The sequence below is a fragment of the Desulfobaculum senezii genome (genome assembly GCF_054657395.1).
This window is the reverse complement of sequence record NZ_BAAHYU010000001.1, coordinates 62,672-178,014: the sequence shown is the minus strand read 5'-3', so window position 1 is coordinate 178,014 and position 115,343 is coordinate 62,672. Positions and strand designations below refer to the sequence as shown.

The 115,343-nt window shown below is 64.1% G+C and carries 95 protein-coding genes and 2 tRNA genes (2 of these 97 running past the window's edge); 31 read left to right on the top strand and 66 right to left on the bottom strand.

Going from position 1 to position 115,343, the window contains the following annotated elements; genetic code table 11:
* The 9 genes from ACYQ2T_RS00740 to ACYQ2T_RS00700 all read left to right on the top strand — a co-directional run.
* A protein-coding gene (locus ACYQ2T_RS00740; RefSeq protein WP_459897653.1) for an EAL domain-containing protein crosses the window boundary here: on the top strand, positions 1 to 2,304 show its 3' portion. It extends 1,293 nt beyond the left edge of the window; the window shows 2,304 of its 3,597 coding nt (coding positions 1,294–3,597); its start codon lies off the left edge, out of view; its stop codon occupies positions 2,302 to 2,304.
* 516 nt (positions 2,305 to 2,820) lie between these two features.
* Positions 2,821 to 4,377: an ABC transporter substrate-binding protein gene (locus tag ACYQ2T_RS00735; RefSeq protein WP_459897651.1), complete on the top strand. Its 1,557-nt coding sequence runs from the start codon at positions 2,821 to 2,823 to the stop codon at positions 4,375 to 4,377.
* 198 nt (positions 4,378 to 4,575) lie between these two features.
* Positions 4,576 to 5,553 carry an ABC transporter permease gene (locus ACYQ2T_RS00730; protein WP_404846074.1) on the top strand — a complete coding sequence of 326 codons (978 nt, stop codon included), beginning with the start codon at positions 4,576 to 4,578 and terminating at the stop codon, positions 5,551 to 5,553.
* A gap of 2 nt (positions 5,554 to 5,555) precedes the next feature.
* Positions 5,556 to 6,473, top strand: coding sequence for an ABC transporter permease (locus ACYQ2T_RS00725; RefSeq protein ID WP_459897649.1), 918 nt, complete (start codon positions 5,556 to 5,558; stop codon positions 6,471 to 6,473).
* 81 nt (positions 6,474 to 6,554) lie between these two features.
* Positions 6,555 to 7,472, top strand: a complete 918-nt coding sequence (locus ACYQ2T_RS00720; RefSeq protein WP_404846206.1) for an ABC transporter ATP-binding protein — start codon at positions 6,555 to 6,557, stop codon at positions 7,470 to 7,472.
* Positions 7,473 to 7,569: 97 nt separating this feature from the next.
* Positions 7,570 to 8,520 (top strand): ABC transporter ATP-binding protein, encoded by a 951-nt coding sequence (locus ACYQ2T_RS00715; RefSeq protein ID WP_459897686.1) that lies wholly within the window; start codon positions 7,570 to 7,572, stop codon positions 8,518 to 8,520.
* Between the two features lie 91 nt (positions 8,521 to 8,611).
* Complete coding sequence (locus tag ACYQ2T_RS00710) at positions 8,612 to 8,929, top strand: GIY-YIG nuclease family protein (RefSeq protein ID WP_459897647.1); 318 nt, start codon at positions 8,612 to 8,614, stop codon at positions 8,927 to 8,929.
* A gap of 3 nt (positions 8,930 to 8,932) precedes the next feature.
* Complete coding sequence (locus ACYQ2T_RS00705) at positions 8,933 to 10,534, top strand: peptide chain release factor 3 (protein WP_459897645.1); 1,602 nt, start codon at positions 8,933 to 8,935, stop codon at positions 10,532 to 10,534.
* A gap of 46 nt (positions 10,535 to 10,580) precedes the next feature.
* Positions 10,581 to 11,198 carry a 3'-5' exonuclease gene (locus ACYQ2T_RS00700; RefSeq protein WP_459897643.1) on the top strand — a complete coding sequence of 206 codons (618 nt, stop codon included), beginning with the start codon at positions 10,581 to 10,583 and terminating at the stop codon, positions 11,196 to 11,198.
* 252 nt (positions 11,199 to 11,450) lie between these two features.
* Here the strand turns inward: ACYQ2T_RS00700 and acs are convergent, their stop codons facing one another.
* The 4 genes from acs to ACYQ2T_RS00680 all read right to left on the bottom strand — a co-directional run bounded on the left by acs (position 11,451) and on the right by ACYQ2T_RS00680 (position 16,866).
* Positions 11,451 to 13,394, bottom strand: a complete 1,944-nt coding sequence (gene acs, locus ACYQ2T_RS00695) for an acetate--CoA ligase (RefSeq protein ID WP_459897641.1) — start codon at positions 13,392 to 13,394, stop codon at positions 11,451 to 11,453.
* A gap of 137 nt (positions 13,395 to 13,531) precedes the next feature.
* Complete coding sequence (locus ACYQ2T_RS00690) at positions 13,532 to 14,398, bottom strand: LytR/AlgR family response regulator transcription factor (protein WP_459897639.1); 867 nt, start codon at positions 14,396 to 14,398, stop codon at positions 13,532 to 13,534.
* 157 nt (positions 14,399 to 14,555) lie between these two features.
* Positions 14,556 to 15,143 carry a glycerol-3-phosphate 1-O-acyltransferase PlsY gene (gene plsY / locus ACYQ2T_RS00685; RefSeq protein WP_459897637.1) on the bottom strand — a complete coding sequence of 196 codons (588 nt, stop codon included), beginning with the start codon at positions 15,141 to 15,143 and terminating at the stop codon, positions 14,556 to 14,558.
* A 226-nt stretch (positions 15,144 to 15,369) separates the two neighbouring features.
* Entirely contained in the window at positions 15,370 to 16,866 is a 1,497-nt protein-coding gene (locus tag ACYQ2T_RS00680) for a sodium-dependent transporter (protein ID WP_459897635.1), read from the bottom strand.
* Between the two features lie 472 nt (positions 16,867 to 17,338).
* Between ACYQ2T_RS00680 and lepA the strand changes: the two genes are divergently transcribed.
* The 4 genes from lepA to ACYQ2T_RS00660 all read left to right on the top strand — a co-directional run bounded on the left by lepA (position 17,339) and on the right by ACYQ2T_RS00660 (position 21,727).
* Positions 17,339 to 19,144 carry a translation elongation factor 4 gene (gene lepA, locus ACYQ2T_RS00675; RefSeq protein ID WP_459897633.1) on the top strand — a complete coding sequence of 602 codons (1,806 nt, stop codon included), beginning with the start codon at positions 17,339 to 17,341 and terminating at the stop codon, positions 19,142 to 19,144.
* Between the two features lie 76 nt (positions 19,145 to 19,220).
* Entirely contained in the window at positions 19,221 to 19,820 is a 600-nt protein-coding gene (gene lepB / locus ACYQ2T_RS00670) for a signal peptidase I (RefSeq protein ID WP_459897631.1), read from the top strand.
* 183 nt (positions 19,821 to 20,003) lie between these two features.
* The gene (locus tag ACYQ2T_RS00665; protein WP_459897630.1) at positions 20,004 to 21,533 is read left to right on the top strand and encodes a YifB family Mg chelatase-like AAA ATPase; all 1,530 of its coding nucleotides are present in this window, start codon (positions 20,004 to 20,006) and stop codon (positions 21,531 to 21,533) included.
* Positions 21,534 to 21,553: 20 nt separating this feature from the next.
* On the top strand, positions 21,554 to 21,727 hold the full coding sequence (locus ACYQ2T_RS00660) for a hypothetical protein (RefSeq protein WP_459897628.1): 174 nt from the start codon (positions 21,554 to 21,556) through the stop codon (positions 21,725 to 21,727).
* Positions 21,728 to 21,786: 59 nt separating this feature from the next.
* Here ACYQ2T_RS00660 and ACYQ2T_RS00655 read toward each other — a convergent pair whose 3' ends face one another.
* The 5 genes from ACYQ2T_RS00655 to ACYQ2T_RS00635 form a co-directional block, all read right to left on the bottom strand.
* Complete coding sequence (locus tag ACYQ2T_RS00655; protein WP_459897685.1) at positions 21,787 to 24,861, bottom strand: EAL domain-containing protein; 3,075 nt, start codon at positions 24,859 to 24,861, stop codon at positions 21,787 to 21,789.
* A 190-nt stretch (positions 24,862 to 25,051) separates the two neighbouring features.
* Positions 25,052 to 25,450 (bottom strand): hypothetical protein, encoded by a 399-nt coding sequence (locus ACYQ2T_RS00650; RefSeq protein ID WP_404846087.1) that lies wholly within the window; start codon positions 25,448 to 25,450, stop codon positions 25,052 to 25,054.
* A gap of 302 nt (positions 25,451 to 25,752) precedes the next feature.
* Positions 25,753 to 28,011, bottom strand: a complete 2,259-nt coding sequence (locus ACYQ2T_RS00645; RefSeq protein ID WP_459897626.1) for a carboxypeptidase-like regulatory domain-containing protein — start codon at positions 28,009 to 28,011, stop codon at positions 25,753 to 25,755.
* Between the two features lie 306 nt (positions 28,012 to 28,317).
* Entirely contained in the window at positions 28,318 to 29,427 is a 1,110-nt protein-coding gene (locus tag ACYQ2T_RS00640) for a radical SAM/SPASM domain-containing protein (RefSeq protein ID WP_459897624.1), read from the bottom strand.
* A 9-nt stretch (positions 29,428 to 29,436) separates the two neighbouring features.
* On the bottom strand, positions 29,437 to 31,485 hold the full coding sequence (locus ACYQ2T_RS00635; RefSeq protein ID WP_459897622.1) for a glycosyltransferase: 2,049 nt from the start codon (positions 31,483 to 31,485) through the stop codon (positions 29,437 to 29,439).
* Positions 31,486 to 31,908: 423 nt separating this feature from the next.
* Between ACYQ2T_RS00635 and ACYQ2T_RS00630 the strand changes: the two genes are divergently transcribed.
* The 3 genes from ACYQ2T_RS00630 to ACYQ2T_RS00620 all read left to right on the top strand — a co-directional run bounded on the left by ACYQ2T_RS00630 (position 31,909) and on the right by ACYQ2T_RS00620 (position 34,458).
* Positions 31,909 to 33,411, top strand: a complete 1,503-nt coding sequence (locus ACYQ2T_RS00630; protein ID WP_404846091.1) for a sodium-dependent transporter — start codon at positions 31,909 to 31,911, stop codon at positions 33,409 to 33,411.
* Between the two features lie 6 nt (positions 33,412 to 33,417).
* Positions 33,418 to 33,510 (top strand): MetS family NSS transporter small subunit, encoded by a 93-nt coding sequence (locus ACYQ2T_RS00625; RefSeq protein WP_404846092.1) that lies wholly within the window; start codon positions 33,418 to 33,420, stop codon positions 33,508 to 33,510.
* Positions 33,511 to 34,005: 495 nt separating this feature from the next.
* Complete coding sequence (locus ACYQ2T_RS00620) at positions 34,006 to 34,458, top strand: DUF2721 domain-containing protein (RefSeq protein WP_459897620.1); 453 nt, start codon at positions 34,006 to 34,008, stop codon at positions 34,456 to 34,458.
* Between the two features lie 222 nt (positions 34,459 to 34,680).
* Here ACYQ2T_RS00620 and ACYQ2T_RS00615 read toward each other — a convergent pair whose 3' ends face one another.
* Positions 34,681 to 35,022 carry a NifB/NifX family molybdenum-iron cluster-binding protein gene (locus ACYQ2T_RS00615; protein ID WP_459897618.1) on the bottom strand — a complete coding sequence of 114 codons (342 nt, stop codon included), beginning with the start codon at positions 35,020 to 35,022 and terminating at the stop codon, positions 34,681 to 34,683.
* Positions 35,023 to 35,609: 587 nt separating this feature from the next.
* On the opposite strand from ACYQ2T_RS00615, the gene ACYQ2T_RS00610 reads away from it, so the two are divergent.
* Both ACYQ2T_RS00610 and ACYQ2T_RS00605 read left to right on the top strand, forming a co-directional pair.
* Complete coding sequence (locus ACYQ2T_RS00610) at positions 35,610 to 37,916, top strand: methyl-accepting chemotaxis protein (RefSeq protein WP_459897616.1); 2,307 nt, start codon at positions 35,610 to 35,612, stop codon at positions 37,914 to 37,916.
* A gap of 190 nt (positions 37,917 to 38,106) precedes the next feature.
* On the top strand, positions 38,107 to 38,697 hold the full coding sequence (locus ACYQ2T_RS00605) for a TetR/AcrR family transcriptional regulator (protein ID WP_404846096.1): 591 nt from the start codon (positions 38,107 to 38,109) through the stop codon (positions 38,695 to 38,697).
* Positions 38,698 to 38,803: 106 nt separating this feature from the next.
* On the opposite strand, the gene ACYQ2T_RS00600 is transcribed toward ACYQ2T_RS00605, so the two are convergent.
* Entirely contained in the window at positions 38,804 to 39,082 is a 279-nt protein-coding gene (locus ACYQ2T_RS00600) for a peptidylprolyl isomerase (RefSeq protein WP_404846097.1), read from the bottom strand.
* 176 nt (positions 39,083 to 39,258) lie between these two features.
* Between ACYQ2T_RS00600 and ACYQ2T_RS00595 the strand changes: the two genes are divergently transcribed.
* Both ACYQ2T_RS00595 and ACYQ2T_RS00590 read left to right on the top strand, forming a co-directional pair.
* Positions 39,259 to 40,167 (top strand): Tim44 domain-containing protein, encoded by a 909-nt coding sequence (locus ACYQ2T_RS00595; protein ID WP_459897613.1) that lies wholly within the window; start codon positions 39,259 to 39,261, stop codon positions 40,165 to 40,167.
* A gap of 499 nt (positions 40,168 to 40,666) precedes the next feature.
* Positions 40,667 to 41,902: an ISL3 family transposase gene (locus tag ACYQ2T_RS00590; RefSeq protein WP_459897527.1), complete on the top strand. Its 1,236-nt coding sequence runs from the start codon at positions 40,667 to 40,669 to the stop codon at positions 41,900 to 41,902.
* Between the two features lie 93 nt (positions 41,903 to 41,995).
* On the opposite strand, the gene ACYQ2T_RS00585 is transcribed toward ACYQ2T_RS00590, so the two are convergent.
* From ACYQ2T_RS00585 to flgB, 7 genes are read right to left on the bottom strand one after another with little or no spacing between them, the layout of a single operon-like run.
* Positions 41,996 to 43,306, bottom strand: a complete 1,311-nt coding sequence (locus ACYQ2T_RS00585; protein WP_459897683.1) for a FliI/YscN family ATPase — start codon at positions 43,304 to 43,306, stop codon at positions 41,996 to 41,998.
* A gap of 2 nt (positions 43,307 to 43,308) precedes the next feature.
* Positions 43,309 to 44,067: a FliH/SctL family protein gene (locus ACYQ2T_RS00580; protein ID WP_459897611.1), complete on the bottom strand. Its 759-nt coding sequence runs from the start codon at positions 44,065 to 44,067 to the stop codon at positions 43,309 to 43,311.
* Positions 44,054 to 45,049 carry a flagellar motor switch protein FliG gene (fliG, locus tag ACYQ2T_RS00575; RefSeq protein ID WP_404846100.1) on the bottom strand — a complete coding sequence of 332 codons (996 nt, stop codon included), beginning with the start codon at positions 45,047 to 45,049 and terminating at the stop codon, positions 44,054 to 44,056. Before fliG ends, ACYQ2T_RS00580 begins: the two co-directional genes overlap by 14 nt.
* Complete coding sequence (gene fliF / locus ACYQ2T_RS00570; protein ID WP_459897609.1) at positions 45,049 to 46,659, bottom strand: flagellar basal-body MS-ring/collar protein FliF; 1,611 nt, start codon at positions 46,657 to 46,659, stop codon at positions 45,049 to 45,051. The genes fliG and fliF overlap by 1 nt, the downstream gene beginning before the upstream one ends.
* A gap of 37 nt (positions 46,660 to 46,696) precedes the next feature.
* Positions 46,697 to 47,134 (bottom strand): flagellar hook-basal body complex protein FliE, encoded by a 438-nt coding sequence (fliE, locus tag ACYQ2T_RS00565; RefSeq protein WP_459897607.1) that lies wholly within the window; start codon positions 47,132 to 47,134, stop codon positions 46,697 to 46,699.
* A gap of 18 nt (positions 47,135 to 47,152) precedes the next feature.
* On the bottom strand, positions 47,153 to 47,593 hold the full coding sequence (gene flgC / locus ACYQ2T_RS00560; RefSeq protein WP_459897605.1) for a flagellar basal body rod protein FlgC: 441 nt from the start codon (positions 47,591 to 47,593) through the stop codon (positions 47,153 to 47,155).
* Between the two features lie 3 nt (positions 47,594 to 47,596).
* A complete protein-coding gene (flgB, locus tag ACYQ2T_RS00555; protein WP_459897603.1) occupies positions 47,597 to 48,007 on the bottom strand; it encodes a flagellar basal body rod protein FlgB in 411 nt (136 codons plus the stop codon).
* A 350-nt stretch (positions 48,008 to 48,357) separates the two neighbouring features.
* On the opposite strand from flgB, the gene ACYQ2T_RS00550 reads away from it, so the two are divergent.
* The 3 genes from ACYQ2T_RS00550 to hflX all read left to right on the top strand — a co-directional run bounded on the left by ACYQ2T_RS00550 (position 48,358) and on the right by hflX (position 51,669).
* Positions 48,358 to 48,921 (top strand): tetratricopeptide repeat protein, encoded by a 564-nt coding sequence (locus ACYQ2T_RS00550; RefSeq protein ID WP_404846105.1) that lies wholly within the window; start codon positions 48,358 to 48,360, stop codon positions 48,919 to 48,921.
* Positions 48,922 to 49,156: 235 nt separating this feature from the next.
* Entirely contained in the window at positions 49,157 to 49,756 is a 600-nt protein-coding gene (locus tag ACYQ2T_RS00545; RefSeq protein WP_459897601.1) for an IMP cyclohydrolase, read from the top strand.
* A 266-nt stretch (positions 49,757 to 50,022) separates the two neighbouring features.
* Positions 50,023 to 51,669, top strand: a complete 1,647-nt coding sequence (gene hflX / locus ACYQ2T_RS00540; RefSeq protein ID WP_459897599.1) for a GTPase HflX — start codon at positions 50,023 to 50,025, stop codon at positions 51,667 to 51,669.
* Here the strand turns inward: hflX and ACYQ2T_RS00535 are convergent.
* Together ACYQ2T_RS00535 and ACYQ2T_RS00530 are read right to left on the bottom strand one after the other, a co-directional pair.
* The gene (locus tag ACYQ2T_RS00535) at positions 51,599 to 52,768 is read right to left on the bottom strand and encodes a glycosyltransferase (RefSeq protein WP_459897597.1); all 1,170 of its coding nucleotides are present in this window, start codon (positions 52,766 to 52,768) and stop codon (positions 51,599 to 51,601) included. The two genes, hflX and ACYQ2T_RS00535, sit on opposite strands and share 71 nt — an antisense overlap.
* A gap of 19 nt (positions 52,769 to 52,787) precedes the next feature.
* Positions 52,788 to 54,962, bottom strand: a complete 2,175-nt coding sequence (locus ACYQ2T_RS00530; protein WP_459897595.1) for a tetratricopeptide repeat protein — start codon at positions 54,960 to 54,962, stop codon at positions 52,788 to 52,790.
* A gap of 312 nt (positions 54,963 to 55,274) precedes the next feature.
* Between ACYQ2T_RS00530 and ACYQ2T_RS00525 the strand changes: the two genes are divergently transcribed.
* Genes ACYQ2T_RS00525 through asnB form a run of 4 tightly spaced genes read left to right on the top strand, consistent with a single transcriptional unit; the run spans position 55,275 to position 60,371 of the window.
* Positions 55,275 to 56,459, top strand: a complete 1,185-nt coding sequence (locus ACYQ2T_RS00525; RefSeq protein WP_459897594.1) for a glycosyltransferase — start codon at positions 55,275 to 55,277, stop codon at positions 56,457 to 56,459.
* Complete coding sequence (locus ACYQ2T_RS00520) at positions 56,450 to 57,433, top strand: D-glucuronyl C5-epimerase family protein (RefSeq protein ID WP_459897592.1); 984 nt, start codon at positions 56,450 to 56,452, stop codon at positions 57,431 to 57,433. Before ACYQ2T_RS00525 ends, ACYQ2T_RS00520 begins: the two co-directional genes overlap by 10 nt.
* The gene (locus ACYQ2T_RS00515; RefSeq protein ID WP_459897590.1) at positions 57,430 to 58,578 is read left to right on the top strand and encodes a radical SAM protein; all 1,149 of its coding nucleotides are present in this window, start codon (positions 57,430 to 57,432) and stop codon (positions 58,576 to 58,578) included. Before ACYQ2T_RS00520 ends, ACYQ2T_RS00515 begins: the two co-directional genes overlap by 4 nt.
* Positions 58,579 to 58,580: 2 nt before the next feature.
* Positions 58,581 to 60,371, top strand: a complete 1,791-nt coding sequence (gene asnB / locus ACYQ2T_RS00510) for an asparagine synthase (glutamine-hydrolyzing) (RefSeq protein WP_459897588.1) — start codon at positions 58,581 to 58,583, stop codon at positions 60,369 to 60,371.
* A gap of 1,701 nt (positions 60,372 to 62,072) precedes the next feature.
* On the opposite strand, the gene ACYQ2T_RS00505 is transcribed toward asnB, so the two are convergent.
* The 36 genes from ACYQ2T_RS00505 to ACYQ2T_RS00330 form a co-directional block, all read right to left on the bottom strand.
* Positions 62,073 to 63,833 (bottom strand): hypothetical protein, encoded by a 1,761-nt coding sequence (locus tag ACYQ2T_RS00505; RefSeq protein ID WP_459897586.1) that lies wholly within the window; start codon positions 63,831 to 63,833, stop codon positions 62,073 to 62,075.
* 100 nt (positions 63,834 to 63,933) lie between these two features.
* The gene (locus tag ACYQ2T_RS00500) at positions 63,934 to 64,692 is read right to left on the bottom strand and encodes a class I SAM-dependent methyltransferase (RefSeq protein ID WP_459897585.1); all 759 of its coding nucleotides are present in this window, start codon (positions 64,690 to 64,692) and stop codon (positions 63,934 to 63,936) included.
* On the bottom strand, positions 64,689 to 65,870 hold the full coding sequence (locus tag ACYQ2T_RS00495) for a polysaccharide deacetylase family protein (RefSeq protein WP_459897583.1): 1,182 nt from the start codon (positions 65,868 to 65,870) through the stop codon (positions 64,689 to 64,691). The genes ACYQ2T_RS00500 and ACYQ2T_RS00495 overlap by 4 nt, the downstream gene beginning before the upstream one ends.
* Positions 65,854 to 66,804 carry a glycosyltransferase family 2 protein gene (locus ACYQ2T_RS00490; protein WP_459897581.1) on the bottom strand — a complete coding sequence of 317 codons (951 nt, stop codon included), beginning with the start codon at positions 66,802 to 66,804 and terminating at the stop codon, positions 65,854 to 65,856. Before ACYQ2T_RS00490 ends, ACYQ2T_RS00495 begins: the two co-directional genes overlap by 17 nt.
* The gene (locus tag ACYQ2T_RS00485) at positions 66,801 to 67,445 is read right to left on the bottom strand and encodes a NeuD/PglB/VioB family sugar acetyltransferase (protein WP_459897579.1); all 645 of its coding nucleotides are present in this window, start codon (positions 67,443 to 67,445) and stop codon (positions 66,801 to 66,803) included. The genes ACYQ2T_RS00490 and ACYQ2T_RS00485 overlap by 4 nt, the downstream gene beginning before the upstream one ends.
* Positions 67,435 to 68,673, bottom strand: a complete 1,239-nt coding sequence (locus tag ACYQ2T_RS00480; RefSeq protein ID WP_459897578.1) for a DegT/DnrJ/EryC1/StrS family aminotransferase — start codon at positions 68,671 to 68,673, stop codon at positions 67,435 to 67,437. Before ACYQ2T_RS00480 ends, ACYQ2T_RS00485 begins: the two co-directional genes overlap by 11 nt.
* Positions 68,673 to 69,680, bottom strand: coding sequence for an NAD-dependent epimerase/dehydratase family protein (locus ACYQ2T_RS00475; RefSeq protein WP_459897576.1), 1,008 nt, complete (start codon positions 69,678 to 69,680; stop codon positions 68,673 to 68,675). Before ACYQ2T_RS00475 ends, ACYQ2T_RS00480 begins: the two co-directional genes overlap by 1 nt.
* Positions 69,681 to 69,714: 34 nt before the next feature.
* Positions 69,715 to 70,824, bottom strand: a complete 1,110-nt coding sequence (locus tag ACYQ2T_RS00470) for a DegT/DnrJ/EryC1/StrS family aminotransferase (protein ID WP_459897574.1) — start codon at positions 70,822 to 70,824, stop codon at positions 69,715 to 69,717.
* Positions 70,824 to 71,306, bottom strand: coding sequence for an acyltransferase (locus ACYQ2T_RS00465; RefSeq protein ID WP_459897572.1), 483 nt, complete (start codon positions 71,304 to 71,306; stop codon positions 70,824 to 70,826). The genes ACYQ2T_RS00470 and ACYQ2T_RS00465 overlap by 1 nt, the downstream gene beginning before the upstream one ends.
* Positions 71,303 to 72,337: a Gfo/Idh/MocA family protein gene (locus ACYQ2T_RS00460; RefSeq protein WP_459897571.1), complete on the bottom strand. Its 1,035-nt coding sequence runs from the start codon at positions 72,335 to 72,337 to the stop codon at positions 71,303 to 71,305. The genes ACYQ2T_RS00465 and ACYQ2T_RS00460 overlap by 4 nt, the downstream gene beginning before the upstream one ends.
* Positions 72,334 to 73,293 (bottom strand): glycosyltransferase family 2 protein, encoded by a 960-nt coding sequence (locus ACYQ2T_RS00455; RefSeq protein WP_459897569.1) that lies wholly within the window; start codon positions 73,291 to 73,293, stop codon positions 72,334 to 72,336. The genes ACYQ2T_RS00460 and ACYQ2T_RS00455 overlap by 4 nt, the downstream gene beginning before the upstream one ends.
* Positions 73,290 to 74,318 carry an NAD-dependent epimerase/dehydratase family protein gene (locus tag ACYQ2T_RS00450; RefSeq protein ID WP_459897567.1) on the bottom strand — a complete coding sequence of 343 codons (1,029 nt, stop codon included), beginning with the start codon at positions 74,316 to 74,318 and terminating at the stop codon, positions 73,290 to 73,292. Before ACYQ2T_RS00450 ends, ACYQ2T_RS00455 begins: the two co-directional genes overlap by 4 nt.
* A gap of 44 nt (positions 74,319 to 74,362) precedes the next feature.
* Entirely contained in the window at positions 74,363 to 74,737 is a 375-nt protein-coding gene (locus tag ACYQ2T_RS00445) for an EamA family transporter (RefSeq protein ID WP_404846127.1), read from the bottom strand.
* Positions 74,738 to 74,766: 29 nt separating this feature from the next.
* The gene (locus tag ACYQ2T_RS00440; protein WP_459897565.1) at positions 74,767 to 75,798 is read right to left on the bottom strand and encodes a glycosyltransferase family 2 protein; all 1,032 of its coding nucleotides are present in this window, start codon (positions 75,796 to 75,798) and stop codon (positions 74,767 to 74,769) included.
* Positions 75,795 to 76,670 (bottom strand): sulfotransferase family protein, encoded by an 876-nt coding sequence (locus ACYQ2T_RS00435; protein ID WP_459897563.1) that lies wholly within the window; start codon positions 76,668 to 76,670, stop codon positions 75,795 to 75,797. The genes ACYQ2T_RS00440 and ACYQ2T_RS00435 overlap by 4 nt, the downstream gene beginning before the upstream one ends.
* 53 nt (positions 76,671 to 76,723) lie before the next feature.
* The gene (locus ACYQ2T_RS00430) at positions 76,724 to 78,742 is read right to left on the bottom strand and encodes a glycosyltransferase family 28 protein (RefSeq protein WP_459897561.1); all 2,019 of its coding nucleotides are present in this window, start codon (positions 78,740 to 78,742) and stop codon (positions 76,724 to 76,726) included.
* Positions 78,739 to 79,893, bottom strand: coding sequence for a radical SAM protein (locus ACYQ2T_RS00425; RefSeq protein WP_459897559.1), 1,155 nt, complete (start codon positions 79,891 to 79,893; stop codon positions 78,739 to 78,741). Before ACYQ2T_RS00425 ends, ACYQ2T_RS00430 begins: the two co-directional genes overlap by 4 nt.
* Positions 79,890 to 80,903, bottom strand: a complete 1,014-nt coding sequence (locus ACYQ2T_RS00420) for a class I SAM-dependent methyltransferase (protein ID WP_459897557.1) — start codon at positions 80,901 to 80,903, stop codon at positions 79,890 to 79,892. The genes ACYQ2T_RS00425 and ACYQ2T_RS00420 overlap by 4 nt, the downstream gene beginning before the upstream one ends.
* Positions 80,900 to 81,556: a PIG-L deacetylase family protein gene (locus tag ACYQ2T_RS00415; protein WP_404846133.1), complete on the bottom strand. Its 657-nt coding sequence runs from the start codon at positions 81,554 to 81,556 to the stop codon at positions 80,900 to 80,902. The genes ACYQ2T_RS00420 and ACYQ2T_RS00415 overlap by 4 nt, the downstream gene beginning before the upstream one ends.
* The gene (locus ACYQ2T_RS00410; protein ID WP_459897554.1) at positions 81,549 to 82,508 is read right to left on the bottom strand and encodes a class I SAM-dependent methyltransferase; all 960 of its coding nucleotides are present in this window, start codon (positions 82,506 to 82,508) and stop codon (positions 81,549 to 81,551) included. Before ACYQ2T_RS00410 ends, ACYQ2T_RS00415 begins: the two co-directional genes overlap by 8 nt.
* Positions 82,495 to 83,562 carry a radical SAM/SPASM domain-containing protein gene (locus tag ACYQ2T_RS00405; protein WP_459897553.1) on the bottom strand — a complete coding sequence of 356 codons (1,068 nt, stop codon included), beginning with the start codon at positions 83,560 to 83,562 and terminating at the stop codon, positions 82,495 to 82,497. The genes ACYQ2T_RS00410 and ACYQ2T_RS00405 overlap by 14 nt, the downstream gene beginning before the upstream one ends.
* On the bottom strand, positions 83,538 to 84,287 hold the full coding sequence (locus ACYQ2T_RS00400; RefSeq protein WP_459897551.1) for a WbqC family protein: 750 nt from the start codon (positions 84,285 to 84,287) through the stop codon (positions 83,538 to 83,540). Before ACYQ2T_RS00400 ends, ACYQ2T_RS00405 begins: the two co-directional genes overlap by 25 nt.
* A complete protein-coding gene (locus ACYQ2T_RS00395; protein WP_459897549.1) occupies positions 84,278 to 84,997 on the bottom strand; it encodes a cytidylyltransferase domain-containing protein in 720 nt (239 codons plus the stop codon). The genes ACYQ2T_RS00400 and ACYQ2T_RS00395 overlap by 10 nt, the downstream gene beginning before the upstream one ends.
* A complete protein-coding gene (locus ACYQ2T_RS00390; protein ID WP_459897547.1) occupies positions 84,987 to 86,012 on the bottom strand; it encodes a hypothetical protein in 1,026 nt (341 codons plus the stop codon). The genes ACYQ2T_RS00395 and ACYQ2T_RS00390 overlap by 11 nt, the downstream gene beginning before the upstream one ends.
* Positions 86,009 to 87,079: an N-acetylneuraminate synthase family protein gene (locus ACYQ2T_RS00385; protein ID WP_459897545.1), complete on the bottom strand. Its 1,071-nt coding sequence runs from the start codon at positions 87,077 to 87,079 to the stop codon at positions 86,009 to 86,011. The genes ACYQ2T_RS00390 and ACYQ2T_RS00385 overlap by 4 nt, the downstream gene beginning before the upstream one ends.
* Positions 87,080 to 87,113: 34 nt before the next feature.
* A complete protein-coding gene (locus ACYQ2T_RS00380; RefSeq protein ID WP_459897543.1) occupies positions 87,114 to 87,971 on the bottom strand; it encodes an ABC transporter permease in 858 nt (285 codons plus the stop codon).
* A complete protein-coding gene (locus ACYQ2T_RS00375) occupies positions 87,968 to 89,296 on the bottom strand; it encodes an ABC transporter ATP-binding protein (protein WP_459897541.1) in 1,329 nt (442 codons plus the stop codon). Before ACYQ2T_RS00375 ends, ACYQ2T_RS00380 begins: the two co-directional genes overlap by 4 nt.
* Positions 89,293 to 90,159: a hypothetical protein gene (locus tag ACYQ2T_RS00370; protein ID WP_459897539.1), complete on the bottom strand. Its 867-nt coding sequence runs from the start codon at positions 90,157 to 90,159 to the stop codon at positions 89,293 to 89,295. The genes ACYQ2T_RS00375 and ACYQ2T_RS00370 overlap by 4 nt, the downstream gene beginning before the upstream one ends.
* The gene (locus ACYQ2T_RS00365) at positions 90,156 to 91,859 is read right to left on the bottom strand and encodes a class I SAM-dependent methyltransferase (protein WP_459897537.1); all 1,704 of its coding nucleotides are present in this window, start codon (positions 91,857 to 91,859) and stop codon (positions 90,156 to 90,158) included. The genes ACYQ2T_RS00370 and ACYQ2T_RS00365 overlap by 4 nt, the downstream gene beginning before the upstream one ends.
* Positions 91,852 to 93,135 carry a glycosyltransferase family protein gene (locus ACYQ2T_RS00360; protein ID WP_459897535.1) on the bottom strand — a complete coding sequence of 428 codons (1,284 nt, stop codon included), beginning with the start codon at positions 93,133 to 93,135 and terminating at the stop codon, positions 91,852 to 91,854. Before ACYQ2T_RS00360 ends, ACYQ2T_RS00365 begins: the two co-directional genes overlap by 8 nt.
* The gene (locus ACYQ2T_RS00355; RefSeq protein WP_459897533.1) at positions 93,135 to 94,220 is read right to left on the bottom strand and encodes a mandelate racemase/muconate lactonizing enzyme family protein; all 1,086 of its coding nucleotides are present in this window, start codon (positions 94,218 to 94,220) and stop codon (positions 93,135 to 93,137) included. Before ACYQ2T_RS00355 ends, ACYQ2T_RS00360 begins: the two co-directional genes overlap by 1 nt.
* Positions 94,217 to 95,647 (bottom strand): NAD(P)H-dependent oxidoreductase, encoded by a 1,431-nt coding sequence (locus ACYQ2T_RS00350; RefSeq protein WP_459897532.1) that lies wholly within the window; start codon positions 95,645 to 95,647, stop codon positions 94,217 to 94,219. The genes ACYQ2T_RS00355 and ACYQ2T_RS00350 overlap by 4 nt, the downstream gene beginning before the upstream one ends.
* A 9-nt stretch (positions 95,648 to 95,656) precedes the next feature.
* Positions 95,657 to 96,661: an ATP-grasp domain-containing protein gene (locus ACYQ2T_RS00345; RefSeq protein ID WP_459897531.1), complete on the bottom strand. Its 1,005-nt coding sequence runs from the start codon at positions 96,659 to 96,661 to the stop codon at positions 95,657 to 95,659.
* Between the two features lie 43 nt (positions 96,662 to 96,704).
* The gene (locus ACYQ2T_RS00340; RefSeq protein ID WP_459897530.1) at positions 96,705 to 97,877 is read right to left on the bottom strand and encodes a glycosyltransferase family 4 protein; all 1,173 of its coding nucleotides are present in this window, start codon (positions 97,875 to 97,877) and stop codon (positions 96,705 to 96,707) included.
* Positions 97,874 to 98,983, bottom strand: coding sequence for a hypothetical protein (locus ACYQ2T_RS00335; RefSeq protein ID WP_459897529.1), 1,110 nt, complete (start codon positions 98,981 to 98,983; stop codon positions 97,874 to 97,876). The genes ACYQ2T_RS00340 and ACYQ2T_RS00335 overlap by 4 nt, the downstream gene beginning before the upstream one ends.
* Entirely contained in the window at positions 98,980 to 99,441 is a 462-nt protein-coding gene (locus ACYQ2T_RS00330; RefSeq protein WP_459897528.1) for a hypothetical protein, read from the bottom strand. The genes ACYQ2T_RS00335 and ACYQ2T_RS00330 overlap by 4 nt, the downstream gene beginning before the upstream one ends.
* Before the next feature lie 555 nt (positions 99,442 to 99,996).
* Here ACYQ2T_RS00330 and ACYQ2T_RS00325 point away from each other — a divergent pair.
* Entirely contained in the window at positions 99,997 to 101,232 is a 1,236-nt protein-coding gene (locus ACYQ2T_RS00325; RefSeq protein ID WP_459897527.1) for an ISL3 family transposase, read from the top strand.
* Between the two features lie 497 nt (positions 101,233 to 101,729).
* On the opposite strand, the gene ACYQ2T_RS00320 is transcribed toward ACYQ2T_RS00325, so the two are convergent.
* The 4 genes from ACYQ2T_RS00320 to ACYQ2T_RS00305 form a co-directional block, all read right to left on the bottom strand.
* Positions 101,730 to 101,806, bottom strand: a tRNA-Glu gene (locus ACYQ2T_RS00320).
* Position 101,807: 1 nt separating this feature from the next.
* Positions 101,808 to 101,883, bottom strand: a tRNA-Lys gene (locus ACYQ2T_RS00315).
* A 121-nt stretch (positions 101,884 to 102,004) separates the two neighbouring features.
* Entirely contained in the window at positions 102,005 to 103,285 is a 1,281-nt protein-coding gene (gene serS / locus ACYQ2T_RS00310; protein WP_459897526.1) for a serine--tRNA ligase, read from the bottom strand.
* A gap of 257 nt (positions 103,286 to 103,542) precedes the next feature.
* On the bottom strand, positions 103,543 to 104,823 hold the full coding sequence (locus ACYQ2T_RS00305) for an adenylosuccinate synthase (protein WP_459897525.1): 1,281 nt from the start codon (positions 104,821 to 104,823) through the stop codon (positions 103,543 to 103,545).
* Between the two features lie 162 nt (positions 104,824 to 104,985).
* Here ACYQ2T_RS00305 and ACYQ2T_RS00300 point away from each other — a divergent pair, with 162 nt between their 5' ends.
* Complete coding sequence (locus tag ACYQ2T_RS00300; RefSeq protein ID WP_459897524.1) at positions 104,986 to 106,404, top strand: MltF family protein; 1,419 nt, start codon at positions 104,986 to 104,988, stop codon at positions 106,402 to 106,404.
* On the opposite strand, the gene ACYQ2T_RS00295 is transcribed toward ACYQ2T_RS00300, so the two are convergent.
* The gene (locus tag ACYQ2T_RS00295) at positions 106,327 to 106,659 is read right to left on the bottom strand and encodes a hypothetical protein (protein WP_404846154.1); all 333 of its coding nucleotides are present in this window, start codon (positions 106,657 to 106,659) and stop codon (positions 106,327 to 106,329) included. The genes ACYQ2T_RS00300 and ACYQ2T_RS00295 overlap by 78 nt on opposite strands.
* Positions 106,660 to 106,784: 125 nt before the next feature.
* Here ACYQ2T_RS00295 and ACYQ2T_RS00290 point away from each other — a divergent pair, with 125 nt between their 5' ends.
* Both ACYQ2T_RS00290 and ACYQ2T_RS00285 read left to right on the top strand, forming a co-directional pair.
* On the top strand, positions 106,785 to 108,059 hold the full coding sequence (locus tag ACYQ2T_RS00290; RefSeq protein ID WP_459897523.1) for an IMP cyclohydrolase: 1,275 nt from the start codon (positions 106,785 to 106,787) through the stop codon (positions 108,057 to 108,059).
* A gap of 171 nt (positions 108,060 to 108,230) precedes the next feature.
* The gene (locus ACYQ2T_RS00285; protein ID WP_459897522.1) at positions 108,231 to 110,279 is read left to right on the top strand and encodes a ribonuclease catalytic domain-containing protein; all 2,049 of its coding nucleotides are present in this window, start codon (positions 108,231 to 108,233) and stop codon (positions 110,277 to 110,279) included.
* Between the two features lie 93 nt (positions 110,280 to 110,372).
* Here the strand turns inward: ACYQ2T_RS00285 and ACYQ2T_RS00280 are convergent, their stop codons facing one another.
* The 5 genes in view from ACYQ2T_RS00280 to ACYQ2T_RS00260 are tightly spaced (at most 31 nt apart) and all read right to left on the bottom strand, a layout consistent with a single transcriptional unit that may run on beyond the window.
* The gene (locus ACYQ2T_RS00280; protein ID WP_459897521.1) at positions 110,373 to 111,668 is read right to left on the bottom strand and encodes a hypothetical protein; all 1,296 of its coding nucleotides are present in this window, start codon (positions 111,666 to 111,668) and stop codon (positions 110,373 to 110,375) included.
* 2 nt (positions 111,669 to 111,670) lie between these two features.
* On the bottom strand, positions 111,671 to 112,360 hold the full coding sequence (locus ACYQ2T_RS00275; RefSeq protein ID WP_459897520.1) for an ABC transporter ATP-binding protein: 690 nt from the start codon (positions 112,358 to 112,360) through the stop codon (positions 111,671 to 111,673).
* A 31-nt stretch (positions 112,361 to 112,391) separates the two neighbouring features.
* Positions 112,392 to 113,612 carry an ABC transporter permease gene (locus tag ACYQ2T_RS00270; protein ID WP_459897519.1) on the bottom strand — a complete coding sequence of 407 codons (1,221 nt, stop codon included), beginning with the start codon at positions 113,610 to 113,612 and terminating at the stop codon, positions 112,392 to 112,394.
* A gap of 11 nt (positions 113,613 to 113,623) precedes the next feature.
* A complete protein-coding gene (locus tag ACYQ2T_RS00265) occupies positions 113,624 to 114,853 on the bottom strand; it encodes an ABC transporter permease (RefSeq protein ID WP_459897518.1) in 1,230 nt (409 codons plus the stop codon).
* A gap of 2 nt (positions 114,854 to 114,855) precedes the next feature.
* Positions 114,856 to 115,343: the 3' portion of an outer membrane lipoprotein-sorting protein gene (locus ACYQ2T_RS00260; RefSeq protein WP_459897517.1), read on the bottom strand. The gene runs 373 nt beyond the window's last position; the window shows 488 of its 861 coding nt (coding positions 374–861); its start codon lies beyond the right edge, outside the window; it ends in the stop codon at positions 114,856 to 114,858.

The following is a 115,343-nucleotide window of genomic DNA, read 5'->3' as shown; positions in this document are numbered from 1 at the left end:
ACCGCCGCGCGCCTGCCGGACACCTGCGGCTGCCCGGCCGGAGGCATTGAAACCCTGCGCGATATCACCACCCGCAAACATTACGAAGAGCGCATCAAATCCAGCGAGGAACGCTACGCCCTTGCGGTGGCCGGCGCGAACGACGGCATCTGGGACTGGGACCTGACGACGGACACTGTCTACTTTTCCCCGCGCTGGCTGGAAATCATTGGCCTGAGCCCTGCGGAGGAGCCAAAGGCCGTCACCCTTTGGATGGACCGCATCCACCCCGACGACAAACAACGGGTGCTGGCCTGCAACCATACGGTTATCCACGGCACGCAGGACCACTTTGAGGTGGAATACCGCCTGCGGCATATGGATGGCAGCTACCGCTGGATTCTGGGCCGCGGGGCGGGCCTGCGCGCGGAGGACGGTTCCATCCGGCGCGTGGCGGGGGCGCATACCGACATCACGGAGCGCAAACACACGGAAAACGTCAACGCCGTGCTGTTCCACATTTCCAACGCCATCAGCACCACGCGCGACCTCGACCACCTCTTCTCCTCCATTCATGCGGCGCTGAAGGCGTACATCGACGCGGACAACCTCATCATCGCCCTTGTGGACGAAGACCGAGACCGGCTGGAATTCCGCTACCTGCATGACGAGGTGGAAACACACCTCAGCGCGCTGGAGAATATCACGTCCGCCTCGGTTCGCGGCATGAACATGGAAGTGGTGCGCACAGGACAGCCGCAACTCCTGCACCGCGAACAGCAAATGGCCGTGGAGGTCATTGGCACACCGTCTGAGGTGTGGCTGGGGGTCCCCCTCAAGCTGGACGGCAAGGTCATCGGGGTGATGTCCACACAGGACTATGTGGACCCGCACAAATTCTCGGAGCTGGACGTGGAGCTTATGGTCTCCGTGTCGGAGCAGGTAGCCATGGCCATCCAGCGCAAGCAGAACGAGGAAGAGCTCGCGCGGCTTGCCCTGCACGACCCGCTGACGGGCCTGCCCAACCGCAATCTCTTTTCCGAGCGGCTGGAGCGCGCCCTCCAGCGCACCAAGCGCCACGCGGCCTACCAGTTTGCGGTGCTGCTGTTTGACCTTGATGGCTTTAAGAAGGTCAACGACTCCTTTGGGCACCACGTTGGGGATGAACTGCTCACCCGCGTTGCCACACGCCTGAAGCCCGCCCTGCGCAATACGGACACCATGGCCCGCCTTGGCGGCGACGAATTCGCCATCCTGCTGGAGGACTTCAATTCTACGCGCGAGGTGATTTCCATCGTCAAACGCATTCAGGGCGAGGTGGGGCGCCCCTACGTCACCGCGCAAACCACCATCACCATTTCCGCCAGCATCGGCATTGTCCTGCAGGGCACACAGTATACGGATACCGAAGCCATCCTGCGCGACGCGGACACGGCCATGTATCAGGCCAAAGGCATGGGCAAGGCCACCTTCATGGTCTTCAACAAGGAAATGCACGAACAGACCGTGCAAATGCTGACCATGGAGCGCGACCTGCACAGCGGCGCGGCCAATGACGAATTTGAACTGCAATACCAGCCACTCTTCAACACGACGGACTTTACGGTCTGCGGGGTTGAGGCCTTAGTGCGATGGCGGCATCCGGAGCGGGGCCTCCTCAGCCCGGCGGACTTCCTTGGTGTCGCCGAGGACTGCGGCTTTGTGGCGCAGCTGGATACGATGGTCATCGGCAAGGCGTGCACGGACATGGCGCGCCTTGTTCAGTCGCCCCATATTCCGGGGGACTTCACCATGCATATCAATATATCATCATTGCAGTTGCAGAATTCCGGCATCACCACATCCATCGCCGCCTGCCTGCGGGAGTCCGGATTGGCCCCGGAACGCCTGACGCTGGAATTTTCCGAGCACGCGGCCATGTCCGACCCGCCCGCCGCGCTGGAGACCTTCCGCCGCCTCAAACGCCTTGGGGTGAGCATTGCGCTGGACGACTTCGGGACCGGGCAGTCGTCGCTGTCGTACCTGCAACGCTTTCCCATCGATACCGTCAAGGTGGACAGACGCTTCACCAACACCATCTGCACCAGCACCGAGGACCGCCGCACCGTGCGGTCCATGACGGTGCTGGCCGAAAGTATGGGGCTGGACGTCATCGCCGAAGGCGTGGAGACGCAGCAACAACTGGACCTGCTGCAGGAGTTCAAATGCGACATGGTGCAGGGTTTTCTTTTCGGAAAACCCGTTGCGTACGACAAGGTGAGCAGTATGCTGCAATCCATGGAAAAACTCGCATCCCCCCTTGCACAAACCGGGCACATCGCCTAGTCTATAATTGCGTGGTTCGCCTCTGCCTTTTACGCCGCCCCCTGCCATTGGCGGCGCAGGCAACGGCCCAGCGCCTCCGTCCTCCAAACAGCGTGCTTGGATCCTCCTGACCGGTCCGGAGCGAAGCGGCAAAACCCCCGCAACGCCCGGGCCGCGTCACGTTTTGACAAAAACGCAGAATCCTCCCTCTCCACAGCAGCCAATTTCCACAATAGCTGCGGCCGCAAGTCCCCGTATCCACTTTCATATTGTCAATTTCGTCATGAAAATGTAAGAGTGTCCAACGTCGTCCATCCCCGTGGTTTCGTTTTGGATACCTGCCACAGGACGAAAAGGGGCGTGTGGTGTCTGCGTCTTGCTTTCAACCGCACCTCCAGCAACATTGCTTTCGCGCCGTATCTTCGGTATTGCCGCGAAAAGATACGCATTTCTCATAGATGCGCATCAGGCTGCAGGCGGGGGCTGCCTGTAGCCCATGACAGTATTGTCACCCAACTACCTATTTGGAGGTGCTTGATGAGACGTTTTATCATTGCATGCATCTGCGCCGTTATGGTCATGGGCATGAGCTCCATGGCTTCGGCAAAGACGCTGAAGGTCGCATTTGATGCCGACCCGGTTTCCCTTGACCCGCATGTGCAGCTGTCCGGCGGCATGCTCCAGTACTCCCACCTCGTTTTTGATCCGCTCATCCGCTGGACCAAGGACATGGCCTTCGAGCCGCGCCTTGCCATGAAATGGGAGCGTATCGATCCCCTGACCATGCGCTTTTACCTGCGCAAGGGCGTCAAGTTCCACTCCGGCAACACCTTCACCGCTGCCGACGTCAAGTGGACCCTCGCCCGCCTGAAAAAGAGCCAGGACTACAAGGGGCTGTTCACGCTCTTTGATGAGCCCACCATCATCGATGACTACACCATCGATATCAAGACCACCAAGCCGTACCCCCTGCTGCTCAACATGGCGACCTACATCTTCCCCATGGACAGCAAGTTCTACACCGGCATGGACGAAGAGTCCGGCAAGCCCAAGGACGCCATCGTCAAGATTGGCCCCTCCTTCGCCCTGAACCACGAGTCCGGCACCGGCAAGTTCACCGTGACCCACCGCGAGCACGGCGTGCGCATGGTCTTCAAGGCTTTCCCCGAGTACTGGGACAAGAACTCCGGCAATGTTGACGAGCTCGTCCTCACGCCCATCAAGCAGGCCGCAACCCGCGTGGCTGCCCTCCTGTCCGGCGACGTTGACTTCATCATGCCCGTGCCGCCCCAGGACTACGACCGCATCGACGGCGACCCCCGCGTGAACCTGATCACCATGCCCGGCTCCCGTCTCATCACCCTGCAGCTCAACCAGAAGCGCCGCCCCGAATTCGCTGACCAGCGTGTGCGTCAGGCCATTGTCTACGCCACCAACAACGCGGGCATCGCCAAAAAGATCATGAAGGGCCGCGCCACTGCTGCCGGTCAGCAGGCCCCCGAGGGCTACGTGAGCTTCCAGGAAGACCTGAAGCCCCGCTTCGACCTGAACAAGGCCAAGCAGCTCATGAAGGAAGCAGGCTACGCCGACGGCTTCACCTGCTCCATGATCGCCCCCAACAACCGCTACGTGAACGACGCCAAGATCGCGCAGGCCTTTGTTGCCATGCTCGCCAAGATCAACATCCGTGTTGACCTGAAGACCATGCCCAAGGCCCAGTACTGGGATCAGTTCGACGCTCAGGTTGCCGACATCCAGATGGTTGGCTGGCACCCCGACACCGAGGACTCCAGCAACTACACCGAGTACCTGCTGATGTGCCGCGACCTCGAAGCTGGCATCGGCCAGTACAACAGCGGCAACTACTGCAATGAGGAAGTGGACAGCCTCATCAACGCTGCCATGACCGAGACCAACCCGGCCAAGCGTAGCGCCATCCTCAAGAAGGCCGAACGCATCATCTATGATGACGCCGCCTTCGTGCCCCTGCACTGGCAGCACCTCTCCTGGGCCGCCGCCCCCAAGTGCAAGAACGTGGACGACATCGTCAACGTGATGAACTTCCCCTACTTTGGCGACCTGATCGTCGAGTAGCCAGCTTGGTCGGAGTCGTTGAGGACTTGCATAATTGACCACAAAAGTGTAAATCCCACCCGCTCCGGTGAAAGCTTTTGCAGGCCCGGTCGCCCTTTGGCGGCCGGGCCGAACAAAGGCTTTCGCCTTCCCATTCAGGGTGTTGCGCTCTTCTCGGGCGCGACCGCAGAATCCGCAAACTCACAACAAGCATAGGCCATGTTCGCATTCACAGTTCGCCGCATTGCGCAGGCACTCATCGTGATGCTGGTTATCAGCGTCATCGGTTTTGGCATCAAGCAGGCCGTCGGCGACCCGATCCGGGATATCGTGGGCATATCCGTGTCCGCCGCCGAAAGGGCGCGCCTTGCCGAGGAGCTGGGGCTTAACGACCCGCTCCCCGTCCAATGGGTTCGCTTCGTCAAGGACGCCGCTCACGGCGACCTTGGCCAGTCCTTCTTCTTTAAGCAGCCCGCTCTGGAAGTCATCATGCAAAAGGCCCCGGCTACGCTGGAGCTGGTCATCGTCGCTTCCATCATCATCTTGGTTCTTTCCATTCCGATAGGTATCTACTCGGCATGTAAACCGAATGCATTCCTCTCACGATTCTTCATGGGAGGGTCAATCATAGGCGTCTCGATCCCCGTCTTCTTGACGGCTATCCTGCTCATCTATTTCTTCTCGGTGAAGCTCCACTGGCTTCCATCATATGGACGCGGCGAAACCGTTATGCTGTGGGGATTCTGGAGCACCGGCTTCCTGACGGCGGATGGTCTGAAGCACCTCATTCTGCCGGGCATCTCGCTGTCCTCGGTTATGCTGCCGCTGTTCATCCGCCTTATCCGTGCGGAAATGAAGGAAGTGCTGGAGGCCGAATACATGAAGTTTGCCCGCGCCAAGGGCCTGAGGCCGTGGCGCATCCTCATCGTGCACGGCTTTAAGAACACCTTGCTCCCGGTCATCACCGTGGGCGGCGTGCAGCTGGGCACCATGATTGCCTTTACCGTTTTGACCGAAACGGTCTTCCAGTGGCAGGGCATGGGCTTCATCTTCCTGGAAGCTGTGGAGCGCGCAGACTCCTCGCTTCTGGTGGCCTATCTTGTGTTCGTCGGCGCCATCTTCGTGTGCGTGAACACCGTTGTGGACATCATCTATGGCCTGGTGAACCCCATGGTCAGGGTTGCAGGTAGGAAATAATAATGAGCATCTGGAAACGCTTCAAAAAGTCGTACTTCCTCTATAGCTTCCTGCGCGATCCGCTGGCTATGGGGAGCTTCATCCTGTTGGTCTTTTTCGTGGTGGCCGGTTTTTCCGCGCCCATCACCGCACCGACCAACCCCTACGACACATCGCAAATCAGCATCATGGATTCCGAGCTGCCGCCCATCTGGATGGACGGCGCGGACCCGAGCTTCATCCTCGGCTCCGACGCACAGGGGCGCGACCTCCTGTCCACCATCCTCTACGGCACCCGCGTGTCTGTGGTTATCGGCCTTGGCGCCGTGAGCCTGCAGGCCATGCTCGGCATTCTTATCGGCCTTGTGGCCGGCTACCGCGGCGGCAAGCTGGACTCCATCCTCATGCGTGTGGCTGACGTCCAGTTGTCGTTTTCCACCTATATGGTGGCCATCTTCCTCGGCGCCATCTGTCAGGCCGCCTTTGGCGTAGCCAAATACGAGCAGATTGCCGTGCCGTTCCTTATTTTCGTCATCGGCTTTGCCGAGTGGCCGCAGTATGCGCGTACCGTTCGCGCCTCCGTGCTGGCCGAGAAGAGCAAGGAATATGTGGAAGCGGCCCGCGTCATCGGTCTGCCGTCCCGCCGCATCATGTGGCGCCACATCCTGCCCAACACGCTCACCCCGGTGCTCGTTATCTCCACGGTGCAGGTTGCCAACGCCATCATGAGTGAGGCCGCCCTGTCCTTTATCGGTCTGGGCATGCCCGTGACCAAGCCGTCCCTCGGTTCGCTCATCAAGTCCGGCTTCGAGTACTTCTTTAGCGGCTCCTGGTGGATTACCATCTTCCCGGGCATTGTGCTGGTTGGCCTCATCCTGTCCATCAACCTGCTTGGTGACTGGATGCGCGACTTCCTCAACCCCAAACTGTACAAGAAGTAAGCCGTGAAGATTCAACCGCAAGACACAACCAACGAGACCGGCAAGCTGCTGGAAGTTCATGACCTGACGGTCAAGTTCGCCATGCGCAAGGGCACCCTGCCCGCGGTGAACAACGTGAGCTTCTCCCTGAATCCGGGCGAACGTATGGGTCTGGTCGGCGAATCCGGCGCTGGCAAGTCCGTGACCGGCTTTGCCATCCTGAACCTGATCAGCAAGCCCGGCTACATTGAGTCCGGCAGCGTCCGCCTTGAGGGCGAAAATATATCGGCCCTGTCCTACGACGAGATGCGCCACATCCGCGGCAACCGCATCAGCATGATTTTTCAGGATCCCATGATGACCCTGAACCCCGTGCTGACCATCGGTACCCAGATGGTGGAAACCCTGCAGGCGCACCAGAATATCTCCCGCAAGGACGCCGAGGCCATCGCCATTGAAAAGCTGCGCAAGGTGTACATTCCCTCGCCGGAAAAGCGCCTGGAGCAGTACCCGCATGAGTTCTCCGGCGGCATGCGCCAGCGCATTGTCATTGCCATCGCCCTGCTCACCTCGCCGAGCCTTATCATCGCCGACGAGCCGACCACCGCGCTGGACGTGACCATTCAGGCCGAAATCATGGCCCTGCTGGAAGAGCTGTGCGAGACCGAAAACATGGGTCTCATCCTCATCACGCATGACCTCGCCGTCGTGTCGCAGGTGACCCAGAAGATCGCCGTCATGTACGCAGGCCGAGTCATCGAGATGGGCCTGACTGACGAAATCATCAAGAATCCCCTGCATCCCTACACCCGTGGCCTCATCAGCGCCCTGCCTCAGGCTGGCGGCGCCAAGGGCGCGCGGCTGGCACAGATTCCCGGTGTGATGCCCAGCCTCCTGAGCATCCCCAAGGGCTGCGCCTTCCATCCGCGCTGCAACATGTGCTCCTCGCAGTGTACGACGGAGCTGCCGCTCCTCACCTCGCGCGAATCCGGAAACCTTGTTGCCTGCCACTGTGTATAGGGAAGGACGGTAACTCTCTGTGAAGACTTCTGTCGATACGACCAATCCGCTGCTCGGCGTTAAAAACGTCGTTAAGCATTTTGATATCTCCGGCGGCATGCTGGACCAGATTAAGTTCAGCGGCGGCAAGATTCGCCGCGAGCAGACCCTCGTCAAGGCCGTCAACGACGTCACCTTTGACATCTTCCCCGGCGAGACGCTCTCCGTGGTCGGCGAGTCCGGCTGCGGCAAGTCCACCCTCGCCCGGACGGTGATGGGCCTGTATGCGCCCACCAGCGGCGAACTGCGCTACCGCGGCGAGCGGTACGACAGCCTCACCGCCCGCCAGATGATGCCCTACCGCGCCAAGATGCAGATGGTGTTTCAGGACCCCTACGCGTCCCTGAACCCGCGCATGACGGTCAAGCAGATTCTGGAGGAGCCGCTGCGCTTCCACTTCCCCACCCTCAGCGACGCCGAAGTGCGCGACAAGCTGGAGGAAGTGATGGGTCTGGTTGGCGTGCGCCCCGGCTGGGCCGGCAACTACCCCCACGAATTCTCCGGCGGCCAGCGCCAGCGCATCTCCATTGCCCGCGCGCTGATGGTGGACCCGGAATTCATCGTGGCGGACGAGCCCATCTCCGCGCTGGACGTGTCCATTCAGGCGCAGATTCTGAACCTGCTTATGGACGCGCAGGACAAGCGCGGCCTGACCTACATGTTCATCAGTCACGACCTGTCGGTTGTGGAGCACATCTCCACCCGCGTGGCCGTGATGTACCTTGGTACGCTGTGTGAACTCACAGAAGCCGACAAGCTCTTCAACGATCCCCTGCACCCGTATACGCAGGCGCTGTTGTCGGCCATCCCCAAGCTGGGGCAGAAGGGATCGGATCACGTCAAGCTTTCCAGCGACGTGCCGACGCCCATCAACCTCCCCACGGGCTGCGTGTTCCACGGCCGCTGCCTCCACGCCAACGAGCGATGCAGCAGGGAAATCCCGAAGCGCATTGAGCCGTCGGCAGGCCACTTTGTTGCCTGCCACGCCGTGGAGGAAGGCCGCATCTAAGGTGCTGCACTTTCTGACCTTTTGGTAGTCATTCCCCGCCCGGGTCCGCCCGGGCGGGGATTCTGTTTCTCACACCTTCATTTGGGCAAGCATGGACAACGCGCCTCATACTCCTTGGTACGTCTACCTTTTGCGCTGCGCGGACAACTCGTTGTACTGTGGCGTCACCACGGATATCCATCGCCGCCTGAACGAACATAATTCCGGGAAGGGTGCCCGCTATACCCGCGGACGCGGACCAGTCCGGCTGGAGGCGTATGCCACCTTTGCCGACAGGGTCACCGCCTGCCGCGTGGAATACGCCGTCAAACAGCGGCCCGCCGCTGAGAAACCCGCCTTTCTACAACACATGCAGGACGTCCACGCCGCCGGGCAAGCCTCTGGCGACACCGCGTCCTCCTTGGAGTGATTTGTGTCCAATACCGCTCTTGCAAATGAAATCCGCCGCGAGGTGGCCAAGCGCCGCACCTTCGGCATCATCAGCCACCCGGACGCCGGTAAAACCACGCTGACTGAAAAGCTGCTGCTCTTTGGCGGCGCCATTCAGATGGCCGGCACCGTCAAGTCGCGCAAGGCCTCGCGCCACGCCGTGTCCGACTGGATGAAAATGGAACAGGAACGCGGCATCTCCGTGACCTCCTCGGTCATGAAGTTCGAGCACAAGGGCTACGAGATTAACCTCCTCGACACCCCCGGCCACGCCGACTTTTCCGAAGATACCTACCGCGTGCTCACCGCTGTGGACTCCGCCCTTATGGTCATTGACTCGGTCAAGGGCGTTGAGACGCAGACCGCCAAGCTCATGGACGTCTGCCGCCTGCGCGACACGCCCATCATCAGCTTTATCAACAAGCTCGACCGCGACGGTCAGGACCCCCTCGACCTGCTGGCGGACATTGAAGAAAACCTCAAGATCGAATGCGCGCCCATGACGTGGCCCATCGGCATGGGGCTGGACTTCAAGGGCACCTACAACCTTGTGGACAACACCCTGCACCTGTTCAGCCCGGACAAAGGCGCAGAAGTGCAGGAAGGCGTCATCATCAACGGCCTTGACGACCCGCTGCTGGACGAATACCTCGGCGAGCAAGCCGGGCAGCTGCGCGACGAAGTGGAACTCCTGCAGGGCGCGGCCAACCCCTTTGACAAGGAGCGCTACCTGAAGGGCGAGCAGACGCCCGTCTTCTTCGGCAGCGCCATCAACAACTTTGGCGTGCGCGAGCTGCTGGACCACTTTGTGGAGCTGGCCCCCGCGCCCGGTCCGCGCCCCACCACCACCCGCGAAGTGGACCCCACGGAAACGGGCTTCTCCGGCGTGGTGTTTAAGATTCAGGCCAACATGGACCCCCGCCACCGCGACCGCATCGCCTTTATGCGCATCAACTCCGGCAAGTTCACCCGGGGCATGAAGGTCAAGCACCACCGCATCGGCAAGGACATCCAAATCAAGGACGCCACCATCTTCATGGCGCAGGACCGCGCCAACGTCGATGAAGCCTACCCCGGCGACATCATCGGTGTGCACAACCACGGCACCATCAAGATCGGCGACACCTTCACGGACAAGGAAGCCCTCAAGTTCACGGGCATCCCCAACTTTGCGCCGGAGCACTTCCGCCGCGTGCGCCTGCGCGACCCGCTGAAGACCAAGCAGCTCCACAAAGGCCTCATGCAGCTGGCCGAGGAAGGCGCGGTGCAGCTTTTCCGCCCGCTGACCAACTCGGACTACATCATGGGCGCTGTCGGCGTTCTGCAGTTTGAAGTCATTGTCGCCCGGCTTAAGAACGAGTACAGCGTGGATGCGGCCTACGAGCCGGTGAACCTGCACACCGCCCGCTGGGTCAGCGCCGAGAACCAGCGCGACCTCGACGCCTTCCGCAAAAACTACATGGGCGACCTTGCCGTGGATGCGCAGGACGATCTGGTCTTTTTGCCCAACAGCATGTGGCGTCTGGAGTCCACCGTGGAGCGGTGCCCGGACATCACCTTTACAAAGACCCGCGAGCACAACTAGGCTAAAGCAAACACGCCGCCGCGAAAGCGGCGGCTGGATACAACCAATGCTTATGACGGATATATCGAAATATCAGGGTAAAATCGCAAAAGACGAAATCATGGCCCTCCCCCTGCGGGCCTGGGAAGGCGAGACGGAACTCGTGAATACGCCAGAAGCCGTGCCGGGTGCGCTGAATGCACTCAGCGCCGCACGGGTCCTTGGCTTTGACACGGAATCCCGCCCCGCCTTTCGCAAAGGCAAGTACTATCCACCGTCCCTCATCCAGTTGGCGACGGCGGACAAAGTGTTCATCTTCCAACTCTCCAAGCTGGAGTTCCCGGACGGGCTGTGCGACGTGCTGTCCAACCCCGCCATCGTCAAGACCGGCGTAGCCGTGCGCGACGACATCAAGGACCTGCAAAACATCAAGTCCTTTCCCGAGGGCGGCTTTGTGGACCTTGGCGTGGTTGCGCAAGCGCTCAAGCTGGAAACCCACGGCCTGCGCAACCTCGCGGCCAAGTTTCTGGGCTTTCGCATTTCCAAGAGTGCGCGTTGTACCAACTGGGCCAACCCGCGCCTGACCAAACAGCAGATTGCCTACGCCGCCACCGATGCTTGGGTGTCGCGTGAAATCTACATGGCCATGGACGACTGCGGCCTGTTTGACATCCAGCCCAACTAAAACGCGGCCCTCCGGCCCAAAAAGCGAGCCCCCCGCATCACGTGATGCGGGGGGCTCGCTTTTTGATTCGGGGGTGGGAGAACCTCCGGGGCAATGCGCCTCGCTGGTGGCGCCGCCCTCCAGCGCAAGACCATGCGGGCGCCAGCGCGACGCCCAAACGTCTCCACCGGGCACGGCCACTGACTGCACACGGCTCCTGCGCCCCTCGGCAACATGGCGCAGGCCATGCACCCAAGCGCCACAGCGCGCCGACTAGGCGTCCTCGTCCTGCACGAGGGAGAGCATATCTCCGGGGTCCTCGCCAAGTTCCTCGGCGCGCAGAAGCCGCCGCAAAATTTTCCCGCTGGGCGTCCGGGGCAGGCTGGCGCGCGGTTCTATGGCCTTCATCTCCGCAACGGAGCCAAGCTCGGCGCGCACGTGGGCGCGCAGGGCGCGGACAAGGTCGTCCACCGACGCACCGTCAGCGTCCCACTCCTCGGCCAGCACCACAAAGGCCTTGGCCACTTCGCCCTTGATGGAATCCGGCACGCCGATAACCGCCGCCTCAGTGACGGCCTTGTGGGACACCAGCGCGCTCTCCACCTCGGCGGTGCCAATGCGGTGCCCGGCAATATTCATCACTTCATCCGCGCGGCCCTGAATCCAAAAATAGCCGTCCGCGTCCTTTCGCGCCACGTCTCCGGCGCAATACACGCCGCCGGGAATACGCTCCCAGTAGTCCTCGCGCAGGGCGTCCGGCGCGCCGTGGATGCCGCGCATCATGCCCGGCCACGGCTGGCGCAGCACCAAAAAGCCGCCCTTGCCCGCAGGCACGGGGTGCCCCTGCGCGTCCACCACATCGGCGTCAATGCCCGGTATGGGACGGTTGACGGAGCCGGGCTTCAGGAGCGACAGCGGCAAGGGCGAGATGAGAATCATGCCGCTCTCGGTCTGCCACCACGTGTCCATGATGGGGCACTCGGAGTGGCCGATATTCTTGTACAGCCACACCCACGCCTCGGGGTTGCACGGCTCGCCCACCGTGCCCAACAGGCGCAGGGTGGAAAGGTCCTTTTGCCGGGGATACTGCGTGCCGTAGCGCATGAGCATACGGATAAGGGTTGGCGCGGTGTAGAGGATGGTCACGCCATAGCGGTCCACCACATCCCACAGGCGGTCCGCCTGCGGATACAGGGCCGAGCCTTCATACATGACAGTGGTGGTCCCGGCGATGAGCGGGCCGTAGACCACATAGCTGTGCCCGGTAATCCACCCAGCGTCCGCCGTGCACCAAAAAATATCCGTGGGCTTGATGTCGAAGACCCAGTTCAGGGTGCGGTTGACGCCCACCATGTAGCCGCCATGGGAGTGCACAATGCCCTTGGGCGTACCCGTTGTGCCGGAGCTGTACAGGATAAACAGCGGGTCATCGGTGTTGAGCACTTCCGTCGGAGACTCCGGGCTCTCGCGGCGCACAAGGTCGGCGTACCAGATGTCGCGTGGCTCGTGCATTTCGGCCTCAACATTGGCCCGGTGCACCACCACGCAGCTTTCCACGCCCCCCGCGTCCGCGCCGGACAGGGCTTCGTCCACAATATGCTTGAGGTTGATGACCTTGCCGTTGCGGTAGAAGCCATCGGCGGTGACAAGGAGCTTGGCCCCCACATCGCGCAGGCGGTCGCGCAGGACCTTGGCAGAATAGCCGCCGTAGACCAAGGTATGCACCGCGCCAATCTTGGCCACGGCCAGCATGGCGATGGTGACCTCGGGCAGCAGCGGCATATACAGCACCACGTGGTCCCCGCGGCCAATACCCAGCGAGCGCAGGGCGTTGGCGAAGCGGTTCACCTCGCGGTAGAGCTCATAGTAGGTATATTTGCGCTGGTCGCCGGGTTCCCCTTCCCAGATGAGGGCGAGCTTATTTTTGTTGGGGGAGTCGATGTGCCGGTCCAGCGCGTTGTACACGATGTTGCACTTGGCCCCGGGAAACCACGTGTATTGCGGGGCCTTCGAATCATCGAGCACGGCGTCCCACTTCTTGAACCAGTCCAGCTCGTGCGCGGCGTCCTCCCAATAGGACAGGACGTCCTGCTCGGCCTTTTCAAGGGCCATGCGGTATTCCTGCGGGTTGACGTTCGCCTCGATGACGATTTGCGGAAGAGGACGGAAGACCCGCTCCTCCTGCAACAAGGCGTCAACAGCTCCTGTATGGTCCATCTCGAACTCCATGGTTACGCAGTTTCCACCACCGCTTCTTTGTCATAGCGCAGGTGGAGCCGCCAAGCGGCGAGTATTCGGCCAAAGGGCCGTGCGGCGCGGTAAACGGTCGCCGCGGGAAAGCATATTCGGTTGGGCTACAGCCCCAAAATTTTTTTCAGCTCGGCAATGCGCCTGCGGCTGATGGGCAGCTCAATGCGCGTTTTGCCCGCCGTTCGCAGCATAAAGTTGCTGCCCGGAAGCGAGGCGATTTCCGTCACCATGTCCAGATTCACCAAATATTTGCGGTGCACGCGGAAGAATCTGTGCATGCGCAGCCTGTCCTCCAGATTCTTCAACCTGTAGGACGTTAAAAACTTCTGCTTGGCCGTGTGCACGTAGGAATAGTCCTCGTAGGCCTCAACAAAGATAATCTGGGTGTAGGGGATAAGCAGGGTGCGCCCGTCCATGGTGACGGCCAGCTTTTCGATGTCCACCTGCCGCGCCTGACTGGTGTAGTCCCACGCCTGCGAAAGTGCCTTGAGGAAGCGGTCCTCATCCTCGTCGCCAAGGTGCACCTGCACCGTGGCTTCCTCGCTCACCTCGGCGGCGGGTTCCTTCCAGTGCGCGGGCTCGGGTATTTCCTTATAATGGGCGCGGAATTGCTTCAGGCGCTGGATGGTCTTGCCAAAGCGCTCACCCTTCACCGGCCACAGGAGATAGTCCGTGGCGCCCATCTCAAAGGCGGTAAAGGCGAGGGTTTCATCCTCGGCAATAAAGACCATGGCGGGCTTGTGCTTTTTGCCCGATAACGCCTGCGACAGCTCAAAGCCGGACACTTCGCCGGGCAGGTCCACGGCGGTGAAAATGACGCCATAGGGGATGTGCTCCAGCATGGCGAGGGCTTCCTCGCCGGTGACGGCCTCGCCCAGCACGCGGCAAAAATCCGCTTCGCCAAGGAGTTCCCGAAGGGACTGCCTCACGAGCGGGTCGCGGTGCACAAGCAGGACGTTCAGCTGGGACATGCGCCATCCATTGGGTTGAGTCGCGGCGGCCAAAGCACTTCTAATCCCTAGAGATAGCGTGAAAAAGCCCAGCAGGCAAGAACGCGCACAGCCCCGCGCAAAACAAAGGCCCCGGCAATGCCGGGGCCTGTTGTATACAAAAGCGGGCGCGGAGGGGCTAGTGCGCCTTTCTCCACGGCTTTTCCTCGCCTACGGCAAGGCGGGCGATGTTGTCGCGGTGCCGCCAATAGACCAGCACACCGATAAGGGCCGCAAAGATGGCGAGGGTGAATTCACCCGTCACCACCAGCAAAATGGGCAGAACGGTGACAAGGGTCAGGGAGCCGAGGGACACGTAGCCCGAGGCCAACACCACAACCACAAGCAGCAGCGCGGAAATGACCGTGGACCACGGCGCAAGGGCGAGAAACACGCCAACCGTGGTGGCAACGGCCTTGCCGCCCTTGCCATTCAGGAACACGGAATACACGTGTCCCAGCACGGCGGCGAGGGCCACACAGCCCAAAAACACCTTGGACTGACTAAACATGCCCGCAACCAGCACAGGCACAAAGCCCTTGCCAAGGTCGCCAATCAGCGCCAACACGCCATATTTGAAGCCACACAGGCGCGCCACATTGGTGGCCCCGGTGTTGCGGCTGCCTTCAAGCCGAGGGTCGATGCCGCAGCAGACCTTGGCGACCAACAGTCCGAAGGGCACGGCGCCCAGAAGATAGGTAATAGCGATCCAACCGAGTGACAGCATGGTTTTCTCCTTGATAAATGAACCTCCCCCACCTACCAGCACTTGCGCCGATGAGCAAGCCCGCAGGCCCCAGCCCGCGTGAACGCGGCAGAATCCTGTCGTTTTCGGCCCAATTCACGCCCATGGGTGCGCACACCATCCCTCTGCGCCCAAAAGCACGAAAAAACGGGCACAGCCAAGCGGCTGCGCCCGTTCAATAGCGTCAATTGTCTGCGTCGCGGGGTGGCTAGCACTCGCGCTGGGCCGAGGCCAGCGCGTCGGAGTTCTTGGTCACCTGAATGAGCCAGCCCAGCAGCAGGATGCCCACGGCAATGCTCCAGCCAAACATGGTCAGGGCATGCTGGGGGTAGCCGCCGTACGGGGTCGTCACGTCGCCGATGAAGTTCTTAATGGCCATGTAGCCAAGCAGCAAGGGCGTCACGAACTTGAGGCTAAAGTTCCACCAGCGGCCAAGGGCAAAGTCGGACACGGCGTTGATGTGCCTTCGCAGGCCTTCGAGGTTAAAGAACCACGACATGGCCACAATCTCCACAAGGCCGGTCATCAGCACGCCAAAGTTCATGACAAAGTGGTCCACGATGTCCAGAACAAGCAGGCCGGCGTTGCTGGCAAACACGGCTCCGGCAAGGATGCCCGTGATGCAGTAGGCGGAAACAGCCTTGCGGCGCGAGATCTGGAACTTGTCGCGGATGGCGGCCACACAGGCCTCACAGATGGAAATCTGGGAAGACAGGCCCGCCACCACAATGGCGCAGAAGAACAGGGTGCCGAGCACCTTGGGCATGGGCATAAAGTTGATGGCCTGCGGGATGGTCACAAAGCACAAACCAACGCCGGAGCTGACCACTTCGCTGATGCCAACGCCCTTGGCGGCGGCCATGTAGCCCAACACGCCAAAGATCATGATGCCCGCCAGCATGGAGAAGCCGCAGTTGATGAACACGGTCAAAAACGCGTTGTTGGTCACGTCGGACTTCTTGGGCAGGTATCCGGCGTAGGTGATCATGATGGAGAAGCCAGCGCCAAGGGTGTAGAAAATCTGGCCGTAGGCGGCAATCCACACGCTGCCTTTGCCAAGGGCGCTAAAGTCGGGCTTAAAGAGCCAGTCCACGCCCTGCACAGCGCCGGGCAAAAAGAGCACGCGGCCCACAATGGCAAGAACCAGCAAAAAGAGAACGGGCATAAAGAACTTGCTGGCGCGCTCGATGCCAGCCTTCACGCCGCTAAACAGCACAACCCAGCACACGCCCCACGCCAGCAAAATGGCGCCAAAGACCGGCCAGTTCATGCCGCCGAAATTGGTAGGAGAATCAGAAATATTCAGGAACGTGTTCATGAAGAACTCGCCCGTATTGGTGCCCCACGCCTGTGTGACGGCAAAGCCCACATACGAAATGGCCCAGCCGACAACGGCGACGTAGTACAGGGAGATAACAAAGGCCACCAGCACCTGCCACCAGCCAATCCACTCCCACTTGCGGGAGATGGAGGTAAAAATGCGGGGAGCGGAGCCACGGAACTTGTGCCCCATGCCGTATTCAAGAATAAGCAGGGGAATGCCAGCCGTGAGCAGGGCGACCATGTAAGGAATAAGGAAAGCGCCGCCACCGTTTTCATAAACCATGTACGGAAAGCGCCAGATGTTGCCGAGACCGATGGCCGAGCCAACGGCGGCCATGATGAAGCCAACGCGGGAACCCCACGTCTCCTGTGTGTTGCTCATTTTGGATATCCCTTCCTTCGTCAAGCAAACAAATAATGAAACAAGTCGTGTCAGGACGTGTCCGTCTGCGGCGGACAATGCCTTAAAAGGCAAATTTCAGTGCAGAAAACTTCCTTTTTGGAAACTTTAACCCCTTGCAAGTTCTTGCTTCGCAAAAAACCTGCACTAAAAAGTTCCCATACGGAAATAGCCTTATCGTCTACCCCTCCTGAACTGAACAATCAACCATTTTTCGAAATTTCCCGGTCGTGAATTCTTCCACATACCCGTGGCAGGCCGCTATCCGGGCCGCGCCATGGGCGGGCCCAGCGCGCAAAACGGCTGGCCCGGGACAGTCGCGCCGCATTGCGCCCAGCCCGGCAGTTTACTGCGCCAGCAACTGACATTAGACTTGTGCGGACAAATGCCGTACAGAAGACATCACACCCGTCCGGGTGCAAACCATGACTATCCAAGCAATCGTCGACGACATATGAAGAGCATAAAGAACACACGAAATTTCAGCATCATTGCGCACATCGACCACGGCAAGTCCACCCTTGCCGACCGTATCCTTGAGATTACGGGCCTCGTCAGTGCGCGGGAAAAGCGCGACCAGTATCTGGACAGGATGGAGCTTGAACGCGAACGCGGCATCACCATCAAGTCCCAGACCGTGCGCATCCCCTATACGGCCAAGGACGGCACCGAGTATGTGCTGAACCTCATCGACACGCCGGGCCACGTGGACTTCTCGTACGAAGTTTCACGGTCGCTCGCCGCGTGCGAAGGCGCTTTGCTGGTGGTTGACGCCACCCAGGGCGTACAGGCACAGACCCTTGCCAACGTCTACCTCGCGCTGGACAACGACCTTGAGATCATCCCCGTTCTCAATAAAATCGACCTGCCAAGCGCCGACGTAGACACCGTGAAGCAGGAGATCGAGGAAATGATCGGTCTTGACTGCTCCGACGCCATCGAAGTCAGCGCCAAGACGGGCATGAACGTGGACCAGGTGCTGGAGGCCATCGTCGCCAAGCTGCCGCCGCCGGTGGGCGACTCGGAAGAGCGCCTGCGGGCCGTCATCTTCGACTCGTGGTACGACACGTACCGCGGCGTGGTTGTGCTGTTCCGCATGCTGGACGGCACCCTGAAGGTGGGCGACCGCATCCGCATCAACTCCACCAAGCGCGCCTTCGACGTCACCAACCTTGGCGTCTTCTCCCCCAACCCCAAGGAAGTCAAAGCACTCTACCCCGGCGACGTGGGCTTTTTGTGCGCCAACATGAAAGACATCACCGATGCCCCGGTTGGCGACACCGTCACGCTGGAGAAGAACCCCACCGAGCTACCCTGCCCCGGCTTTAAGGAAATCAAGCCCATGGTCTTCTGCGGCCTGTACCCGGTGGAACCCGCCGAGTACGAACCGCTCAAGGCCGCGCTGGAAAAGCTGCGCCTCAACGACGCGGCGTTCCATTTTGAGCCGGAAACATCACAGGCCCTCGGCTTTGGCTTCCGCGCCGGATTCCTCGGCCTCCTGCATATGGAAATCATTCAGGAGCGCCTTGAACGCGAATTCGACGCCAAGCTCATCACCACCGCACCGTCCGTGGCGTATAAAATCATCACCACAGACGGCGTGGAAACCATTATCGACAACCCGAGCAATCTGCCCGACCCGCAGGCCATTTCGTCCTTTGCGGAACCGTATGTGCGCATGGAAATCCACGTGCCCAACGAATTCGTCGGCCCAACGCTCAAACTGTGCGAGGAAAAGCGCGGCATCCAGAAGGATATGCGCTACATGACCTCCACCCGCGTCATCATTACCTACGAGCTGCCCTTTGCCGAAATCGTCTACGACTTCTTCGACAAGCTGAAATCCGTGACCCGGGGCTACGCCTCCATGGACTACGAGTTCATCGACTTCCGCGAAGCCGACCTCGTCAAGCTGGACATGCTCATCAATGGCGACGTGGTGGACGCCCTTGCCATCATCGTGCACCGCGAACGTGCGGCGCGCTACGGCCGCGCCGTGGCCCTGAAGCTGAAGAAGTCCATCCCGCGCCAGCTGTACGAGGTTATCGTGCAGGCCGCCATCGGCACGCGCATCATCGCGCGCGAGCGCAACGCGCCCATGCGCAAAAACGTTACCGCCAAGTGCTACGGCGGCGACATCACGCGTAAGCGCAAGCTTCTTGAAAAGCAGAAGGCCGGCAAAAAGCGCATGAAGAAGATGGGCAGTGTGGAAATCCCGCAGGAAGCCTTCCTCGCCGCGCTCAAGGCCGAAACGGACTAAACCGCGCCAGCAACTCAGACGAACTGCGGAAGGGGCCGCCATGCCCCTTCCTCACATACCCAGAGGTTACGAACCCATGAATCCCAGATGGCACAAGGTCCTGCGTGATTATGCCGAAGCGCTCATCATCGCGCTTGTTCTTGCCTTTTTCATCCGCTCCTTTGTGGTACAGGCCTTTAAGATTCCTTCCGGCTCCATGCTGGAGACCCTCCAGATTGGTGACCAACTTCTCGTCAATAAATTCATCTACGGGGTGAAGCTGCCCTTCACGGACGTGACGCTGCTGCCCATTTCCGACCCCGAGCACGGCGACATCATCGTCTTCCGCTACCCGCGCGACGAGTCCAAGGACTACATCAAGCGCGTCATCGGCACCCCCGGCGACACCCTTGAAATGCGCGACAACGTGGTCTACCGCAACGGCGAGCGCCTCGACGAGCCCTACCTCGCCGGACTGCCGCCCAAAAACTTCCCGCCCACGCACAACTTCGGCCCCATATCCCTGCCCGAAGGCAAATACTTCTGCATGGGCGACAACCGCGAAAACTCCTCGGACTCCCGCTACTGGGGCTTCGTGGACCGCTCGCAAATCATCGGCAAGGCATGGCGCATCTACTGGTCATGGGAGGCCCCCCTCAACATCCGTTGGGGCCGCCTCGGCCAACTGGTCGAATAGCCCGCCCCGCCGCATCCACAGCACGCACAACACGGCCCGGTCCATTTTGGACCGGGCCGTGTTTCGTTTTGGCGCCTCTTGCCGCCCCGCCTCCCCTTCTGCAAATGCCGTTTGCATTCCTATATTCATCAATATATATACAGCACTGCCTGTTCGAAAAACCTTTTCCCCGACTGAAGCCACATGATTTCCACCGTCTCCTGCGCCGCCCTCATGGGCATTGATGCCTTCCGGGTGCAACTCGAAGTTGATTTGTCACGTTCCGGCATGCCTGCCTTTACCATGGTGGGCCTTGTGGAGGGGGCTGTGCGCGAAAGCAAGGAGCGCGTCCTCTCCGCCCTGCGCAACTCGGGCTTCAAGCTGCCGCCCTCGCGCATCACCGTCAATCTGGCCCCGGCAACGGTCCGCAAGGAAGGCAGCGCCTATGACCTGCCCCTCGCCCTTGGCCTGCTGGCCGGTGCAGGCACCATTGACGCCGGCGCCCTTGGTGGATTGTACTTTGCCGGGGAACTTTCCCTCAGTGGCGAGGTCCGCCCGGTGTCCGGCATTTTACCCATGGCTGTGCGCGCGCGGGACGAAGGGGCCAAGGGCCTTGTGGTGCCGACAGCCAATGTGGCCGAGGCCTCGGTGGTGGACGGCGTCAGCGTCTACCCCGCCGCAACCCTTGCGGACGTGGTGCGCCACGTTACTGGGGAAGCACCCATCGAGCCTGCGCCCAGCACCTTGCAGGACCTCTGGGCCATGCGCGAAGCCTTTCCCGTGGACTTCAGCGAGGTAAAGGGGCAGGAACACGCCAAGCGCGCCATTGAAATCGCCTCGGCTGGCGGGCATAATTTACTGTTCATCGGCCCGCCCGGCAGCGGCAAGACCATGCTGGCCAGCCGCATTCCCACGGTGCTGCCGCCCCTCACCTTTGACGAAGCCCTTGAGGTCACCAAAATCTACTCCGTGGCGGGACTCCTCGACGGTGAACCCCTGTGCGTAGCGCGTCCCTTCCGCCGCCCGCACCACACCATTTCCGACGCGGGCCTTATCGGCGGCGGCGCGTATCCGCGGCCCGGGGAAGTGTCGCTGGCCCACCGGGGCGTCCTCTTCCTTGACGAACTCCCCGAGTTCAAAAAAAATGTGCTTGAAGTGCTGCGTCAGCCGCTGGAGGACGGACGGGTCACCCTGTCCCGCGCGGCCATCTCCCTCACCTATCCGGCGGACCTGATGCTGGTGGCGGCCATGAATCCGTGCCCCTGCGGCTATTACGGCGACGCCAAACACGCCTGCACCTGCACGCCGCACCAGATTGGGGCCTACCGCTCGCGCCTGTCCGGCCCCCTGCTCGACCGCATTGACCTGCATGTGGAGGTCCCCGCCGTCAATTACGACGACCTGCGGGCCGACGGCCACGGCGCGGATTCCGCCACCATGCGCAGGCGCATCCTTGCCGCGCGCGGCGTGCAGGCCACGCGGTACGAGGGCCAAACCATTTTGACCAACTCCGAGCTGAGCGGCCGCCTGCTAGAACGCTACTGCGCCCTCACCAGCGCAGAGCACGCATTTTTGGAAAAGGCCGTCCATAGCCTTGGCCTCTCGGCACGGGCCTATACGCGGGTGCTGCGCATTGCCCGCACCATTGCCGACCTTGACGGCGCAGACGCCATCGCCGCGCCGCATCTGGCGGAGGCTATCAACTACCGAAGCCTCGACCGGCCAGGAATATAACCCCGCCACGGGAGGAAGCCATGTCCATTCTCAAGCCCATGTGCGACATCTGCCCCATGCGCCGCCGCGCCGAGCGCCGCCCGGATTCACTGCTGGCCCGGCTGTGGCGCTGGCACACCTCATGGTGCCCCGGCTACCGCCTGTACCAGCGGCAAATGCGCGCCGACGCCACTCGCCGCGTGCGCGAGCCGTAGCCCCGCGCAGTTTTCCACAACGCGCAGACTTTTCCACATCCGCCCGGCGCAGCGTCGCGCTAGTCGGAGAAAATGCTCTTGAGCGTGAAGAATCGACGGAATTCGGTATGCGGCACAGGGCGCGAGAACAAAAAGCCCTGCGCGTGGGTGCATCCGTGCCGGCGCAAAAACTCCACCTGTTCGGGAGTCTCTACCCCTTCGGCCACCACGTTCAGGCCAAGGCTCTCGGCCAGTTGCAGGATGGTGCGGGGCACCACTTCGCTTTCGGGATTCTCTCCGGTGATTTCCTGCACAAAGGAGCGGTCAATCTTCAGGGTATCAATGGGCAGGCGGCGCAGGTAGGACAGGGACGAATAACCGGTGCCAAAGTCGTCCAGCAGCACGCGCACCCCCATCCGCGACAACCGCCCCAAAATCTCCGAGGCCTGCTGCATATTTTGCATCAGCAGTGTTTCGGTGATTTCCACGCCCAACTGCCCCGGCGCAAGGCCCGTGCGGGAGAGTATGGTCCGCACTTCATCAGGCAGGTTGGTCCCGACAAAGTGCCGCGCGGACAGATTAATGGAAATCTTGAAATCCTTGGCCCCTTCCTTTTGCCACAGGGCCACGCGCTCCGCCGCATCCTCCATGACCTGCAAGTCAATGGGCACAATAAGCCCTGTTTCCTCGGCAAGGGGGATAAAGTCGTTTGGCGGGACAATGGTTCCATCGGGCTGCACCCAGCGCACCAAGGCCTCCGCGCCAATGACCTCACCCGTAAACAGGTCCACCTGCGGCTGATAATAGCTGACGAAATTTCTGTTCTTCACTGCGGTGCGAAGCTCACCCTCAATGGTCAGACGGCGCATGGCCTTCTGGTTCATCTCCGCCGTAAACATGCTAAAGGAATTCTGCTCCGTGCGCTTGGCCTGATACATGGCCATATCGGCATTTTGGACCAACTCCTCCGGACTGGAGACGCCGTCGTCCGGGTACACGCTGACGCCAATGCTAAAGCCCAAATAGAAATCCTGATTCCGGTAGTGGAAGGGCCGCGCAAAGCGGTCATTGATGGATGTGGCAAGGCGCGCCAGTGTGCTGCCGTCCTTGGCATCATCCACCACCACGAGGAATTCGTCGCCGCCCAGACGGGCCACGGTGTCCTTGCTGCGCACCACTTCACAGAGGCGCTCCGCCACCATGCGCAGCACTTCGTCGCCGCTTTGGTGGCCCAGCAGGTCGTTGACCAGCTTAAAATTATCAAGATCCAGCAGAAAGACGCCCACGGAGCACTTGCGCCGCTGGGCCACCTCTATGGCGCGCTCCAAACGCTCCATAAGCAGGCGGCGGTTGGGCAAGCCTGTCAATTCGTCATAAAACGCCTGCTGAACAAGCTGCTCCTCGGCCTTTTTGCGCTCCGTAATATCCACAAGGGACGCGACGCTGATGCGCTCGCCCGGGACCATGGCCACAGTGAGGGTCACGTGATGGGCCTTGCCCTCGGTATCAATAACACGCGCCTCGTACATGCGCGGCGCGTCCATGGGGTCCTGCCGCCGCGAGCGGTGATATTCCAGCATGCGGGGCACATCTTCGGGATGGAACAGGTCCACCCACGAGACCTTGCCCTCTAGCTCCTGCGCGGAGCGGCCAACCAGCGTCTCAAACTCCGGATTCGCCAGCAGAATGGTGGTATCTTCCTCAATGAGCATGGTGGCCGCGCCGGTGTTCATGAACACCGTCCTGTACAGCTTTTCCGTCTCCTGCAGGGCCAGCTGGGTTTCCTCCAGCGCCGTGATGTCCACCATGGTTTCAAGAATGCACGCGCGGCCCTGCCACGTCACACGCGCGGCGGTGCTGACAATGCTCACCACGGCCCCATCCCCCCGCCGCAGTTGGCGGACCTTGGTCCGGCCCACATCCTCGGTATGCACCAGCGGGCACCCCGATGTATCCTCGGCCTTGCACAGCCTGTCCACACAGCGCGTGCCCAGCACCTCCGAGGCCTCCAGCCCAAACAGCTCCAGAACAAAAGGATTGACCTCCAGCACCTCCAACGACGATTCATCCACAATCATCACCCCAGCATGCAGATGGCTGAGTATCTGACTGAAAAAGTGCTCATTCTCGCGAAGCTGCTCCAGCATGCCGTTGATGTCGTGCGCGAGCACGGCCACTTCGTCAGTGCCGCTTAGCTCCACAGCCCCGGAGTACCCCGGCCCCTTGGTAATGCGTGAGACCTGCCGCCCAAGGCGCGACAGGCGCGAGACCACCAACGAATCCATCAGCGCGATAACCACGGCCACCAACACCATCGCCGGAGCAATCACCCCTGCAATATGATACCGCACTACCCGCCCGGCAAGGGCGTGCAGCGGGCGGGGCATCTTGGCGGCCACCAACAACGAAGGACTGCCAAACACATCGGCAATAGGCGCCACAGCCATCAAGCGTGCCGGGGACAGCGCCCGGACGGTTCCAGGCGCATCGGCCAAATCGCGCACGAGGTCCGGCACATTGGGCGCGCCCGCCACATACAGGGACAAATCCAGCCCCGCCTCGGCCTCGGCGCGCTGTACAAAGGCCTCATCCATCACCCGCCCCATCACGCACGCCCCGCGCGGCGGACCGGACGGCATGCTCGTCAGCACAGGCATGGCCGAAACAATGTGCGGCACCCCGTCAAAGAGCAGCACGCCAGACAGGCCCTCCGTGCCGTAGTCCTGCCCACGTAGCCACAATTCGCGCAGGGCCTGCTGCAACTGGCCGGGCAGGGGCAAAAAGACCCCCCGGTCAAGGTCTGCCAGCCGCCCGGTGACAACGGAGCCATCGTTATGCAGGTAGACGACAAACCGCAGACGCTGTTCCTCAAAGGTAGAAAAAGTCAGGTTGGATTCGATATACGCGGCGTTGCGGTTGTCCATGAAGGCGTAGGTGTCGTCCCACCATGCCCAGTCCCGCGTCAGGGACGCCAGCGAGTGGACCTCGCCGTCCAGAATATTGCGCACCCGCGTCAAATCGCGAAGCGCATTCTCGCGCTCAACGGCGCTGAACCCGTCCGTATAGACCATGGATATAACCAAGACGGACAGAACCAGCATCGTTGCGCTGGCCAGGAGCACAACCGTGGTCATTGTGCTGCGCAGGGTCTTCATCACAATGTGGGCACCTCGCCGCAATTCGCACAGGGTTGGAGGGAGTTTTCACTCTACCACGCCTGCAGTGACGAAACAATCTGCGGCGCAAGCCCAATACCCAGCGGACACTCCTTTTCGCCGCAAAAGCAAAAAAAAAGCGCCCGGGCATAAGCCCGGGCGCCAGAAAGGCACAAAAGAGGTGGCCGCGTTAGGCGACCTGGCGAAGCGCACAGCGCAGGAGCTTTTCCCCACACTGGAAGAGAATCTTCACCTTGTCGGTGTCCACAAGCTCGCACACGTAGCCGGTGCCGAACTTGGGGTGCTCGATAACGTCGTCCAGCTCGTACTCGCCCTGCATGCTGTAGGGCTTGGGAGCGTTTTCACTGCGGGCCTGCAGGGCCTTTTCCCACAGTTTGCGGACGGCTTCGGAATTGACGGCTGCGGCTGCGGCCTTCTTTTTGGACGCGGCGGTGCGGCGCGGGGTGCTGGCGGTGCTACCGCCTGTGGCGCCAGCCTTGCGTACGGGGCTGACCTTGCCGCCGGAACGCTTGACCACGGTCGCGGAGGTTTCGGCCTTCTGCACGCGGGGCGGGCGATGCTTATGCATGCTTCCACACGCGCAGCACTGGACCTTGATCACTTCGCCATCAACCATGGCGGCAATGATATGATTCGTTACGTCCTTACACCGAGAGCAACGGGACTCGGTGTATCCACCTACAGAAAGCTTTTTTGTGGCCATACGTCTGTTAATCCTTGTCTCGAAAATCTGGGGGGCAAACAAAAAACCACAAGGTTCAACCTTGTGGTCGCTGTGTTCCGGATGCGGACCTTTGCCTAGTCTTTTCTCAGACGCTTTGCAACCCCAAGATGAGGCGTACCCCGCGCCTTTTCTGCCTTTGCCAAGCATCACGTGGTGTTGGGCGAGGCCCCCATTTCACCTTTTTTCGCGCCGGCGCGCCAGCCCTGCTGGCGGCCGGCTTTTCTGTGGCGGCACAGTCCGCCAGAGGCCCCTTCGCCCATGCTCTCCGGGCAGGACAGAAACACCACGCAGGAATTCGCCGCCTTGATGGCGTTATAAATCCGAAGAAAAGGCACAGGGATGACCAGCTCCCATACCGGGTCCGGCTCACCGGGGTAGGGCGCCCATTTGAGGGTCTCGGTCAGTTCCGGTGAATTCGCCGGCAGGTAGAGAAGCCCTGTATACTCCATCACCAGTTCAGGCACAGGCCCCTGCGCCCCCTCGGCCACCGCCGGACGCACGGCGGCAGACGTCACATACGAACCAAGTTCGTCCTCAAGCGAGGCGGCAAACTCACCGCCCAGCAAAAAGGAGCCATCGAGCAGCTGCGACCGCGCGTCTTCCCCATTTGCGCACCGCCCCTGCAAGGGGACGCGGATCGTCACGAGGGAGCCGTTATGGCACGTCACCTCAAGCCCTGACATATCCGGCCACACCTGCGCCAGCGCCCTGCCGTCGCGCCACAGGGTAAAGCGGCGCTCCGCGGTCACAGACGGCGCTGTCACACTCTGGGCGCGCAGGGTGACCTGCACGCCGTCCCATGGCGGCGGAGGCGTGCGGTAGGTGCACAGCGTCCAAATGGCCTCATCGCCGCCCTCGCACACGATGCGCCGCTCAGTTTCCCACGTTTCGGTCTGCGGGTTGTACAGGCGGCCCCGGTCCACGGACAGCACAACCTCCTCGCGCCCGGCGCGAACGTCCCCGGCAAAAAGGCAGTCCACCCGCACAGGCAAGGGCTGACTGCTGTACAAATCATGTCCGAACGCGTCCGTAGAATCATACCCCAGCTGCCCAGCGGCAAGGTCCAGCCCACCGGCAAAACGCTCGGCATCATCCCACACAAACCCGCCAAGGCGCAGTTCGCTCAAGGTTGCGCCGCGGCGCAGGTTCACCGCCAACTGGCAGCGCAGCTGGCGCCCATCCTCAAGACGCACGGTTATTGTCACGTCGTTGCGCCCGGGGACACAGTCCATCCCGCTCCAATCGCAGACCACGGCGCACGCTCCGCCCTGGACCTGCTCCACGCGCAGGGCGTCGGCCATGGGGCCCTCCACCTCAGCCGTGATGCGCGCCCCGCCGCCAATCGCCTCGGTGGATTCATCCGCGCGCTGCAGCAGACAGGTCATGGCGCGGCGGGCGTAGGGGCCGTCCTCAGGCGCAAGATTCCATTGCGTCACGCCGCCAGCAAAGGCCGCGCGGACCGCCACCACGGGGTTCAGGTCCACATCACTGCCCCCATCCGCCAACAGCCGCTCCCGCAGGGCCGCCTTGCGCTCAAGGGACAGAAGTCCCGGATTCTCCGCGTCAATGTCATCCAGCACCACGGAAGCCACCTCGGCGTATCCTTCCCCGCCAAGGTCGGCCATACGCGCGCGAAAGGACTGCGCCATGGCCGCGGCTAACGGCGCAAGCTCGGCCTCGTACCACTGGGCGTCCTCGGGCGTCATGCGCAGGTCATGTGCCACGGCGTCCCACACCAACGGGTCCACGTGCCCGTCGGCCACGCCGTCGGCCATATCCTGCCCCAGCATTGCCACCATGCAGGTAAAGCGCATATGCGCCGGCGCGGCGGCTTCGCCCGCCACATCGCGCACGGCGCGCTCCAATTGGCGGATGCCCGCCTTGGTCAGCGCCACGGCGATGATGGCGTCGTCGTCCATCTCCGCCTCGCCCACGGGGTGGTCCACCAAAACATCCACGCCTGTGGTGCCCGCAACAAGGGCCACGGCATAGTCCATGGCCTGCCGCGTCAGTTGCCCATCAGGGCACCGGCCACGCGCAATCCAATACGCTAACTGGGAGAGGGGGGAGATTTGGCACAGGGTCTTGCCCTCTGCATGGGGGACGATGCCAAAGACTGATGTTTTCATGGCGAGGCGTGTTTCCCCGCCACCAAGGGCCGCGCGCTTTTCCACGCCGCCGCTGAGTTCCACCCTGTAGGGGCCGCCATGGGGGATGTGGGCAATCTCATAATGCCCGGCCTCGGTTGTCGTGCCGGTGCCCACTTCCTCGCCGGTGGCATAGTCGCGCACCACAACATCCGCCCCGGCAAACACCGAACCGCCCGCGCCACCATGAATGGTCGCAGGCTCGTCCATGCCGCGCCCGTCCGGGCCACACGCCGCCACAATGACAGCGAGCGCCACCAGACACAGTCGCAGTCCGTATGTCCGGCGTATGCCTCTTGGGTTCACGACGGTATCAGTCCTCCACATCGTTTCGGACCGACTATATATAGTACCCTTTTCGTGTCAACGCCTTTTCCATATGCACCGGACGTCTTTCGCAACAGGAAGACACCGTACCACGCATGCGGTTTTGACGCCCTTTGCACATCACTCGCATCGTGCCGCGGCGCTACTGCATCATTCTGCGTCTATATAGGCTTATCTATAGACTATGCTCACCCTTCGTGCAGGCTTTGCAATGGCGGGTGACGGAGAGGGTGGCGGTTAGACGCCACAAAGGTGCGGGCACCCCCGGCATGGGGGCGGGGGCTGATGGGTGGTGGCAAAGGCCGTGCGCAAGGCGTGAGCAACCTCCGCAAGGCGGGCGGCACTGTCAAAGTCTGTGCCGATGTGGGCGGTCAAGGCGTCGTACAGGGCCGTGCGCCGCGAAAAGGCCTCGCGAAAGGCCACATAGTCCGGCGCATCCCATATCTCGGGAAAGGACGACGTCGCAAGGGAGCCAAAGCCCACCCGCGCGGCCTCGCCCCAGCCCGCTGGCGTCAGGCGCGGATACTCGCCGCGCATGGGCGGGCACAGATACACGCAGGGCGACACCGTCCCGTCTGCGGCAAGGTAGGCGTTTTCCAACGGATTCTTGGGACAGACGGGCAGTTCCTCAGTCCGCAGGTGCGGCGCGGCAAGCTCCACGTGGGACACTATGGCTGCCCAGCGCGCCAGCACCACCGGCCACCACTGCCGCCCCCGGTCATAGGCCACAAGGCGCTGCTGGGCGGAGCAGCACACATGGACCATATTCGTGCACACCACACGGTCCGCGCCAAGCTCCGCGCACAGCCGCACTGCGCGCGGCAAATCGGCAAGGGTGCGCGGCGTGATGAGCAGGTTGACCAGCAGCGGCGGGAAAGTCCCCCGGCCCCGCGCGGCTGCGATATCCCTGATGGCCTGAGTCGCCGCGGCAAAGGTTCCCTCGCCGCGCAAGGGGTCCTGCGTTGCGGCGTCGGCCCCGGCAAGGCTGACGGCCATGGAATCCACCCCGGCCGCCACAAGCTCCCGCGCGCCATCACGGGACAGGAGAACGCCATTGGTGGACAGGCTCACAAGGACGCCCCGCGCCTTCAGCTGGGCGACGCGGTCTGAAACATCTCCGCGCATAAGGGACTCGCCCCAGCCCTGCACATGCACGGCGGAAAAGTGCTCCGCCGCATCCAGCATGGCCCCGCAGATTTCCGGTGGCATGTCCGCATCAATCCACTGCTCCGGAAAGTTGCCGCGCAGGCACGTGACGCAGCGCAGGGTGCACCGGCTGGAAAGCTCTGCCTGCAACACTCCGCCCGGCTTGCGCTGGCCCGCACTGGGCGCCTCTGCCGCGTTCATCGCGTCCTCCTAGAGCACCGTCCGGAAGCTTCGCACCAAGTCGCGCACCATGCTCTGGTCCGCCAACCGTCCGCCGTCAGCAGTCAGCCGCTGGAGCGCACCGCGCACGTCGCGCTGGGCGAGGTCCGCCACCTCCTGCATGAAGGCCGTGAAGACCTGCATCTCCAACACGTCGCGCACATGGATGGCGCGGTGGCGGTGGCGTATCTGCAGCAGTTCGCTCTGGGTTTTGCTCGCATCGGACAGCGCGTCCTGACTCAGCCATGCCAATCCGGTATACTCCGGCACGTGCACATGGGCGGACACCCGCCCCACACGCAAAAAGAAATCCTGATCCCCAAGGGCCGTATAGCGTGTGTCAAAATACCCAAACACCTCATGCGCCGCGCGCCGCCACACCGGATGCGGCCCCACGGTGCATGACACTAAATTGTGCTCAAACACATACTCCGGCCACACCCACGCCCCGCCATCGCGCAGGGTGGGCGTGTGGCTGGCAAAGGTGCCGTGCGGCTCCTCGGTAAGCCGCGTATCGCCAAAGGCCAGCTGCGCGGTGGGCGCGGCCTCAAGTGCGGCGCACAGCACCTCGCACGCTGTGGGGGCCAGCCTGTCATTGGTACTCATGGGCATAATGTACTGCCCCGCCGCAAGGTGCACCCCAAGGTTCCACGCCGCGTAAATGCTGATGCGCTCCGGCGTGCGGATATACCTGATATTGCCATAGCGCTTCTGAAAATCCGCCACCACTGCGGCCTCCCCCTCGGGCGAGGCCGCGTCGATGACGATGATTTCCATATCCTGCGCCATACTCTGCGCCTCAAGGTCCGCTAAGCTCTCGGCAATAAACGCCGCAGAGGCGTAGGTGGAAACGATGGCCGTCAGCGCGTACCCGCGTGCGCGGTACCCCGCATCCGACACCGTGCAGGACGCACACTGGGCATCAAACTGCCGCCGCAGGGCGTCGTTGCTCATGCTCCGGGCTTCCTCATCGTCCGGCATTTCATCAAGATGAAAGGCCAACACCTGCAACAGGTCCGCGTCGCTTCCAAGCCCCCGCAAAAGCCCCGCCAAGGTCAGCACGGCAGCGCGGTCGTGACGGTTGGCCGCAAGGGCGGCGTCCAGCAGGCGGATGGCGCGAGCCGCCTCCCCCCCGTCGGCAAGGGCGCGGGCCTCCTGCGCCACCGGCGGCCCTGGCTGGGCATTCAGCGCATACGGCGGCGCGCCCGTTTGCGCAGGGTGCACCACAGACGGCGGACAGTGGACCTTGGGGACATAGGCCACCCATGTGCCGTCAAGGCGTACGGGCAGTTGGGGAACGCGCAACAGGGGCATGGGGTGCCTGTCGTCGGCAAGAAGGACATGCTCGTGGGTCAGCCACTCGGGCGGAACGCCAACCCCCAAAAAGTCCGGGGCCTTGCGGTGGATGGCGAGGAGCGCGCGGCGGACAAGGTCCGCCCAGTCCCGATGCGCGCCGCGCAGGGCCTCTATGGGAATGGGCGCGCCAAGGGTGCGGCGCGGCGCGACCATGGCGTTCATGACCACGGCGGCGTCGCGGTGGTCCACAAAACAGGCGTCGTCGGAAACGGCCTCGGGCTGGCAGAGCGCCCCGCGCGGCGCGCGTTCCCACGCGTCGCCGCCGCCACGGCACAGCCACGCCGCAGGGCCGCCCCCGTCAGCGGAAAGTTCCATGCCGCCAGTGCCCGGCGCTGTTGGCGGCGCACCGCACGCGCGCAGTCCTGGCGTCAGCACCAGCCGCACAGCTCCGCGCGGGGCGTCTGCGGCCATCTCCCGCGGGGGCGGAAGGGGCGACGTCACATGCCGTACGCCGCCCGGAAAAATCCGCGCCAGCACATCCGCCGCCGCGCCGTCATCCACCCAAAACGTCGGGCACACGCCCCACGCATCATAGAGGGACAACGCCGTGGCAACAGCGGGCACCACATCGCGCCCAGCAACCGGCAACAGGTACTGGGAACAGCCATTTTTCCCTTTCGAAAGCACATTCGCGCAGGACGTGACCACAAGCCCTCCCGTGCAGAGAGTACAGAGTCTGGGCATACATTCCTGCTGCTTTTCTACTATAAAAAAAGCACTTTGAACACGCCGGTTCACACACTGCCAGCGCCATCCCCGATCACCGGAGCAAAACGACGCATTTTGCGCCAGAACCAGACCAAAACGGGCGCAAAAGTCGCCTGTTATGGGCGTTTTCTGGCAAAAGTGACCCTGTAATGTGAATTTGTCTCTAGACTTTGTGCATCAACAGGGGTATTCAGCAATGCTTATCCACAATCGGGGTTTCAGGACTGTGGTTTCGTTGTGAAAAGTTCCACTTGGGAGGGAGCTTTCTCAACAAAACCGGCACCGTGCCCCGACGGTGCATAACGAACCGAGACGAACCCAAAAGGGGTTGCACACCTCAGGGGTATGCAATGGGCTCTCCCGGTTCAGCAGAACCTAATCGCATAGGGAAGGTGAATAATGACTGAAAGAGAACAGTGGGGTTCGAGGATCGGTTTCATCCTCGCGGCCGTCGGCTCCGCCATCGGCCTCGGCAACATCTGGCGTTTTCCGTACATGGCGTATGAAAACGGCGGTGGCGCATTTCTGATTCCGTACATCTTTGCCATGCTGACTGCTGGCATCCCCTTCATGATCCTTGAATTCGGCCTTGGCCACAAATTCCGCGGCAGCGCTCCCAAAACTTTTGCCGCCATCAATCCCAAGTGGGAGTGGCTGGGGTGGATGCAGGTGCTGGTTGCCGCTGTTATCGCCGTGTACTACGTGGCGATCATTGGCTGGTCCATCGCCTACACCGGCTTTGCCGTCACGCAGGCATGGGGAACCGCGCCCAAGGATTTCTTCTTTGGCGAATTCCTCGCGCTGACGGGCTCGCCCTTTGAACTGGGCAGCCTGCGGCCGATCATCCTCGTTGCCACCATTGTCGCATGGGGCGTAACGTGGGCGGCCTGCATCTCCGGCGTGAAGGCTGGCATTGAGCGCGCCGTCAAGGTGCTGATGCCCACGCTGTTCATCCTGCTGATGGTCATGATTTTCCGGGTGGTGACCCTGCCCGGCGCCAATGAAGGCCTCAACTGGCTCTTCAAGCCCGACTTCAGCGCACTGAGCAACTATAAGGTCTGGGTGGCCGCCTACGGACAGATTTTCTTCACCCTGTCCATCGGCTTTGCCATCATGATCGCCTACTCCAGCTACCTGCCCAAGAAGTCCGACATCAACAATAACGCCTGCATGACGGTGTTCATCAACTGTGGCTTCTCCATGGCCGCCGGCGTGATGATCTTTGCCGTCCTCGGCTACATGGCCGCCAAGCAGGGCGTTGGTGTCAACGAAGTGGTGTCCGGCGGCGTGGGACTGGCCTTTATCACCATCCCAACCGCCATCAACCTGATGCCCATGCCCGCCGTGTTTGGCACGCTGTTCTTCCTGGCGCTGACCATGGCCGGCATCAGCTCGCACATCTCCATTGTTGAGGCCTGCATCTCGGCCTTCATGGACAAAATGGAATGGACCCGCCGCAAGACCGTCAACATCATCTGCGGCACGGGCTTTGTGGTCTCGCTGGTGTTCTGCTCCGGCGCGGGCCTGCTCATCCTCGACATTGTCGACCACTTCATCAACAACTTCGGCATCATGGGCGGCGCAGTTGTGGAGATCTTCCTCATCACGTGGCTGTGCAACCTTGATGTGGTTCGCGACCACGTGAACCGCAACTCCGAATTCTATGTTGGTACGGTCTGGAGCGTGTGCTTGCGCTTCGTCACCGTGCCCATGCTGGGCTTCCTCTTCGTCACCAACCTCGTTGGCGACCTGAAGGCCCTGTACGGCGGCTACTCGCTCATCAGCATCGTGTCCTTCGGCTGGCTCGTCTTTGCGGCCACCGTGGTCATCGGCATCGCCATGCAGGCCAAGACCAGCCCCGCAGGCTACATTGGCTACACCGACAACTCCCTCAAGAGGTAAAAAGATATGACGACCGGAGCAATCATCATGATGGTCATCGGCCTTGGCATCACGTGGGGCGGCGCCGCCCTTTGCCTGAAAAAGGCCATGAAGAAATAGCGACCCTTTCGCTACTGCAATGGATGGGAGAGTGCCTGAGGGCGCTCTCCCTTTTTTTATGCGCGAAGCGCGGCAAGGGCGCACCGCGCGCCGTTTTTCATGCCCCCTTGGAGCGGGGCGCCTGCTGAAACAGACCCCAAGGCGCTCCGTACAGGCCGCCCACTCATCCCAAACGGCAATGCGCCGGCACGACAATACAGTCGCACAGACGACACACAACACCACACGCCGCCCAATTTCGCGCCACTTGCAAAGGCGAGCGTATGGGTTTTATACGTTTTTGCATGGCGTTTTCGCCTCTGCGGCAGAAAAAGCGCATACGCATGCGATACACTCAGATTGTTGTGCGTCTGGCTGGCGCTGGCAGTGGCAGGTTGCGCGCTTTTGCGCGTAGCCGCCCAAAGCCGTCGTTGACCCCCTAGCGGCGGAGGCGTAAGCCGCCAAGCTGCGCTCATGCGAGGTCGAGCGCTCTACTACCACCCTAAGGAGATACACATGACCATCGAGGCACTGACACGTGTCCTCCAAGCCTGCATCAGCCCTTGCGTGCTGATATCGGGCGTAGGACTGATTGTCCTTTCCATGACCAACCGGATAGGCCGACCCATCGACCGCATCCACGTCCTGCAGGACAGGCTGAAGACAGCATCCGAGTCCGAAGCCGTTTTGCTCCACAAGCAGATTGACCTGCTGTTCAAGCGCTGCCGCGTGTTGCAGACCGCCATCAGCCTTGCGCTGTCCAGCGTGTTCTTTGTCAGCGTCATCATCTTGTGCCTGTTTGCCACGTTTGTGGTGGAGCTTCAGTTGCAGAACATCATTGAAGCCATGTTCTTTGCCGCCATTATCTGCTTGGTCTTTTCCATGGTCTTCTTCCTGTGCGACATCCGCATGACGCTCAACTCCCTGCAGGTTGAGCTGCACCCGCACGCCGCGTCTTCCGACACGTAGCGCCCAAGACTTTGTCTGACGCAAAGGGGCGCGCCATGCGCCCCTTGCGACGGCATAGCCGCCCCACGCGCCCGCGCCTCTTCTGTCCATATCTGCCCAGCTGACGCGGCGCTTGCCCCGCGCGTTCACCGCGCGCCACGCACAAAACGCGCGCAGCGGCGCAATATGGCCGCGCACGCGCTCCGCGTTGCAACTGTTTTCCACTCCGCCGCCAGCTTTAGGCTACACGCCCTCGCGCATCAGGGCCGTAAAGGCGGCAATGGCGTCATCCACCGTCCCCGTAAAGGGGTAGGAGACCTTCACGCCCGCCTCGCGCAGGGCGCGCGCCGCCTTGGCGCCGCAATTGCCCGCCAAGACCGCCTCCACGCCCTGCTCCGCCAGCGTCCGCGCCACATTGACGCCGCAGCCCTCCTGCTCGTCCCTATGGGGATTGGGCACGGCGGTTTCCTCGCCAGTGGCGGTGTCGTAAATATAAAAGTAGTCGGCGCGCCCAACCACCGGCTCCACACGCGCTGTGCGCGTGGTCCCCGCACTGCAAATGGCAAATCGTGTGTATGTTTTCATGCCCGGAACATAGCAAAGCCAGTGCCACAGGCTCAAACATCCTGTTTTCTCGCCATTTTCTCATTCAAGCCCGCCGCATGGCCCCGCAAACAGGGCGCAAAATGCGCCGCCTGTCTTTTTCCGCGCCCCACGGGGATATTCAGCGGTGTGCCACATTCCGTTTCGTACGCAACAATATGGGGCAATCCCAATCTAGCACCGGAGCCAGCGCGTTTTGGAGCAAAGCACTATTGACGCATCCGCACCGGGCGTTTATCCAAAACCACAAAGTAAACGCTCTCCTAACAAAAAACGCGTAACCTGCCGATATCCCCTGCACAAGGAACATCGTTTTACGCAAACGGATGAGGAGACGGGCGATGCGATTTTCATCCGCAGCATGCTGGTGACGGCGCCACCGCACCAACGACGCACTGGGCACATGTTCTGGAGGACTGCACAACACATAACCCGCTTGCCATACGAGACGAGCGCAACCCGTCAAACATCCGGGCCACACATCGCGCCACGCCGTGGGGGGCACGGCGCACCCGGTTTTGATGGTTGCCGCGCAGAGAAGCCGCGCGGCAGAGCAACGGAGCAGAGTCGTGAAGATAAAGAGCATAGCAACGGAATTTATTCTGGCAGTCGTCGTGGTGGTGGGGCTGTCCGTCGCGGCCATTGTCCTGTACGCGAACCACGCCATCTATCAGCTGGAGCTGGCGAACAACACCGCGTTTATGAACAAGCTGGCCGACTCCCTCGTGCAGGAGATTGACGACTTTTCAGGGGAAGGCGTGTCCATCGCCAGCAGCCTTGCCGGACAGCGCGGCATGATGAACGCCGCCGTGCGCGACACCGCCTATATCGTCAACAGCCAGTTGCGCGACATCGTCAAATCCAACGACAGGCTGGACACCGTTTTGCTCTTCAACCGCAACGGCAAGGTCGTCTCCGGCTTTGATGCCAACGGCCAAAAGCTCCGCGGCAAAATTGTGAAGGACGAGCCCTATTTCAGCGGCATCGCCAATGGCGACGAAGCCTTTGTGGACAAGAACCTTACGCCCTCGCCCTTTACCGGCGCCACGGTGATGAACATTGCCGCGCCCGTCACGCGCGGCGGCGAGTTGGTGGGCGGCATTCTCGTCTGCGCCAACTGGGACAGGTTTGCCGCCAACGACATTCTGTCCCTGACCATCGGCACCAATGGCTACCCCATCGTCTTTGACCAAAACATGCGCACCATCGCCCACCCCGACCCGGCCCTCATGTTCAACGCCCCGCGCGGCAGCGCCTTGGAACAGCAGATTCAAAACGTAGGCAACGGCACCACGGAATACACCTTCGCCGGCGTCACCAAGCTCGGCGTCTTCCGCCGCGCAGAAGGCATGGGATGGAGCGTTTTGCTCAACGCCCCCAAGGCCGAACTGCTTGTGAAGGTTACTGCCATTCGTAACGTTCTGCTGTGTATCGGCGCGGCGGCCATCCTCTTCGTCATCATCGTCATGGGCGTGTTGTTCCGCCGCCTTGTGGTCCGCCCACTTGCCGCCATCAACACCTTTTCCGAACGCGTTGCCGCCGGCGACCTCAGCGCCACGCTCACCGGGTCCTTCACCCACGAAACGGCGCGCCTCGCCAGCCACATCACCGCCATGACCGAGGAACTGAAAAGCAAACTCTCCTACGCACAGGGCATTCTCGGCGGCATTGCCATGCCCTGCGCCGTGGCCGACACCGCCGAGCGCATCACCTTCCTGAATGCCGCCATGGTGGACGCCGTAGGCCGCACAGGCGCGCCCGAGGACTTCCACGGCATGACCACCGGCGAGTTCGCCTTTGGCGACGCCTCGCGCCCCACCGTCCTCGGCAAGGCCCTGAAGGAAAATACGCAGATTGCGAACGAAATGGACTTCGTCACGCAGCAGGGCGACAAGCGCGTCTACTCCGTGGTGTCCACCCCCATTCACGACATGAACGGCGCCAGCACCGGCGCCATGACCATGTGGTTCGACCTCACAGAAGTTCGCCAGCAGCAGCACGCCATTGAGGAGCAAAGCGCCGTCATCGCGGATGTGGCCTCCCGCGCCTCGTCCGTGTCCACTCAGGTGGCCTCTGCCTCCGAAGAGCTCTCCGCGCAGGTGGAGCAGTCCTCCCGCGGGGCGCAGGAGCAGCGGCACATGGCCAGTGAGGCCGCAGCCGCCATTGAGCAGATGAACGCCTCCGTGCTGGAAGTGGCGCGCAACGCCACCAGCGCCGCCGAAGTGGCCGAACGCACCCGCACCACCGCCGGGGAAGGCACCGAGGTCATCACCGCCGTTATCGAAGGGTTCGAGGAAGTCACCTCGGACTTTGCGTCCCTCGACACCTCCATGCAGGCCCTCAGCGAGCAGGCCGCGGGCATCTCCACCATCGTGCAGGTGATTGAGGACATTGCAGACCAGACCAACCTCCTCGCCCTCAACGCCGCCATTGAGGCCGCCCGCGCCGGTGAAGCCGGGCGCGGCTTCGCCGTGGTGGCGGACGAGGTCCGCAAGCTGGCGGAAAAGACCATGTCCGCCACCAAGGAAGTCGGCCACGCCGTCAAGTCCATTCAAAACAGCACCGCCACCACTGTGGACGGCATGCACCGCTCCCAGCAAGTGATGGAAGGCATCTCCGCCCACACCGCCAACGCCGTGGCCGCCCTTGAATCCATCCGCGGCATGGTGGAAGAAACCACCGCGCAGGTGCAGTCCATCGCCAGCGCGGCCGAGGAACAGTCCGCCGCCAGCGAAGAAATCAGCCACTCCGCCGGCGACATCAACCGTATTGCCGGAGAAACCGCAGAGGCCATGGGGCACTCCTCCACATCCGTCACGCAACTGGCGCAACTGGCCAGCGACCTGCAAGAAATGATTGCTTCCGTGAAGCAGTAGTGCGCATCTCCCCTCTTCACCACAAGGGCCGAGTGGACACTCGGCCCTTTTTTAGCATAGACAACGTGCCGATCATGCACACTTTTCCACCGACAAAGCGCCCCAAGCGCTTTCCCCCGGTTGACGCAGTTCCCCTCAGAGGCTAGGACCTGTGTGAGCACCCAATCCGCATAAGGAAGGACCGAACCGAGTGAGCGAAACAACACGACATAAAATACTCGACGCCGCGGCGCGCCTGTTTTCCGAACGCGGCTTCAACAATACCCCCACCAGTCTGCTGGCCCGCGAAGCCGGAATATCCGAAGGCAGCATCTACCGCCATTTCACCTGCAAGGACGAAATCTTCCTCAGCCTCATCACAGGCGTACGCGAGGAATTGGAGCTGGCGCTCAAAGACGCCATGACCCAAAGCCACTGTCAAAGCGGCCTCGCCCGCATCAGCTGTGTGGTGGAGGTCTACTCCAACTACGTCCGTGAAAACCGCCGCAACTTTGCCCTCATCTTCCGCGACGCGCCAACCCGCGCCGGGGACAATGGCTCTAAAGTACAAGACGAACTGCGCGCCATTCACGACTTCATCCTCGGCAGCATCCGCCGCGCCCTTAAGCAAGGCATCGCCGAAGGCTCCATCCGCGCCGATATCGACGTCGTCACCACCAGCGCCATGCTGTGTTCCCTCGTCCTCGGCCTGACCCGCATGCGCTTTTTCGACTTTTTGCCCGACGACTACGTTGGCCCCGATGCCGTGCGCGAAACGCTGGAGCGCCTGCTCTCCGTTTAGCGCCCACACATCCCACGCCACAAAAAATAATGAGCCGGGGCGGCAATGCCGCCCCGGCTCATCTGTACTCATCACATGCCGCTGCCCAGCAGCGGCGCACAGCGCGTTAGCCGCGCTCGCGGATGTGGATGAGGTGGTAGCCAAACTGGGTCTGGATAGGACCATGGACGGAGCCCACTTCCTCGTTAAAGCAGACGGTGTCAAACTCCGGCACCATCATGCCGGGAGGGAAGGAACCCAGGTCGCCGCCGCGCTGGCCGGAAGGGCACTTGGAGTGCTTGCTGGCGAGCTCTGCGAAATCAGCGCCGTCCTGAATCTGCTGCAGCAGATCTTCACAGGCTTCCTTGGTCTCAACGAGAATGTGGCTTGCGGTACACGTTGCCATAGCGTGTCGCTCCTTGTTCAAATGGTGAAATGGGAAATAACGCGGCATCGTTGCCGCAGGAAGGGCGAACACTGCCACGCACTGCGCCGGGATGCAAGTCTGTCCGGTATGCCTTGACACCCCCGCAATGCGCCATATATCCGAAGAGATGTGCAATTCTAAAAACGGATGACTTTATGAACAACGTGCTGAAATTCCTTCTTGTTCCCCTCGTCGTCGTCGCTATAGTCGCCATTAGTGCAGACTTTTCCGACGCACGACGCTTCGGCGGGGGACGATCCTTCGGCGGGAGCAAAAGCTTTAACAAAGGCTACTCCAAGCCCATCTCACCCACACAGCGTTCCTCCCGCTCCGGCGCGGCAGTGAACAACAGCCGCTCCCGCTTCGGCGGCATGGGCGGCATGCTCGGTGGACTGCTGGCTGGCTCCCTGCTCGGCTCCCTCTTCTTCGGCCATCCCTTCGCCGGCGGCGGGTTCATGGACCTGCTCCTGCTCGGTGGCCTCGCCTTCCTCCTCCTCAAGCTCTTCCGCAGCAGGCGCCGCGCCGCCACGCAATACGCAGGACAAGGAGCAGGTCTGTCAAACGGTGGAGCCGGCCCCGATTTTTCCGCACGTGGTGACTACGCACAATCCGACGCCGCACGCCGCGCTCAGGCCGGCTGGGGCGCCCTTGGCGCTCAGGCGCAGCCGCAAGAGGAATCCGTCTCCGTCCCCGACGGCTTCAATACCGATGAATTCCTCGAAGGCGCCAAAGTCGCCTTCAACCGCCTGCAGCAGTCCTGGGATGCCCGCGACCTGAACGATATCGCCCAGTTCGCCACCCCCGCCGTCATGGACGAAATCCGCCAGCAGGCCGAGCAGGATCCCAATCCGTCCAAAACGGAAATCCTCATGCTCAACGCCCGACTGCTCGAAGTAAAGCCCATGGACGGCAAAATCGTCGCCACCGTGTTCTTCGACGCCTTCATGCGTGAAGACGCCGCCTCCGGCTCCGAACAGGTCCGAGAAGTCTGGCACTTCGCTAGAAATGAACACAACGAAAGCGACATGTGGCGACTCGACGGTATCCAACAGCTCGATACCTAAAACGCACCACACCACAACATTGCACGACAAAAGAGCACAGCACACGCTGTGCTCTTTTTTTGGCGATCCTTTCAGGAGGAAGCAAGAAGGGAGAAAAGAGGGCCTCCGGCGGGTTAAGGAAATAATTTCCTTAACAATCCTTAGGATTTTTTGGACGGAAGCCGTCCAAAAAATCAGGGTGGGCGGGTTCTTCTGTCTTTTCTTCATGGACACGCCGGACAGGGATTCTCACCGGTCTTCACTCGGCGCCAACGCCCCCCCCCAAAAAAACTCTCCCCCTCCACCCGAACGAGAGCCGTCAGGGGTGACGACAGCCCCTTACAAAGCCGCCCGGTCTGTGCGCAAATGGGATATCTAAGGGCCCGCGGCCCTTAGACCGCCGGAGGCAAAAAAAGGTTCATCTCCCAATTCCGGGGGAAACATAAAAAATTGAGGACAACGGAAACCCTCAGTAATCTCGACAGTTGCACAACAGACGAGAGCTACAAGGAGGGCACCGTTGTCCAAGGGCAAGATTACCCGGTTGTTGGGAGACTGGAAAGGGTATCGTGTTGGAACTGTTCAGCGCCTTGAAGCCAGCGAAGCTCGGAAGCACCCCGAAGTCTGGATCGAGTTGATTCCAATCAGGCGAAGGCGAATGAGATGCAGCGGGTGCGGCAGGCTTGTCTGCGCAGTTCACGACTATGTCGAACGCTGGGTTCGTGACTTGCCTGTATTCGACGCGGCAACGCATTTGCTCGTTATCCGGCGTCGGGTCCATTGTCCCGTCTGTGGACCAAAGCTGGAGCAGCTTCCTTGGCTCGACAGGTATTCGCGTGTCACAAGGCGGCTGGCCGAGTCCGTTGTTCGGCTCTGCCGCATACTTCCCATTAAGCACATCGCGGAATGCTACGGCCTGAACTGGAAGACCGTGAAGACAATCGACAAGCGGTACCTAGCGGAAAAACTCAATCCCATTGACTTGAAAGGCGTCAAGGTTGTCGCAATGGATGAGTTTGCCATCCGCAAAGGACATCGCTACGCCACGATCATCGTCGAGCCTTACACCAAGCGGGTTCTGTGGGTAGGAAGAGGCAACAGCCGGGAGAGCATCCGACCATTCTTTGAACTGCTTGGCCGTGATGGTTGTGCCCGAATTGAGGCCGTTGCAATGGACATGAACGGTGCGTATGCCGCCGAGGTGAAGGCGCAATGCCCGAAAGCCGAGATCGTCTACGATCTATTTCATGTCGTTGCCAAGTATGGCCGAGAAGTAATCGACCGCGTCCGAAACGATGAGGCCAATCGCCTCAATCATGACAAAGACGCCCGTAAGGTTGTCAAAGGCTCACGATGGCTGCTCCTGCGCAACAGGCGGAATCTCATGCGACAGGAAGATCGAATCCGGCTCTATGACCTGCTTCGAGCCAACAAAAATTTGATGAAGGTTTATATCCTCAAGGAGGATTTGAAGCGACTCTGGGACTACCGATACTCCAAAGCTGCCAAGCGATTTTGGAAAGGTTGGTACCGCCGCGCCATGCAAAGCCGAGTCGAGCCGCTCATTAAATTCGCTAAGCGCCTCAAACCCTACATCTCGGGCATTATCTCACACTGCCGATATCCGCTACACACCAGCCTACTCGAAGGGATCAACAACAAGATCAAGGTGATCAAACGGATGGCCTACGGCTTTCTCGACGACGAGTACTTCTTTCTCAAAATCAGAGCAGCCTTCCCCGGAATTGGGAGATGAACCCAAAAAAAGCCCCGCCCCCCCCAAAAAAGCCCCGCGGTGAAACCACCACGGGGCGCATTCTGCACTCCATTTGTCACCACAGCGGCGCCCTTACGTCCCGACGAGGGACGTCAGGGCGCTGAAGCTGTCGTCAAGGGTCGCACCTGCGCCGACCTGCTGCTGCAGATATTCCCGCTGTGGGCCGATGAGGTCGAGGGCGGCGTCGATTTCGGGGTTGGAGCCTTTGGCGTAGGCGCCGATGTTCACCATATCTTCAACGCGGTTGTAGGTGGCGAGATGGCGCACGAATTCCTGCCCGGCCTGCTGCACGGCGTCTGGCGTGACGTCACTGCGCAGTCGGGAGATGCTCTTGAGCACGTCGATGGCCGGATAGTGGCCTTGGTCGGCGAGGTCGCGGGTGAGCACAATGTGGCCGTCGAGGATGGAACGCACACCGTCGGCCACGGGTTCGTTGAAGTCGTCGCCGTCGACGAGAACGGTGTAGATGCCGGTGATGGTGCCCTTGGACGAACGCCCGGCGCGTTCCAGAAGCCGCGGCAGCTGGGCGAAAACGGAGGGCGTGTAGCCGCGCGTGGTGGGCGGCTCTCCGGCGGCGAGGCCGACTTCGCGGGCGGCCATGGCGAAGCGGGTGACGGAGTCCATCATAAGGAGGACGTCCTTGCCGTCGTCACGGAAATACTCGGCGATGGTGGACGCCGCGTAGGCGGCGCGCATGCGCACAAGGGGACTGTTGTCGGACGTGGCGACCACGAGCACGGAGCGCGCCATGCCTTCGGGGCCAAGATCCTTTTCGATAAATTCAAGCACCTCGCGGCCACGTTCGCCAACGAGGGCGATAACGTTGACATCGGCCTTGGTGTAGCGGGCCATCATGCCCATGAGGGTGGACTTGCCCACGCCGGACCCGGCCATGATGCCGACACGCTGGCCCTTGCCGAGGGTGAGCAGGCCGTTGATGGCGCGCACGCCAACGTCCAGCGGCTCGCAAATGCGCGGCCTGTCGAGGGGGTTCAGCGGCTCGGCGTACAGGGGATAGTAGCCGGAGGCGGCAATGGGCGCGCCGTTGTCGAGGGGCGTACCAAAGGCGTCGATGGCGCGGCCAAGGAAATTCTTGCCGACGGGAAACAGCGGCGGCGTTGAGGTGTTCTTGATGAGGGAGCCGGGGCGGATGCCCCGCATTTCGCCGTAGGGCATGAACAAACACGCGCCATCGCGAAAGCCCACCACCTCGGCGTAGATGGCCTTGTCGGAGCGGCCCTCGGGGAGCAGCTCGCACACGGCCCCGAGGGGCGCTTTGATGCCGCGCCCTTCGGCGATGAGGCCGACGACCTTGCTGACCTTGCCAAACACCTGACAGGGGTTGGTATCCCTGAGCAGGCTGATGCAGCCTTGCGGATTCAAACTCACTCGGATTCCCCGTTGTCGATGCCAAGCTGGGCAAAAATGGGTTCTACGGAGGCCCAGCGGCTGCCGATGGAGTTGTCCACCATGCCTTCCTCGCTTTCGAGGACCATGCCGCCGGGTTCAAGGGACTCGTCGAGCTTGATGCCCCACCGTTCCAGCGTGGGATGCGCGGAGCGCGCTTGGTCCAGCAGCGCCTGCAGAATTTCCTCATCCTCGGGGCGGATGCGGAAGACGAGGCCGTCGTGGGTATCGATGGCGTCGAGGGCTTGATCAAGCAGCGAGGCCATGACCTCTTCGCGGCGCTGGTCGAGTTCCACGGCCAGCAGACGCTCCACGGCAATGCGCACGAGGGAGACAATGTCCTCACGGTGATTCTGCCAAATCTTGCGGCTGTCGCGGTCGACGGTTTCAAGGGCGCGGGCGAGGGTCTCGGATGTCTGCTGCACGGCGGCATCAAGCTGGGCCTGACAATTCGCGGCGGCTTCCTCCATGGCTTCCTGCGCGGCCTTTTCGCGAATCTCCTGCGCCTCGCGCATGGCCTGAGCGAGAATGTCCTGCGCCTTGGCCGTGGCTTTTTCCTGCACGCGGCGCATGTATTCCTCTTCGGTCGTCAGGGACCAGCCCTGCGACTGCTCACTGCCGCGCAGTTTATTGAGCTCCTCCTCGGAGAAGCCCTTCCCGCCCACGCCAACGATGACGCGGCCGCCGGAGCGGCCTGCGTCCTTATTTTCGTTGTCGTTGTGCTTAGACAAAGACATCTCCGCCTCCGCGGCCGATCATGATGCGTCCTTCGGTTTCGAGGCGCCGCACAATCTTGACGATATTCTGCTGGGCCCCCTCCACCTCGGAGAGGCGGACTGGTCCCATAATTTCGAGGTCTTCGCGGATCATTGTTGCCGCACGTTCGGAGAGGTTGCCGAAGAACTTTTCCTGCAGTTCCTCGGTGGCACCCTTGAGGGCCTTGGTCAGGTCCTCGTTGGCGACCTCCTTGAGCAGTTCGCGGATGGAGCGGTCGTCCAGCCCCTTGATGTCCTCGAACACGAACATGAGGTTTCTGATGTCCTCGGCCATCTGGGAGGATTCCTCTTCGATTTCGGAGAGAACCTCTTCCTCGGTGGCGCGGTCCACGGCGTTGAGGATTTCGGCAACGGCCTGAACGCCGCCAACCTTTTTGCCTTCCTTGCCGCCCATGGCGATGAGCTGGCTTTGCAGCACCTTGTCCACTTCCATAAGCATCTCCTCGGCCACGGCTTCCAGCCGTGCCAGACGCATGAGGATTTCCGGACGCACACCGGCGGGCAGAGCCTGCAACAGGTCTGCGGCCTGATCGGGATGCAGGTGGCCGAGTATGAGCGCCAGCGTCTGCGGGTGCTCGTTGCGCAGAATCTGCGACAGAATACGCGGGCTGACGTTCTCCAGTTCGCGGAAGGGCGCGGGGCCAGAGTCCAGATCCAGTGCGTCGAGAATGTACTTGGCCGTCTCGGAATCGAGGTTGCGGGTCAAGAGCTTCTTGACGGTATCTGCGCCGCCCATGAGCATCTCGGCATTGAGAATGAGCTGATGATGATATTCACGCAGGACTTCTTCCACCTGCTCCTTGGGGATGGTTTCCATCTCCACCATTGCTTTGGATATCTGGGCGATGTCTGCGCGTTCGAGGCGCTTGAACACCTCGGCGGTAAACTTCTCACCCATGGCAAGCATAAGGATGGCGGTTTTCTGCGCTCCTGTGAGACTCATTATGCGGTGGCCTCCTCTTTGAGCCATGTCTTAATGATGGCCATTGCGCCATCCATGTTCTGTTCAGACAGCTGTAAGGCATGCGCTCTGATGTCGTCCAGCTTCCGCACGGCTTCGAGGTCGCTCTCTTCGTCGTCGCCTTCCACGAGGGCGATGCGGCCCTCGCCTTCGGGCAGGCCGGCAATGCCTTCCACGCCTTCCACCTCGGTCTTGGGCCGGATAAGGGCCATGACCACGGGACGAACCACAAGGATAAGGAAGAGGAAGATCAGCAGACCGTTGAGGAACGGCTTGCCCAGACGCTGCACGTATTCCAGAACCAGCTGGGCGAGGTCGGGACGGATTTCCTGCTCGGGGCCGCCAAAGGAGATGCTGGAGACCTCGATGGTGTCGCCGCGGATGGTGTCCAGACCAACGGCGTTGGAGACAAGCTGCTGGATGCGGTCCAGTTCTTCCTGCGTTCTGGGCACGAAGTTGAACTCGCCCGTGGGCTCGCCGTCGGCGTTCATGACATCCTGATACACACCGTCCACGATAACCGCCACACTCAGACGGTCAAGCTCGCCGATGGGGGAAACGATTTCCTGCTCGACCTTGTTGATCTCGTAGTTGGTGGTTCTGGTCTCGCGGGTGGCCTCCTGATTGGAGATGGCGTCGCCCGGACCTTCGCCGCGGAAGTTCGGCTCATCGGCACCGGCGTTGAGGTTGGCTGCGCCCTGCTGCGTTTCTTCGCTGCGTTGCTCGCTTCGCACCACGGCGCTGTCGGGGTCGTACTCTTCCTTGCGGGTGGTGGTCCGGCTGAAGTCGAGGTCCGCGTTGACCTTGGCGATAACGCGGCCGGGACCGTACAGCGGAGACAGCATCTGCTCAATGCGCAGTTCAAGGGCGCGCTCCACGCTCATTTTCTGTTCCAGCTGCGTGGTGGACAGCGCCTCGGATTCCTTGGGGGAGTAGATGATTTCGCCCTTGGTGTCCGCCACGGTAATGCGGTCCGTGGACAGGCCCTCAACGGCCATGGACACAAGGTTGACGATGCCCGTGACTTCCTCGGGCTTCATCTTCTCGCCCTGCTTCAGCTTCAGGACAACGGACGCCGACGGATCGCTCTGCTCCTCAATGAAGAGGGTCTTGTGCGGCAGCACAAGGTGAACGCGGGCGCGCTCCACCTGCGGGAACTCGGTGATGGTTCGCGCCAGTTCGCCCTGCAGGGCGCGCTGATAGTTGATGCGCTGGACAAAGTCGGTCTGGCCGACCTTGACCTCGTCGAAAATTTCGAAGCCGATGCCCTGCCCGTGCACCTTGCCCTCGCCAGCCACCTTGAGGCGCAGGTCATAGACCTGGTCTGCGGGCACCATGATGGTGGTGCCATCGTCGGTCAGCTTGTACTCAACGTTCTGCTTTTGCAGCATCTGGACGATATTGGATGCGTCCTCGGCGTAGAGCTTGGAGTAGAGCACCCGGTAGTCCGGCTGGTTCAGCCAAACAATGAGCAGAAAGAAGGTGATGATCACCATCCCGGCCAAACCGGCGACCAGCACGCGCTGTGAGAGGGTCGTCTTTCCCCAGAAAGACTTGGCTCGTTCAAGTGTGTCATTGGCGAAGGAGGGCATGAAACGGCTCCGTAGTATTACGTGTGGCTAACAGACGCTAGAAGTGCATCTGCGACAGTTGCTTATAGGCCTCCATGACCTTGTTGCGCACGGCGGAGGTCATCCGCATGGCGACACCGGCCTTCTGGAGGGAGATCATCAGTTCGTGCACATTCTGGGTGCGGCCGGAGGCAAAATCCTCAATCATGGCCTTTTTGTCGGCCTGCAGTTCGTTCACCTTGGTCAGGGATTCCGTCACCGTTTCAGAAAACGGCTTTTCCACTTCCATGAACTGCTTGGCCAGCTCCTGTGCACGGGCGGCGGTGATGGGCTCGTCCAGCCGCTGCTTGCGTACGGCGGTATCCACGGCCGTGGCAAAGCTGGAGGAACTCTTTTCCGTCTTGGCCACGTTCGGGGTGGCATTCAGGCCGTTAATGCTGCCTGTCTGCATGGCACTGCGGTAGGCGCTCAGGCCAACGCTGCGAATATCAACCATTGTTCTGCTCCCTTAGCGCTAGCGGCCGATTTCAAGGGCCTTGTTAAACATGCCCTTCACCGACTGGATGGAGGTGACGCCAGCCTCGTAGGCTCTGGTGGCGGTGAGCATGTGGGTCATTTCCTCAACGACGTTGATGTCCGGGTAGGACACGTAGCCCTGCTCGTCGGCATCGGGATGACCGGGTTCAAAGACGCGCTTGAGGGGCCGGGAGTCTTCGGCAATGCCGAGGACACGGCTGCCCTGCAGTTCGCGCGTCATGGTGTCCTGCATGACCTTGGAAAACGGCGAGTCCACATCGGTGGACGCGCGAACCACGCTGCGCCTGCGGTAGGGGCCGCCCTCGGGCGTGCGCGTGGTTTTGACGTTGGCCAGGTTCATGGAGATGACGTTCATGCTGGTGCGTTCCGTGGACAGGCCGGATGCGGCGATGTCCAGTGCTGTCATGAAATCCGCCATGACTTATCGCCCTCCTCCAGAGATGACTTTGTTGAGGCCCTCGAAGTTCTTCTTCATCACGGTGGTCAGGGCGTTGTACATCAGGGTGTTTTTGGCCATGACCGCCATTTCCTTGTCGAGGTCCACATTGTCCTCGCCATGGATGACGCGATGCTTCAGATTCTTCACCAAATCGGGGCCAAAGGAATTGGCATCAAAAACGTGCGGGATATGGTCCTTTTTCGTCTTGGTCACTTTGCCCTTGGCGTCGAGGTCGAGAGCAGCCTGCAAGTCCTCTTCGAATTCAAGGCGGCGGGCCTTGTAGTTCGGAGTGGTCAGGTTCGCCAGATTGCTCATGACGACATTTTGACGCATAAGCCGCATGTCCAGGACTTTTCCGGTCAGGTTCAGATGCGATCCGAAAAGGCTTTTCATTGCATGTTCCTCCTACATTTTCGCCGCATACAGCATGCGGCACCCCGGCGCAGGGCTCCCCCCGCACACCTTGAGGCACTGTGACCAAAGCAACGGATGTGCCAATACGATTAACACACTGATATGATTGGAAAAGTGCAAAGATTCGCCACTCCACCGCCCAGTGCCGCATCAAAAAAGCGTCAAAGAATCATGGCTGATAGCGCAGCTTTTTGGCATGTGCGTTGCACACAAAAAAGCACCGGGCACGAAGTTCCGGACCGTAAGACAGGCAACCTGGCCCGAAATCTGCATATGGTTTAGTGCCGGAAAATTTTGACCCTACAGAGTCCCACGTGGAGGGGAAAACAATGAGTAACCATCTGGATTACGAGATCAACAAGGAACTTGGAGAGTGCTATCTCTTCATGGGCGACCTCGAAAAGGCGCGCGAGTATTACGACAAAGCCGTCTCCTGCAACGGCGTGCACCCCGACCCCTATCTGGGTCTGGCCACCATCGCCGTGCAGCAGGGCGAGCTTGAAAAGGCGCTGACCCTCTACCGCAAGGCCGCCGATGTGGCTGCGGACGACAAGTCCCTCGCCGGCATGGGTCTTGTGGAAATGGAGCTCGGACGCAATGACGAAGCCTTCGGCCACTTTGTCGAAGCCCTCGAAAAGAACCCCGAGAACCTCATCGCCATCTTCATGCTGGTGCAGCTGGGCCATGCGCTGGAGCGCATTGAAGAAACCCTGCCCCACATGGAGAACTACCTTGCCATTGATGCCGACAAGCACGATGTGCGCTACTCCATGGCGGGTTGCCTGTCGTGCCTTGGCCGCAATGACGAGGCCAAGACGCACCTTGAGAAGATTCTGGAAGGCGACCCCACGCACGAGGCCGCACGCGAACTTCTCGACCAGCTTGGGTCATAACGGAAAAGCCGCCGCGCGTGACGTTCTGGTTCCCTCCCGAACTCCCGCCTTCCGGCATTTTCCGATGACACTATAATCTCCCCTCCCCGCTTGGTTCCCCAGCCCCGACCAGAGCTGCTGGGGCTGGGGTGCCAGGCACCCCAGCCAGCGGGAGGCGGAGCCGTCTTGCCTTGCCTCGCGCCACAATTTCTGGCACAGCCTCCCCAACAGATAACCCTTTCAGCGAGGATTCGACATGGAGCTTGTGCCAATCCGTCGCGCCATTTTGAGCGTGACCGACAAGACGGGACTGGTTGAATTTGCACGTTTTCTTGCCGACAACGGCGTCGAACTTTTCTCCACGGGCGGGACGCGCCGGATGCTTCTGGACGCAGGACTCACCGTCCACTCCGTCAGCGACGTGACCGGCTTTCCGGAAATCATGAACGGCCGCGTCAAGACCCTGCACCCCCACATCCATGCCGGCATCCTCGCCGACAAGGACAACCCCGACCACATGAAGACCCTTGGCGAGCTCGACCTCGCCCCCTTCGACCTCATCTGCGTCAATCTCTACAACTTTGCCGAAGCCGCCAAACAGGGCCTGGACCTCAAGGCCGCCATTGAGCAGATTGACATCGGAGGGCCGTGCATGCTGCGCGCCAGCGCCAAAAACTTCCACTCCGTGCTTGTGGCCCCCGGCCCCCAGCACTACGAGCGCATCACCGCCGCCCTGTCGGAAAACGGCATGCAGGCCCCCCTTGCCCTGCGCAAGGATATGGCCGCCGCCACCTTCCGCCAGACCAACCGCTACGACGGTATGATTGCGGACTACCTTGAAGGCCGCGACGCCTAGCGGGCCGCCATAATGACGACGCCACAACGCCCCGGCGCAAGCATATGCTTGCGCCGGGGCGTTTTATTGGCGCGGCCCTGCGGCGCGCCTTGCCTGCCGCGCCGCGCCAACGTATACAGAAGGGGAAACCACGCGCGGCCCTATGGCCGCGAAAGGGAGACAAGACCATAGCCGCAAAAGTTCAGGGCAACACCCAAGGCCTCAAGCCCAGTCAAATCAAGGCCATCAGCCGACTCTATACCCGCCGCTACCCCAATGACGGGGGCATGACCCCAGATCAGGCGCGGGAACTCGCCATCCTCTCACGCGGCATCAGCCGCCAGATCGCCCTGCTCATCGACAGGCAAGGCAAGCCGTTTATGGTGCTGGTGGGCGACCCCGGCGGCATCTATATCCCCGACATTTCCGGGGCACGCCGCGGCGCGGGGCGCCTGCGCGGCCTGCGCCTTGTGCACACCCACCTTGCGGGCGAAGGCCTCACCGAGGAAGACCTCATGGACATGGTCTTTCTGCGCCTTGATGCCATCACCGCCCTGACCGTGGACGACATGGGCGGGCCCGTGGATGTGTACGACGCCACCCTTATGCCCCCCAATGACGAGGGCAAAAGCTACCGCCGCATGGGGCCTGTGCCCTACCACCGAAACCACATCGACTATCTGGCGCAGGTGGAAGCCCTTGAGGACGAGTTGGCGCGCTCCGGCGCGGTGCTGACCACCGGCGGCGACGCCTCGGGCAAGCGCGACAGGGCCATCCTTGTCAGCGTGTCCACAGCCCCGCGTCCGGCGCAGGAAATCTCCCTCACGGAGCTGGCCGACCTTGCGGACACCGCCGGGCTGGACGTTGGCGGCACCATGATTCAGCGCGTGCGCGCCCTGAACCCCAAAACCATCCTCGGCAAGGGCAAGCTGGCGGAGCTGGAGGTCACCGCGCTGCAGGAAAACGCGGGCGTCATCCTCTTTGACCAAGTGCTAACCCCGGCGCAGATGCGCAACCTTGCCGACGTGACGGAACGCAAGATTCTGGACCGCACCCAGCTTATTCTGGATATTTTTGCCCAGCACGCCACCACCCGCTCCGGCAAGTTGCAGGTGGAGCTGGCCCAGCTGCAGTACACCCTGCCCCGGCTTGTGGGCAAAAACGGCGCGCTGGACCGCTTGATGGGCGGCATTGGCGGACGCGGCCCCGGTGAAACCAAGCTGGAACTGGACCGCCGCCGCGTGCGCGAACGCATAACCCGCATCAAGAAGGAGCTCACCGGCCTGCGCAAACGCCGCAAGGCCACGCGCATGCGCCGCGCCAAGGCCGGGCTGCCGGTCATCGCCCTCGTGGGCTACACTAACGCGGGCAAGTCCACCCTGCTCAACACCCTCACCCGCAGTGAGGTGCTGGCCGAGGACAAGCTCTTTGCCACCTTGGACCCCACCACGCGCCGGCTGCGCTTCCCCGAGGAGCGGGAAATCATCCTCACGGACACCGTGGGATTCATCCGCGAACTGCCCGACGAACTCAAGGAAGCCTTCCGCGCCACCCTTGAGGAACTGGACGCCGCAGACGTGCTGCTGCACGTGGCCGACGCAGGCCATCCCGAGCTGGAAACCCACATCGGCGCTGTGGAAGACATCCTGCGCGACATGGACCTTGCGGACATTCCGCGCATTCTGGTGCTGAACAAGTGGGACAGTCTGGACGACGAACAGCGCATGCTCACCCACAATATGTACCCGGACGCCATCCCGGCCTGCGCGCAGGACCGGCCCTCCCTGCGCCCCCTTGTCAGCGCGGTGCTTGCCAAAGCCTTCCCCGGCTGGCGCGAGGCCACCACGCAGGACTGGGACCCCATCACTCCTGAGGACGATGCGCCTTCGAGCGATGCAGAAGCGGATGAAGCGTTTCCAGAAACCGGCGCATAACCGGCACATAATCAATATGCTCCCGCGCCGAGGCTGACACCTCGGCGCGGGGGACATCCCGCGAAAGCCTCGCGAACTCCAGCACATCATCCCACTGCCAGTCCGCCCCAAGGCGGTGGTACCACGGATAGTCCTCCGGCAGGGCCGGGTCCGCACAGCCCGCAGCCACAGGAATGCCGCGCGCCAAGGCGTCGCGTACCTTGATGGACGAGCCTTGGGTCAGCCCCACCCGGTGCATGGCCATACTGCCAAGGCAAATGTCCGCCGTGGACAGCAGGCGGTCCACCTCGTTGCGCCCCAGCACGCCGTGCCACGCAATGCGCGACAGTCCGAACACCCGCTCCCGCAGGCGCTTGTCCATCTGTCCGGCGATGTGCAGTTCAAAGGCCGGTGCGGCAGGCGCCTTGGCCATGCGCTCCAAAATCACATCCAGCCCGTGCCACGGCTGAAACTCCCCGGCCACCATCACAAGGCGAAGCGGCCCGCCGCGCTCCACATAGCCGCCGCCGCTTGGGGCAAAGCGGTCAACCTCTATGGCATTGGGATGCACCAGCCAGTGGACGTTGCCCGCCCGCCGCGCCTCGGCCTGCGCGATTTCCGGCGTCACTCCCGCTATGGCCAGTGCTCCGGCCTGACGGCGCGGTCCGGTGACGCGCTCCACGCACGCGGGCAATCGCCCGCGCAGTCCCATTTCATTCACGGCCAGCGTGTGGTGCAAAAAAATGACGTTCTCGCGGTGACGCAGGGGCGTGCTGACAATCTCGCCGGGATAATACCGCGCCACAACCACGTCATACTCCGGAGCAAGGCGCTCTACCGCCCTGTTGAACGCCCCCCGCGCCGGACCAAGATTGAGGGTGAGCGCCCGTCCGGACAACGAAATGCGCCCCCCGCGCCCGGGAAAGGTCCCAAGGAGCGCGCGCGGCACATCGGGCATGATGATGTTCACCCCGTCCCGGCCATACTCCCAGTGCTGGGACACGACGTACACGTCCCATTCGTCACCGCTCAGCGCCCGCGCCGCGCGGGCCTCGTCCATGCGTTGCCGGGCAATGCCGGGATAGTATTCCAAACTCAGCGATATATGGGCCAGTCGCACACTGCCTCCCGTTGTCCACCTATGCCGGATTTTCGGCAGTCTCCGCGGCAAGACCAAGAGCCGCCAGGCTCTGCCGCGCCCCGTCGTGCTCCGGCGCGCAGGCCAGCGCCATGTCCAGCAGTCCCCGCGCCTCATCCACGGCGCGCTCCATGGAAAAGGCCACCGCCATATCCACCAGCGCATCCGCGCTAAAAGGATTCACCGCCAGCGCGCGGCGGAAAGACGTCATGGCCGCGCCGCGCTCGCCCATGGCAAAGGCGGCCTCGCCCCGCAGGATAAGCGCGCCCACGTCCTCGCCGCAGTGCATTAAAGCCTCGTCCAGCAGCTTTGCCGCCGTCCGGGCGTCGCCGCGCTCCATAGCTTCTTCGGCCCGCAGTACCCCAAGCGCCGCCGCTTCGCCCGCATCCTGCGCCGATGCGGCCCGCTCTTCGCGCCACTGGTGGCGCTGCGCGCGGGGCATGTCCAGCATCTCACGACGCAGGGCGGCCTCGGCGCAGTCCGGGTCCATGGCCAGCACGCGGTCAAACCGCTCCCGCGCCAGCGCCATATCCTTGGCGGCCACCGCACGGCGCCCCTCCTCAAGGAGCAGCATCCGCCGCTGCCGCACGTCCAAACGGTACAGCGCAAACTCATGCGCAGGCGCGCCCGGTTCCGACGCCGCCACCTGAAACAGCCGCTCCGGCAGGTACGTCGCGCAGGCCCGGCGGCTCACAGCCTGCACATCCCATTCATCCTGCACCTTGCGGTTAAAGAATAATAACAGTTCCGGCGGGTCATCGCGCAGCAGGCCAAACAACCACTGCTCATAGCGCAGGCGTCCGCCGTGCCCGTACAGGAAAAAGAGCGGGCGACCAAAGTAATACCGCCGCGCATACAAATACATGGCCGGATGGTCGCCCCAGACAAGCAGGCGCTCGCCGGGCCGGGCGACGTCGCCAATCTGGGTGCCAATATCCTCGGCCAATCCATAAAACCCCCACAGCGACAGGGAGCCGTCAGGATTCAGACCCAGCGTGTCCCGGCTGGCAAAGGGACGCATGCGGATGCCCAGCCATACGGCCTGCGCCACCAGCACCGCCACCACACCTGCGGCCCACACGCCGCCCATGGCAAGCCCCGCCGCGCCAGCCGCCCCGGCCCACATGGCCACGGGCAGCCACAAGGGATTCAGGTGCGGCGTAAAATAATTCTGCTGGATGAGAAACGTCAGAAGCAGCGCGCCAAAAAGATACACCGTCAGCGCCGTGCCCCAATCAAGGCGCAGGGGCCACGTTGCCAGCCACAGCACGGCCAAGAGCACTATCCCCGCGCAATCGCGCAGGCTCCAGCGCACGTTGGTCCAAAGGAGCGGCAGCCGCCTGCCGCGCGACTGGTCCGCGGCCATGCCGATATAGCTGTCTCCTTCCTCGGCAACCTCGTATTCCCACGAGCCAATGGCCTGATTCCACAGCCGCCGTGCGCCGGGCAGATGCAGGCGCTCCAACAGGTACAGCGCATATTCCACAAGGGGGAGGGTCAGATTCAGCACATACTGCCGGGGCGAGGTGCGGTGCACCAGCGGGATGATGGCGACGGGCGCGGCCATGACCAGCCCCGCGCCAAGGACGTACCACCCAAAGCCCGCCGGGCCGCTTGGAGCAAACAGCAGCGGCAAAGGAAGCAGCGCGGCGCAAACAAGACCCGTTATCTTGATGTGCACCATCCACGCCCCCATACCACCGGCCACGGCGCACAGGAGCGGACTCCCCGTCTGAAATCCGGCCACCCCGCACCCAAGGCCTATGGCAAGGGGCAACAGCGACACGTGCTCGCCATAGGTCAGGGCAAACAGCGTTGCAGGCATAGCCACCACAATCAGCAGCGCCGCCCCGGCCAGCGCCCCGGCGCCCGCCCCAAAAATCAGGCCCCCCGCCCACAGCAGGGCAAGGCAGGTAGCAATCATCCACACGGCTTTTGCGGCGTAGAAAAAGGCAGGGTCACGGCGCGGGAAGGCCCGTGTGGCAAGGGCGGATAACCATTCAATGCCAAAGTAGCCCACCGTATGGAAGCCGCGCTCCCACAGCCGCGCGCCCTGCTCCTGAAACATGGCAAGGAAGAACCAATTCCCGTCATCCTCGGAAAAGGGGCGCAAGCGCCAATCACGCAGCACCAGCCACCCGGCGGCGCCAAGCACCGCACCAATCAGCCACATCACGCCGCACCTCCCGCGTCAAAGCCCAGCCATGCACGCCGTCATCCGCCTTTTGCCGCCTCATGGCCCGCAGGTGCGCCGCGCACAGCAAGCCTCCCGAAATTTTTCAAGATTCTCAAAAGTAGCTGCGCACACGCATCAGGTCAAGGCGCTCCAGCAAAACACACGCATTCCATGCGCCATGGCGCTGCCACAGCATGCGTGCGGCACGCCCATGCCCACAACGCCATGCCACACAGCGCACAATACAGCATCTTTTGCGTCAAAATCCCGCCCCGCTTGTCTCTTTTCCGCGTGGCATGCTAACATATGAGAATGCTCAAGAATCCCCCTTCACCCCGGGATGCGTCCCGCCCTATCGTCAGCATCACGCCCCTGTCGCTGGACCGCGACAGCAGGACGCTGAAACAGGCGCGCGCCGCCGCGCATTTCGGGTGCCCCAGTGTGGTGACGCAGGCCTGCCCAGCCCAGCGAGACGTAGACGGCCTGACGCTGCGCGCCGCCGCGCCCTGCCACGAGGGCGGGGGACTCATGGGCATTCTGCGCCGCTACCTGTGGCAACTGGGCATCGCCACCTACCGCGCCACGCCGGCAGGTGCGCGCCTTTACCACCTGCACGCCCCGTATCAGTTCCCGGCGGTGTACCTGCGCGCGCGCAAAGCCCGCGCCCCCCTCGTCTACGACGTGCACGACGACTACACCCGCATGGAGTCCCACAGCGGCGGCGTCCTCCACTCCCGGCTCCTCGGCCCCGCCCTTGCGCGGCTGGAGCAGCTGTGCATCCGCAAGGCCGCCGCCGTGGTCACGGTGTGCGAAACCATCGCCGCCTCCTATGCCCGCCGCTTCGGGGCGGATGTCCTTGTGGTGCGCAACAGCCACGACAGCCGCACCGACGTTGCCCCTTCGCAGACCCTGCGGGAGGTCTGCGGCATTACAGACGCGGACACCCTCGCCGTGGTCATTGGGCAAGCCAAGGCAGGCCGCGCCACAGGCGCCCTGCTTCGCGCCTTCGCCACGCTGCCACACAACGCGCACCTCGCCTTTGTGGGTCGGGGGTATGAGGATTTGCGCGGCGCCATTGCCGCCCATGGCCTCACCGGGCGCGTGCACCTTGTCCCCCCGGTTGCACCGTGGGAGGTGGTCCCCTTCATCACCGGGGCCGATGTTTCGCTCATCCTCTACACCCCCATAAACGACAACTACCGCGCATCCTTGCCCAACTCGCTGTTCCAAAGCTTTGCGGCGGGGCTGCCGCTCCTGTACCCGGACCTGCCTGAAATCCGCCGCCTTGCCGAACACTACGACGCGGGCCTGTGCATTGACCCGCACGACGAGGCCGCCCTTGCCACCGCACTCCAGACGGTCTTCACCGACACAGAGCGCGCCCAGCGCTTTGCCCACGGCGCGGCGCGCGCCCATGAGGACATAGGCTGGCACAAGGAAGAGCGCCTGCTTTTGGACCTTTACTCACGCCTTTTGGCGGAGGACGCATGCTCTTAGGATTCAACGCCGCGTTCCGCCTTGAATACGACATCACCCCCCGCCCCATGAGCGAGGGGTATCCCCTCACGGCTTCGGCCCTGTGGGGCATCACTCCAGAGGGAGACGGTCCATGCTGCCGCGTGGAGGATGGCGTGCTTCAGCGCTTCTACCCCGGCCTTGGCTGGCAGGTGAACCCGGCCTATGTGGCCTGGTGGGGCCTGTGCAACCTTGACGGTGCGCCCGAGGACCCGGCAAAGCGCGCCCGCGTCTGCGCCGCGGCGGACTGGCTGTGGCACAACGCCCACGACCATGGCGCCTTTTCCGCATGGCACTACACGTTTCCGTGGACCCACGGCGGACACCAGCTGAGCGCGCCATGGGCCAGCGCCCTCGCGCAGGGCCTTGGCGCCAGCCTGCTTCTGCGGGCCGGACGCCTTGAGGAGCGCGAAGAATGGCGCGGCCTCGCCTTCCGTGTGCTGGAGGCCTTCCGCCACGACATCGGTTCCGGCGGGCTACGCGCATGGCTGGGGGGTGGGCCGTTTTATGAGGAGTATCCCACCTCGCCCCCGACGTATGTTCTGGATGGATTTTTGTTTGCGGCCATAGCCTGCGCGGACCTGAAGGCCGAAACGGGCGACGGCTCGCTGCTCTCCGGCGCTGTGGATACGCTGGAAAGCGCCCTCATCGTCTGGGACTGGAACGGCTGCTGGAGCCGCTACGGCGCGCACGGCCCGCTGTGCTCGCTGGAATACCACCACCTGAACATTGCCCTGCTCACGGCCCTTGCCGATGTGCGCCCAAGCCCGGTGCTGCGGCAAACCGTAACCCGGTGGACGCGCTTTCGCGCGTCCTGCCCCCTGCGGATGCGCATCCTTGCCGCGTACTATGCGTCCAATGTCCGCTACACCCTTGGGCCGGGCGGCGGGCTAACGGCCTTTGCCGCGCGCAAAGCCCGCGAATGCACGGCCAAACCCCACGGAGACAGCGCATGAACACCCAGCAGATGCTGCGCCTTGCCCGCACGGCATGGAATGATCCGCCGCTGGCCTCGCGCGCGCTCAAAAGCCGCACCGCCAGCATGCGCTACCACGTGCCCGGCCTGCTCACCGCGCCGCCGCCTGCGGTGGTGTACGTGGCGGTCAACTCCCGGTGCAATCTGCGCTGCCGCATGTGCGACGTGGGCCTTGGCGACGCCGCCACCCCCTTTCATGACAAGCTGGCCGGTCCCGGACGGGATATGACCGTTGATGAATTCCGCGCCCTTGTGGACTCCACGGTGGACTTTGCCCCGCTCATTTCCATCACCTCCACGGAGCCGCTGCTGTGGCCGGGGCTGTGGGACGCTCTGGAGCACACCGCCCGGCGCGACATGCACGTCGCCCTTACCACCAACGGCGCGCTATTGCCCCGCATGGGCCGCGACCTTGTCCGCGCGGGCCTGCGCAGCCTCAGCGTCTCTCTTGACGGCCCGCCCCGCATCCACAACGCCATGCGCGGGGTGCCCAATTCCTTCCAAAACGCAGTAGAAGGCCTTGCCGCCGTGCAGGAAGAAAAGGCCCGCCTTGGACGCGCCATGCCCACCATCACCGTCAACTGCACCATCACTCCGGAGAATTCCGCCTCCATCTCGCAGCTTATGCCTCTGCTGGCGGACATCGCCCCGGACCTTGTCATCTACTCGCACATGAATTTTGTCACCGAGGCGCTGTCCGCGGCGCACAACACGCTGTTTTCCCACATTGGGCCCAGCCGCCCCATGTGCGTTGCGGGCATGGACCCTGCGGCGGTGGACCCGGCCGTCCTTGCGGAGCAATTCCAGCGCATTCTTGCCGCGCCCATGGGTACGCCGTTTCTCATTACGCCGCATGTGGTGACGCAGGAGGACATCGCCGCCTATTACGGCGAGCCGTTCACCCCCTTTGGGCACCGCACCTGCTATGTGCCGTGGAAATACGCGCAGGTGCTGGCCGACGGACGGCTGACCGTGCTCACCCGCTGCTTTGACGTCAGCTTTGGCAATGTGTTTGAAACGCCGCTGCCCCGGCTGTGGAATGGAGACGCCATGCGCGCCTTCCGCGCCGCCCTCAAGGAGCACGGGCACTTTCCGGCATGCATGCGCTGCTGTGGGATGTTTTAACCATGTGCGGCATTGCAGGACATCTGGGAACGCACCGCCCAACCGAAGCCACCCTGCGCGAGGCCCTCGCGTCCATCGCCCACCGCGGGCCAGACGCCGAGGGCACATGGTTTGGCGACACCATTGCCCTAGGGCACCGCCGCCTTGCCGTCCTTGACCTGACGGACGCCGGACGTCAGCCCATGCGCCGGGCCAATCTGACGCTCACCTTCAACGGCGAAATCTACAACTATATTGAACTGCGCGACGAACTGCGCGACCTTGGCTACCGCTTCCACTCCCGCACGGATACGGAGGTCCTGCTCACGGCCTACGCCCACTGGGGGGAGGCCTGCCTCACGCGCCTGAACGGCATGTTCGCCTTTGCCATCTGGGATGAGGAGCGCCGCACCCTATTTTGCGCGCGCGACAGGCTGGGCATAAAGCCCTTCCTCTACGCGGCCACGGACACGGACTTCATCTTCGCCAGCGAGGCCAAAACCGTGCTGCGGCTGCTGGGCGCGCCTGTGCCGCCGGATACGGCAGAAATTGCGGCGTGGCTGACCAACGGCTATTCCCGCTCGGACCGCACGTGGTTTCAGGGCATTCTCAAGCTGCCGCCCGCCCACTGCCTGACGGTACGCCTGACTGGCGGCCGCGTGCGCCAGCACCTTGCCCGCTGGTGGTCCCTGCCCGAAGCCGCAGAATCCCGCGTGGACCCGGCGGAAGTCCGCCGCCTGCTGGATGCCTCGGTCCGCCTGCGCCTGCGCAGTGACGTGCCTGTAGGCTTCCACCTCTCCGGCGGCATCGACTCCAGCTCCATCGTGGCCCTTGCCGCTCATGCGGGGCACTCGCCCGTGACCTTTTCCGGCTATTTTGAAAACGCGCCGCGCTATGACGAGCGCCCCCACATCACCGAAATGCAGCGCGCCTTCGGCCTGCGCCACCATCAAACCGCCATCACGCCCGAGGGCTTCAAGCACGGCATCACCGAGATGCTGCGCCTTATGGACTACCCGGAGGCCGGACCCGGCGCGTACAACCAATTCGTCCTCAACCGCCTAATGCGCGAAAAGGGCATTGTCGTTTCCATTGGTGGTCAGGGCGGGGATGAACTCTTTGGCGGCTACTGGCACCACGTCACCGCGCACCTGCGCCATCTGCTGCGCGTGCGCAGCCTTGGCCCCCTCGCGCGCGACCTTGCCCTGCTGCTGGCCAGCCCGGTCTTTTTGGGCGAGGCCCTGCGCGCCCTACGCCGCCGCACTCTGCCCGGCGCGCCCAGCCTGCTGGCGGAGGACCTACGCATCCCCCGGCCCGACGCGCCCCCGCGCCGCGCCACCATCGGCGAGCGCCTGCGCGACGACGTGCAGCACTACCTGCCCGCGCTCCTGCATGTGGAGGACCGCACCAGCATGGCGTGGTCCATTGAATCGCGGGTGCCGTTTCTGGACCATACGTTGGTGGAGTATGTGTTTTCCTGCGCGGCCACCAGCCACATCCACGGCGCGCGGCTCAAGGCCAGCCTGCGCCGGGCCATGAAGGCTCTCGTCCCGCTGGCCATTTTGCACCGCAAGGACAAACGGGGTTTTAATGCCCCACTTGGGGAATGGTTTGCCGGGCCGCTGAAGGGATGGACCAGTCAGACGCTGCTCGGGGAGGGAGCCCTTGCCCCGCAGACAATCCTGTCCCGGTCTGCTCTGGAGGAAATGCTGCGCCACCATGCCCTGCCGGATCGGGACCTGTCCGACGCGCTGTGGAAGGCCCTCGCCATTGAGACGTGGCTGAATATCTACCGTCCACGCCTGCTGCTGTAGCTGTGGCAGGGCACTGCGGCGTGGCGGTTTCGCCCGAAATCTCTCCGCCCCGATCATCCTTCTCTGCATCACCCCCTTTTGGGGGAGCCTCTTGCGGATGTGCCGCTTCGGGGAGGTCGTCCTCTGCGCCGTCCTCTTCCCGCACCTCAAAGACGCCCGCCCAAATATTCGGCGCGGCCTTGTACTTGGTCAGCCGGTAGCCCTTGCGCTGCAGCAGTTCCACATACGCGCCATAGGTCGTGCCCACCGCCCCGCGCGAGGGAACCAGCAGCACCACCTGCTCCGGGTCTGTGGCGATATAGGCCGTCACCTCCGGGTCCGGCTCGTCCTCGCCATAGCGCGCGCCCCAGCCAAGGGGCAGGCCCGTGCGCACAAGCTCCGGCGCGCGCTGCAGAAGCACCGGCTTTTGGAACGCCGCGTACAGCACCGGACGAAAGCCCGACTTCTGCACCACCCGCACCACAGAGCGGTTCGCCTCCCGCGCGCGGGTCAGGCTCTCGTAATTCTGCTTGATGAGGTACAGCCCGGCCACGGCCACCAGCACGCACAGCGCCCCGGCCATATGGCGCGACATATCCGGCTGCATGCGCTGCACCGGGGAAAACGTTGTCGCGAGGGCCAAAAACATAGGCAGCAGCATGGCGTCGGCGTAGCGCAGGTTGCCATAGGGGAATTCCCCCACCAGCCCGCCACAGGCGATGGCCACGCCATACACCACAAGGTACAGCCACACGAACCCGGCCCGGGGCGTCAGCCGCCCGCGCCGCCAGCGCGACAGCGCCACGGCAAAGGCCGCGCCCATGCACGTGCCCGCCAATATCTTAAGCACAAACAGGCCGCCGCGCATGGTCATCACGCCGTCCACACTCTGGCGGAAGGCTTGGAGCACCATAATCAGCCCGCCATGCACCACAAAGCGCGCCGCCCCAACCGCGCCGCCGTCCCCAAAGCCTGAGGAGGCAAAAAAATACGCGCGCATATCCGGGCGGCTCTCATACCCAAGGTTGGTAAAGGGAAAGGCCAGTTGCACCGCGCCCACCGCCGCAGGCAAAACCAACACAGGCCACATCCCGCCCACAAGGGCAAGGACGCCGCGGACGCTGCGGGTTCTGGCGTCGCGCCACAGGCGCATCAGCCCCGCGCAGGTCATGCCCACCGCAACGGGAACAACAATGGTCAGATTGCAAAACACGCCAAGCAGCAAAAACGCTGCGCCATGCCCCACCCGTTCCGCGCGGGTGAGGCCGCGCTCCGACAGGCGCAGAAAGATGAAGAACAGCCAGCACCCCACCCCAAAGCTGACGCCGTAAGTGATGACGGGAAACCGCGCCACATGCAGGGCGTGAGTAGCAAAGGCCATAATACCAAGAACCACGGCGTGCAGTTCAAAGCGCCCCGGCCACGCTCTGGCAAGGCCCAAACGCACGCCAAGCAGCGTCACCACAGCCACCACCGTGGCCGGAAGCACGTAGCACCACAGCTCCCCGCCGATAAGGCGGTGCACCACCCAGTAGTACAGGCGGGCGGACAGAATATACGCCCCGCCGCTGGCGTACTCCGCAAAGGGGCCGTCCACGCCGCGCATAAGGGCGTAGGCGTCGTAGCTGAACATATCCGCATGCAGCTGCACCAGCCGCGCCCCGACTCCAACGCCAAGGATGGCCGCCACTGCCCACGGCCACAGGCCGCCCGGCGCGCGCACTACGGCCCCCCATGCCCGCGCGGCGACACCCGCACGGCAAAGACATGCAGCGGCGTGCTGGGCGCATGGCTGTAGCTGTAGCGCACCCCGCGAAGCTCCGGCTCTATGGCCGCCGTGGTAAACACCAGCCGCGCGTCCACACGCGCGCGCTCGCCAAGGCGCACCACACGCCCACGCTCCACACCGTCAAGGAGCGCCCGCTCCAATCCGGGCAGGCCCACCGGTTCCAGCCACGATGTGCTCCCGGCTTCGCTGACCACCACATGCCGCACCCCGTACCGAAACCGGAACACGCCAAGCACATCCTCCTCATGCTCTGGGGGCACGGCGTCCCACAAATACATCATCCGCCGCCCGTCGCCGTCGAACAGCGCCAGCATGGGGTCAAACACCAGCACGTTGCCGATGTTCTCACGGCTCAGCATCCCCTCAAGGGACTCCAGATGCTGGCGGCGCACCGCGTTCTGGCGGATGTTCTCCGCGTCCCACGGGGCGGGGGTATTCATACCGCGGAAGCCATCCCGCAGCGCATAGGTCCCCAGATACTGCCCACGGTAGCCAATGTCGCTGGCGGAATGCACCACGCTGAGCATGGCAAGGGCCGCGCAGGCCAGCGCAAAGCGCACAAGCCCCGGCGCGCCGCTGCGCGAAAGCGCCATAAACAGCGGGGGTACAACGGCGGTCAGGAGCATGGTCTCGTAGGTGAAGCGCGGATGCGGCAGGGCGTGGGCCGCAGCGGCCACGGCAAGGGGCCACAGCAGACACAGGAGGACGGTTTCCGCGCGCCAGACGGTGGACACCTTGGCATCACGCGGGGTGATGCGCAGGCCAAGGAGCATGATGGCGCAGACCACACTGGTGGCCATCATATCCGCGGCCTTGCCCTGCCAGCTACTGCGCAGGTAGGCAAACGGCCCCTTGGTGACCATATCCTGCAGCCGCTCCCACAGGTCCCCCACCAGCGCGCCAACACTCAGGCGTCCCGCGCCCTGTGTGGCGTCGATATGCATCAGGCCCCTTGCCACCGCCCAAAAGATAACGGCGCACACTCCCGCCGCGGCCGCGCAGGCAAACAGCAGCTGCCACCACTGGCGCACGTTGTGCCGCGCCAGCCACAACAGCAGCAGGCACCCAAAGCCCGCCATGCCAAAAAGGAAAGGAATCTGGTTCACATACAGCCCGGATAAGGCCACGCCGCCCGCCACAGCCACCCGCACCGCGCTGCCCCCAGCCACACTCAGCCCGGCGCAAAAAATAAACAGGCTCATCCAAAACAGCCCCGCCGCGTCGTAGCGCGCCGCCGACCCCACATAACAAAATGAGCGCAGCATCACGAACATATACAGGCACGTCAGCGCCCCCACGACGAGGACGCCCCAGTCCATGGGCCGCACCCGGCGCGGCATAGCCACCACCAAGGCGCACAGGCACAGGGCAAGGGACGCCGCGTTCAGGCCACGGGACATGATGCGGGCGCGGGGGATGCGCTCAAGCGGCTGGGTATGCTGCATGACCAGCCCATACATATACTGCGTTATGGGCATCAGCACCGCTACGGGCAACAGGCGCGGCTCGCCGTCGGCGCGGTAGCCGTAGCTGGGGTGCCCACGCTCGTAGCCCATGCGGGCCATGGTCATGGACATGGTCTCGTCGCCGGTATTGGGGGTATCCACGGTGGGGACGTAGGCATACAGGAGCGTCACCGCCACGGCCACGGCGCAAAGCGCCGCGCAGAGCGCCCGCTGTGCCCCGCGAGTCATGACCGCCTCCCACGCCCAAAAGCGCCACGCAACACGCGGGCGCACAAAAGCCGGGAACCCGCGCCACACATAGCCGCATAACCAATTCCTGCGCGCCGCATCATAGCCGCTTCTCCCCATGGCAGCACAGGGTCAGGCCAACGGGCACCCGCCAGCCGCGCCGCACCACCTGCCGCTCCGCCGCCATAGCGGCGGAGAAGACCCACTCCACAATGCGCGGCGGATGCGCAATTTCCGCCGTGGTTGCGGCCGCGCCGCCACCGCCGCGCAGGCGCTCCCACGCGGCAAGGACGAGCGCCGGGGGCAGGCCAAGGGCGTTGAAACACGTCCCCTCCACACCAACAAACCCCGCGTGGCGCATCATGGTCTCCACCCCGCCGGGGGAGAACCGCCGCGCGCCAAGCCCTGCCGCATCATGCCCGCGCATCAGCCACGAGTATGCCGGTTCCGTGAGCAGCAGCAGGCCGCCGGGCCGCAGCACCTGGTGCACCTGCTCCAGCACATCCTGCGGCGAGGGCACCCACTGGTGGTAGAGCACGTTAAACAGCGTCACCACGTCAAAGCTCTCGGCCCGAAAGAGCCGGGCCAGATGCAAGGCGTCCCCGCAGACCAACGCGGCGCGTGGGTGCTTGGCGCGGGCGTGGGTCAGGGCGTAGCGGGACCGGTCCAGCCCCACCACGGTGTCGCAAAAATCCGCCAACAGGGAGAGATGGCCGCCAGTGCCGCAGCCAATATCCAGTGCCAGCGTGCCGCCTGCCCTACAGCGGCGCAACACGTCGCTCACCAGAGCGCGGCGGGCCGTGAACCACCAATGCGTGTCCTCCACTTCCGCAAGCTGATCGTAAAGCTGCGTCTTCATGCATCCTGCTCCCGGGAAAAAAGCTCACCGGGCAGGCGCGCGCTCCAGCCCGCGGAGGACAGCCGGGAGAGCAACTCCGCATAGGCCGCGCGCACCTCTGGCCGCCCGCTGTAGTGCGGGTCCGGGTGCGTGTTCACCACCACATGCCCGCCAAGGCGCCCAAGGGCCTCCACCTTGGGCCACCACCACGCGGCAAGGGCGCCGGGGCGCACACCACCGTGCACAAGGGGCGCCTCAAAGGGCACCGTGCACGGCAGTTCCATCAGCCCGCCGCGCAGGGCATAGGGACGCACCTCGCCCACGCCGCCGCTCCCGCCGGGGCAGATAAAGTCGTTGTCCAGACAGGTCATGTCGTAGTCGAAAAATTCCCCCAACACGTCAAACATGGCGCGCGTGCGGTACCAGCCCGGACCACGGTAGCCGCGCACCCCGTGGCGCTGGCGAAAAGCCTTGTGCTCCAGAAGGGCATCGCGCAAGGCTTCGCGCGGCAGGAAGGCTTCGCCCATGCTGTGGGTCAGGCCGTGTTGCCCAATCTCGTGCCCGGCGGCGCGCAGGCGCTCCAGCATGATGTGGTCCACATCATACTCGCCGGGGACCACGTTCCATATAGAGTGCCACCCGTGCTCCTCCTCCACGGCGGCCAGCTCCGGCGCGGCGGCAACGCCCTGCGCCGTGTCGCAGTCGTGCGTCAGCACCACCACGGACGGCGCGTCCGGCGCGCCGCGAACCACGCGCAAAAGCAGGGCGCAGCCGGGATTGAAGGGCGTTACCGGATGCGCACTGCCCGCAGCCCTGCCGCGCACAGACAGTATCACCCCGGCAAGGGCGCTGCGCAGCGGCCCCGGCACCAGGTGGTAGTGGAACGGCAGCCGTGCGGCCAACGGACATGTATGCTCCGGGCGGTAGCGCTCCTCGCGTATGACGCGCTCCCACCGCTCAAACTTGAACCCGCAGACCACCTCCCCGTCCTGCATCCACACCAGCGGCGCGTCCCCATGGGGAAAACGCCCCCACACCAGAACGTCCCGCTCCCCATCCGGGTGCAGGCCCGTCCGCATAAGGGACGCGGTAAAGGGCACCGTGGCGCGCAGCCCCTGCGGCCACAGGCGCTGGACGTCCTCGGCCTTGCCGGGCCGCAGTTCCATTGCCGTAAAGATGTCTCTAGGTGCCGCCGCCATGCTCCACCTTCCCCCGGCTGTCGCGCTCGATGAACCAATTGGGCCGCGCGCGGGCTTCGTCGAGGTTGCGCCACAAATATTCCCCAAACACCCCCAGCATAAACAGCTGCGCCCCGCCAAGCACCAGCACCGCCACCATCAGCGAGGCCCAGCCCTCCACATGCACATCATGCCCCAAAACCAGCCACACAATCCACAGCGCATACGCCAGCCCCGCAAAAGATGACGCCAGCCCCAGCCACGTCGCCACCTTGAGGGGCACGCCGGAAAAGGCGATGAACCAGTCCTTGGCGAGTTGCCAGCGCGCCCGCACGCTCCACTTGGAATGCCCGCGCGTGCGCGGGCGGCGCGTATACTCCACGGCGCTTTGGCGAAAGCCCATCCACGCGAGCAGGCCAAACAGCGACGTATTGCGCTCATGGCACGTACGCACCGCGTCCACCACCGCGCGGTCCAACAGGTAAAAATCTGCCCGCGACAGGTCGATGCCGTCCCGCCGCCCGGTCGCAAGGCGAAGGAGCAGATAAAACAGCCGCGCGCTCAGGCCGTGCAGGACGCCGTCGTCCCTGCGCTGACGCAGGCCCCAAATCACCTGCGCGCCGCCGCGCCACTGCTGCGCCATGGCCGCAAGGGCCTCGGGGTCGTCCTGTCCATCTGCGGCCATGCACACCACGGCGTCGCCCCGGGCATGCCACAGTCCGGCGCGCAGGGCCGTGTGGCTCCCGGACCGCCGCGACAGCCGAATGCTCCGCACCCGCGCGTCCCCAAGGGCCATTACGGCCTCAAAGGTGCCGTCGGACGAATGGTCATCCACCACCAGCACCTCCACCTCGCCGCCGCCAGCCGCGCGGGTCAGGCAGTCCAGCACCGCCGGGATGGTGGCGGGAATATTCTGCGCCTCGTTGTAGGCGGGGATAACGGCGGACAGCATCATAACGCGCCCCCATGCACCGGCCGCGCGGGCACGCCCGCCCACACCTCGCCGGGCGGCACGGCATCAAGGACCACCGCGCCCATGCCCACAAGGGCGCCCGCACCAACACGCGCGCCCTCGCGCAGGCGCGCCCCGGCGCCGACATAGGCCCCGCGCTCCACCACCGCGCCCCCGGCCACCATGGCCCCGGCGGCAATGATGGCGTAGTCCGCTACCGCGGCGTCATGCGACACCACAGCCCCGGCCATAATGAGCACATGGGAACCAACACGCGCCCCCGCGCCCACAAACGCGCCGGGCATAATGAGCACATTCACCCCAAGTCCCACGTCCCCGGCCACGCTGGCGTGGCTGTGCACCACTGTGGCATAGCGCGCGGGCGGCAGGGCCAGCCCTTCCAGCACCGTCTGCCTGCGCGCGTAGGTTGCCGGGGAACCGGGCACAGCCAAAACCTGCGCCGAGGGCATCCGCCCCAGCCACTCCCGCCCGCCAAGGACAGGGACGCCGCAGCATGTGGCCCCGTGGGTGCCGGGGTCGTCATCCACAAAGCCCACAGGACGAAGTGCCCCGCCGCGGGGCAGACAGCACAGCGCCTCGCGCGCGTTGCCGCCAAAGGGGAAAAGCAGCAGGTCAGCGCCCACGGCGCACCTCGCGCACCACGGCGTCCACCTGCTCATCGGTCATGGTGTTAAAGATGGGCAGCAGCACCACATGGGCGCGTGCGGCCTCGGACTGCGGCAACGTGAGCGCCGTACGGTACGGGGCTTCGGTATGGGCATTCATGACGCCCGGACGCGTGGCAATACCCGCATCAAGCAGGCGCTGCATCAGGTCGTGCTGGCCTTCCGGCGCATCCGGCGCCAACCGCACGGGGTAGCTCATGGCGTTCCAGCGCCCCCATGGCGGGTCCTGCGGCAGGGTGAGCCACGGCAGGCCGGAAAGCCCGTCGCCATAGCGGGCCATAATGCGCCGCCGCTCGGCCACCATGGCCTTCAGCTTGCCCAACTGCACAATGCCCATGGCCGCCTGCACGTCAGTCATACGGTAGTTGTAGCCCGTGAGGACGTATTCCTCGATGGTCACCGTGCGCGCGCTGTGCCGCACCGCATCGGACACACTCATGCCGTGCTGGCGGTACAGGCGGTAGGCGCTGTCGCTGCCCGCATTGGCGGTGGTAATCATGCCGCCGTCGCCAGTGGTGAGAATCTTGCGCGGATGAAAGGAAAAACACGCCGCCGCGCCATGGGGGCGGCCCACCGGGGCAAAGGTTGCGCCGCCATCGCAGGACAGCTCACTGCCAGCCGCGCAGGCGGCATCCTCCACCACAGGCAGGCCGTGGCGCGCGGCAATGTCTAGAATGCGCGCCATATCGCAGGGCATGCCCAGCTGGTGCACGGGCATAATGGCCGCCACCCGCCCGGTCTGCTCCGGCGGTAGCAGGGCAAGTGGGCTTTCGGCAGGCAGGCCGCCGCGCTCGAAAAACGCGTGGTACACCGCGCCGCCATAGTGCGCGCAGTCCTCGTCCAAAAAGCGCTCCAGCGCGTCCGGGTCCATGTTGAAGGTGACGGGATCAACATCCACAAAGGCCGGCTCCGCCCCGCAATGGCGCACGGCGTTGGCCGTGGCGATAAAGCTGTGGCTCACCGTGACCACCACATCGCCATGGGCCACGCCCACGGCCTTGAGGGCCATATGCAGGCCCGTGGTGCAACTGGACACCGCGCAGGCATGGCGCGCCCCGCACCACGCGGCAAACGCGCTCTCAAACTCCGCCACACGCGGGCCTTGCGTCACCCATCCGGACAGGATGGCCTCGCGCGCGGCGGCGGCTTCCTCTTCACCCAGCCATGGCTTTGCTACGGGTATCATCACCACTGCTCCCAGTTCTGTTCCGGTGCCTCGCAGGCCAGTTGGTCCGCGCCTTCGGGCCGTCCACGAAACCACTCCACCGTGCGCAGAAGCCCCTCACCAAGGCCAACCTCCGGCGTCCAGCCCGTCAGGTCCGTAAAGCGCGACGGGTCCGCCAGCAGGCGGAGCACATCGCCGGGCCGGGCCTGCGTGTGGATAGGTCTGGCGGCTTCGCCCCCTACCGTCTCCACCACACGGCGGCACAGGTCCGCGATGGAAATCTCGCGCCCACTGCCCACGTTAAAGGTACCGCCGATGCAGTCCTCGCAGGCGGCGGCCATCTCCAGAGCGCGGGCGGTATCCGTCACAAAGGTAAAATCACGCGTCTGCGCGCCATCGCCGTGGATGGTCACGTCCAGCCCGGCCAAGGCGCGCACGATGGACTTGGGGATAACCTCCCCGGCGTCGCCCCCATGGTGCGAGCGCGGGCCGTAGGTATTAAAGGGCCGCACAATGACCACGGGCATGCCGTAGGCGCGGTGGTAGGCGCGGGCGTAGGCCTCCCCGGCCAGCTTGGACGCGCCGTACACCGTGTGCGGACGCGGGGGGTGCTCCTCGTCCATGGGCGCGGTGCGCGCCGAGCCATACACCTCGGACGAGGAGCAGTAGAGAAACCGCCCACAGCCCTCACGCCGCGCCGCCTCAAGCAGCAGCAGCGAGCCTTCGGCGTTGACGCGGTGGTTGCGGTGCGGATGCGCCAGCGAATGCCGCACGCCAAGGCAGGCAAGGTGAAAGACCACGTCCGCGCCGTCCACGGCGCGGCGCACATCAAAGGGGTCGGCCACACTGCCGTGGAGCACCTCCAGCCCGCCCCGCGGCGTGGGCAGGGCAAGGTTCTCCCAGAGTCCATTGGAAAAATCATCCAGCACGCGGACCTTGGCCCCGCACTCCAGCAGGCGGTCCACAAGGTGGGATCCTATAAACCCCGCCCCGCCCGTGACCAGACAGGTCTTACCGTCACATTCCATTGCTCCGCTCCCGGGATGAGCGCGCTATCCGGCGTCATCCCTTGGTCATCACACGGCGAAGGACCGTGGCCACATGGCGCACGCGCTCCTCGCCGATTTCTGGATACAGCGGCAAAGACAGGGCGTGGTCCGCCACATGCTCCGCCACGGGAAAATCACCACGCATATGATCCAAAAACGCATACGGCGCCATAAGATGCAGGGGCACCGGATAGTGCACGGCGGTGCCAATGCCCTCGCGCCGCAGGGCCTCGGCCACGGCGCCGCGCTGCTCCACGAGCACGCAGTACAGGTGCCACGCGCTCTCGCGGTCTGGCAGCACCTCGGGCACCTGAAGCCCGGGCACTCCCGCCAGCAGTGCACTGTACAGCGCGGCATACTCCGCCCGGCGCGCGTTGGCCCCGGCAAGGCCCGGCAGCTTCACCCGCAGGGCCGCGGCCTGCATGGCGTCGCACCGGCCATTGTAGCCCTCCACCACGTGCAGGTGCTTTTTCATCTGCCCATGGTCGCGCAGGGCGCGCACGGTTGCGGCCAGCTCCCTGTCGTCTGTCACCACGGCCCCGGCCTCGCCGCAGGCGCCAAGGTTCTTGCCGGGGTAGAAGGAAAAGGCTCCGGCGTGGCCGATGGTCCCGGCCATACGCCCTTCAAATCGCGCCAAATGCGCCTGCGCGGCGTCCTCCACCACGGGGATGCCCCGGCGCTCCGCCACATCCAGTATGCCGCGCATATCCGCAGGCTGGCCGTACAGGTGCACAGGCAGGATGCAGCGCGTGCGCGGGGTGATGGCCGCCTCCAGATGCTCGGGATTCATGGTGCGGGTGACGGGGTGCACGTCCACAAACACAGGGCGCGCCCCGGCCTGCGTAATGGCCTCCGCCGTGGCAATAAACGTCATGGGGGTTGTGACCACATCATCGCCGGGCATGATGCCCATACCCAGCAGGATAAAGCGCAGGGCGTCCGTCCCGCTGCCCACGGCCACACAGTGCCGCGCGCCGCACTCCGCGGCGAATTCTCGCTCAAAGGCGTCTACCTCCTCGCCGCCCACAAAGCGCCCCGCATCCACAAGGCGCGCCCACGCGGCAAGAATGTCGTTGCGTACGCCCTTGTGCGCGGCGGCAAGGTCCACAAACGGCACCTGCATCAGCCCTCCTCCACATCCTTTAAATACCGGGCGGGATTGCCCGCCCACACCTCGCGGGCGGGGACGTCGCGCGTGACCACGGCCCCAGCGCCTACAACGGCCCCGCGCCCGATGCGCACCCCGCACAGGATGACGGCCCCGGAGCCAATGGCGGCGCGGTCCTCCACCGTGGTGGGCACCACGGTCCAGTCCGCGTCCTCAAGGAGCGCGCCGTCCGGCCCCACGGCGCGGGGGTAGCGGTCGTTCACAAAGCTGACGTTATGCCCCACAAACACCCCGCTGCCGATGCTGACCCCCTCGCAGATAAAGGTATGGCTGGAAATTTTACACCGCGCGCCCACCTCGGCCCCGCGCTGAATCTCCACAAAGGTGCCGATGCGCGTGCCGTCGCCAATGCGGCAGCCGTACAGGTTCACAAAATCGCGCACCACAACGTCCCGCCCAAGGGTGACGTCCGGCGCTATGCGGCGGTACTGACTCATGCGCCCTCCCCGGCCACGGGCACCCGCGCCCCGCCACGCGCCACGGACTGCTGTGCGGCCTCCAGAATGCGCAGCATGCGCGCGCCGCTTGCGCCGTCGGTGAGGGGGGCGCGCTTCTCGGCCACGGCGGCGGCAAACTCGGCCACCACTCCGGCAAGGGCCTCTCCATGGGGCACATGGGGCGAGGTCACGCCGCCCGTACGGTAGGACACAAGGGCCGTATCGCGCGCGGCGCGGTCCGGGCGGGGCTGAATGGTGACGCCCTTGTCGTAGACCTTCAGGCGCTCTGCGGGGTCGAGGTCGTTCCATACCAGCATGCGTTCACTGCCGCCGATGATGGTCTTGCGGATTTTTACGGGGGACAACCAGTTGAGATGCAGGTGGGCCAGAAAGCCGTTGTCGAAATCAAGGGCCACGTAGGCCATGTTTTCCTGCTCCCACCCGGCATGGCGCGCGGCCTGCACGCTGACGGCCACGGGCTGGCGACCGGTAAGGTATTCAAGGATGGACAGGTCGTGCGGGGCAAGGTCCCAGATGACGTTCACGTCGCGCTGGAAGAGGCCAAGGTTGATGCGCACGGAATCGAAATACAGCACGTCGCCAAGGCTGCCCGCGTCGATGATGTCCTTCATTACGCGGACCACCGGGGCGTAGCAGAACACATGGTCGCACATCAGGCGCAGGGAGCGCTCGCGGGCGAGGGCGACAAGGTCCTCGGCCTGCGCCGCTGTGGCGGCTATGGGCTTTTCCACCAGCACATGCCGCCCGGCCAGCAGGCATTCACGGGCAAGGGCGTGGTGCGTGGCAACGGGCGTGGCAATGGCGACGGCCGTGACCTGCTCATCCGCCAACACCTCGGCAAGGTCCGTACATGCCTGCACGCCGGGGTACGGAGCCAGCACCTCGCCGAGGCGCGCGGCGTCCACATCGCAGGCCCGCACAAGGCGCGTGTGCGGACAGGCCACAATATTGCGCACAAGGTTCGGCCCCCAGTAGCCGCACCCCACAACCGCAACGCCAAGGGCGCTCATACGCCGCCCTCCCCGGCCTCAAGGCCGATGGTCTCGCCCACCACGTACAGCGGGCGGCGCTTCACCTCGTCAAAGGTCTTGCCGAGGTACAGGCCCAGAAGGCCCATGTTGATAAAAAGCAACCCCCCAATGAAGTAGAGGGACACCATAACGCTGGTCCACCCCGGCACCGGGTAGGCCCACAGGTATTTGCGCGCCATAAGAAACGCCCCGTAGGCAAAGGCGAACAGTGCCAGCACAATGCCAAGGCCAAAGGATACCGTCGCCAGCCTGCCGGACTGGGAGACGATAATATCCACCGCCAGCGAAAACATACGCGCAAAGCCGTAGGCCGAGCGCCCGGCAAAGCGCTGCTCATGCTCCACATCCACAGCCGAGGACGCAAAGCCAAGGGTGCGCACCAGCACATGAAACGCCCGGCTGCGCTCGCGAAGCCCCCGAAACGCCTCCACCACCTGCCTGTGGAATATCCCAAAGTTGGCGGTGCTGGGGTCGATTTCCACGCCGGACAGCACCCGCAGCGCCGCATAGAAGAGGCGCGAGCCAGCGCGCTTGAGGGCTGAATCGCGCCGCGCCCTGCGCCGGGCAAACACGGCCTGATACCCCTCCTGCGCCCGCTCCAGCAGTGCAGGGATGGCCTCGGGCCGGTCCTGCAGGTCGCAGTCCATGACCACCACCCACTCCCCACACGCGCGGTCCAGCCCGGCGGTAATGGCGTAGTGCTGGCCGAAATTGCGCGACAAGCGCACCCCGCGCACCCGCGAATCGCGCGCGTGCAGGGCGGATATCGCCTCCCACGAGCCATCCACACTGCCGTCGTCCACCATGATGCACTCAAAGTCCGCATCAAGGGGCGTCACCGTGGCGGCAATGCGCCGGTGCAGCTCCTCCAGACACCCCCGGGAATTGTACACCGGGGTGACGATGCTGATGGTGGGCGCGCGGCGCGGCGTCATGCCAGAAGCCTCCCGTCAAGGACCACACTGTTCAGCACGCGCTGCGCCTCCAGCAGGTAGGCGTACCATTTGACGGTGATGGTGCGCAGGCCAGTATCCACGCGCCCCAGCTTGATGGCCTCGTAGATTTCGCGCACGGCCTCCGACGGGGTGTGCTGCGCGGTAAAGCCCAATTCATCACGGATGCGGGCAAAGGAAACGTTGTAGTCCCGGCGGTCCGGGTCCGAGGGAGTGAGCTCGATGGTGATGGGGAAGGGCATGTTCTCGCGCACCATGTAGGCCACGGTGCGGATGCGGTAGTTCTGCTCGTCGCTGCCCACGTTAAAGATGCGCCCGGACACGGCGCTCTGCTCCGCAAAGGCCGCCAGCATAAAGGCGTCCACGGCGTCGCGCACGTGCACGAGGGGCCGCCACTGCACGCCGCCGCCAAGGATATTGATCACCCCGCGCTCCACGGCGTGCAGGGTCATAATGTTGATGACAAGGTCAAAGCGCATGCGCTTGGACAGGCCATAGACCGTGGCCTGCCGCAGCACCGTCACCGCAAAGCCGGGGGAGTTCAGTTCCAGCGCGGCGCGCTCCGCCGCAAGGTTGGCACGGGCATACTCGGACACCGGGCGCGTTGGCGAGTCCTCGGTCAGCACGCCCTCGCCCGTGCCGTACACACTGCACGAGCTGGCCAAAATATAGCGCGCCACTCCGGCGCGGCGGGCCATCTCCGCCACGTGCGCGCGTCCGCGGTGGTTGATGTCCTGCGTGAGCATGGGGTCAAGGTCGCCCGCCGGGTCGTTGGACAGGGCGGCAAGGTCGCACACCACGTCCACGCCGTGAAACTGCTCCTCGCGGCAGCTGCGCACATCGCCCCGCACAAGGGAGAAACGCGGATGCGCCATTGTCTCGCCCAGAAGCTCCGTCCCAAAGAAATACCGGTCCATGCCAATGACGCTGTGCCCCTCGTCCAGCAAACGGTCCACAAGGAGCGTACCGATATAGCCTCCGGAACCCGTGACCAGAACAGTCGCCATGCCTTCTCCCGCTGGCCGGGCCGCAGCCCGGATTATCTCGCCCCTCAGCCAGAACCCAGCCCACGGCTGGACACCACGATGCCAAGAACGATGAGCGCCACCCCCACCACCTTGTACACATTGACGGACTCGCCTAGCACCACGCCCGACAATGCCAACACAAAGACGAAGGAGAGACTCATAAACGGATACGCAAAGCTCAGATCAAAGCGCGTCAGCGCCGCCAGCCAAAACAGCGCGCCCACAAAGGCCGCAAACAGCCCGGAAAAGACCCATGGGTCCAGCACAAGGCGCAGCAGAAAGAGCGCGTTGTCCACGCCCCCGCCGGGCAAGCCCCCCGTGCGCGAGACGCCCCACTTGATGGCCAGCTGGCCGTAGACCGTGGTCACCACGGTGCCAAGGATGAACAAGTATCCCATGGATTCCTCGCGTATGCGTTTGGCGCGGATTACGTGCCGCCTTCGTCGCAGGCCTCACCATTTGCGCCGGGCGAAGCGCACTCCCACCAATTGGTGCGCATAACCAGCTCGCGCAGGGGGGTTGCCCACGCAAGGCGCAGGGTGGCCCAAAACACAGCCTGCGTACGCGCCGCGTGAAGCCGCAGGTGCAGGGACGCCGGGTCCATACCGCGCCGGACCAACGCCGCCGCCCAGCGGCGCGCATTGCGCGCGGCAACGCCCAGCGCATGCCGGACCAGCCGCCACCGCCGGGGCACGCGCCCCCGGTACCGGGCATACACCTCCATCGCGCCCTCATTGGCCATGCGCTGACGCAGAAAGGCCACGGTCATCCGCTCCCTAGGCACGTGATGCAGCACCACGGCGTCCGGCACATAGCCTACGGCCTGCCCGGTCCGCCACAGGGTGCGCATAAGGCCTGTTTCCCCGTCGCCCAGCCACACCGCGCCAAAGGCGTCCGGATTAAAGCCGCCGCAGCGGACAAGCGCCTCGCGCCGCAGGGCCATGTTCACGCCGTAGAAGACTTCCTGCCCCTTGTTGAAGCTCCGCCCCCGGTCCAGCAAGCTGAGTTCGGCAAAGGTGCCAAAGTCCCCGGCGTACTCCGCCAGCCACGTGGGGGGCGGCACGTCCCACACCGGACGCACCGGCCCGCCAGCGGCGGCCATGTCCGGGTTGGCGTCAAAGGCTCTGATATGCGCGTCCACCCAGCCGGCATCAAAGGTGGCGTCATCATCGGTGTACAGCAGCAAATCCGACGCGGCGGCGCGCGCGCCTGTGTGCCGGGCGTGATGCAGGCCAAGGTGGCACTCCGGCACATACCGCAGGGGCACAGGATAGCTCCCCGCCCGCCCGGTCACCATGCGGCGCACCGCATCATCCACGGCGTTGTCCACCACGATGACCTCAAAATCCGTGCGCGATTGCAGGCCAAGGCTTTCAATGCACCGCGCAAGGTCGCGTTCGCGCCGATAGGTCGGCACGATGACCGTTGCGCGGCGCGCTCTCCCCCCCGAAGCGCTCACCACAGCCCCCCTTTTGCGTACCCGGCGCGCTCCATGGCCCGCCGCGCCTCGCGCCACACATGGTAGCGCTCCACCGGGCCAAGCCGGCGCGGGGCATAGCCCACAAAGCCCTCCGGCTCCGGCACCACGTCCTGCTCAAGGCGCGCCGCCCACTCCCCGCGCAGGGGAAGCGGCACCCCGGAGACGGCCTTGCCATTGAGGCCCCGGCGGATGCTGTTGCGCGCCACGGCCTTGGCAACGCCTTCGTCGTCCCACGCCACGCCCAAAAAATCGCGGCACACCCGCGCCAGCACGGAGTGAGTGTCCTCAATAAGGTCCTCATACCGCACGGTACAAAAGCGCTTGGGGCCCATCTCGCGCCCGCCGGCAAGGGCCGCATTCACGTGGCGCGACCACATCCGCGCCGCCTGCCGTGCGTCTGCCGGAGCCCAGTCCGCCCCCCATGAGCGCGCCGCCGTCAGTATGGAGCGCACAACGTCGCGCACATCGCGCACCACGTGGATGACCCGCGCCTGCGGCAGCAGCTGTGAAATTTCCGGCAGGAACAGGGCGTGTGAGGGCGTCTTCTCCACAAACAGGCCGCCCTCCGGCGTCGCCGCGCGCATGGGCTGCATCAACGCCTGCATGTACTCCCGCAGGGCTACAAGAAATTCCTCCTCGCGCAGGTGACAGCCAAGCCCAACCATCCGGCCCGAGTTCTGCGCCACATCGCGCTGCCACGCGCGAAGCTGTGGCCCGATATAGCTCTCGAACAGGCTGCTCTCCTGCCCGGTCGCCACCAGCGGATGGCACGCCAAAAGACGCTGCATCCACGTAGTGCCACTGCGTGGGCTGCCCACAATGAAGACCATATCCGCGCCAAACTCTCGCACTGCCGACTCCAAGGCTGAAGGAGAAAACTCCACTGTGCCGTTATATCAGGATTTCAGCTCCACTCCAAACCCTTCTGCCACGTCAGGGAGGAAAACCGGCCCGAGGCCTTTTGCCGCCCCAACCACTCCGAGGCATCGCCCCCGGATATGCCCCGGGCGCGGCTCATGAGGAAATCCGCTACCCGCCGCGCCGCGCCGCCGTCCGCCCCGCACAGCACCTCATCCAGCCACGGCTGCGCCGCCCGGCGCACCGCCTGCCGGGACTGGCGGACGTCAAGCACCCCGCGCACAAGGGGAAGGAGGTCCTCAAGGGCCGCGGCCTCGCGGATGACCGGGCACCCGCTGGCCGACGGTTCATGCCGTGACAGCGCGTGCAGGTACACCACCGGCACCCCGCACAGCAGCGCCTCCGCCACGGCGGACCCCATGTGCGACACCACCACGTCCGCCTGCGCCATAAGGTCCGGCAGCGGCAGGTCCGCCGCGCGCTGGCACAGCACCGCAGGCGCCCCGCGTGATGTGAAATACGAATCGTAGTCCATTTCGTATGACCCCGGATGGGTGCGGTACACCACCTGCATCTTCGGCATCTCCCGCGCAAGGGCCGCCACGGCGTCGAGGGTGGCCCACTGGGTGTGCCGCCGCTCGCGCGTTTGCGTCCAGCCGCCGCTGTCGCACACCACGCACACCGGGCGGCGCAGGCCCACCCCAGCACGCAGGCAGCGTAGCCGGGCCGCAAGGGAGGCCTCCGGCGTCAGCCCATCAAGATACGCATCCCCAAGGGGCGGCACCCGCCCCGGCGCCGAGCCCTGACTGGCCACCAGCGCCGCGCTGTGCACGCGCCCGCACGCGGCAAACTCCCGCGCCGCAAACACGTCACGCTCAGCATCCGTGGCGCAGTGCAGGCCATGGCCCATGGTCACTGTGGGAATCCCCCGCGCCCGCGCCGCCAGCGTCTGCGCCGCCCCGCGCGGGTCCGTGGAAAACAGGTGCAGCACCACATCAGGCGCGGCCACATCGCACAGCGCGCCAAAGCGCGCCGCACCGTGCAGGCACTGCGGCAAAGCCCCGGCCACTTCCGCGGCAATTTGCGCCACCAGCATTCCGGCAAGGGGAGGGCCGACCTCGCCGTACAAAAACGTCATCAGCCCTTCGTCACGAAGCAGGGCGCGCTCCAAGTCGTCATCAGTCCATGCCCCGCGCCGGGGCGGCGCATCCGCCACGTCCACGTCCTCAAGGCGCAGCACCACCGCCCGCCGCTTGACAGCCCGCCGCCACGCCCGCAGCCCCAGCCGCCCCGCGGCCACAACCAGCGCCACCTTCACCCCGCGGGCAAGGAGCTCATCATACAGCGGCTCAAGGCGCGTCATTCCGGCCCCGCCCCACGTGGCAAGGAGCGCCCGCGCTCCGGTGCCAAGGGCTGAGGGGAGCGTCTCCAGCGTGTGCGGTGCGGGCCGCAGCACACGCCGAAGTCCAGCGCGGGGCGCGCGCCATAAGCGCTGTAGCACGCCCACGCGCGCCGGGGCCGCGGCAGGCCCTTCTGCACCGCGCCCATCCGGCGCCTGCGAAATTTCCTCACAGGTGATGCCGCGCTCGCGGCACAGGGCCACGAGGGCCTCGCGCTCCAGCCCGGCAGGCGAAGTCAGCAGGCCATACAGCCCCACCTCCGCGCCCTGCACCTGCCCAAGAAGCACATGCGCGGGCCGCTCGGCGTCCAGCACCATGCTCATGGTGGCATGGGCCTGAATGGCCTCAAAAAACCGCAGCGTCAGGGAGTGGAACAAGAGGGCCAACGGCGGCGCGCCAGCGATGTCCGGCGCGCTGGGCACCAGCATGCGCGACAGCTCCGGGGCGAGGTGCTCATGCCAGCGGCTGGCAAGGGAGCGGGCAAGGTCGCACTGCGGCTCCTTGAGCATGGCGGAAGCCTTGTCCCCGTAGGGCGCATAACCAATTCCCGCCATGCCGAGAGCGTGGCGCGCACTGGCCGACAGCGCCACCACACACCCTTCCGCCGCGTGCGTGCGCGCCCACAACGCATCACGCGCATCCGCCACAAAGAGCATGGTCTTCATGCGCCGCCCTCCCGCAGCGCGCACCTGTCCCACGCATCAAAACGCGCATCCACCTGCGGATGCTCCGCAAAGAAGGCAAGGGCCATACGCATGCGCTCGTCCTGCTCCTCCGCCGTCAGGTGCGCAATCTCCATACGCACCACCCGCGTCCGCGGGTGCAGGTCAAAGCGGTGCACCGCCACGCGGTGGAAATGTTCAGCGACAAACTCCAGCGTCTCTGCCAATTCATCCGCCGTTTCCGTGGGGAGGCTAACGATGATGTCCGTGCGCAGGCGTAGAGCAGGATTGCCGCCACGCATGCGCGACAGGAAGGGCGACAGCCCGCGCACAAAAGGATCGCGCCGCATAAGGCGCAACAGGCGCTCGCTGGTGGTCTGGATAGGTACCTTTACATTGGTGATGCGCGGGTGGGTCAGGGCGTCTGCAAGCACTTGCCCGTACACACGAAACCACTTGGGCGCGATGTTCCCAAACTGCAACTGCGCCTGCGGCGCGGCGGCCAGCAGCGCGTGCACAAGCTCTGGGAAGGCCCGTGCAGGGGCCATATCCACACCCCATGACCCGCTGTCGTTGCCGTCGATGTAAAAACTCCGCGCCCCGGCTGCGGCGTCTCGCTCCACAAGGGCGACAATGTCCTCAAGGGGGCGGCTCGTGGCCGAACCGATGCCGATTTTGTGCGGGCAATAGGCGCAGTGCTCGGTGCATCCCTCCTGCACCACCACATAGCGGCGCGTGGGGTCCGGGTCGGCCGTGTCCTCGGGGCGGAAGGCGCTTTCGTCAGGCAGGTCCGCAAAGGGCACCGTCACCTCATCCACCAGCCCTTCCGCGCGCTCGGGATGCCGGGACGGTATGGTGATGACGTCCGGCGGCGCCTCTGCGGCGTAGAAGGCCGGGTCCACCTTGGGCAGGCACCCGTAGACCACCACCTGCCGCCCTCCCGCACGCAGCGGTCCCATACGCTCGCGGAACATGTCGAATGACGCCAAAAACCCCGCGCACGCACCGATAAGCACCACGTCCGCCGCGTCCATGTCCGGCACCTCGCGCCAGCCATTGAGGCTCAAAAAGCGCGCAATCTTTCGCAGATGCAGCAGATAGGACGGACACATGGTGCTCTGCCACACGGCAAAAGTCGTCTCGCACCCGGTCATAGCGCCTCCACAGGCCGCCGCGCCACCACCCACATGTGCGAGGACAGCCCGTTTTCCGCCAAAAAATGCTGAAACGACCCGCCAAGGGCGTCCCATTCGTCAAGGAGCACACGCCGCAGGAAGGGCTGGCCGGACAGGTCCACCTCCCCGGCACGGGCCGCCTTGCGCACCAGTTCGGCGTCCAGTTCGCCGGGGGTGGCGACCTCCTCCACCGTCAACCCGCACGCCGTGACCAGCGCGGGCAGGGACGTGGTGGTAAACAGATTCAGGTGCTGATGGTTTACGGTGTTCGACGCTTCGCCAAGGTGGACAAGGTCAAAGCCCTCGGCATTGGGACAGGTGAGGACGAGCAGCCCGCCCGGACGCAGCACCCGCGCGCAGGCCCGCACAAAGCCCTCCACACTAAACAGATGCTCCACACACTCAAAGCTGACCACAACGTCCGCCGCATCCGCGCCAAGGTCCACCTGCTCCACTGACGCCTCGCACACAGTGAACCCACGCTCCCGGCAGGTTTCGGCTAGCCACGGCGTCGCTTCCACGGCGGACACCGCGGCAAAGCGCGGCATACTGCGCGCCTCCTCCAAAAAGAGCCCAAACCCCGGCCCCACCTCCACAAGGCGAAGCCCCTCCCCAAGGCCAAAGCGCATGCACAGCGCGTCCAGCCGCCGGGCGCGCGGAGCAAACAGCCGCTCGCGCCGCGCCTTTTCTGAGGCGGGAAACAGTCTGTCGTTCTGAAAGCGGTACGAGGCGGAGCGCGCATAAAAGGCGGACAGCACCTCCGGCGTGGGCCGCGGGGACACGTACACCGTGCCGCAGTTGGCGCACCGCCCCCAGCGCATCCCCTGCTTGGCGTACAGGGGCCGGGCGTCATCCGCCGCGCAGGCCGGACAGGGCACCTCCACAAAGGACGCCGAGCGCGCGGACAGCCACGCCACATCCTCGGCCACGCTGGCGTGGAAGTCCTCCATCAGGGCGTCTGGACGGATGTCGTTTTCCTTCAGCGTCATACGCCGTCCCCTCCGCCGTTATCGATCCAAATGGCCTTCACCATGGCAAACCCCTCGGCGTAGGCAACGCCGCTGCGCGCCCCGGTGCGGGCGTTTTCGCCCTTGAAAAAGGCTATCCACTCCTCGCCGCGCTTGGCGACCTCCGAGGCATGGGCGCGGATGGCCTCCACCTTGCGGTCCATAAAGTTCGAGATGTCCACGCAGTAGTTTTCTGTGAAAACGTCGGGGCTTTGGTACCAATTGCTGCGGTACATGAAGAGGTTGTGCACCTTGCGCCCGGCGGTGATGGACGCCGCACCGGCGGCGGCGTGGTCCTGATGCACATCGCGGTTCCAATGGGTGTAGATGGTGTCCACCCCGCGCTCATCGATAATGGCGTCAATGTGCTGGATGAGTTCATCGCAGTAGTGCAGGCGCTTGTTTTCATAGGGCAGGGCCACAAGCTCGGCCCCGATGATGGCCGCGCCGCGCTCGCCCTCCTGCCGGGCAAGCTCCGCTGGGCGTTCCCAGTGGTCCTTCTCCACCGTGTAGGCGGAATGGGTCAGCACCAGCATGGTCACCCGGTGCCCGGCCTGCACATGCCGAAGCAGTGTTCCGGCGCACCCCAGCTCAATATCGTCAAAGTGCGCGCCAATGGCGAGGATGCTACGCACGCCCGTCCCCCTCTGTTTCCCGGACCCGCCCCCGCCAGCGAAACCCCACAGCGGGCAGGGTGCCGGATTCCACAAGAAACCTGTCCACAAGCCGAATATGCCGGGCAAGGCGGACCTCGTCCTCCGGGGCGGCGCAGCGCAGGCCGCCTATGATGCCCGCGTAGAACGCGCCCTCCCACTCATGGTCCACGGTGTCGAAGGTCTGTTCCATGGCGGCAAGCATGCCCTCATGCGTGGCGGCAAGGTCATTGGGGGACTGCACGGGATTCCCCGCCTCGTCCTCGTAGCGCCCACGCCGCAGGCACACGTCCAGCCGCTCCTGCAATTCCCGCTCGCTGGCCAAGAGGGGCGCGGCCTCGTAATACAGCCCGCCAGCAGAAAGCAGCGTCTCCACCAGCAGCCACACAGCGGCGGACGGGGCCGTCATGCGCTCGCGGCATGGCTCCATCACCACCACCTGCCCGCGCTCGCCAAGGAGCGCCTGCGCGCGGCGTGCGGCCTGCTGCTGCGCCGAAAAATGATGCAGGGCGTTGTTAAAGACCACCACGTCAAAGCCGTCTCCCGCGTCCAGCGTCAGGTAGTCCCCGGCCACGTAGACCACGCGCCCCTCCTGTGGCGGATTCTCCGCCGCGGTACGCCGCGCGACGTCAAGGCACTCCTGCGAGATATCAAGGCCCACCACGTCGTGCCCCGCACGCGCCAGCTCAAGGCTCAAATAGCCCGGACCGCACCCCACCTCCAAAATCCGCAAGCCCGGCGCAAGGCGCGCGGCCAACCACCGAAAGCGCTCGCCGTAGACGAGGTCGATAAAGCCCCGGTCCCGCCACGGGTTGTTGCGGAACCACTCGCACCGCCCGCAGTGGCGCAGGTCCGGAACATGCCCCGCATCCACGCGCTGGCGGATTTGGCTGTCAAAGGCCGCGGCTTCGGCGTCCATGTCATGCCGTGTCATGGGCATCCTCCATGGCGTCGTCTTCGGACTCAACAGGCATCATGGGGGTGGAACAGCGCGAGCACAGGTCAATTTCGCGGATGCGTCCGGCCTTTTGCAGGTCGCGGTAGCGCTGCATCACCGGGCCTGTCCATGCCTCCTCCAGCGTCATGTCGCCAAGGGTCCCCAGCACCACCTCGTCGGCGTCGTCGAGGTGGCAAAACTTGATGCCGCCCTCATGGGTCACCGCAAGGCGTTGCCACGGCTTCTCGCACACAAAGTCCGCCTTGTAGGCCACCTTGTGGCGGTAACGGTCCTTCTCATCCCACTGAAAGTAATTGATATATTCAAGGAACCCCATGCCATCCACCACGTCCTGCCACATGCGCACCATGGCCTCACGTTCGCCAGCGTTTTCCTTCATGAGCACCATGTTGATGCGGATGAACGGAGTCAGACTGCCGCGCCGGGCCTTCAGCTCCGCCATGCCGCGGATATTCGCCGTCACCCGGTCATAGCTGGAGCCGACGCGCAGGGCCTCGTAGTGCGCCTTGTCCGGCGAATCAAAGGAGATGATGAGCTTGGTCAGCCCCGCATCCAGCAGGCGCTCCGCCATGGCGGCGTCAAGGTGCAGGGCCGAGGTATGCAGCATCACGTCAAGGATGCCGCGCTCGCGGGCATAGGCCACCATGCGCGGCAAATCGCGGTGCAGAAGCGGTTCGCCGCTGGCGTTGAGGTTGACGGCGTACAGGCCCTTGGCCGCGCCCTCATCAATGGCGCGGGCGTAGACGTCAAAGGGCATGAAGAAGGTGGGCGGCAGCATGCCGCGCCGGGCCATCTGCGTGCGCGGGCAAAAGGTGCACGACAGGGTGCACAGGTTGGTGAGGTCAAAGTCGAGGTGCATGGGAAAGGGCCGCAGCTCCCGCCCCGCGGAGTAGCGCAGCCAGTCGCGGCGGTAGGCCATGAATTCCGGCCCCATATCCCGCTCCCACGTGGTGTTGAAATCGAGGAACTGGCAGCAGACGTTGCAGTCGCGCTCGGTCTTGTGCGTTAGTCCCGCATCCTGTTTGGGCATGGTGTCTCCTCCTGCGTCGCCCCCGGGTGCGCGGCGTTGCCGCGCAGGATGGCAAGGGCGTGCGGACCATGGTTGAACAGCGCATCAAGTACGGACATTCCCGGCTCAAACCCGGCAAAGGCCTGCGTGTAAGGCCGGCACTGGTAACGCACGGTCTGGACGCCAATGCCGCTGGCGGCAAACTGGTCCATATCCATGTAGTCCGGCCCGGAAATGCCGCAGACGTACGTGCTGGCATGCATATGACGGCAGATGTCGTGGAGGAGTTCTGTGGAGGAGGTCGAGAACGGCGGCAGCGTCGAGGCGCGCACAGTGCGCCCCGCAAGGCCAAGGTACTGCCGGACAAACTCGATGAGGTCGATATTCAGGTCGCACAAGAGGGTCCGCCGTGATTGGACGATATCACGCACCGCACAAAAAATCTCATGGAAAAACGGGGTGGCGGCATAGTTGTGCCGCAGCGCGCCAAGGTATTTGCGCCGCCACGGCGCGTCGTCGCACAGGGCAACGTCCGCAATGCGCTGGGTGAAGCGTCCGCGCGTGAGGACGGGCACCGTCACCCACTGCCAGCCCGTGGCCGTACGGATGCGGTTGCGGTTCTCAAAGTAGCGCTTCTTGAACTGCACCGTGTCGAAGTAGACCGTGACATCGCACAGGTCCATCTTATGGAAGAACCCAAGCCACGGCGCATGCTCCGGCTGCTGGATGGACAGGGTCAGGCCCATGCCGCCCCCTCCCGCACTGCGGCCACCACATCGGCAAGGGTGTAAGGCTCGGGCCGCCCCATGGCTGCCAAGCGCTCGTGCAGGGCGCGGATGCGCGCCAAGTCGCGGGCGGTGTCCACGGTCAGGCGCAGGTCCGGCATGCGGCACTGCTCTGGCGCAGGCAAAATGCGCGTTCGAAAGTCCTGCGGGTGGCGGAACACGTATTCGTTCACATGCTCGCGGTCGAGGGCGCGGGTGGCGCGCCGCCGCAGGGTCAGCAGCGCGCTCATGGCGTACACTTCCACCCCGGCCCCGTCCGGTATGCCGCTGCCGGACTCGTTGCGGTTGGAGGTATAGTCCAGCCCCTCGGCGCAGTGCGCCGCCAGCACCTGCGTGGCAAGTTCCGGGCAGACCAGCGGATTATCGCAGGTGACGCGCATCAACGTCGTCAGACCGTATTCCTCACCCGCGCGGGCAAGGCGCTCCAGCACGTCATCCTCCGGCCCGCGCGCCACATCCACACCAAGAGCGCGCGCCGCCTCGGCCAGCCTGTCGTCACGCGGCCCATGGGGCACGGCCACCACCAGCGCCTGCGCCCCGCGCACATGACGCAGGCGCAGGACCACCCGCTCAAGGAGCGTTCTACCGCAGATGTCCATCAACACCTTTCCCGGCAGGCGGCTGGAGCCCATGCGGGCCTGCACCACTATTCCGGCGCGGCTACGAGGCATGGGCGTCCACCAACTGCGTCAGGGCTTCCAGCACACGCACCGCGCCGCGCCCGTCCACGGCCAGCCGCCCCTGCTCCGAGGCAAGGCGCAGCCACGCGGTGTCCGCAAGACACTGGCCAATAAGCTCCGCCGCCACCTCGGGCGGGGTGTCCGCCCCGCGGCCGTGCAGGCGCGCAAAGCCTGCGGCCTCGGCGGCCTCGCCGCGTTCATACTCGTGCGGGTCCTCCCAAAAGACAAGGGACGGGGTGCCGCAGCACGCGGCCTCAAACATCGTGTTGCCGCCAGCGGAAATGAGCACGTCCGCACGCAGCAGGTGCTCCCACATGTCCGGCACATCCACCAGCACCTCGTGGCTGTAGCCTGCGTCCTCCAGCAGGCGTTCAAGGGACGCGGCGTAGGTAAAGGCAGGCCCGCACACAAAGTGCACACTGCCGATGCGCTGTGGATGCTCCCGCGCCAGCAGCCCAAGGGCGCGGGCAATGACCAGCGTCGCGCCGGAGCGGTCCACCCCGCCCATGCTGACCACGATGCGCCGCGCCGTGATAAGCTCGCCGCGCTCACGGTCATGCATCTCCTCAAACTCCGGCCCCATGATGAGGTACTGCGTCCCGGCCAGCACGGCGCGGTAGCCGTCCGGCAAGCGGTGCCAGCGGCGCACCGGGGTGGGATTCACCACCACCTCCGCCCCGGGACGGCCCTCGCCAAATTCCTCCACAGCGCAGGTCACAAATCCCGCCGCTGACAGCGGCGTAAAGTCAAAGGCCTCGGGCGTTCGCACATCCACGATGGCGATGTCCGGCCCGTTGCCGCCAAGGGCGCGCAGGGCGCGGACGTCCGGGGTATACTCCGCCGCGCTGATGCCGCGCCGCCGCAGGGTGCTGGCGGCAAGGTCGCCAATGCCCAGCATCTGCGTGGGCAGGCCCATCCTGCGCCCGGCCTCGGCAACGGCCAGCATGGTGAACACATGTCCAAGCCCTATCCGGCGATGTCCTTCCGCAACGAGTACGAGCGTCATGGGACCTCCCGCTGTGGTTCATTGGGCACGATGCCCACGTGGTCTGCCTCAAGGGGCGTTTCGGCCGGAATATCGCAGGTGGCGCGCATGCCCACCACCCGCGGCAGGTACTTGGGCGGCAGGCCGTAGCCGGGGCGGCGCACGTCCACATCGGCCTCGCCAAGGGTCTCCCCGGCCTTCACATCGCGCATGACCACCACGCTGACCTTGTTGGTGCGCATGTTGCGCTCCTCCGCCGGGGTGGGGCGCTTTATCCCGTCCCCCAGCGCGGGGAGCACGTGGCGGGAATAGCTCACCAGCCGCCGGAACTCCGCTTCGTCGGATGACAGCGCGCGGTCCGAGCCTTCGGTGTTGCCTTCGCACCAGTAGTGGCGCTCAATCATATCCGCGCCAAGGGCCACCGCCGCGCGCGAGCACCCAATGCCCACGGTATGGTCCGAGAACCCCGTCGGCAGGCCAAAGGCGGCCTTCATGGCGACCATGGCGCGCAGGTTCTGTTCCTCGGGCCGGGCGGGATAGTTGGACACGCAGTGAAAGAGGAGCAGCTTGTCGTTGCCGCGCGCCAATATGGCCTCCACGGACTCGCGCACCTCCTGCAGGGTGCACATGCCGGTGGAGAGGAAGATGGGTTTGCCCGTGTCCGCCACTATTTCCAGCAGCGGAATGTGCGTGGCAAGGTCGGAGCCGATTTTGTAGGCGGGCATGTCCAGCTTTTCCATGAGTTCCAAGTCGCGGATATGGCTGGGCGCGGAGAACACCGTCACCCCCCGCTTGCGGCAATGCTCCACAAGGTGGCGCTGCACGGACGGGGGCGTGCAGTTTTCGGCAAACACCTCATACTGCGAGCGCTGGCCCACGGTGCTCATGTTGAAGAGATTGTCACGCGTGGTGATGGTCTCCGGGTCAAGGGTCTGGAACTTCACGGCGTTTGCTCCGGCGCGCACGGCGGAATCCACAATGCGCTCGGCCTCGGCCTCGCCTGCAAAGTTTCCGGCCACCTCGGCCATGAAATAGACCTCCCTGCCGGTTCCGATGGTGAATCCGTCGAGTTCAACTGTCCGAGACATGGCAACACTCCTGAAGGTTCGCCGGTAGCCGGGGCTACACGGTATCCATAAAGGTCTTTTCCACCCGGGAGAACAGGGCCAGCCCGCAAACCAGCACCAGCGCCGACGCTCCGGCCGAATAGGCCAGCCGCGCCCACGTAAACGCCCCCTGCCCCAAGAAGACATAGCGGAAGGCCTCCACCACCTCGGTCATAGGATTGGCGAGCACCAGCAGGCGGTAGTCCTCCGGCACGGAGGACAGCGGATAGATAATCGGCGTTAGATACATGAGCAGCTGCACCCCAAAGCCGATGAGAAAGCGTAAATCGCGGTAGCGCGTGGTCAGGGACGATACAAGGATGCCCCCGCCAAGGCCCAGCGCGGCCATAATCGCCACCAAAAGGGGCACCACGGCCACGGCGGCGCCCGGACGGGCACTGACCTCACCGGACGCATAAAACGCGTACAGGACCAAAAAGAAGGCGAATTGCAGGGCAAAGGTGAACAGGTTCGACAGCACCACGGACACAGGCACGGCAAGACGCGGAAAGTACACCTTGCCAAAGATGGCGGCGTTGGCCACGAAGGTGTCCGAGGTTTTGGTCAGGCACGCGGCAAAGTAGCGCCAGCACACCACCCCGGCAAAGTAGAACAGCGGCCCGGGCACGCCATCCGTGGACAGCCCGGCCATCCGCCCGAAGACCACGGTGAAGACAACGGTCATCAGCAGCGGCTGGAGTACGAACCACACCGGCCCAAGAAGGGTCTGCTTGTAGCGCGAGACGAAATCCCGCCGCACCAGCAGCAGCACAAGGTCGCGGTACTCCCACAGGGCGGCAAGGCCGATGTCCAGCCAGCCGCGCCGGGGGGTGATGATGGTGGTCCACGGCATATCGTCCTCGCGGCGGGTCATGCGCCCTCCTCCACAGCCGCACAGCGGCGGCGCGTCCACGCCACACGCGGGCGGATGTAGCCCTTGCGCGACGCGCTGGAGACGTTGCGCGGGTTGAACCCGGCAAACACCACGTCAAAGCGCAGCGCGCGCTGCAGCGCCACATGGTGCCGCCCCGGAGCCTGCACGGTCACGTTCACCCAAAACCGCTGCGCCCCAAAAAGCTCCGCCGGAAAGCGCGCCACGGACTCCCACCGCCCCGGCGCAAGGGAAAAGTCCTCCTCCGGGGCAAGGCCGTCGGCGCTGTCCGCCGTGACGATGGGGTCGCCTTCGTCGTTGGTCAGCATCACTACAATGCGGAACTCCGCCGCCGGCGACAGCACGTCGTAGGCCACGCGCAGGCAGACTTCCTCGTCGGAGTGAAAGCGCGTACGCGGCGCGCCGCCTGCGTCCTCAAGGCGCAGCTGCACAGGGCGCACAACCTCCTCGCCGTCCGGGGCGTAGGGCACGGCGCGCTGGGCGAGTTCCTGCATTCCCAGCTCGGCCCTTACGTCGCCGCGCACGCCAAGGTAGTGGTCCACGGCGCTGGCGGTGTCGCCATCAAAGGCCACGCGCCCATCCTCCAGAACGATGGTGCGCGAGCACAGGCTCCGTACGGCTGCCATATTGTGGCTCACAAAGAGCACGGTGCGCCCCTGCCCCGCCACGTCGCCCATCTTGCCAAGGCAGCGCTTTTGAAAGGCCGCGTCGCCCACGGCCAGCACCTCGTCCACCAGCATGATGTCCGACTCCAAATGCGCGGCCACGGCAAAGGCAAGGCGCACATACATGCCGGACGAATACCGCTTCACCGGCGTATCCACAAAGCGCCCCACGCCGGAAAAGTCCACAATCTCCGAAAACTTGGCCGCAATCTCCGCGCGGCGCATCCCAAGGATAGCCCCGTTGAGGAAAATATTCTCGCGCCCCGTCAGCTCAGGATGAAAGCCCGTGCCGACCTCCAGCATGCTGGCCACGCGGCCGCGCAACTTCACGTGCCCCTGCGTTGGCAGGGTCACGCGGGTAAGAATTTTCAGCAGGGTGGACTTGCCCGCGCCGTTGCGCCCCACAATGCCCAGCACCTCGCCCTTCCCCACATCGAGGTCCACGCCGCGCAGGGCCCAGATGTGCCCGCTTCGCGGCGCGGCGCGCTCCAGCCCGCTTTCGTGCACCACAGCGGCGGGGTCATCACGTCCGGTGCGGCGCGCCCACCACGACTGAATATCCCGGAACAGCCAGCCCGTATTCACCACCCCAAGGCGGTAGCGCTTGGCAAGGCCCTCTACGCGCACGGCAACATGGCTCATGACGCGCCCCCAACAGCGGGGCCAAGGCCAATGACCGCACAATCCGCATCCGGGAAATACGCGCCAAGGCGCGCCAGCCGCCGCTCCTGCGCCGGGGTCAGCGCCCCGCGCCCGCGCCCGGCGCGGCCTACGTTGAAGTTGCGCGGCGATGCGGCGGCCTGCACAGCACGGCGGACGTCGCTGGCGTCAAACTCAAGGGCCAGCGCCTCGCCAAGGCGCGTCAGCGCCGCTGCCGGGTCCGCCGTCACCTCCGGGTAGCCGCACCACGCGGCGTCCAGCCCGCCCGCGCAGGCCCGCTGCCACGTGGCGTAAAAGCGCACCAGCCACGGCGCGGCATAGTCCACAAGCAGGTCCATCTGCCGCTCCTCGTTCCACGCGGCAAACTCCGGCCCGCATGGCGCGATAAACAGCGCCGATGTGCGGTGGCGCCACGCGGTCTCGTCCAGCTCATGGATGCGTTTAACGAGAACCTCACGCAGGCTGACCAGCACGTCGCGGACATCGCGGTAGAGAATGACGGGCCGCAGCCCGCACTGGCGCACAAGGCGCAGGTTCCCTGCCGTTGGCAAAAAATGATGCTGGGCCACAAAGCCCTGCGGCCATGCGTCAAGGATGGGCGCAAGGGACAGATTCTGCTCCGTGTCCGCATAGTCCGCCACCAGTGGCCGCTGGGGACAGCGCAGGGCGTGGGCAAAAAGCGTGGTCACAAACGACGAGGCACTGCGCGGCATGGCGCACACCACCACACGGGGGGCGCCGCCAAACAGCCTGCCCATGACGCGCCGTCCCAGCGCAAGGGCCGGTGTCGCCCGCGCGCCGGCCACCCGCGCCGCGCCGCGCCTCAGCCGCTGCCGGATGCTCACGCGTCCTCCACGGGTTTTTGCGCCACAAAGGCGTAGTTGGTGGGCCAGCCCAGATGCTCATCCGGGTTCTGGCGGATGCCCTGAAAATAGCGCACGTCTACAAGGCGCAGGCCGCAGTCCGCCAGCATGACGCGCATCTCGTCGGCGCGCACGGCGCGGGCAAAGCGCGTGTCGCGCCCAAACCACCAGCGGGCAAGGGTGCCTACGATGCCCTGCAGGCCGTAGCGCATCTTCTGCACACTGCGGTGACGCAGGCCGTCAAGACAGTACATGACGAACCACCCAAGGCCGTTCACCGTCACGCACACCAGCCCGCCGGGCCGCAGCACCCGCGCCATCTCGGCTAGGGCCTTGTCCTGCCGCGTAAACATCAGCACCCCGGCGCACAGCACGCGGTCAAAGCTGGCATCGGCAAAGGCGAGGCGTTCGGCCACGCCGTCCTGCACCGTGATGCGCTGGGCGCGGTCTGGGTGCTGGGCAATGGTCTGCACGCTGGTCTCACGAAAAATCCGGTTTGGCTCAATGCCCACCACCTCGGCGGCGTCCTGCGCAAAGGCAAGGAGCCACTGCCCGTCGCCGGAGCCGACCTCCAGCACCCGCGCGCCCGGGCTGGTCAGGCCAAGGCGCTCCAGCCGCGCACGCCAGTAGCCAAGGCCCTTGGCAAAAATCGTCTCGCGCCCTGCGGCCCATGAGGTGTCGCGCTCGGCCCGCTCGCCGCGCGGCCACACAAGGCCCACGCCCTTGGCCAACGTCCACGCCGCCACCTCAATGCCCGCCACAGCCAGCATGTACGGCGCCCCGCGCCCGCGCAGCAGGCCATGCCGCACCCGCGCCCGAAGCCCCCGCGCCATGCGTCCAAGGTATCCGGGCCGCCGTGGGGGAACCTCGCCGTAGCGCCCGTCCCAGCCCCGCCACCACTGGTAGGCATTGAGCGGATGCACCACCATGTGCACCACCTCGCCGCGCCGCGCGCGCCGGAGCCGCCGCAGCGGCAGCCCCGGCCACACGGTCCAGCCGCCGCCACCGGGACCAAGGTAGTCGATGAGCCACACATCACAGGGCGGCACCGGGCCGTCCATGGTTTCGCGCACGTAGCCGCCACAGCCACCGTCGTGGTAGTCCACGCCAAGGTCCTGCGGGGGCACGGCGTCGTACAGATCGCGGCTGGCACGGCCCATGGCGTCAATGCCCGGATGCCCATGCCCCACCACGCCGCGCACGCGCTGCCCCGCAATGCGGCCCATGCCTTGAATGTCCTCCCGCAGCCGGGCAAGGCCGTCGCCGCCCCCTTGCACCTGCGTGTACAGGTGGTCGGAGTGCACGCCCACCTCCATGCCCGCCCCGGCCACAGCCGCGGGCACGCCGCTGTCCCACACGTCATAGTGCCGTGCCGTCTCCGTCAAAAAATACAAGCTCGCGTCAAGCTCCAGCCCGCGCAGATGCCGGGCAAGAGGCGCGGCAAACTGGAGGCCGCCGGGGTCCACGTCCACCCGAAGGACAACGTTCACCACATCCGGGTCCGCACGCCCGCCGCCGTCCACCACAAAGTCCGCCACCGCATGCACGCGGTAGCGCGGCAATGCCAACTCGGCAAAAACACGCTCGTACGCCGGAGCAAGCGGCGCAGGGGCCTGCGTCGCCGGGGCGTCCAGCGCGCCGGGAGCGGTTCGGGGCGTGGCATGTGGCGCGGCGTCAGGCATGGTCATCCTCCGAAAGGGTTTGCAGCAGGCGGCCCAGCACCGGGCCACGCACGCACAGGGCCGAAAGCCCCCCAGCGTCCACCACGGCGCGGATGCGCTGACGCACAGCGCGGCGCGGCAAGCCAATGCCCGCCACGGGCGCGGCCTGCGGCGCGCAATACCACTGCGGCGGCAGATCACCGCGCGCCACACGCAGCAGACGCTCCGCCACCACCTGCGGGCGGCGGTGCCGGTCCACAAACTCCCGCGCCGCATGGGCCGTGCGGCGGCGCTCCTCCGCGTCCGTCAGCAAAATGCGCAGGCGCTCCTTTACGGCGCGGGGCGGGACGACATTGTCCAGCGCAAACGCGGCGTGCGCGGTCCAGCGGGGCGCCCACTCGGCCACACTGCCGCCCACCACGCAAGGCACGCCATAGCGCGCGGCTTCCGTGGCAAACCCCGGCATGGGCGTATCCGACCACAGTTGGTCCACGGCCACATCCGCCCCGGCAAGGGCGGCAAGGACCTCGGCGTGGGGGACGCCGGAAAGCTCGCGGTAGTCCACGCTCACGCCCTCGGCCGCAAGCTCTTTCACCATACGCGCAATCTCCGCCGAGCCTTTTACTGCCGAGGCAGACGGACAATGCACCAGCACCGGCACGCGCCCAGCATCAGCGGGCTGCGGCGCGGCGGTCTGCGCCGGGGCAGGAATGCCCACGCGGAACACATTCACCACAGGGCGGGAAAAGAAGAGCGCAAAGGCCGGATTGCAGATGACGGCGTCCGCGCCGCGCTCCATGGCGCGGCAGGCGCGGGCCATGCGCCGCGTGTGGCAAATGAGTTTCTGCGGCGGCGCCCCGCCGCGTGTGGCATCCAGATACGGCGGACGCACATCGCCGCCGTGGCACATGCACACCACCCGGCGGCCAAGCAGGCGCAATACCCGCCAGTCCGCAAAGCTCCGCACCACGCAAAACGAGGACCGGAAGGAAAAGATAAAGACATCATGCGTGGTCGCCGCCCAGACAAAACAAACAACACCCAGCGTGCGCACCAGCGCCTCCACCAGCCACCGCCACACCGCGGGAGAGCGTTTCCCCTTCAGCCGCGCCAGCGCGCCAAAGCACCGCGTAAAGATATGCCGCTCGCCGGGGTAGCCGTAGCGCTCCGGATACATCTCCACCACCGTGGCGCGGACGCCGCAGGCGGCCATGCCCCCGGCAACGCCCGAGGCAAACCCTGCAATATTGGCCAGCCCAAGAAAAACCCGTGGCCGCTGACGCCCCGCACCGGCCATTACCAGCACCGCTCCGATGCGCTGCGAAGGGCTACGCAGGTTGCCGCATCCACCGTTGGCGCGCCGTCCACGACCAGCGCGCCGTTCTCGCGCCGTACCGCACCGCCCAAAAGCGGCGCGCTCACGCGGGAAAAGCCACTGCACTCCAGCGCGCCCGTAAAGGCCTGTGGCGCCGCGGTGCACACCAAGGCCTCGCCAAGGTTGCTGATGTCCGTGCCCACGCCGTTGCCAAGGGTCACGGCGAGCCCCAGCGCGCGGGCATGCCGCGCCAAATCCGCGCACGCGGACAGCCCCGGATGTTTGCACAGCTTCAGCTTGACCCCGCACGCGCCAGCGCGCGCCGCCCGGTCCACATGCTCCGCGCGGTATATCGGCTCATCCAACAACAGCGGAAGGCGGGTGGACGCGCACAGCGCGGCCATGCCGTCCCAATCGTCGCGGTGCAGGGGCTGCTCCACCCAGCGCAGTTCCTCCCCAACGCCAGCAGACTCCAACGCGTGGCAAAACTCCCGCGCCGCGTCCGGCGAGTAGCCCTGATTGGCGTCAAAGCGTACCCGCGTCCCGCAGTCCCGCGCGCGCTCCAAAGCCAGCAGGGCCGCAACGATGTCGCTCTCCACATCGCGCCCTATCTTCATCTTCAATTCCGTGGTCCCGGCGGCGCACGCGTCCTCCATCACGCACAGCATGCCCTCTTGGCTGTCCGCATCCACAGGGTGCACCAGCGAAACGCCAAGGCCGCCCTGCGCGTGCTCCAGCCACTTCGGCAGTTCCAGCGCCGCGCCCATGGCCGAAGCGGCAAAGGGATTCTCCCGCGCGGCCATAGTGGCCCGGGCAAGGGCTCTGTCGGGGGAGAGGCCGACCACAGCGCGGCACAGGGCCTGCGCGCCCGCCGCCACCTCGTCCACGCCATGCGCGCTGTAGCCCGGCAGGGGAACAGCCTCGCCAACGCCGCAGGAGCCGTCCGCCATCTGCACAAACACCCACACCACAGCAAATTCCTCAAGAGTGGCAAAGGACAACTGATACGGGGCCACAAGGGGTCGGCGCACCACGCCGCCGCAGGCAAAGTCCACAACAGCCGTCATAACGGGTACCCCCCGGCCAGACGCCTGCGCGCCAGACTCCGCAGGCGGACGCGGCGGCTGTCCATGGCCTCGCGCCGGGCAGCCATAACGCGCGCCTCGTGCTCCGGGGCGTCGCGAAGGACGTAGCCGACAGGGTTGTAGCTCACCACGCCGTCCAGATACCGCGCCGCCGCCAGCCGGGCCGCGGCCACAAGCCGCCCCTGATGCACCAAGTGCCCAAAGGCCACGCCAAGGCGCTGCATATCGCCAACGCGTCCGTCCACAAGCTCCGCCCGCAAGGGCCGCGACACCACGGTGTGCTGGCGGATAAGCGAGGTAATCACCCGTGCGTGCAGGTTCTCGTCCCCGCCCGCCTCCACAAGGGTCAGCGGGGCAAACAGCGTGTCCGACAGGGCATAGTCCCCGCGCCGCAGGTACCGCATGCGCTCCATGAACACCTGATACGCCGAGCGCACCAGCCCATAGTCCCCGACGGACACCGTCACCGGAACAATGATGTCCTGATCCAACAAACGCGGATGCAGTTCGGTAAAGTCGTCTTGCCCGCGGAGCAGGCAGCGGTAGTCCTCATCCGTGCCAACGCTGGCGGGGCACATGTCGCAGGCGCGGCAACGCTGGATATCCATGCGGGTGATGTCCATCACCTCGGCGTCCACCTCATCCGCAAACATCTCTGCCAACTCCGAGGCCGCGGCCACGCCCTCGCGCCGGGCATCCTGCAGCACCACAAAGGCCACGCGGACTTTGTCGTCCAGCCGCCCGCCAACCTCGTGCCCAAGGAGCAACCGCGCCAGCCTACGCCCCGTGCCCAAAGCCGTCGCGAGGCCCTGCTCGTCCTGCGGTGCGGTGCCAAAGGTTCCGGCGTGTACGGTGCCGCCGTACTGCGAGGTGGTTTCGGAGTCGTTGCCAACGGCCAGCATGCCAAGGCTGACCATGTCCAGCACCTGATAGATAAGCGCCGTCTCCTGTCCGCCATTGCGCTTTGCCCCCACGGCAACGCCGCCGTACAGGGTGTTGGTCATGGCCTCGCGCAGATAGCTGTCCGCCCGCAGCATGCCCACAAGCTCCTGCACAAGGCTGGAGCGGTCGCCAAAGTACACCGGGCCGGACAGCAGCACCGCATCGGCGGAGAGCAAATCCGCGCGCAGGTCCTCGGCATCGGCAACGGTGCGGTCCGGTAAAAAGTGCCACGACAGCGAGCGCCACCCAACGTCCGCGCCAAGGTCCTGCGCCGCCCACAGGGCCGCGGCAAGGGCCGCATCGGAGTTGCTGAGCCCGCGCGAGCCGTCGCCGCGCCGCGCCGCGTCCGTCAGCCACGCGGCAAGGGCGTCCCGGCTTGGCACGTCCTCCAACCGGGCCAGAAGCGCGCTGGCATCCTCCGGACGTACTGCAGACCGTAAACTGCCCGCCAGACCAAGTACTTTCATGGCAACTCCTCAGGCAAAGGGGTCTACGAGGGCTTCATCACTCACCACCCGCGGCGCGTAGGCGCAGGTCACCGTCAGCATGGCGTACCCGTTCATGCGCGGCGGCACGTCCCCGCCCGCCAGCACGTCGAACAGATGCCGGAAAAAATTTTCTCCCGCAGGAATGCCCACAAGGGCCGAAGAATTGGAAAACCGGGGATTGATTTCCGTGACGGCATAGCCGCCCCGGTCGTCGGTCCACACCTGAAAGTTGCCGGGACCGTCGTAGGTCAGGGCCGCCACAATGCGCTGCGTCATGGACGCCACTTCCGGCGGACAGGGGACCGTTGTCCCCCGCGTAATACCGCCGCCCGCGCCCCAGCCGTGGCGGTGCAGCACCACCACCCGCCGCACACTGCCGCGGATGGCAAAAAAGTCTACATTCAGCTCGCGACGCCCCTCCAAGTGCTCCTGCACCAGATACCGCCCGGCGCGGTCACCAAGGCGCTCCTGCCACGTGGCAAGCTCCTGCGGGGTCTCGAGGCGCTGGAAGAAATAGTCCGGCGAGTTCTTCATGCCCGCGTGCCCGGGCTTCAGGCACACGGGAAAGGGCACGCGCGCCGGGTCCGCCGCCGCATCCGGCAGGGGCGCGGTCCACGGCAGGGGGATGTCCAGCTCCCGCAAAAACGTATACGTACGCCACTTGTCCATGCACAGGTTCACCGTGTCCTGCGGCGCGCTCACGACGCTGGCGCCAAGCGCCCCGAACCGCTCATGCTGGGCGGCAAAGCGCTCCAAATCAAGGTCCGCCAGCGGCAGGATATGCGTGATTCCCTCCCTGCGGCAGATGGATTCCACAGCGTCCAGATAGGTGGGCGCGCCAGAGGGCGGCACCCGGTAGCACACGTCCGCCGCAATGACGCCCGGTGCGGTATAGTCGATTTCCGTCGTCACCAGCCGCGTCACCTGCGGGCATTGCCGGATGGCATCCAGCAGAATATTGCGGCGTCCAGCCGTTGGGACAAGCACTCGCATTCAGGTCCTCCGTCCGCGCGTGTCCGGCGCGGTGGCAAATTGGTTATCCGGCCTTGTATGACGCGGGTTCCAGCATGGCGTCCCGGCACAGGACGGCGTACTGCTCCGCGTTCGTTGTCCATGAAAAATCCTGCTCCACACGCCTCCGCCCCGCTACGCCATAGCGCCGCCGCAAAGCCGCATCGTCCAAGAGCCGCCTGAGGCCCCCGCGCAGGGCGTCCACGTCGCCCAGCGGGTACAGGATGCCCGTCTCCCCATGGGTGACCAGTTCATCCGTGCCACACACCTGCGTGGCCACCACGGGCAGGCCGCTGGCCATGGCCTCCAGCACAGTATTGGGCAGCCCCTCCCCCTGCGAAGGAAAGGCAAACACATCCGCCGCCGCGTAGACCTGCGGCAGGCGCGCCCGGTCCACCCAGCCCAAAAACGTCACCCGGTCCGCGCAGCCGCACGCCGCCACCTGCGCCTCAAGCTCCGCCCGGCGCGGGCCATCTCCGGCAAGGGTCAGGGTCCACGGCCCCTCCAGCCCCGCCACGGCCGCCACAAGGTCCTTCACCTGCTTCTTGTCGCTCAGGCGGCCAGAAAACAGAATGCGCCGCCCCTCACGCCCCTCGCCCGCGTCCTCACCGTCGCGCCCCGCCTCCGGCGGCGCAAAGGCCGCGCAGTCCACGCCGTTGGGGATGACATGAACGGCAAGCTCCGGCGCGGAGCGCCGCGCCATGTCCGCCAGCCCACGGCTTGGGGCCGTGACGGCGTATGCGCCGCGCCACAGGCGCACCAAAAACGGACGCAAGACTCTGTGCGGGCGCTCCAGCCGCCTAGGCGGGTGCCCCGGCACGTCGCCGCCGCGAAGGGAGATGATATAGGGGACGCCGCCAATACGCCGCAGGGTTGCCGCCACAGGACCGGACGGAAAGCCAAAGAACGCGATGACCACATCCGGGCGCGCCCGCCGGGTCAGCATGCGCAGGCTGGCGCTGAAGGCAAAGGTCGCCATTTCAAAGGGGGTGGAGCGGTCCTTGCGGCGGCGCAGGCAGGCCACGCGCACCACGTCGTACCCGTCGCGGCGCTCCCGGCGCGGCAAGCCGCCGTAGGCCGCCGTCAGCACCGTGATGCTGTGCCCCATACGCGCCATCTCCCGCGCAAGGTGCGCTGTTGCATTGCCTGCGCCAGCGCCAAGGGGCGGCAGTTCATAATTCACCAGCCACAGCTTCACGAAGCGCTCTCCTGCGCCGCGCCGGGCTGGAGCGCCTGAAGCCGCGCCGCGGAGTATGCATCCTGCGGGTCAAGGTGCAGGGCGATGCGGTACAGGCTGACGCTGCGGCCAATGTCGCCGCGCTCCAGCACCACCGTGGCCAGCGCCGCCGCCACCGCGCCCTCATCCGGCATGGATTGCCGCAGTCCGGCCAGCAGGTGCTCCGCCTCACGCGCGCGCCCGCCCTCCAGCATCCGCTCCACACGGCACAGGCACGAACACAGCGCATGCCATGAGGCTAAAGGCATATCCTCCCGCAGCGCCGGGCGCGGCAAGGCGCCCGCAGGCTGCGTCATGTGCTCCCAGTCCGTCCCGGACAGCACCTCGCGCACCTCGTCAAAATTACTGATCATCTCGCCAAGGCCCCTGCCGGAGCTTCGCAGTGTGGTGCGCAGGTCCGTCTGCGGCGCTACACCCAAAAATTCCTCCAGCCCCCACAGCACCTGCGCGTTGCACCCACCGGGGTCCTGTCGGTCCTCGGTGCACGCCTCAAGGTGCACCTCGTGCGAGGCAAACCGCGAGCGCAGGGCCTTGCGGTTCTGCTCAATCTCCGCCACGCGCCGCGCAATGCCCGCAGCCAGCCGGTCCGCCTCAATATGCACTTGCGGCGGGTCCATCGGTCCCGTCCCATGCGCGCGCCCACCGCCGGACACCCGCAGATGATTACGTACCGACGAAACAATGCTCTCCAGCACATTCAGGCGAATCAGGTGCACCATGCGCACGCCGCGCTCCTGCAGAATTTCCAGCAGCCCCGGCACAAGCGGGATTTGGTCGTATTTCAGGGCAAAGCCCTTGGCGCGCTCGTCCTCTGCCGAGGCAAACAGCCCATCCAGATACGTCCGCACCACGGTCATGCACTGCGGCGGAGCAAGGTGTTTCGGGTCGCTCTGCACCCAGCCCGCCCAGTACGCATAAAAATTCTCCGGCGTCCGCATCCCCTGCCCCAAGAACACCTCCGGCGCCACCGTCACATCCGGATGCGCCGACAACACGGAACCAAGGTACGCGCTCCCCGAGCGCTGGGTGGACACAATGGCAAACGGACACTCAACACAAGCTGTCATCGCGCGGCTCCCTCTTTGGCTTCCCGCCGCACACGGCGGCTCACATATTCCCACATCACCCACACAACGCCATACTGCGCCGCCAAGGACGCCACACGCGGCGCCGGGTGCTGTATCCCCTGATGCACCCGCTCAAACGCCTCCAGCCACCACCAGCCCACACCCGTCATCCACACAAAGTGGAGCAGGTCCGGAACAATCCCAAACACCGCGCCCGTCAGCACCAGCAGCCGCATCCGCCCCGCACACTCCTGACACACGCCCCACACCAATGTGCACATCAGCATGCCGTCCGCCAAAACCAACGCGCCCTGCTCCGGATTCAAAAACCACGGCTCCCAACTCGGCGCGATGTCCACCACCAAATGCGCCGCAACCGCCAACACAGCCCCAAGCGCAAAACGCCGCGTCCCCACCGCCAGTGCAACACCAATCAGCGCATGGGGCGTCGCCATCATGACAGCGCCCCGCCATCACACGTGCAAAACACCCGCAAAATCATCACCTTCATACCAGCCCCCAAGGCAAAAAGCCCCGCCACCCAGCGTCAATGCATTGACCTCGCCCCTCAGCACGCCGCACAGCGCCCATGGTAGAGACTCACTATAACTGTACACAAAAACACATGTTTTCCACAACGCCCATTTTCACTTTCGCCCTCAAACAGCCACAGAGGTCACCATTGCATACCACTGCGTGCGCAAGGTTGCACGGGGTGTGCCGTGCAGGGAAAAGGAAAAAGAAAGGGGGGAAGGAGAAGAAGAGGGCCTCCGGCGGCTTTAGCTCTTAGGTCGTTCGGCCTGAAGGGACGAAAGGCCTTAGAGATAAAGAGAGCCTCCGGCGGCTCAAGGGTATGATACCCTTGAGAATCCCCAGGATTTTTCGGGCGGAAGCCGCCCGAAAAATAAGGTTCATCTCCCAATTCCGGGGGAAACATAAAAAATTGAGGACAACGGAAACCCTCAGTAATCTCGACAGTTGCACAACAGACGAGAGCTACAAGGAGGGCACCGTTGTCCAAGGGCAAGATTACCCGGTTGTTGGGAGACTGGAAAGGGTATCGTGTTGGAACTGTTCAGCGCCTTGAAGCCAGCGAAGCTCGGAAGCACCCCGAAGTCTGGATCGAGTTGATTCCAATCAGGCGAAGGCGAATGAGATGCAGCGGGTGCGGCAGGCTTGTCTGCGCAGTTCACGACTATGTCGAACGCTGGGTTCGTGACTTGCCTGTATTCGACGCGGCAACGCATTTGCTCGTTATCCGGCGTCGGGTCCATTGTCCCGTCTGTGGACCAAAGCTGGAGCAGCTTCCTTGGCTCGACAGGTATTCGCGTGTCACAAGGCGGCTGGCCGAGTCCGTTGTTCGGCTCTGCCGCATACTTCCCATTAAGCACATCGCGGAATGCTACGGCCTGAACTGGAAGACCGTGAAGACAATCGACAAGCGGTACCTAGCGGAAAAACTCAATCCCATTGACTTGAAAGGCGTCAAGGTTGTCGCAATGGATGAGTTTGCCATCCGCAAAGGACATCGCTACGCCACGATCATCGTCGAGCCTTACACCAAGCGGGTTCTGTGGGTAGGAAGAGGCAACAGCCGGGAGAGCATCCGACCATTCTTTGAACTGCTTGGCCGTGATGGTTGTGCCCGAATTGAGGCCGTTGCAATGGACATGAACGGTGCGTATGCCGCCGAGGTGAAGGCGCAATGCCCGAAAGCCGAGATCGTCTACGATCTATTTCATGTCGTTGCCAAGTATGGCCGAGAAGTAATCGACCGCGTCCGAAACGATGAGGCCAATCGCCTCAATCATGACAAAGACGCCCGTAAGGTTGTCAAAGGCTCACGATGGCTGCTCCTGCGCAACAGGCGGAATCTCATGCGACAGGAAGATCGAATCCGGCTCTATGACCTGCTTCGAGCCAACAAAAATTTGATGAAGGTTTATATCCTCAAGGAGGATTTGAAGCGACTCTGGGACTACCGATACTCCAAAGCTGCCAAGCGATTTTGGAAAGGTTGGTACCGCCGCGCCATGCAAAGCCGAGTCGAGCCGCTCATTAAATTCGCTAAGCGCCTCAAACCCTACATCTCGGGCATTATCTCACACTGCCGATATCCGCTACACACCAGCCTACTCGAAGGGATCAACAACAAGATCAAGGTGATCAAACGGATGGCCTACGGCTTTCTCGACGACGAGTACTTCTTTCTCAAAATCAGAGCAGCCTTCCCCGGAATTGGGAGATGAACCAAAAATAAGGGTGGGCGGGTTCTTCTGTCTTCTTTCCATGGGAACGGCCGAACAGGGATTCTCACCGCCCTTCGCTCAGCGCCAACGCCCCCCAAAAAATTCTCCCATCCACACGGACGAGAGCCGTCAGGGGTGACGACTGTCCCGTACATAGGCAACCGGTCTGTGCGCACTCGGGATTTTTAAGGGCCGGTGGCCCTTAAACCGCCGGAGGCAATTCTTCCTCACCGCGCCTCCCCCTCTCCCCCGCCACAGCGCGTCGCTTCCCCACGGTCACCGTCGCCCCCCCGCCACAGCCCCCGCCCTGCCACACGCACAAAAAAACGCGCAGAGGGGTTTCCTCTGCGCGTTAGGTCTTGCGATAGCCCTGCCGCAACGGCGGCGACAGGCAGACGGGCAGACAGCGCCTCGCCCTCGTTGCTGGCTGCGGGCGGCTGGCTGGGCGATGGACGCAAAAAAGGCTTACGTGAAACACGTAAGCCTTATTTTGTCCTTGGCGTCCCCAAGGGGATTTGAACCCCTGTTATCGGCGTGAGAGGCCGACGTCCTAGGCCAGCTAGACGATGGGGACGTGGTGGGCCGTACTGGGCTCGAACCAGTGACTCTCTGCTTAAAAGGCAGATACTCTACCGACTGAGTTAACGGCCCGCTGAGGGAGCAGTTTGTATGCCCTCTGCCCTTCCCTGTCAAGCACATTTTCCGCACTTTTTTATTTTGGCCGAAACCAGCATGGCGTGCGCAAAAAGGGCTGGGCGGGAAGAAATGTATTTTACGCTTTCGGCCGGATGACTTCAAGTCCGCCCATGTAGGGGCGCAGGGCTTCGGGGATGACCACGGAGCCGTCGGCCTGCTGGTAGTTCTCCAGCACGGCGACGAGGGTGCGGCCTACGGCGAGTCCGGAGCCGTTGAGGGTGTGCACGTACTCGCTCTTCTTCTCGCCTTTGCGGCGGAAGCGCATGTTCATGCGGCGCGCCTGAAAGTCCTCGCAGTTGGAGCAGGAGGAAATTTCGCGGTACTTATCCTGCCCGGGCAGCCACACTTCCAGATCGTAGGTCTTGGTGGCGGAGAAGCCGATATCGCCGGTGCACAGGGCCACAACGCGGTAGTGCAGGTTGAGCTTGCGCAGGATGGTCTCGGCGTGCATGCGCATTTCCTCAAGGGCGTCGTAGGAATCCTCGGGCTTTTCGATGCGCACCATTTCGACCTTGTGGAACTGGTGCTGACGGATGAGGCCCTTGGTGTCCTTGCCGTAGGACCCGGCTTCGCTGCGGAAGCAGGGGGTGAAGGCGGTGAAGCGCTGGGGCACCTCGTCTTCGGTGAGGAGTTCACCGGCGTAGAGGTTGGTCAGCGGCACTTCGGCGGTGGGAATCATGAAGTAGTCCCAGCCTTCGAGCTTGAAGAGGTCCTCTTCGAACTTGGGCAGCTGGCCGGTACCGGTCATGGTTTCGCGGTTGACCATGTAGGGGGTGATGCATTCCTCGTAGCCGTGCTCGTCGGTCTGCACGTCCAGCATAAACTGGGCGATGGCGCGCTCAAGACGAGCGGCCCAGCCGCGGTAGACGGCAAAGCGGCTGCCGGTGAGGCGTGCGGCACGATCGAAATCAAGGCCGCCAAGCTCCACGCCGAGCTCCCAGTGCTCTTTGGGGGCGAAGTCCAGCTGGGGTTTCTCGCCCCAGATGGCAACCTGCGGGTTGTCGTCTTCGCCTGCGCCTTCGGGGGTGGACTCGTGGGGGATGTTGGGCACGGCCATGAGCCATGCGTTCACGTCGTCGTCCACGCCCTTGAGTTCGCCGTCCAGTTCCTTGATGCGGTCGTTGACCTCGCCCATACGGGCGACCAAGTCGTCGGCGTCTTCGCCCTTTCGCTTGCGCTGGCCGACTTCCTTGGAGGTGGCGTTGCGCTCGGCCTTGAGGCGTTCCACCTCGGCCAGCAGTTCACGGCGGCGTTCGTCAAGGGCGAGGAATGCGTCCACGTCCACCTTGGCCCTGCGCTTGTCGAGGGCGTCCTTCACCACATCCAGATTCTTTCGGATGAACTTGATATCGAGCATATGTGCCTCCGGCACCGGGGAAAGGGGAGCCTCCGTCGTGCGGACTGGGGCTTTCCTTTCCCCGGAACCCTTCCGTTTCGCGGTAGAAAATTCGTGTGTCATTGTGGACGCGTCCACTGCGCCCGGTCAAGCCGCAACATATACCGATTCCGCGCGCGTCCTGCAAGCCACGCGGCGCGCGGGGGATGTGCAGACAAAAAAGGGGCGCTCCGCTTGTCGTGCGGAGCGCCCCAAACCTCTCTACGATAGATCCGGTTCTAGCGGCAGATGGTCTGCTCGCGGCCGGGGCCTACAGAAATGATGGACACGGGGGTGCCAAGCACTTCCTCAACGCGGCGAACGTAGTTCTGCGCGTTTTCAGGCAGGTCGTCCCACGTGCGGGCGGAGCTGATGTCCTCGGTCCAGCCGGGGAGCTCTTCGTACACGGGCGTGACGTCGGCGAGGCCGTTCTCTTCCTGCGGGGGGTAGAGAATCTGCTCGCCCTTGTAGGTGTAAGCGGTGCAGAGCTTGATGGTCTGCAGGCCGCCCAGCACGTCCAGCTTGGTCATGGCGATACCGGTGGGGCCATTGAGGCGCACGGACTCGCGCAGGACCACAAGGTCCAGCCAGCCACAGCGGCGGGTACGGCCGGTGGTGGCACCAAACTCAGCGCCGGTCTGCTGCAGATGCGTGCCGTCAGCGTCGTCCAGCTCGGTGGGGAAGGGTCCTGCACCAACGCGGGTGGTGTAGGCCTTGACCACGGCCTGGATGCGGTCCAGACGGTTCGGTGCACAACCGCTGCCTGCGGCGGCGTTGCCGGAAACGGTGTTGGACGAGGTGACGAAGGGATAGGTCCCGTGGTCGATGTCCAGATGCGTTCCCTGCGCGCCTTCAAACAGCACGCCCTTTCCGGCGTCCATGGCATCGCCAATACGGCCGGCCACGTCGCCAACGTAGGCCTGCATGCGCTCGGCCACGGGCTTCATCTCATTGAACACGTCCTCGACCTTGAGCGGCTCCATGCCGTACAGGGCCGTGAACAGGGCGTTCTTCTCCACAAGGGCGCGCTCGATCTTGGCCTTAAAGAGCTCCATGTCGGCAAAGTCGCTGGCGCGAATGCCGATGCGGGCCATCTTGTCCTCGTAGCAAGGACCGATGCCACGACCGGTGGTGCCGATCTTGTGCTCGTCGCTCTTTTGCGTTTCACGCGCTCCGTCGAGGAGTTTATGATAAGGCATGATGACCTGGGTCTTTTTGCTCACCAGCAAACGACCCGGGGCAACGTTGATGCCCTTGGCTGCGAGTTTGTCGACTTCCTCAAGGAACACAACGGGGTCGAGGACCACGCCGTTACCAATGAGACAAGCCTTTTCCTGATGGAGGATGCCGGAGGGGATGAGATGGAGGATGTGCTGCTCTCCATCAACCACAAGGGTGTGTCCGGCGTTGTTTCCGCCCTGAAAACGCACAATTATGTCTGCGTCTTCTGTAAGCAGGTCGACGATTTTTCCCTTCCCCTCGTCTCCCCACTGGGCGCCCATTACAACAACATTTGACATTTCTCTCTCCTTCTGTAAGAAGCGCTGCTTTCCGCGCGCTTTTTTGCCGCGACACACGGCAAAATGCATTCCTACCTAAAAAACGCTGTCGATAAAGTCAATATTACAATCTGATATCCCTTGGTAGGCTTTTTGCTAGTTCATCCGTGAGGATGGAGGCCTATGAAACGACATGCGAAAATATTTGCACGCCCCGGATTGTGGGTGGCTGTGGCCATCACGTCCATCGTGCTCGTCCAGTTGGCGCTAACATTCAGTTGGCGCGGCACTGACGCACCCCCGAAACTCCGGGTTGCCGCCCCGGCCCTTAAATGGGTCGAAGGCGGGCTCTCCCCTTATGGCCCAGGGTTCGAGCAGGAACTGCTCGACTCCTTCTGCCGCCAAAACGGCATGCAGTGGGTCTGGAAAAAAACCAACTCCTGGGACGACGCGTGGGAGATGGTCCGCAACGGCGAAGCCGACGTGGTGCTGGGGCTTGGCTCCAACCCACCGGACAGCCTTGACGTGCCCATCGCCGCCGGCCCGGCCTACGCGCAATTTGCCCCCATGCTCATCCGCGCCAAGGGCGCGCCGGACCCTGCCGAAACCTGCGGCTCGGTTCTGGTGGCGTGCGCCCCCGCACTGGTTGCGGCCTCCGCCGCCGCGCATTCCACGCAGGACGGCTGCGCGCCAACGCCCGTTGCCCCGCCGGATACGGCCCTGCAGCCTGTGCTGGATTCGCTGGACAACGGCGGCCCTTCGGCCGCGCTGGTGGACAGCGGACGCTTCCGGCTTTTGCAGCCGTTCTACCATACCATACAAAGCACAAAGAAACTGCCCGGTTCCATTGAATACCGGTGGTTCTGGAGCGAGCGTTCGCCCGAGCTGGCCCGCGCCCTTGCGGACTTTTGGACCCGCACGATGGATAGCGGCGCCTACCGCGCGCTGTATGAAAAATATTTCGGCTTTCTGCCCGAAAAAACGGATTATTACGAACTGTATCACCTTCTGAAGACGCTGCGCAACAAACTGCCGCGCTACGAGGATGAAATCCTTGCGGCAGCGCGGGAGAACGGCATTGACCCGCTTCTTCTTGTGGCAGTGATCTATCAGGAATCGCGCTTTGATCCCCACGCCCGCAGCAAGACGGGCGTGCGCGGACTGCTGCAGATTACGCGTACCACGGCCCGCGAACTGGGCGTGAACCGCAACGACCCGTTCGAGAGCATTAAGGGCGGCGCGCGTTACCTCAAGCAGCTGTACCGCGGCTTCGATGACATGGACCTTTCGTTCTTTGACCGCTGGTTCTTCACGCTGGCTGCCTACAACCGTGGGCGTGGCCATGTGAGCGACGCCATACGCCTGTCCCACGCTCTTGGCGGAACAGGCTCGTCATGGCGGGAACTCAAGGCTGTATTCCCCAAGCTGTCATACGAAAAGTATTACAGAAATGCGAAGTATGGATATACGCGAGGATACGAGGTGGTGCACTATGTGGAAAAGATCCGCTACTACTACTATGTCCTACACGGACTCGTCGTCCTTTCGCGGCCGGAAGCGCAGCAGCTTGCCGCGTTTACCGCCAGTTCCTCCGTCCTTTAGGAAGGGGTTACTCATGCTTTGCGCCGGGGGCACGGGTTCGTCGCCGGGAGTTGCCCGCTCCTTCCAGTGGTAGTTGAAGAGCTGGTTCTTCCAGCACACGGTCTGGATGAGGCCAAGGATGATGACGGCCTCTTCCCAGCGTTTTGTGGGTTCGTACTGCTGAACGATTTCTGCGTACTTCTCCCAAAGGTTGGCAAGGGAATCCTGATCATAGGCCATAAGCTTCTGGGCCAGCTTCGAAAGCGCCTTCTCCACGTCTATCTCCAAGTCTGCGTTGTCTTCTGATTGTGTGCGCCCCGTGGGGGCTTTGGCAAATTGCCCCACGAGCGGCGGTATGGTAACAGCACTTCTTCACCACGTAAATCCGAGGAGACCCGGCCATGAGCGACCTGAAAAAGATGTACCGCACCCTCACGCAGGACCCATTTCCCAGTGAAATGAGCCTGCGCATCGGCGATCAGGAACTGCGCTTCACCAAGCGCACCTGGACGCTGGACGGCGAGGAAAAAGGCCTGCGGTACGGCGAAAATCCCGACCAGCCCGCAGCCCTGTTCGAACTGACAGGCGGCGGACTGGAACTGGACGGCGTTTCCTTCCGCGCAGCGGGCGAGGGCCTTGTCTCCGCCCTGACCGAGGAGCACATGCTCCAGGCTGGCAAGCATCCCGGCAAGATTAATCTGACGGACGTGGATAACGGCATCAATATTTTGCAGTACCTCACTGCCAAGCCCGCCGCCGTCATCCTCAAGCACAACAATCCCAGCGGCGCGGCATGGACCGAGGACGGCATCGCCGCCGCCGTGGAGCGCGCCTTCCACGCGGACCGCATCGCCGCCTTTGGCGGCGCAGTTATCGTGAACCGCCCCATCGACGATAAAACCGCCGAGCTGATCAACTCCTCGTACTTTGAAGTGGTGGCCGCTCCGGCCTTTGAGGGCAACAGCCTTGCCACGCTCAAAAAGCGCAAAAACCTGCGCATCCTGCAGATTCCCGGCCTTGCCGAGCTGGAAAAGCTGGTCGGCGTGCCCTTCCTTGACCTGAAGAGCCTGTCCGACGGCGGCGTGGTGGCCCAGCTGTCCTTCCGCAACCGCATCCTCAGCGCGGAGGACTTCATCCCCGCCGAAGCGGAAAAGGACGGCAACACCTTCATCGCCCGCCAGCCCGACGCCCGCGAGGCCGACGACCTGCTGTTTGCCTGGGCCGTGGAGGCCGGCGTAACGTCCAACTCCGTCATCTTTGTGAAGGACGGCGTGACCACCGCCATCGGCACCGGTGAACAGGACCGCGTGGGCTGCGTGGAGCTGACCATCCACAAGGCCTACACCAAGTACGCGGACCTGCTGGCCTCCGACGAGGAAGGCTGCTCCCTGTACGAGCTGAAGCTGAAGGCCAAGACCGACGACTCCGCCGCGGCCAAGCTGGCGGACATCGAAGCCCGCACCCGCGAGGCCAAGGGCGGTCTTGCCGGTTCCGTGCTGGTTTCCGACGGGTTCTTCCCCTTCCGTGACGGCGTAGACGTGGCCCTTGAGCAGGGCATCACCGCCATTGCCCAGCCCGGCGGCTCCATCCGCGACTGGGAAGTCATCACCGCCGTAAACGAGGCTTCGCCGCAGGTTGCCATGGTCTTTACGGGCCAGCGCTCCTTTAAGCACTAGACTGATACCCGCGGCGGCGGTCCCCGCCGCCGCGTTCCTCTCACCTTCCGGGCCCTCCGCCCGGAGCGCGACGCTTCCGCCCCTCTCCCCGGGCGGGCCGACTGGTACGAATCCGGATCGGGAAAGAAGGCCGCACGGCACCACCGCGCGGCCGTAAAGGCAAAAGGACTTATGAGCTCACCCATCGTACGACACCCCGCATCCGGGTGCATTGTCGAATTCATGCACGGCAACCGGCCCAATCTGGCCTGGGTACTGGAAGACCAGTCCGGCCGCTACCGTGTGCTGACCATCACCAGCAGGGAGATGAAGCTCCCCGGCGCACGTCTGTTGCCGTGGACCGGCCCCGCAGAAAACAGCGGGCTGAACCGCGAGGAAATCATGGAGCGCCTGCGCCACCATCAGGAGCGCCGCGACGCCCTTGCCAAGGAAATCGACCCCAAGGAAATTTGGGACCTGAGTCAGGGCGAGCTGGACCGCGCTACTACGGAGTGGTTTGCCGGGCTTATCTGGGACGAGCCGGACATTGATCAGGTGGCCGCCATGGGTCACGTGCTGCTGGACTACAAGACCCACTTCAAGTTCAATCCCCCGGACTTTGAAATCTACTCCGCCGAAACCGTGGAGAAGCGCCTTGTGGAGCAGGCGGCCAAGGAAGAACGCGAACGCGTTGTCGCCGCCGGCCAAAGCTTCTTCCACGCGCTGTGGAACGCCCGCACCAAGGGCCAGATGCCCCCCAAGAATCCAGACGAAGAAATGACGGCCAAGCTGCGCGACGTGCTCTACGCCGCCATGGCCGATACCTCCGGCACCACGGAACTGACCATCTGGAACGCCGTGCGCAAAGGCCTGCCCGACGACCCGAACCTGCCCATGTATCTCGGCCAGACCTGGGGCATCATTCCCGAACATTTCAACGTGCAGCTGCTGCAGGAAGGCTACGACTGGGGCGATGAGTGGTCCCTTGAGCACTCCGCCGAGCTTCGCCTGCGCGAAAACCAACTGCGTGAAATGGCGCGCGAGCCCGAAGAGTTTCCATTCGTCAGCATCGACTCCGCCACCACCCGCGACATTGACGACGCCTTCCATGTCCGCCGCCTTGAGGACGGCACCCTGCGCCTGCAGATTGCGCTGGCCTGCCCGTCGCTGACATGGGAGTTCGACTCCGAACTCGACCGCGCCGTGCGCGACCGCGCCAGCAGCCTGTACCTGCCCGAGGGCACGTGCCACATGCTGCCGGAGTCCTACGGCCTTGGCCTGTACAGCCTGCAGGAAGGCGAAGCCCGCCCCGCGCTGGTGCTGGACTGCCTGCTCACGCCGCAGGCCGAGCTTGTCCGCGCCACGCCGCGCGTCACATGGGTACGCCTTGCCGCCAACAGCACCTACGAGGCCGTGGAGGCCGCCCTTGAGGACGGCTCCGCCGACGAGAACCTCACCATCGGTGCGGAACTTGGCCGCCTGCTGCGCGACAGGCGCATTGCCAACGGCGCGGTGATTGTGGACCGCCCGGACCCCAGCATCACGCTGGAGGGCGAAGGCAAGGACACCATCGTCCACATGACGCGCCGCGCCGACACCCCGCAGGCCCAGCTGATGGTCAGCGAATTTATGATTCTGGCCAACTCTACGCTGGGCGGCTGGGCGCAGGAAAAGAATATTCCGCTGCTGTACCGCACGCAGGACATCACCCTGCCCGGCGACGCCGCCGGCGTGTGGTCCACGCCCGAGGACTCCTACCGCGTGGTGCGCCTTATGGCCCCCACGTGCCTGGAGATGTCCCCCAAGCGCCACGCCACGCTGGCGGTGACGGCCTACAGCCCCATCACCTCGCCCCTGCGCCGCTATCCGGACCTCCTCAATATGGCGCAAATCATCCACTACCTGCAGAGCGGCGAGCCGCATCTGGACGCCGACCGCCTTGGCCGGATGATTCCGCTCATCAACGCCCGCAACGAGGCCGTGGGCCGCATCCAGCGCTACCGCCCCCGGTACTGGAAGCTGGTCTACTTTAGCCAGCACAAGCACGACTACTTCTCCGCCATAGCCGTGGACGATGGGCAACTGGTCACCGTAGCCCTGCCGGAAGAACAGCTCTACCTGCGCGCGCCGCAGAAGCTGTTTGGCGACAAAATCTACCCCGGCCAGCGCTTTCAGGTGCGCCTGAACAAAATCAATCCGCGCCTGAATGAAATCCGCATTGTTGAGGCGCTGGAAGAATAATCCGGCCCCTCCCCAAGGGGACAAGAAAACGGCCCGCACCACCACTGGTGGCGCGGGCCGTTTTCTGTGCGGCAGGCGGTGAGAGGCTGCGGGCTAGAAGTACCACCCCACCCACGCGCTGACCCGGCGCGCGGGCTTCACGTCCACGTCCATTCCCGGCGGCGTTCCCGGCAAAGGGTAGCCCCCGAACTCCGTGCCCGCATCCCCAAAAGGCAGACTGGCGTGCACCGTCAGGTCCATGTTGTCGGCAAGGTCGATGCTCACGCCCGGCAGCGCCGTGCCCGACCCGTCATCAAGATTCACCATGCCCGTGGCAAACACATGCACAAGGGGATGCACTTCGCAGTCCACATGCGCTCCGGCGTAGGCGGGCCCCAGCGTATACATTTCCCCGCGGGCGATGCGCCGCGCCACGGCCGGGTCCGTGTACTGGTCCGAAAAATCATTGCGGGAGAGGCCATTGGCGTGCAGTTCCACATAGCCGTACCAATTCCTGCCCCCCGCCACCCATGAGCGGTCCACATTGGCGGTCACGGACGCATAGCCGCTGCGCCCGCGGCTGGCCGTATGCAGGGCCGTCCATGTTCCATCCACACGCCACGCCGCGTCCCCGGCGTAGCCCACAAGGCCAAGGCCCGCCACGGTGTCCCTGTAGTGCCGCGCGGCCAGAAGCTCCACCTCCGTGGAGCCAAAGGCCATGCCCACCTTGCCGCCGACCGACGCCTGCTCAAAATCCACATCCCGCGTGGCAGCATCCCGGCGCGGGACGTACATCACCTGCACATCCGCCCGCCCCGCCGGAACGCGCACAAAGACCATATCCTTCCCGGTCTTGTAATCGCGCTCGATATCCGTTGGCGCAAAGGGGCTGATGAGGTCCATGGGATTAAACAAAAACCCATGCCCCCACGTCACGGCCTGCCGCCCCACGCGCACCTCGCCCCACGGCGGGGTGTAGGCGGCGTAGAGCCTGTCGATGCGGTGGGTCACCACGTCCCCGTCGTCGTCGGTGGCAACGTGGGACAGGTCCAAAAAGGAGGTGGAATCGTCCACAGGCGGCGTGAGGGTGACGCCCGGGAGCATGGAATACCGGTCCGCAATGCGCTGGGCGTCGCGCCGGGACTCGCTGTGCCCGGCGATGACCTCGTAGTGGATTTCCGTATGCAGGCGCGGACCGAGAAAGGCCCGGTGCTTCAGGCGCGCCTCCACGCTGGCGTCGGTGTTGGGCGACAGGCCAACGCTTTGGCTGAGGGTATCGTCACGGGGAAAGCTGGTGGCAACGCGGGTCTTGAGGTGCCCGCCAATCTCCTGTTCCACCTTCGGCGCCTCGGCCCACACAGGAGAAAGCAGAGCAAGCCACACCAGCGCAGTGCACAGCGCATAGCGCATAACTACGTCGCCCCGCCCGCTTCGCCGTCCACACGGCCATCCTTGATGCGGATAATGCGCTGGGCGTAGTCCATGACCATTCTGTCATGAGTGGAAAAGATAAACGTCACCCCGCGCTGGCGGTTCATCTCGCACATCATTTCAAGCAGGCCGCGTCCGGTGTCAGAATCAAGGTTGGCGGTAGGTTCATCGGCAAGGACGATGGACGGACCGGACACCACAGCGCGCGCAACGGCAACCCGCTGCTGCTGTCCGCCGGACAGCTCCGCCGGGCGGCGCTCATACAGCCCGGACAGGCCAACGTCATCAAGGATGGCGCGCGAGCGCTGGCGGCGCTCGCGCGCCCCGACGCCCTGCATCAGCATGACGTATTCCACGTTCTCCTGCGCGCTAAGGACGGGGATGAGATTATAGGCCTGAAAGATAAACCCGATGGTGTTCAGGCGAAGCTCCGCAAGGGCGGACTGGCTCATGTCCGACAACACCCGTCCGCCAACGGAGACTGTGCCGGAGTCCGGCGCATCCAGCCCGCCGATAAGGTTCAAGAGCGTGGTCTTGCCCGACCCCGACGGCCCCGCAAGAGCGACAAAGCCCCCCCGGTCTATGGTGACGGAGACGCCGCGCAGAGCATGCACGGGCACACTGCCCTGCGTGTAGGTCTTGGTCACATCCTCGCACACCACCATTGCCATGCGGCTCTCCTTGTCCGTTCCGGGACCGGTCTCAGGTATGCGCCAGCGCTTCCACCGGAGTGATGCGCGCGGCGCGCTGGGCCGGATAGAGGCTCACCACCAGCCCAAGGCCCAGCACCACGGCGTTGGCGATAATGATGTCACGCACGGCCACCTGCGGATGCACAATGCGCGGCACGCCAAAAAACTCCGCCCCATCGGCGAAGAAGGACAAATTCAGCCCGCTGTCCGGCACAAGGGCAAGGCACCCAAACCCCAGCGCGTTCCCAAGGGCCATGCCCACCAGCAGCAGCATGGTCGCCTCGGTCAGCACGCCGCGCAGTATCCACGCGGGCTTAAAGCCAAGGGACTTGAGCAGGCCAAACTCGCGGATGCGCTCCAGCACGGCCATAAGGATGGTGTTCACGATGCCAAACCCCATGGCCGTAAACACCACCAGATACCACAGGTACAAAAACTGCTCGAAAATTTCGAGGTAGGCCCGCAGCATGGGCACCACGTCCTCCCACGTCAGCACCTGCGCCCCTTGCGGCAGGGCGCGGCGCACCGCTTCCGCGGCCTTTTGGGCCATGGCGCGCCGGGGTAAAACCACGGACACCCCTGTCACGGCTTCGCCAATGTCGAGCATGGCCTGCGCGGCAGGCAGGGTGACGAACACATAGCGCTTTTCCGTGGCTTCGAGCTCCGCGCGGTAGGTGCCCCGGATGCGAAACGCCCGCGAGGCAATGCGCCCCGATGCATCCCGCGCCATGAGGATGAGTTTGCGCCCCGGCCGCGTCTCGAACTGTTTGGCCAGCGCGTGCCCAATGACAATGCCGCGCATATCCCCTGCGGCAAGGGGCTCACCCGCCTGCATATGCGCGCCGTAAAAACTCACGCGCGGTTCCGTTTCCGGGTCGATACCCACAAAGGACACGCCCGTAGAATGGCGCGCGTTGGAGGCCACGGCGCTCACCCGCACGCGCGGGCTCATGGCCGCAGACGGTGGCAACGCCCCGCGCAACTGCTTGAGCAAGGCCGGACCGCCCGCTATGCGGTGGTCGATGACCGGGTCCTCGTGGTAGCCGTTGGCGTGCACGCGCAGGTGCCCCACCAGCGTGCTGATGGCGTTGCCCAGCATGGCCTCGGCAAAGCCCCGCGACAGCGCGCCAAAAAAAATCATGGACCACACGCCAATGATGACGGCGGACAAAATCACCCACGTCCGCCGTGGATTGCGCCAGATATTGCGCCACGCCAAAAGCATATGCATAGCGCCGCCTCCTACCCGCCCTGCATGGCGTCCACGGGCCGCAGCCGCCGCGCGCGAAGCGCCGGAAACAGCGCGGAGAGCATGGTGATGCCAAACACCATGCTCGGCCCGATGATGACGGAAACCAGCGACAACTGCGGATACATCCGCTCCGGAATGCCATACTGCCGCAGCATGGCCCCGGCCTCGCCAAGGGAGATGCCGTGGGTCTGAAAGTACAGCGTTACCGCGCTGCCCCCGATGGCGCCAAGGATGATGCCCACCACGCACAGCGCGGCGGACTCATAGAGCAGCACCCGCACAATGCGCCATGGCGACGCGCCCATGGCCATCAGCACCCCAAACTCCCGCGTGCGCTCAAACACGGCCATCACGAAGGTATTCAGGATGGAGAAGGCCACCACCACAATGAGAATGAGATAAAAAATGCTGGAACTCGTCAGGTCCATCTGAATGCTCTGCAGCAGGCCGGGCATGAGTTCGTCCCACGTCATCACGCTCAGGCCCGTTACCCCCTGCTCCTCAAGGTCCGCCACGATGCGGGCGCGAAGGGGCGGCACAGCGGCTAAGGACTGCGCCCACAGCACCACCTCATGCACGGCCCCGCGCATGGCAAAGACCTCTTGAAAATCCGCAAGGCGCATGTGCACGGTGTTGCGGTCAAAGGCGTCCTGCCCGGTACTGAACACGCCCTTCACCGTCAGCGCCGTTGCCGCGATGGACCCGTCGCGTCCCTGCCCAAGGAGCACCAGCTCATCTCCCGGACCAATGCCGAGATTTGTGGCAAGAATGCCCCCCACTAGGGCCATATTGGCGTCGCCGGAGTCCAGATACGCGCCGCTACGCACGGTTTGCGCCAGTGTGGAGATGCGCGCCTCGGCCTCGGGCTGAATGCCCACAATCAGGGCGCCGGAGGTGCGCTCATCCGACGACACAAGGGCGAAGCCATTAGCGCGCCGCGCCACGGCTTCAACGCCTGCCTCGCCCCGCACCACATCCGTCACGGCGGCGGGATTCGCCACCACGGTGAGGATGCGCCGCTCCTTGGCGTAGCCCTCCCCCAGTATCTGGATGTGTCCGGTGTGGATGTGCACGGCAGAGTCAATCATCGTCTCATAGGTGCCAAGCTGCCACGACACGGAAAAGACCAAGAGCCCCGCCGCAAAGGCCACGGCCAAAATGGTCAGCGCGGAGCGGCGCGGATTGCGCCACACATTGCGCCACGCCATGGCGACATCCATGCTCACCGCTCCCTCACAGGGGTGGAGAGCCAGCGGATGGTAAAATAGCGTTCCGGAATCTCCACGCCAAAGGCGAGGTCCGTGTACTCAAGGCGCGTCACGTGCCCCGGCTCCTCCACCTTTTCCATCACCCACAGCCGCGGAAACAGCCGCCCGCCCATCATGGCGATGTCCGACGCCGTCATGCGCTTCACAGGGAGCATGTCCTCGTCGTAGAACACCTGCTCCAGCAGGATGTAGTCCTCACGGATGCGCAGGGTCTGCTTGCCCCAGACCACTGGCGCGGCGGGCTTTGGCAGGCACTGCACATGGTACACGGTCAGCCCCTCGTGCTGCGAGGTGCCTGTGCGGGTATGGGTGTAGTCGGCCAGCAGACTGTTGGCCTTGGCGAGGTCGTTGTTGGAGAAGTCGGACCCCATCCACGACTGCGCCATCATAGAGGGGGGAATCTTGATGGTGCGGTTGATTTTAGGGTTATAGGTCCACATCT

Bases quoted from the DNA above. Each gene is read 5' to 3' on its own strand.
- lepA (WP_459897633.1), top strand. From the start codon at position 17,339: ATGAAGAGCATAAAGAACACACGAAATTTCAGCATCATTGCGCACATC.
- ACYQ2T_RS00380 (WP_459897543.1), bottom strand. From the start codon at position 87,971: ATGACCCGCCGCGAGGACGATATGCCGTGGACCACCATCATCACCCCC.
- ACYQ2T_RS00635 (WP_459897622.1), bottom strand. From the start codon at position 31,485: ATGCCCAGACTCTGTACTCTCTGCACGGGAGGGCTTGTGGTCACGTCC.
- ACYQ2T_RS00430 (WP_459897561.1), bottom strand. From the start codon at position 78,742: ATGAAGACCATGCTCTTTGTGGCGGATGCGCGTGATGCGTTGTGGGCG.
- acs (WP_459897641.1), bottom strand. From the start codon at position 13,394: ATGGACCATACAGGAGCTGTTGACGCCTTGTTGCAGGAGGAGCGGGTC.
- ACYQ2T_RS00480 (WP_459897578.1), bottom strand. From the start codon at position 68,673: ATGATACCCGTAGCAAAGCCATGGCTGGGTGAAGAGGAAGCCGCCGCC.
- ACYQ2T_RS00495 (WP_459897583.1), bottom strand. From the start codon at position 65,870: ATGGCGGCGGCACCTAGAGACATCTTTACGGCAATGGAACTGCGGCCC.
- ACYQ2T_RS00395 (WP_459897549.1), bottom strand. From the start codon at position 84,997: ATGCCTCGTAGCCGCGCCGGAATAGTGGTGCAGGCCCGCATGGGCTCC.
- ACYQ2T_RS00640 (WP_459897624.1), bottom strand. From the start codon at position 29,427: ATGAACGCGGCAGAGGCGCCCAGTGCGGGCCAGCGCAAGCCGGGCGGA.
- ACYQ2T_RS00270 (WP_459897519.1), bottom strand. From the start codon at position 113,612: ATGCATATGCTTTTGGCGTGGCGCAATATCTGGCGCAATCCACGGCGG.
- ACYQ2T_RS00730 (WP_404846074.1), top strand. From the start codon at position 4,576: ATGTTCGCATTCACAGTTCGCCGCATTGCGCAGGCACTCATCGTGATG.
- ACYQ2T_RS00520 (WP_459897592.1), top strand. From the start codon at position 56,450: ATGCTCTTAGGATTCAACGCCGCGTTCCGCCTTGAATACGACATCACC.
- asnB (WP_459897588.1), top strand. From the start codon at position 58,581: ATGTGCGGCATTGCAGGACATCTGGGAACGCACCGCCCAACCGAAGCC.
- ACYQ2T_RS00355 (WP_459897533.1), bottom strand. From the start codon at position 94,220: ATGACGGCTGTTGTGGACTTTGCCTGCGGCGGCGTGGTGCGCCGACCC.
- ACYQ2T_RS00595 (WP_459897613.1), top strand. From the start codon at position 39,259: ATGAACAACGTGCTGAAATTCCTTCTTGTTCCCCTCGTCGTCGTCGCT.
- hflX (WP_459897599.1), top strand. From the start codon at position 50,023: ATGACCCCAGATCAGGCGCGGGAACTCGCCATCCTCTCACGCGGCATC.
- ACYQ2T_RS00515 (WP_459897590.1), top strand. From the start codon at position 57,430: ATGAACACCCAGCAGATGCTGCGCCTTGCCCGCACGGCATGGAATGAT.
- ACYQ2T_RS00690 (WP_459897639.1), bottom strand. From the start codon at position 14,398: ATGTCCCAGCTGAACGTCCTGCTTGTGCACCGCGACCCGCTCGTGAGG.
- ACYQ2T_RS00630 (WP_404846091.1), top strand. From the start codon at position 31,909: ATGACTGAAAGAGAACAGTGGGGTTCGAGGATCGGTTTCATCCTCGCG.
- ACYQ2T_RS00545 (WP_459897601.1), top strand. From the start codon at position 49,157: ATGGAGCTTGTGCCAATCCGTCGCGCCATTTTGAGCGTGACCGACAAG.
- ACYQ2T_RS00620 (WP_459897620.1), top strand. From the start codon at position 34,006: ATGACCATCGAGGCACTGACACGTGTCCTCCAAGCCTGCATCAGCCCT.
- ACYQ2T_RS00275 (WP_459897520.1), bottom strand. From the start codon at position 112,360: ATGGCAATGGTGGTGTGCGAGGATGTGACCAAGACCTACACGCAGGGC.
- flgB (WP_459897603.1), bottom strand. From the start codon at position 48,007: ATGAAAAGCCTTTTCGGATCGCATCTGAACCTGACCGGAAAAGTCCTG.
- fliF (WP_459897609.1), bottom strand. From the start codon at position 46,659: ATGCCCTCCTTCGCCAATGACACACTTGAACGAGCCAAGTCTTTCTGG.
- ACYQ2T_RS00330 (WP_459897528.1), bottom strand. From the start codon at position 99,441: ATGATGGCGACGCCCCATGCGCTGATTGGTGTTGCACTGGCGGTGGGG.
- ACYQ2T_RS00425 (WP_459897559.1), bottom strand. From the start codon at position 79,893: ATGACCGGGTGCGAGACGACTTTTGCCGTGTGGCAGAGCACCATGTGT.
- flgC (WP_459897605.1), bottom strand. From the start codon at position 47,593: ATGGCGGATTTCATGACAGCACTGGACATCGCCGCATCCGGCCTGTCC.
- ACYQ2T_RS00655 (WP_459897685.1), bottom strand. From the start codon at position 24,861: ATGAAGACCCTGCGCAGCACAATGACCACGGTTGTGCTCCTGGCCAGC.
- ACYQ2T_RS00460 (WP_459897571.1), bottom strand. From the start codon at position 72,337: ATGAGCGCCCTTGGCGTTGCGGTTGTGGGGTGCGGCTACTGGGGGCCG.
- ACYQ2T_RS00725 (WP_459897649.1), top strand. From the start codon at position 5,556: ATGAGCATCTGGAAACGCTTCAAAAAGTCGTACTTCCTCTATAGCTTC.
- ACYQ2T_RS00345 (WP_459897531.1), bottom strand. From the start codon at position 96,661: ATGCGAGTGCTTGTCCCAACGGCTGGACGCCGCAATATTCTGCTGGAT.
- ACYQ2T_RS00600 (WP_404846097.1), bottom strand. From the start codon at position 39,082: ATGGCAACGTGTACCGCAAGCCACATTCTCGTTGAGACCAAGGAAGCC.
- ACYQ2T_RS00500 (WP_459897585.1), bottom strand. From the start codon at position 64,692: ATGAAGACGCAGCTTTACGATCAGCTTGCGGAAGTGGAGGACACGCAT.
- ACYQ2T_RS00280 (WP_459897521.1), bottom strand. From the start codon at position 111,668: ATGCGCTATGCGCTGTGCACTGCGCTGGTGTGGCTTGCTCTGCTTTCT.
- ACYQ2T_RS00490 (WP_459897581.1), bottom strand. From the start codon at position 66,804: ATGATGCTGTCCGCCGTTATCCCCGCCTACAACGAGGCGCAGAATATT.
- ACYQ2T_RS00285 (WP_459897522.1), top strand. From the start codon at position 108,231: ATGAGCTCACCCATCGTACGACACCCCGCATCCGGGTGCATTGTCGAA.
- ACYQ2T_RS00615 (WP_459897618.1), bottom strand. From the start codon at position 35,022: ATGAAAACATACACACGATTTGCCATTTGCAGTGCGGGGACCACGCGC.
- ACYQ2T_RS00420 (WP_459897557.1), bottom strand. From the start codon at position 80,903: ATGACGCTGAAGGAAAACGACATCCGTCCAGACGCCCTGATGGAGGAC.
- ACYQ2T_RS00290 (WP_459897523.1), top strand. From the start codon at position 106,785: ATGAGCGACCTGAAAAAGATGTACCGCACCCTCACGCAGGACCCATTT.
- ACYQ2T_RS00405 (WP_459897553.1), bottom strand. From the start codon at position 83,562: ATGCCCAAACAGGATGCGGGACTAACGCACAAGACCGAGCGCGACTGC.
- ACYQ2T_RS00410 (WP_459897554.1), bottom strand. From the start codon at position 82,508: ATGACACGGCATGACATGGACGCCGAAGCCGCGGCCTTTGACAGCCAA.
- ACYQ2T_RS00300 (WP_459897524.1), top strand. From the start codon at position 104,986: ATGAAACGACATGCGAAAATATTTGCACGCCCCGGATTGTGGGTGGCT.
- ACYQ2T_RS00385 (WP_459897545.1), bottom strand. From the start codon at position 87,079: ATGTCTCGGACAGTTGAACTCGACGGATTCACCATCGGAACCGGCAGG.
- ACYQ2T_RS00400 (WP_459897551.1), bottom strand. From the start codon at position 84,287: ATGGGCCTGACCCTGTCCATCCAGCAGCCGGAGCATGCGCCGTGGCTT.
- ACYQ2T_RS00505 (WP_459897586.1), bottom strand. From the start codon at position 63,833: ATGACTCGCGGGGCACAGCGGGCGCTCTGCGCGGCGCTTTGCGCCGTG.
- ACYQ2T_RS00580 (WP_459897611.1), bottom strand. From the start codon at position 44,067: ATGTCTTTGTCTAAGCACAACGACAACGAAAATAAGGACGCAGGCCGC.
- ACYQ2T_RS00335 (WP_459897529.1), bottom strand. From the start codon at position 98,983: ATGACAGCTTGTGTTGAGTGTCCGTTTGCCATTGTGTCCACCCAGCGC.
- ACYQ2T_RS00360 (WP_459897535.1), bottom strand. From the start codon at position 93,135: ATGGCCGGTGCGGGGCGTCAGCGGCCACGGGTTTTTCTTGGGCTGGCC.
- ACYQ2T_RS00710 (WP_459897647.1), top strand. From the start codon at position 8,612: ATGGACAACGCGCCTCATACTCCTTGGTACGTCTACCTTTTGCGCTGC.
- plsY (WP_459897637.1), bottom strand. From the start codon at position 15,143: ATGCTGTCACTCGGTTGGATCGCTATTACCTATCTTCTGGGCGCCGTG.
- ACYQ2T_RS00625 (WP_404846092.1), top strand. From the start codon at position 33,418: ATGACGACCGGAGCAATCATCATGATGGTCATCGGCCTTGGCATCACG.
- lepB (WP_459897631.1), top strand. From the start codon at position 19,221: ATGAATCCCAGATGGCACAAGGTCCTGCGTGATTATGCCGAAGCGCTC.
- ACYQ2T_RS00450 (WP_459897567.1), bottom strand. From the start codon at position 74,318: ATGGCGACTGTTCTGGTCACGGGTTCCGGAGGCTATATCGGTACGCTC.
- ACYQ2T_RS00665 (WP_459897630.1), top strand. From the start codon at position 20,004: ATGATTTCCACCGTCTCCTGCGCCGCCCTCATGGGCATTGATGCCTTC.
- ACYQ2T_RS00305 (WP_459897525.1), bottom strand. From the start codon at position 104,823: ATGTCAAATGTTGTTGTAATGGGCGCCCAGTGGGGAGACGAGGGGAAG.
- ACYQ2T_RS00365 (WP_459897537.1), bottom strand. From the start codon at position 91,859: ATGCCTGACGCCGCGCCACATGCCACGCCCCGAACCGCTCCCGGCGCG.
- ACYQ2T_RS00375 (WP_459897541.1), bottom strand. From the start codon at position 89,296: ATGAGCCATGTTGCCGTGCGCGTAGAGGGCCTTGCCAAGCGCTACCGC.
- ACYQ2T_RS00455 (WP_459897569.1), bottom strand. From the start codon at position 73,293: ATGACGCCGCGCCGCGCGCCCACCATCAGCATCGTCACCCCGGTGTAC.
- ACYQ2T_RS00720 (WP_404846206.1), top strand. From the start codon at position 6,555: ATGCGCAAGGGCACCCTGCCCGCGGTGAACAACGTGAGCTTCTCCCTG.
- serS (WP_459897526.1), bottom strand. From the start codon at position 103,285: ATGCTCGATATCAAGTTCATCCGAAAGAATCTGGATGTGGTGAAGGAC.
- ACYQ2T_RS00475 (WP_459897576.1), bottom strand. From the start codon at position 69,680: ATGGAATGTGACGGTAAGACCTGTCTGGTCACGGGCGGGGCGGGGTTT.
- ACYQ2T_RS00715 (WP_459897686.1), top strand. From the start codon at position 7,570: ATGCTGGACCAGATTAAGTTCAGCGGCGGCAAGATTCGCCGCGAGCAG.
- ACYQ2T_RS00680 (WP_459897635.1), bottom strand. From the start codon at position 16,866: ATGAGCAACACACAGGAGACGTGGGGTTCCCGCGTTGGCTTCATCATG.
- ACYQ2T_RS00465 (WP_459897572.1), bottom strand. From the start codon at position 71,306: ATGAGTCAGTACCGCCGCATAGCGCCGGACGTCACCCTTGGGCGGGAC.
- fliG (WP_404846100.1), bottom strand. From the start codon at position 45,049: ATGAGTCTCACAGGAGCGCAGAAAACCGCCATCCTTATGCTTGCCATG.
- ACYQ2T_RS00660 (WP_459897628.1), top strand. From the start codon at position 21,554: ATGTCCATTCTCAAGCCCATGTGCGACATCTGCCCCATGCGCCGCCGC.
- ACYQ2T_RS00265 (WP_459897518.1), bottom strand. From the start codon at position 114,853: ATGGATGTCGCCATGGCGTGGCGCAATGTGTGGCGCAATCCGCGCCGC.
- ACYQ2T_RS00650 (WP_404846087.1), bottom strand. From the start codon at position 25,450: ATGCATAAGCATCGCCCGCCCCGCGTGCAGAAGGCCGAAACCTCCGCG.
- ACYQ2T_RS00445 (WP_404846127.1), bottom strand. From the start codon at position 74,737: ATGGGATACTTGTTCATCCTTGGCACCGTGGTGACCACGGTCTACGGC.
- fliE (WP_459897607.1), bottom strand. From the start codon at position 47,134: ATGGTTGATATTCGCAGCGTTGGCCTGAGCGCCTACCGCAGTGCCATG.
- ACYQ2T_RS00550 (WP_404846105.1), top strand. From the start codon at position 48,358: ATGAGTAACCATCTGGATTACGAGATCAACAAGGAACTTGGAGAGTGC.
- ACYQ2T_RS00350 (WP_459897532.1), bottom strand. From the start codon at position 95,647: ATGAAAGTACTTGGTCTGGCGGGCAGTTTACGGTCTGCAGTACGTCCG.
- ACYQ2T_RS00470 (WP_459897574.1), bottom strand. From the start codon at position 70,824: ATGCAGGTGCCGTTTGTGGACCTTGCCGCCGCGCACAAGGGCGTACGC.
- ACYQ2T_RS00700 (WP_459897643.1), top strand. From the start codon at position 10,581: ATGCTTATGACGGATATATCGAAATATCAGGGTAAAATCGCAAAAGAC.
- ACYQ2T_RS00735 (WP_459897651.1), top strand. From the start codon at position 2,821: ATGAGACGTTTTATCATTGCATGCATCTGCGCCGTTATGGTCATGGGC.
- ACYQ2T_RS00525 (WP_459897594.1), top strand. From the start codon at position 55,275: ATGCTCAAGAATCCCCCTTCACCCCGGGATGCGTCCCGCCCTATCGTC.
- ACYQ2T_RS00390 (WP_459897547.1), bottom strand. From the start codon at position 86,012: ATGACGCTCGTACTCGTTGCGGAAGGACATCGCCGGATAGGGCTTGGA.